The following is a 115,343-nucleotide window of genomic DNA, read 5'->3' as shown; positions in this document are numbered from 1 at the left end:
GTGATAATGACCCTGTTATTTTTATGGAGTCTGAATTGATGTATGGCGACAAAGGATTAGTGCCCAATGGAGAATTTTTAATTCCAATTGGTAAAGCTAACGTGGTAAAAGAAGGTAAAGATGTTACCATTGTAACCTTCGGTAAAATGCTTTCTCGTGTGGTAATGCCAGCAGTAGAAGAATTAACTAATATGGGAATACATGCGGAAGTTATCGACCTACGTAGTGTCCGCCCTATTGATTACATTACCGTTGTGGAATCTGTTAAGAAAACAAACCGTTGCGTAGTAGTTGAGGAGGCAAACCCATTGTCAGCCATTTCTTCCGAGATTACTTATCACCTACAACGTTGGGCATTTGATTATTTAGATGCACCTGTGGTTCGTGTTAATTCAAAAGATTTACCTTTACCTTACGCTCCTACCTTGATAGAAGAAATTTTACCAAGTGTGGAACGTACCATTCAGGCAGTTAAAACGGTTACTTATAGAAAGTAATTTATTTTCATAATACTGATTAAGAGCCAAGCTATAACTTGGCTCTTTTTTTGCGGAATAGTTGATTATTCATCATTATCAATTTCTTGGACAACAAAATTATTTCCAAAATCGTTATGAACGCTCAACGCTGTCAAGGTTCCAAACCTTGACAGCGTTAGAAAATAGCGTTCAAAAACAAAAAAAAGTCCCCCGAAATCGGAGGACTTTTACTATTTCAATACCTTAAATTTTTCTTAGAGTTATAGGACGTAAATGAAGCGAGATCCGTCTACATCAACACCCTCAAGCTTAATCCGTCCTTTGCGCGCTTCCAATAACTGAACCGCTTCTTTTGGGTCACTTACGGCTTTGTCATTGATTTTGGTAATGATAGAACCTTTTGATAAACCATACATTTCTAGGCGGCCGTCGCTGAGAACTTCAATCACCTTCACCCCATTACTAACCTTGAATTTCTCCTTATCAGCGCTACTCAATGTACCAAATTTTGCACCTAAGAACTCGGATTTAGTTGATTCTCCAGCATCTCCTTTGACGATGGACGTATTTCCATCCTTATTTTTAAGGGTTACTTTGAATTCTTTGGTTTGGCCATCTCGGTTAACAGTTACTAAAATACTTTCTCCTGGACGTTTTCTACCAACGATCTCCATAAGTTTGGATGAAGATTTTGTATCTGTTCCATCAATTTTGGTGATAACATCATTGATTTTAATACCTGCATCTTTAGCAGCAGAATTTTCTGAGAAACCTCCCACATAAACTCCATCTTTCGATTTTAAGTCTTTTTCTTCTGCCAATTTGGCATTTACTTCCATAATGCTTACTCCCAAGAAACCACGTTGTACATTTCCGTATTTAATTAAATCGGAAGAGACTTTTTTAACAATACTTACAGGGACAGCAAATGAATAACCGGCAAATTGCCCCGTTCTAGAATAAATGGCCGTGTTAATGCCAATTAACTCTCCTTTTAAATTCACTAATGCTCCTCCTGAATTACCTGGATTAACGGCAGCATCTGTTTGAATAAAGGATTCCAATGGATTGGTATCTCCATCGCGATCAATGATGTTTTGACGACCCTTTGCTGAAACGATACCCGCTGTAACCGTAGATTCCAAATTGAAAGGGTTTCCTACTGCTAACACCCATTCACCTACTTTTAAGGCATCGGAATCTCCAAAAGTTAGGAAAGGTAGGTTTTCGGCCTTGATTTGAATAACAGCTAAATCGGAAGATGGGTCTGTAGAAATGACTTTGGCCTTATATTCCCGTTTGTCATTTAGAATTACACTTACTTCCTCGGCTTCTTGAACGACGTGATTGTTGGTAACAATGTATCCATCCGAGCTAATGATCACACCAGATCCTGAAGCTTCTTGTGTTTGCGGGGCCTGTTGGCGACGACCTCCAAAAGGGTCACCGAATCCAAAAAAGTCATCAAATGGGCTGGATGATTGACGACTCTGACGAGCAGTCATCTTGGTTTTAATATGAACTACCGCAGGAGTTGTTTTTTCAGCTGCGAAAGTGAATTCTCCGGGATTTCCGGGTACATTTTGAATGTTGGAAACTGAACTTGTAAATGCTGATGGTGCATCACCTATGGTGTGCGAGGAACCTAAATTCAATAAAGAATAGGCGCCAAGAGTGATACCGCTAGATAGTAGCGCAATAATCACATACGTTTTAAGGTGGTTTTTGATTTCCATAATGATAAAAATGCTTTAGATTTTTGTTTTGCTAAATTAACGCAATTTGTGTGCCATTGTTCTACTCGAGGTATATTATTAACAAGATTTAAGAAATGGCAGATTTTATGAATTTTTGGCATTTTTATTTCTAGGTGAAGTAGTAATCTTTATTGACATAGAATCCATTTTTTAATCGGCTCATAATTGGTTAATTTTGCAATTCAATTTAGAAATAAGAGAATTCCACATGGTTTTAAGTGAGCAAGAACAATTAAGAAGACAAAAAAGATTGGATTTGATGGCTTTGGGCATAGATCCATATCCCGCAGCTGCCTATCCAGTCAATGTATATGCCAAGGATATTTTGTCAGATTATTCGGTAGAATCAGCCAATTTTCAAGATGTTACTTTGGCAGGTCGATTGATGGGATTCCGAATCATGGGAAATGCTTCTTTTGCTGAATTGCAAGATGCGAGTGGCCGAATTCAATTGTATTTTAGGAGAGATGACTTATGTCCGGGCGAGGATAAAACCTTATATAATACGGTCTTTAAAAAACTGCTTGATATAGGTGATATTATTGGTGTAAAAGGCTATGTATTTACTACACAAATGGGTGAAATATCTGTCCATGTACGTGAGTTTACCCTCTTATCCAAAGCACTTAAACCTTTACCAGTGGTTAAGGAAGCAGAAGGTCAAACTTTTGATGCCTTTTCTGATCCTGAATTGAGGTACCGCCAACGCTATGTCGATTTGATCGTTAATCCATCGGTAAAAGATATTTTTATCAAGCGTGCCAAAATCATATCCACCATGCGGTCTATGTTTGATGAGCGAGGTTGGTTAGAAGTAGAAACACCCGTCTTGCAAACCATTCACGGGGGGGCGTCTGCTCGTCCTTTCAAAACGCATCACAATACCTTGGATATGCCTCTTTATTTGCGCATTGCTAATGAGCTGTATTTGAAGCGATTAATTGTTGGTGGATTTGACGGAGTCTATGAATTTGGAAAAATGTTTAGAAATGAAGGAATGGATCGTACCCACAATCCTGAATTCACTTCTTTGGAATTTTATGTAGCATACAAGGACTATCATTGGATGATGGACCTAACCGAAAAAATCTTTGAGAAAGTAGCTCAAACTTTGCACCAGCAAACCCAGGTACAAGTAGGTGAAAATGCTATTGAATTTGCCGGGCCATATCCGAAATTATCCATTTCTGAAGCTATTTTAAAGTATTCCGGTGTAGATGTTGATGCCTTGTCTGAAGATCAATTACGTGCTAAATGCCTTGAATTTGGTATGGAAGTGGACGAGCAAATGGGTAAAGGCAAGTTAATTGATGAGCTGTTTGGAGAGAAAGTTGAGGCAAATTTGATTCAACCGACTTTCATCATAGACTATCCTGTAGAAATGTCTCCTTTGACGAAAAAGCACCGTTCAAAAGATGGATTAGTGGAACGATTTGAGCTATTTGTTAATGGTAAAGAAATCGCCAATGCCTATTCTGAATTGAATGATCCTATCGATCAAAAAGAAAGATTTGAAGATCAGTTGAGATTAGCCGAAAAAGGAGATGATGAGGCAATGGCTATGGATCATGATTTCATCCGATCTTTGGAGTATGCCATGCCTCCAACCTCAGGCATTGGAATTGGAATAGATCGATTAACCATGTTAATGACCAATCAAGCATCCATTCAGGAAGTTTTATTCTTCCCTCAAATGCGCCCAGAAGTTTTGAAAGAAGTATCTTCTGATGCTGATTTTATTCAAGCAGGGGTAGCAGAACAATGGATTCCAGCCCTACAAAAAATGGGAATTTTAACACTAGAGGCCTTAAAATCAGCCAATCCCAATAAAGTATTCAATGATTTAGGGGGCCTACGTAAGAAATTAAAGATAGAATCACCTATGCCGAGCAAAGAAGAAGTCATTGCTTGGATTGAATCTTAATCTATACATGCATTTAAATCAAAAAAACCATCCCTCGGGATGGCTTTTTCTTTTCTCTTTATTAGAGATCAATGTTGCAATTTTAATAGGATAACCTAATATATATTGGAAAATACTGATTTGCTCTAATCAAGGACATGTAAGAAAATTACATTTTCTTTACATTGATAGCGTTAGCTCCACGCTTTCCGTCAGTTACTTCGTAGGAAACGCTGTCATTTTCGCGAATTGTAACACCAGCTAAGCCAGTTACGTGTACAAAAATGTCTTCACCTGTTTGGTCGTCAACGATGAATCCGAAACCTTTCGTCTCGTTGAAAAATTTTACTTTACCAGTTTGCATAAAAAATTAATGTTAAAAATTAAATCTTAAAGAATTTTAGACGCAAGAATTTTGACTGGGACAAACTTATAGAATCAAATGGAGTGTAAGCCGGAGAGATACTAGGAGGGATGAAGTCGAGAATTTTGCTGAATTAAAACTTTTAAGTGTCCAAATGTATATAAAATTCAATTGCATGCAAGCAAAATCAAATTAAATATTAAAAATTATCATTTATTTTATTTTAATTTTGCAATATTCGTATAAAAATTTGAATTATTTAAATTTACTACCGAGAATCGGGTAATTATTAATATTTTTGTAGGCATTAAATTTAGCTACATGAAAAAAGTAAAGTATTTCGTTGAAAATCAAGCTTTTGGAGTTTGTACTAGATTAGGAGAGAAGTTTAAAATTTCTACCTCTAGCATCAGATTGTATTTTATTTATACCTCTTTCATTACGATGGGTTCTCCCATCATCATTTATTTAATCTTGGCTTTTTGGATGAATATTCGTCGATATTTACGCCAAAGAAACAACCCAACGGTCTGGGAATTTTAGAATTTTAAATCACTGAATTTTTTTCTTTTTTGTACGAAATAGGCCCAAATTATGGATTTTGGGTAGCTGGCAATGTGCTCTTTTTTAATTAATTCAGGGGCTAAATTTTGTTTGTTTTTTTCAAATAATACATAAGAATAAAATGCAAAATGTGCTTTCAAAATGGCCCCAATCAACGCAAAATCACCTGATAATAGATATTTGATACCAGCTAAGCCATCTGCAAGCATTCTGAACAGAATAGTGATACTTTTCTTATTCTGAGGTAGATTTTTGTATAAGAGTATCAGATTGTTTCTAAAATTCAAATAGGTTTTAAAGGGGTTTCCTTGTGCTAAAGTTCCTCCTCCTACGTGTTTAACACTACTTTCTGCCACCGCCGCTACATGATATCCTGCTCGTTGAATTCTCCAACATAGGTCTATTTCTTCCATGTGAGCAAAAAAATAGTCGTCTAATCCTCCAACTTTCCAATAAATTTCTGAACGAACGAGTAAGCAGGCTCCCGTAGCCCATTGAACTAGACCCGTGGGGTATTGTTCATGATTATTTTCAATGGATTCAAATATCCTTCCCCGACAAAATGGAAATCCTAAATTGTCCCAAAATCCACCTGCAGCACCAGCATATTCAAATGAATTTTGGTTTTGATAATCTAGGATATAAGGTTGTACAGCGGCTACTTGGGTGTTTTTTGACATGTAATCCAATAAAGGATTTAACCAGTTTTCGCTAGGCTCAATGTCAGAATTCATTAAAACGTAGAATTCGGCTTGAATGGATTTTAATGCTCTGTTGTAACCTCCTGCATAACCTAAGTTTCCTTTTCCTTCTATTCGATGTATTTCTGGAAATTGCTTTTTTAGGTAATCCAGGGAATCATCGGTGGAACCATTGTCTGCTACGTAAATGCTGCCGGCAGGGCAGGTAGATATAACGGATGGTAAGAATTTTTCTAAAAAATGCTTTCCGTTAAAATTTAAAATGACAATGGCTACCGACATAATGTTCCTTTCCTACAAAGGTAAGTAAATCGTTCAAATTAGAATTTATTCGAGAAAGATGTATTTTTGTTCTACTTACCATCACATCAACTAATTAATTTGCATGAATTCATCCTTTTTTCGCAAAAAGTCCATTGATAAAATAGTTTCTGATCAAATCGAGATTGAAAAGCTGGAAGGTGGATCCATGGTTCGGAATTTAGGCGTTAGAGACCTAACCTTTTTAGGTGTTGCCGCAATCATTGGTGCTAGTATTTTTTCTGCCATCGGTCAGGCATCCGCCAATGGAGGTCCCGCTGTATCTCTTTTATTTGTTTTTACTGCCGTGGCATGTATGTTTACGGCCTTTTGTTATGCTCGATTTGCGGCAACGGTCCCCATTAGTGGTAGCGCCTATACCTATGCCTATACGAGTTTAGGGGAAATAGTTGCCTGGATTTTAGGTTGGAATCTTTTATTAGAATACGCTATTTCCAATGTGGCTGTAGCCATTTCATGGTCTAAATATTTTGTTGATTTAATGGAAGGTCTAGGCTATCATATCCCAGATTATTTAACCATGGATTTTTTGTCCGCCAAAAGAGCGTTTTCTGAAGCACAAGTAGCTCTTAATCAAGGCCAATTGTTAGAATCCTTATCAGTAAATGTGCGTGAAGGTTATACTGCTTATGCCACGGCTCCGGTTATTTTCGGTTGGCATTTTGTAGCTAATATTCCTGCTTTATTGATTACGGCCGCTATTACCTATTTGGTATATATTGGTATTCGTGAAACCAAAAATATGAATAATATTTTGGTCATTCTAAAGCTATTGGTCATTGTGATTGTGGTGGGTGTAGGTGCATTTTATGTTCAGGTAGAAAATTGGTCGCCATTTGCTCCCAATGGCATCAGTGGGGTATTAAAAAGTGTGGCAGCTGTTTGTTTTGCTTATATAGGTTTTGATTCTATTTCAACGACTGCAGAGGAATGTACAAATCCTCAAAGGGATATCCCCAAGGCCATGATGTGGGCTTTGATTATTTGTACGGTACTTTATGTATTAGTGACTTTGGTTTTGACGGGCATTGTTCCCTCTGCTTCTTTGGCGGGTATTGAAGATCCATTGGCTTATATGTTTACCCAAGTAGGCTTACATGGAGTTGCCGGAGTGGTTGCGGCTAGTGCGGTCATTGCCTTAACTAGTGCCTTATTGGTTTATCAATTGGGACAACCTCGTATTTGGATGACAATGTCTCGGGATGGATTATTACCTAAAGCGTTTTCTAATATTCATCCTAAATACCGAACTCCTTCATTTTCTACCATCATGACGGGCGTTTTAGTAGGTATTCCTGCACTATTTGCCAATCTAGAAGAAGTGATTAACCTTAGCAGTATTGGTACCTTATTCGCATTTGTGTTGGTATGTGGCGGTGTATTGATATTGGATTTAGACCCAGAGAATCAAAAGAAATCCAAGTTTAAAATACCATATATCAATGCTAAATATTGGGTGGGTTTGGCCTTTTTGATTTGCTTATATATTTATCTGCCGACAGCCGATGCATGGTCAAGTTATTGGAATGCCCATTGGGTGGGAGAAGCGCGAGTAGACCATTTCTTGCTCAGTGCATTCTTTTTAATTTGGTTGGTATTGGCCTACTTTAGTTATACCATCAATTTATCTTTGATCCCAGTTTTAGGCTTATTAGTTAATTTATATTTAATGACGCAAATGGGTGCTACCAATTGGGAGAGATTCCTTTATTGGTGTATCGCAGGTTTTTTAATTTATTTCAGTTATAGCTATCGAAAAAGTAAATTACATGTATAAAAAAAGGGCCAATTTAATTGGCCCTTTTTTGTTAGTCATTACTTCTTCGTCCTCCCAATAAATTGAGGTAATAAAGTAATTGAGCTAGCATGGCTAAAGCTGCTACCACATAGGTCATTGCCGCCCACCAAAGTGCATCCTTGGACATTTCATATTCACTTGAATTAACGATTTGATTATTTTTAATCCATGCTAAAGCACGGTTAGAGGCATCAAATTCCACAGGTAATGTCACAAAGCTAAAAATGGTTGCTAGGGCAAATAAAGCTACCCCTATACTCAAAAGAGTGGCATTTCCAGTTGAATACAAAATCATCATTCCTATCATCAATAAGATAGGCATGAAACCATTGGCCACATTCAATAAAGGCACCATGGCACTCCTAAACTGTAGAAAAGAATAAGCCTGGGCATGTTGGACAGCATGTCCACATTCGTGGGCTGCTACTGCTGCAGCAGCGGCATTTCGGCCATGATATACATCCGCACTTAAATTAACGGTTTTGTCGCTTGGGTTATAATGGTCTGTTAATTGACCATCTACGGAAATCACCCGGACATCATAGATTCCATGATCTGAAAGCATCTTCTCCGCAATTTGTTGTCCGGATAAATTACTCTGCAAGGGTACTTCTGAATACTGTTTGAATTTGGATTTTAATCTCCAAGAAATCATCATTCCGATAACTCCAAAAAGGATGGTTAAAACATAGATTCCTGTCATTTTCTTTTATTTTTTAAGTTTGTTAATAATTCCTGTTGTTGAATAATTGGGTACTAAATCAATGGTGCTAACTTTTCCACCTGCGGCTAAAACTTCTTTTGAACCTACAATTGTATCAATGGTATAATCATTTCCTTTAATTAGCACATCTGGTAAAAGCGTTTTAATTAATTCCAAAGGCGTTTCCTCATCAAATATGATAACTAAAGAGACAAAACCCAAGGCTGCAATTAAACGGGCTCGTGCATATTCTGAATTAACCGGCCTTTCAGGTCCTTTCAGTTCTCGCACAGATCGGTCTGAGTTGACAGCTACAATCATTTTATCCCCGGCTTGGCTTGATTTTTCTAAGTAATCAACGTGGCCGAGATGCAAAATGTCAAAGCACCCGTTCGTAAAAACAACTTTTTGTTGTTCCCTTTTCCAGTTGTTGCGAATTTCTGCTGCTTCACTTAGGGTATGAATTTTATGTTCACTGAGTGTCGACACTGTTTAGTTTTTTAGGTAAGAAAAGAGTTAGAATAAAACTAATACCCCCAAATAACAAGATGGTAGCCATTTGGGTTCCATGAAAAAATGTGGCTAGGGCTGTAGCCTCTTTCATGGGGATTTGGTAGAAAAATAAAGTTGATGCTACGAGGCTATGGTAGGCTCCAATACCGCCTTGGGTGGGCGCGGCCATGCCGAATGTACCCATAACTAAAATGCTGAGTGAAGCCGATAATCCTAGGTTTTCACTACTTGGGAAAGCTAAAAGTAAGGTATAGACATTAAGGAAATAAGCAAACCAAATGGCCCCCGTATAAAGCAAAAATAATCCAGGTTTTTTAACATCTTTGATGCTAATGATGCCATCAATCCAACCTGAGAGAATTTGTCCCACCTTTGAACTTTTTGAAAGAATTTCCCATTTGGCAAGTAGGTAATCTTTGGTCAACCAAAGGCTGATTAATCCAATTAAACCCAGGATTAACAAACCCAAAATTAATGTTAATGGAGGTGTATCTGTTTGTGGAAATAAAAAAGATTGAATGGGTTTCCATTCGACTAAAAACGTAATACCCACTATGACGATTAAACCGAGCAAATCGACTACCCTCTCTGTGATAACGGTACCAAATGACTTTTCGAAAGGTATATCAGCTGTTTTTTGAAGCGATCCACAACGAGAAACTTCCCCCATTCTGGGTACAATGAAATTGGCAAAATAGCCGATCATTACGGCAGAAAAAGTTCTTATTTGACCTGGCTGGTAATCAAGACTATCTAATAATTGTTCCCAGCGAAGCGCCCTTAACCAATGTGAAACCAAAGAAATTAGAATAGCTACACTTACCCATTGGTAGTTCGCTTGCAGGAGCGTTTGGTAAATATAATCCCATTCTAACTGACTTTTCGAAAATGCCCAATACAAGAGAGAGGCAGCTAATAAAGTCGAGAATAAGTACTTAAGAATGGATTTTATCATGTTGTGGTGTTGGATTTCGAGAATCACAAGGCAAAATAAAGAGCTTTGCTTAAATTATATAGCTGGAATCCGATAAAATTTTTATATTTTTGCAAAGTTTTTTTGGGATAATTTTCCCCTAAATCAATTTAGAATGTCCAAATTACGTATTCTTTACGTTTCGAGTGAGGTTGACCCTTTCCTTAACACCTCTAGAATTGCAGACTTCGTTCGTAACCTTCCAACTGCCATGCAGGAGAGGGGAATGGAGATTCGAATCTTGGTTCCAAGATTTGGTTCTATAAATGAACGCAAAAACCGTTTGCACGAAGTAGTTCGGCTATCAGGAATCACCATCCCCATGGGTGAGGAAGAAAAACCGTTAACGATTAAGGTCGCTAGTATTCCTGCTGCTAAATTGCAGGTTTATTTCATAGATAATGAAGATTATTTCCAGCGTAAATTTGTGTTAACCGATAAAGAAGGGGCATTCTATGATGACAATCATGAGCGTGCGGCTTTCTTCTGCAAAGGAGCATTGGAAACAGTGGTGAAATTAGGCTGGTCGCCTGATGTCGTACATTGTAATGATTGGATGTCGAGTTTAGTACCTTTGTACATCTCTACACATTACAAAAACCACCCTATCTTTAAAGATTCAAAAACTATTTTCTCTCCTCACAATTCTGAATTTGATTTTACGTTTTCTAACGAAGATTTATTAGAGAAAGTTAAATTAGGCGAAATTGAAGACGATAATTTAACTAGCTTAGCCAATTCAGATTATTCTGCCTTTATTAAAATTGGTGCAGAATATGCCGACAAAGTAGTATCATTAGAAAATGCGGAAAACAGCCGTATCCAATCCATCATTGATGAATTTAAATCAAAAACCTATCAAAATATTGCCGAAAATGATCTCGATTTCTTCGAAAAATTGTATTTGGAAATGGCCGGCAATTAAATGGGTAGGGATTCTTTCCCTTTTCCTTACTTCTTGTGATTTGCCCAAAGAAATTGGGTCAGATTTGTTTAGTGTTGAAGTAGGCTTAAACTATACAGATTCATTAAGTATTCAATCATCCACGGTGTTGATTGACTCTATCTTTACCAACCAAACTAACTCATTTTTGGTAGGCTCTCATCAAGATCCTATTTTAGGGACGGTGGTAGCCTCTGCTTTCACTCAGGTAGCGAATGTAGATACCTTGAAAAGTAAGGAGAATTCTATTTTGGATTCCTTAAAAATGGAATTGATTTACCAATCATTTGTGGGGGATACTACCCAAAAACAAACGATTTCAGTCTACCGATTAAAAGATAGCGTTAGCCGGGCTGTGGATTATTTTAATACTTCTACCGTGGCTTATGATCCTACACCAATCGGTACTCATTCCTTTTTCCCTCGACCTATCAAAGCCAAATCGGCCAATGGGGACTCTCTAAAATACGATACCTTACGATTTAAATTGAATGCTTCCTTTGGTAAAGAACTTTTAGAGAAATATACCGACAAGTCCATTGCCGCAGGTGGTGCAGCTTTTAGGCAATATTTTAGAGGAATGCATATTAAGTCGAACACTACGGGCAAAGCCGCGATCTTGGGTTTTTCTCCTACGTATTCTGTCATGACTTTGCATTACCATAATCCTAATGATACAGTTAAATACAAGGTAAATTACTATTTCAGTCTTTCTACTGCTTTGATTCAAGAAATTCATGGACGATTTAACCAATTACAGGTTTCTAGGTCTGGTGTTTTAGGAAATTTACAAAAACCAGGTGATCGTGTTCCTGCCTCGCAGTCGAATATGGTTACTTATGTTCAAGCAGGAACTGGTTTAGCTACCAAATTGGAGTTTCCTTATTTATTGAATTTGAAAGGCAATAAAAATGTAGCAATCAACAAAGCAGAATTAGTTTTGCCAGCTGCTGATAGCTATGAGTGGTCGAAGATCTTAGGTTCACTTTCATTGGTTGAAACGGATGCAAGCAACAGAACACTAAAGAATTCATATGGTTTAAGGTATTTGTTGACCGAAGGTGGAACAGGTATACAGTCAGCTAATTTTGACCCTGTTTCCAAAACCTATAGTTTTAATGTCACCACTGCCATTCAAAATATCTTGGCCAATAATCGTAAGAATTTTGCCATCTTGGTGACTAGTCCATTAACTAGTAATTCAGCTGGATTTAGCCGAATCATTGGTGAAAATATCCGATATGTGCCTTTGAATGCGAGTAAAGTTAAATTAAAGGTGTATTATACTTACATTGCCAAATAAATCGCTTGACGCATGGTTTCCCCGAATGATAATTTGCGGGTTAGTATGGTGCAGACCTCTCTCATTTGGGAGAATCCTGCTGCCAATTGTGCTGTTTTAGAAGAAAAATTGCAGGTCTTGCAAGGTAAAACAGATGTAATCGTTTTACCAGAAATGTTTCTGACAGGTTTCAGCATGAGTGCAGAAGGTGCTGATTTTCCTAAAGGTGCTCAAGTACAATGGATGCAAATGATGGCTAATCGTTTGGATGTATTGATGCTTGGAAGTCTCAAAATCAAGGAGAATAATCAATTTTTCAATCGAATGTTAGCGGTTTTTCCAGATGGGAAAATAGTGACCTACAACAAGCGCCATTTGTTCCGCATGGGTCATGAGCATGAATTTTATAGTTCAGGTGAAAAACAAGTTATAGTAAGCTATAAATCTTGGAAGATTGCCTTGTTTGTTTGTTATGATTTACGTTTTCCTGTTTGGTCCAGAAATACTGATTTAGCCTACGATATGGCTATATATGTGGCCAATTGGCCGGCAGCTAGGGCTCATGCTTGGTCAACCTTATTAAAAGCACGTGCCATAGAAAACTTGGCCTATGTGGTTGGAGTTAACCGAGTAGGAAAAGATAATAATGATTTGCTTTACCAAGGTGATTCGGCACTTGTGACCTTTAAAGGAGAGGAACTGATTCATCTCATGGATGAAGAAATAATTTCCACCACAACTATTTATAAAGAAGCTCTGCTAGATTTTAGAGAAAAATTCCCTGCGCATCTCGATGCCGATGCTTTTTATTTGAATTAAGCTGTTTTGTCTTTAAAAAAGGCTGGTAATCCTCCCGCATACGCTTGAGCTTCTTTTAAAGAACAATTTGCCACTAAATTCCCATGGCTAATGAGTAAAATTCGGTCACAAATTGATTCAACTTCATTCAATAAGTGACTCGAAAATAAAATGGTTTTACCTTGCCTCAGCGATTGAATCAAGGAACGAATTTCAGTCATTTGATTTGGATCTAATCCGCTGGTTGGTTCGTCCAAAATCAAAACCGCAGGATCATGAAAGATCGCTTGTGCGATACCTACACGTTGTTGATAGCCTTTGGATAATTCACCTATCTTCTTTTTCTTTTCTTGCTCTAATCCCACTAATTGAATGACTTTATCCATCCTTATTTTTCGTTGACGAGATGAAAATCCATGAATTTTGCCAATAAAATCCAGGAATTCTTGAACATACATATCAGGATATAATGGATTGTTTTCCGCCAAATAGCCAATTTTCTTTTTCAATTCTAGGGCATGCTTTGTGACATCTAAGCCTAACACCTTGGCTTCTCCTTGGCTAGGCAGGCTTAATCCTACCAACATTTTAAGGGTACTAGACTTCCCTGCACCATTAGGTCCAAGAAAACCAATGATTTGACCTTCTGAAGCTTGGAATGAAATGGCATTAACGGCAATTTGTGAACCGTAATTTTTAGAAAGTTTGACAACTTCAATCGACATACCTGATAAGGGATAGATTATATGACAAAGGTAGTAAAATGGGAACTAAATCTGCTTACCTTTGTGTTTTGGTTCATAAAGCTTAAAAATATGCAGGAAGATTCCATTCGTTTGGATCGTATTGAAGATGCGATAGAAGATATTCGTCAAGGTAAAATCATCATTGTAGCCGATGATGAGGACCGTGAGAATGAGGGTGATATGATTTGCGCATCCGAGGCAATTACTCCTGAATTGGTTAATTTCATGATCAAAGAAGCTCGCGGATTAATGTGTGTTTCTTTAACGGAGGATCGTTGCTCAGCTTTAGGGCTAGAAATGATGGTTGACAATAATACAACCTCACATGAAACCCCGTTTACCGTTTCGGTTGACTTATTAGGCAATGGCTGTACAACTGGGATTTCAGCCTCTGATCGGGCAAAAACGATTCAAGCATTAGTCGATCCTTTGACTAAGCCAAGTGATTTAGGTCGACCTGGGCATATTTTCCCCTTAAAGAGTAAATCTGAGGGCGTTTTACGCCGTACAGGTCATACCGAGGCCTCCATGGATTTTGCTCGTTTGGCGGGTTTTCAGCCTTCAGGTGTTTTAATTGAGGTGTTGAATGAGGATGGCAGCATGGCTCGTTTGGCAGATCTTCGTAAAATCGCGGATAAATTTGATTTAAAACTAGTGACTATTAAAGATTTGATTGAATATCGATTAGATAAGGAATCCTTAATTCAGCGGGAGATTGGTGTGGATATGCCTACTCAATGGGGGAATTTTGATTTGATTGCTTTCAAGCAAAAAAATACAGGAGATACCCATTTAGCTTTAGTGAAAGGTACCTGGGAAAAAGATGAGGAAGTGATGGTGCGTGTGCATAGCTCTTGTGTTACCGGAGATATTTTTGGTTCTTGTCGCTGCGACTGTGGACCTCAATTGCACAAGGCTATGGAGATGGTGGAAAAAGCAGGTAAAGGGGTGGTTTTGTACATGTTTCAAGAGGGTAGAGGTATAGGTTTATTGAATAAATTGAAAGCATATAAGTTACAAGAAATGGGCCGCGATACCGTAGAAGCTAATCTAGAATTAGGTTTTGCTATGGATGAGCGTGATTATGGAGTTGGGGCACAAATTTTAAGAAATTTGGGAATTAAAAAATTGCGATTAATCTCCAACAACCCTAAAAAACGAGCTGGATTATTAGGCTATGGATTGGAAATTGTGGAATCTATACCGATTGAAATTAATCCCAACCCACACAACCAGCATTATTTGCAAACAAAACGTGATAAGATGGGACATGCCATTTTGAGAAAGTAAAAAAAACTAGGCAATGTAGAATTGTATAGTAAAAGAGCCCGCTAGGAATTTAGCGAGCTCTTTTTTTTGAAATATTGGGTAACAGCCAAATTTTAAAAAAGTACTTTATTTTCTTTAGTTTCCTCCCAAAATAATGGGACTACTCTTACCATTTCCCATGATAATGATTTTACTGTTGGGAGATTTGGCTAATTCTTTTTGAGCAAGAATGGACTCATATTGCAATTGGCGGTCACTCAATCCAGTAGATAATATTCGCTGGTAATCGGCTATACCTTGTGCTTCTACGCGCTTACGCTCGGCTTCTTGCTTTTCTTTTTGCAGGACAAATTGCATTTTTTGGGCATCTTGCTCTGCATTGATTTTTGATTCTATGCTTTGTTTGACCGAATTGGGTAAGGTGATGTTACGGATTAATAATTGCTCAAGAATAAGCCCTCTATTTTTAAAGTTAGCTTCAATATCCTTGAAAATTCGATTTTGGAATTCATTTCTCTTATTCGAAAATAAACCTACGGCATCATAGTACACGGCATTATCGCGTATTTTGGTTCGAGTGATGGGGCGGACTACTTTATCCTTATAGTCTAAACCGATTTTTTTGAAAATATTGGGTGCTTCTTGAGAGGATATTTTAAATAATACCGTAAGATCAACAATCACTTCTAATCCATCGGCAGTTAAAACTCGAATGGCATCATCTCCTGATTTATCCCCTTCATCATGCACGCCTGACATGGTGTAGTTTTGAGTCTTTGAATCAAAAATATAAATATTTGATAAAGGATTGACAAAGTTTAAGCCACTGTTTAAAACTTGTGGTTTAACGCTCCCAAATAGACTTTGAACACCAACTTCTCCTGCTTCTATTTGCTTGACGGTAGAGCTGAATAAACCCAATCCAGCTAGGGCAATTCCCCCTATTTTAAAGGCTTTGCTGTATTTTGAAAATACTAAATTCGGATTGGCAATGAAATTACCAATTAGCAGTAAAACGATTCCAACGACGATGAAAAACATAGGTATAAATATTTTATGTAGGGTTAAAAATTCACTCAATGGAAAAGTACATAGAATCCCAACAGTAAACAATCAAATGTGGTAAAGAGAAAATAATCTGGATTTAAGGGCAAATTTTAGACTTGAAAATAATTCGGGGAAAAAAGTAGACATTCTTCATTTTTGGCAAAATATGCCTAATTTTGAATATGATTGAAATCAAAAACATACACAAAGAGTTTGATGGAAAAGTTGTTTTGGACGGAGTCGATGGCTGCTTCCAAAAGGGCAAAATCAACATGGTGATTGGTGGTAGTGGTACAGGGAAAAGTGTATTGTTGAAATGTATGATTGGTATTTTAAAACCCGAGCAAGGTAAGGTATTGTATGATGGTCGGGATTTTGTTAAAGCCTCCAATGATACAATCAAATCGATTCGCCGGGAAATGGGAGTACTTTTTCAAGGAGGAGCATTGTTTGATTCCAAGACCGTTTTAGAAAATGTGCGTTTTCCTTTAGATATTTTGACTCACCAAACTTTGGAAGAGAAAAATGAAAGGGCTTTAATTTGTTTGCAACGAGTAGGGTTGGAAGCTGCGGCTAATCAAATGCCTTCCGATATATCCGGTGGTATGAAAAAGCGAGTTGGGATAGCTAGGGCCATTGTGATGAACCCCAAATATTTATTTTGTGATGAACCGAATTCAGGATTAGATCCACTGACAGCGGTTAAAATCGACTTATTGATTCAAGAAATTACCAAAGAATTTGATATAACTACGGTCGTTATTTCTCACGACATGAACTCTGTGCTTCGGATGGGGGAGTATGTGATCTTTTTAAAAGATGGGAAGAAGCTTTGGGAAGGAAATAACAAAAATCTAATGAGTACCGAAGTTCCTGCTTTACAAGAATTTTTATCTACTAAATTGCATTAAAATGCCTTCATCAATTGCTCTGCCTAGAGTATTGGAAAATTATTCACTCCAATCGCTCAATACCTTCGGAATTGATGTCAAGGCCAAGTATTTTGTAGAAATTCGTTCCATTGAGCAATATCACCACTTGTTGAACGCTGGCTTATATTCCCATGTTCCTCATATTTTTTGGGGAGGGGGGAGTAATGTATTGTTGACGCAAGATTTGAATGCTTTGGTGGTGAAAGTGGCGATTGAAGGTATTGAGGTTATCAAAGAAGATGAAGACCATGTTTGGGTGCGTGCTGGTGCGGGTGTCGTTTGGCATGATTTTGTTCAATATACCGTTAGTCATCATTGGGCAGGTATCGAAAATTTATCCCTAATTCCTGGAACGGTAGGCGCAGCTCCCATGCAAAATATCGGTGCCTATGGAGTGGAAATAAAAGATACATTTGACCATTTGCAGGCCTTTCATTTAACCAATCAAGTACTAGAAACTTTTGATGCAGAGGCTTGTCGGTTTGGCTATCGAGAGAGTTATTTTAAGCATGAAGGAAAGGGGAAATATTTGATAGCTTATGTTTGTTTTAAATTAAATAAAATAGCTAAAGCGCAAACCTCTTATGGGGCTATTCAGGATGTATTGAATGCCAAATCCATTACTCAGCCGAGTATTCAAGATGTATCTGATGCGGTCATTGAAATTAGAAAGAGCAAATTGCCTGATCCCAAGGAGATAGGAAATTCAGGTAGTTTTTTCAAAAACCCTACCTTAGATGCCACCCAAGCAGCTGCCTTAATGGAGAAATATCCTGAAATTCCGCATTATCCGGTAGCAGGAAGTAGTGAAATAAAATTCCCAGCAGGTTGGCTTATCGAGCAAGCAGGCTGGAAGGGTTTCCGAGATGGAGACGCTGGAGTGCATGCCAAACAGGCATTGGTTTTGGTAAATTATGGCCAGGCTAGTGGAAAGCAAATTCTTGCTTTATCCGAAAAAATTAAACAATCAATTCTCAGCAAATTCGGTGTAGTTTTAGAAACCGAAGTAAACATTTTATAAGATGAACTTACCTTATAACACCCTTCAAGATAAAGGACCTTTTTTCTTGATGGCAGGCAGTTGTGCCATTGAAAGCAAAGATTTAGCTTATGAAATTGCTGAACGCATCAAGCAAATCACGGACTCCTTGGGTATCCCATTTATATTTAAAGGATCTTACCGTAAAGCTAACCGTACGAAAATAGATTCTTTCACAGGAATAGGTGACATCCTTGCCTTAGAGATATTACAAGAAGTAGGTCAGCATTTTCAAGTACCTACGGTTACGGATATTCATGAAAGTGCTGAAGCCGCTATGGCTGCTCCTTATGTGGACATATTACAAATCCCCGCATTTCTTTGTCGACAAACGGACCTCCTAGCAGCTGCTGCTCAAACAGGCAGAGCGGTAAACATTAAAAAAGGACAATTTATGTCGGGCGCCTCCATGAAGTTTGCTGTTGAAAAGGTGAAGCATGAAAATCCAGAGGCCTTGGTATATTTAACAGATCGAGGTAATTCATTTGGCTATGGAGATTTAGTGGTTGATTTTAGAAATTTACCTGAAATGGCAGCCTTTCAGGTTCCCGTAATCATGGATTGTACCCATTCCTTACAAAGGCCAAATCAAGGATCAGGGGTAACAGGCGGTCAACCGGCCTTGATTGAGACCATTGCCAAGGCGGCTATAGCCGTTGGGGCGGATGGATTATTCATAGAAACACATCCCAATCCATCCATCGCTAAATCTGATGGAGCTAATATGTTGCCTTTAGATCAATTGGAAGGACTTTTAGAAAAATTGCTTAAGATCAGAGAAGCTATTTTATAAGCTATTCCAAACGACTTGTAGGCTTATATCCGTTTTATGTGTGCCTGCAATTAGATCTAAACCTGTGCCTATTTCATCTCGATCCAAGTAATCCATTCGCCCTATTTTGGTTGAAAGGGTAATTTTGTTTTTCCACTTATAGTTGATGAGCAGGCAAGTTTTCCAAGCTTGTCCAGAATAGGCAGGTAAGGAAAAGGCATAAGGTAAACTGGGTTCATAGGCATAAAGCCGACTGTCATAGTTCGTACTTTGAACATAAGCAGCTCTTGCTTTAATTTGCCAATTTTGCCACGAAAATTGTGCATCATGAAGCAACAGTCATCCCCAATCTTTTTGTGCAGGAGAATGCAGGTAGGTACCCATGAGTCGACTATGCCAATCCCATTTTTTATTTATAGTTTTTTTTAGATCACCACTAAATTGCCATTGATGTTTTCTGATTAAATCTGAAACTGGCTTGGGGGCATCTTCTTCTTTGGAAGTCCATTTAATTTGTATGAAGTAATTATATACATTTCTTCGTTCAAACTGGAAACGATGGAGAAGTTCCCAACCCCAAGAGCTAGATTGGCTCACTTGGTATTTAGCTGCTGGAAATAGAAACAAATCCAGGTAAGAGGATAGTCTTGACCTCTTTGACCAGCGATATTGATTGCCTATAAAAAGCCCCATTTCATTACCAACCTCTGAATTTTCTCCAAACGCCTGTGCTTGAGGACTAAAATAGGAAGTGGATGCGTACCTAAATACATAGGAGAAATCCATTGCTTTGGATTGAGCCCAAGCGGCCCCATGTATGAAAGCCCAGGATTGCGGAGCAAATGCCAATTCAGCCATCCATTGAGCTTTTTGCCAGGTAAAATTTGTTGATAGTGAACTGTTGACAAGCGTATTCCCTTGCCAATCATCTATTTGATAAGCTCTGCTAGAATTTCTTTTGGGAATTGACCAACGACTCCAGACGATGTTTGCTTGAAGCGATAAGGGGATTCTTCGGGCCTGCCAGTTTAGGGAATTACCAAGGCTCCATTCTTGCACTTGATTTTTATTCTCTAGCTCACTTGAAGTTCGATGTAGCCCACTTCGATTCAGGGAGGTATAATAGGGCCATCCTAAACTATCTGTTTGAATATTAGCGTCCCAATTTCTTTTCGAAATGAAAGTTTCCATATTCCATTGTTTTCTTTGAAAACCTAGCACTAATCCTCGATAAAATCCGGATTCCACGCTAGAACTGTATGGAATTGAGCCTTGATGGAATTTTTGTGTAGAAATGATACTTTCATAGCTTTTACCTAAAGAGAAGCCTCCAGCCTGAATTAAACCTTGGCCCCATTGATTGACAAAATCACCTACGATAATCTTGTATAAGGTACTTATGGGTTTATGCCATTGAAGGTAAAAGCTAGTAAAATCAGTTATTTGGCTTTCTCCCGCATCTTTTTGTGCTAAAAATCCCATTCCTAAGGCAGGACTGATCTGTCCTCGATATCGATGTAGTTCCGCATATGGGCTATTGAAATAGCGAACTTTACTTCGTTTGTCTGGCGGACTAAATCCTTTTTTTTCCTCCACAGTAAATTCAATCCGATGTATCCATAGGTGTTTCGCTGATTGCCAATTCCATGTGGGGGAATTAGTCCGACAAATGATAAAATCTCGAATGCGTTTTAAAGTAGCTAGATCCCAGAGAGGTATAGCTTGTAATTCCCAGATGCTAAGGAAGGATCCTGTAGCTTTTTTGAACTCAAAAAACGCTTTTATTTGGGAGGAATTAACTAATCCTAAATGATACCAATCGGCTTCTTTTGCCTGGTTGATATCAATGGGGTTTTGTATATAATATTGGAATATACTGCTTCGTATTTCGGATTCATCCCAAGGTTGGGTTTCATCCACTTGAGCTAGTAAAGGGAGAGAGGCGAAAAGTAGTAAACCAAGGAATTTCACTTTTTTTTGAGTGAAATTACCTAGTTGAATTCAGGAATCTAATCTAATACTTGATGAAGAATATCACTTAGTTGAATTTCCTTCGAATCATCTCCTGTAATTCATTCCAAGACTCTTCATTATCAGCTCTGCGGAACTCAGCATAACGTTGCTGAATACTTTCTTGCCAGTTATGGCTCTGAGCTTCATGGTCGATGAAATCAATTAATTGATTCAAATGATGGCCCTCACCATCAAAAATCGATTGGATAAATTTGATTTTTTGGTTTAGACTAATGCTGTTTGCTAGCGTTTCTGTCATCTTAGTCTCCACCAAAGACTTGAGCGATCCATCGCTTCCTTGCAGTTTTTCAAAGACCTTTTCAGAAGTGGAATCTGCAATGACTTCCATGATTTTTTTGCCAGCGGAAGCTTGCTCTTTAGGTTCTTCTTGGAAGAAACTACTAGTATTTAAAGATGTATTGGGGTTTAATTGTACGTTTTCGATGATGATTTCTGTCACAGGCTTGACAGGAACAGGCTCGGGATTTATTTCTTGGGGTAATTCAGGCTCAATGGAATTTTCCTCTACAGGTTGAATGTCAAATTCAGTGGCTATGTTTTCCACTAATTCATCTTCTGGAAGATCATCTAAGCTTGCTGGAGCTTCAAAATATACCTCAGCAGTCAGAAGAGTATCCGGACTAATTTCTTGTGCTTCTGCGCCTAAAACATTGAATAAATAATCAGTAGGTGCGCTTTCTTCTTTTAATTCATCAATCCACTGGTTCCAAATATAATTGGGAAGAGATACTTGCAATACAAGCGAGCGCGTGATGTTATCCCATTTTTCGTGGATACGTTGATTTTGCCAATCAAAACAAGGGAATTGATCTTGAATACGTTGGCTTTGCAATTGCAAAAGTAATTCTGATTGTAAGACCTCTAGGACAGAAGCAGGTATTTCTTGCTGTAAAATATCTTGAAAAGTACTTGTTTGACCTTCTTCGGTCCAGTAATGAAGCAAAATATTGGGCGTTGGCATCTTTTATTATTTAAGTTCCAATTCTTCACAGGCTTTCATGGCAGCTGTTTGTTCTGCTTTTTTCTTGGAATAGCCTTTACCTTCGGCTATTTTCAAGTTATCTACCAAAACGATGGCTGTAAATTCTTTATTGTGGTGTTGCCCCTCCTCATCCAGGGTAAAAATCACCTTTTTTCCTTCTTTTTGGGCCCATTCAATTAGGATGGACTTGAAGTTAGGATTATTTTGAACCACCGTTTCTAAATCGAAATACTGGGTTAATATCTTTTTGATGATGAATTTTTGGGTAAAGGCAAAACCTTTATCTAGGTAGATGGCCCCAATGAACGCTTCCAAAGCATCTCCATACATGCTGGAGCGTGAAAGAATCGTTCTCTTTTGGTTTTCGTATTCAATGACTTCGTCCAAACCTAATTTTCTACCTAATACATTCAATGATTCTCGGCTAACCATTCTAGAACGGATTTCGGTTAAGAAACCCTCGTCTTTGAAAGGAAATTTTTGGAATAGGTAGGTTGCTGTAATCATTCCAAGAACAGAATCTCCTAGAAATTCGAGGCGCTCGTTGGATTCTTTAAACGACTTGGCAATGCTGTCTTTGGATGCCGAAGCATGCAAAAAGGCCAAACGATATAGCGACAAATTGGAGGGACTTTCGCCAATCAAATGGGTTACAGATTTCTTTAGAAATTTCTCTCTTTCATTTAGTTGGGTAGGATTCAACCAGCTTAATACCGAGAGAATTTTCATAAGCCTATACTTTTCGGAAAATGACGGTTGCGTTATGCCCACCAAATCCAAATCCATTGCTTAGTGCCACGTTGATTTTTCTTGCTTTACCTTGATTTAAAGTTAAATCAAGATTTTGATCTATCGCTGGGTCTAAATCTTGGCAGTTAATGGTTGGAGGTACAAATTGATGCTGTATGGCTAAGATGGAAGCCACCGCTTCTACGGCTCCTGCGCCTCCTAATAAGTGACCAGTCATGGATTTTGTGGAAGAGATACTCATTTTATAAGCATGTTCTCCAAAGCAATCAACGATTGCTTTTAATTCTTGAGGATCACCAATAGGGGTAGATGTACCGTGAGTATTGATATAATCTACTTCCTCGGGTTTGATTTGAGCATCTTCTAATGCATCAATCATGGAAAGTAAAGCACCATATCCTTCAGGATGTGGGGCCGTAATATGGTAGGCATCTGAGGAGAATCCACCACCGATTAACTCGGCATAGATTTTTGCTCCACGTGCTTTTGCATGTTCGTATTCTTCTAGCACTAATGCGCCTGCACCTTCACCTACTACAAAACCATCGCGGTTTACATCATAAGGGCGAGAAGCAGTAGCCGGGTCATCATTTCTTTCAGACATGGCACGCATGGCTGTAAAACCACCCACAGAGGCAATGGTCACCGGTGCTTCCGATCCTCCAGTCACACAGATATTAATACGACCTGTACGAATGTAATTGAAAGCATCAATGATGGCATTGTTCGCAGATGAACATGCGGAAACAGTTACATAGTTTGGACCACGAAAACCGTTTCTAATGGATATTTGACCTGAGCTAGAGTCAGCAATCATTTTAGGGATAAAGAATGGATTGATTTTAGGCGTACCATCTCCTTTGCCGAAATAGATCATTTCATCTTCAAAGGTTTTTAATCCACCGATACCTGATCCCCAGATTACACCGACTTTATTTTTGTTGATAGCTTCCATATCGAAACCCGCATCCTTGATAGCTTCATCGGAAGCTACAATAGCATATTGGGTAAAAGGGTCCATTTTACGGGCCTCCTGACGTGGAATGAATTCTTCTACACTAAAATTCTTGAGTTCACAGGCAAAACGAGTTCTGAATTTTTCAGCGTCGAACTTGGTGATAGGTCCACATCCACTTTTTCCGGTAGATAAACCTTCCCAGTATTCACTAACTGTATTTCCAATAGGGGTAAGGGCACCTAAACCCGTTACTACAACTCGTTTTAACTCCATAATTATCCTGATATTTTAGGTTTGAAAAATAAAAAATGTCAATTCGTAAGGGTGATTTTCTTAGGAACTAGGTTCCTGAGTCATTACCAATTACCAATTGACATCATTATTATTTCGTTACGATTACTTTGCGTTCTCTTCCAAGTAGGTGATGGCTTGTCCTACAGTTTGGATATTCTCTGCTTGATCATCTGGAATAGATACGTTGAATTCTTTTTCAAATTCCATGATTAATTCTACCGTGTCTAAGGAATCAGCTCCTAAATCGTTTGTGAAAGATGCCTCAGGTGTAACTTCTGATGCTTCTACTCCTAATTTCTCAACGATGATGCTTTTTACTTTTTCTGCAATATCTGCCATTTCTAAAATATTTTGGGGTTCAAAAACGATGCAAAGATTAGAATTAAAACTTAGATTATCAAACAAATTTTAAGCCTAATTGCATTATTAAAATAATTAATTAGATAAAAATAATTCTTTTTTTTGAATTGTTTAAAATTCTTGCGAATGATTTATTTCTAAGCATTAAAAACAAAGCGATGCGGCACCTAAAAGTCCTGCATCATTTCCTAAAAGTGCTTTTTTAATACTTAGTTTTTTCAAGTAAGCTGGAGTTAACCAATAGTTCAACTGTTTCTCCATACTTGGCAAGATAAAATCAAATGAAGCTGAAAGCCCGCCTCCAATGAAGATGTTTTTAATATCTAGAATTCGGATTAATGAAACGATCATATCACCCAACATTTCTCCTACTTCATTCCAAATAGCCAAAGCTAATTCATCTCCTTCTTCGGCAGCTACGACTAGTGCGGTAGTGGATATAGATCCATCTGCTGCCAAAACTGTTTTTCCTTTGTATGTGGCACGCATGGCGTTCGCCATTTGTAATAATTCCTTTTTACCAATGTTTCTTTCTAAGACTTTTCCATTTCTAGACGGAACGTGTCCTGGTTCCATCGCATTTCCATCTCCACCTAAAAAGATCTTGCGATCAATGATGGCGGCTCCACCGATACCTGTTCCTAAGGTTAAAAAGATGAAATCTTCTGGCATGCTATCTTTTTCTGGAGAAAAATAAAATTCTCCCAGCGCAGCTGCATTGGCATCATTTTCCATAAAAAAGGCATGGTCCGGAAAACGCTTTTCTAACATGGAAATTAAGTGAGCTCCATCAATTTCTGGAATGGCCGTAATTTCGATTAGGGTTTTACGATTTTTAGTTAAGATACCAGGAAGACCAATACCTACTTTATGTACATGCTTGTGCTGAAATAATTGTAGTGCAATAGCATCAGCTAGGCGATCTAAGAAGTGATTGGATTCTCTCCAAGTGGCGGTATCATAACTTTGAAAATTACTAATATGCCCAGTTTCTGGATGGACAATGCCCATTTTTACTCCTGTTCCTCCAACGTCAATTCCTAGATATTCTGCTGCTTCCATGCGGTCTTTTGGTTTAATTTGCTGCGAATTTCTTTAAAATTACGCGCATATTCAAATATTCTATTCGGCAATTTAGTTTAGAGATAGATTCTTTCCAGTTTTTCCATGATTTGGGAAACGGCTGGACAGATTAAGGCATTTTTTTGGGTTATTTTAAGGATACCCAACATGTTTTTGCGATAGGTATGGGGGTATTCCCGACATGCCTTAGGTCGGTGTTCGTAAATGTCACAGGCATTATCTTCTAATAAAAACGGGCATGGACTAGAAGGATAAACCCAGTCTCCATCCGCATCTTTAATTAAATAGGTATCTAGAAAATCAGCTACCTTCATTTTTAGCAGTTTGGCTACTCGCTGTATATCAGTCTCATTCCACATGGGGCTTGTGGTTTTGCAACAATTACCACAATCGAGGCAATCGATGTTTTCAAAAACCACTTCATGGTTTTTTTCAAATTGCACATCGAGGTCTTTCGGTTTTTTGGCCCGAATACGTTGGAAAACTTTAGTAAAACTGGGGTCTCTAGGCATCTGAATTAGGCATGTGGGAAGCAAGTCCGGCAGAGGGCCTCGTAGCTATCCGCCTCACCTAACATCACGGTTTGTTGTTGCTGCACGATGCGATGAGAATAGGTAGCTACACCACCACATTTGACACATACCGCATGTACTTTGGTAATGTATTCAGCTATGGCCATAAGGTCGGGCATTGGGCCAAAGGGTATTCCTTTGAAATCCATGTCTAGGCCTGCAATAATGACACGTTTGCCTTGATTGGCGAGGGTATTGCAAACTTCTACAATGTGGTGATCAAAGAATTGGGCTTCATCCAAACCTACTACATCGCAGCTGCCTGCCAATAATAAGATTTCACTTGAACTATGAACAGGAGTGGAGCGAATGGAATTGTGGTTATGGGATACGATGTCTTCGTCATGATAACGGGTATCGGCAGCTGGTTTGAAAATTTCTACCTGCAATTGAGCTATTTTGGCTCTTTTCAAACGACGAATTAATTCTTCTGTCTTGCCTGAAAACATGGAGCCACAAATTACCTCCACCCAACCGCTTGGATTGGAATTTTGGGAAGATTTGGAATGATTGGGCTCTAAAAACAAGGCATGAAAAAGCCCCTTGCTTCCAAGGGGCCTAGTTTAGGTGGTATCTTATTTAGACGTAAAAACCGAAGAGAAGTACTCACGGTTCATGCGAGCAATATTCTCAAGGGAAATACCTTTTGGACATTCTGCTTCACAAGCACCTGTATTGGAACAAGCACCGAAACCTTCTTCATCCATTTGTGCGACCATGGCTTCAGCACGCTTAGCACGCTCAGCTTGACCTTGAGGTAATAAAGCCAATTGAGAGATTTTAGCGGAAGTAAATAACATGGCAGAAGCATTTTTACAAGCCGCCACGCAAGCTCCACATCCAATACATGCTGCCGCTGCAAAGGCATCGTCCGCATTGTCTTTGGGAATAGGTAAGCTATTGGCATCTTGTGCATTGCCTGTATTGACAGAAATAAATCCACCAGCAGCAATGATGCGATCAAAGGCAGAACGATTAACTACTAAGTCTTTAATGACTGGGAAAGCTTCCGCTCTCCAAGGTTCAATGGTGATAGTTTGTCCATCGCTGAAGCTACGCATGTGTAACTGGCAAGTGGTAACACCTTTATTGGGTCCATGAGGGCGACCGTTGATGTACATGGAGCACATACCACAGATACCTTCACGACAATCGTGATCAAAAGCTACTGGATCATCACCTTCTTCGATAAGACGGTTGTTGAGCACGTCAATCATTTCCAAAAAGGACATATCCTCCGAAATACCACTTACTTGGTATGTCTCGAATTTACCCGCAGTTTGGGCGTTTTTTTGTCTCCAGATTTTAAGCGTCAGGTTTAAATTTCCTTCCATGTTATCGAATTATTTATAAGATCTTTGAGCAATTTTAATGTTTTCGAATTTCAATTCTTCTTTATGTAATTCGAATTGTGATTCACCTTTGAACTCCCAAGCCGCCACGTAAGCATAATTTTCATCATCACGCAAGGCCTCGCCGTCCTCAGTTTGGTATTCTTCACGGAAGTGACCTCCGCAACTTTCATTTCTATCTAAAGCGTCCTTGCACATTAACTCTCCTAATTCTAGGAAGTCAGCAACACGACCAGCTTTTTCTAATTCAGGGTTCAAGTTATTCGCTTCTCCTGGGATACGAACATCGCTCCAGAATTCTTTGCGCAATGCCTGAATATCAGCGATTGCCATTTTTAAGCCTTCCTCATTACGAGCCATACCGCATTGGTTCCACATGATTAAGCCTAATTTCTTATGGAAATAATCAACCGACTTGGTTCCGCGAATACTCATTAATTTTTCAATCTGCTCCTTAACTGCTTTTTCTGCATTAACAAAGGCCTCACTTTCTGTTGACATAGCCGGAGTTCTAATTTCAGAAGCTAGATAAGCACCAATCGTGTATGGAATTACGAAATATCCATCAGCTAATCCTTGCATTAGTGCCGAAGCTCCTAAACGGTTAGCACCGTGGTCAGAGAAGTTAGCTTCTCCCAAGGCATATAAACCTGGAACAGTAGTCATCAAGTTGTAATCAACCCAAAGTCCGCCCATGGTATAGTGTACCGCAGGATAGATACGCATTGGCAATTCGTAAGGATCTTCACCCGTGATTTGCTTATACATATCAAATAAGTTACCGTATTTTTCTTTTACGACTTCCTTACCCATTAATTGAATTTCTTCATCACTTGCGTGGTGGATATTTCTCTTGTTCGCTTCAGCCTTACCATAACGGACGATAGCTGCAGCAAAATCTAGGTAAACGGCCATTTTAGAGGAACCTACTCCATAACCTGCATCGCAACGCTCCTTAGCAGCACGAGAAGCAATATCACGAGGTACTAAGTTACCAAAGGCAGGATAACGACGCTCTAAATAATAGTCACGCTCGTCTTCTGGAATTTCATTGGCCTTGCGCGGATCGTCTTTCTTTTTAGGTACCCAGATACGTCCGTCATTACGTAGTGACTCGGACATTAAGGTTAATTTAGATTGATGATCTCCCGAAACTGGAATACAAGTTGGGTGAATCTGGGTGTAACATGGGTTAGCGAAAAATGCTCCTTTTTTGTGGGCCTTCCAAGCTGCAGTCACGTTAGATCCCATGGCGTTGGTTGAAAGGTAGAATACGTTTCCGTAACCACCTGTACACAATAAGACCGCATGTCCAAAATGACGCTCTAACTCACCTGTAACTAAATTACGGGCAATAATTCCGCGAGCTTTACCATCTACCACCACCACGTCTTGCATTTCGTGGCGCGTGAATAATTCGACATTACCCATACCAACTTGGCGTTGTAAAGCCGAATAAGCTCCTAATAATAATTGTTGTCCTGTTTGACCTGCCGCGTAAAATGTACGCTGAACTTGCGTTCCACCAAATGAACGGTTTGAAAGCAAACCACCGTATTCACGGGCAAAAGGAACACCTTGGGCCACACATTGGTCAATGATGTTTCCAGATACCTCTGCTAAACGATGTACATTGGCTTCACGAGATCTGTAGTCACCGCCTTTGATGGTATCATAAAATAAACGGAAAATAGAGTCTCCATCATTTTGATAGTTTTTAGCGGCATTGATACCTCCCTGGGCTGCAATGGAGTGCGCACGTCGAGGAGAATCCTGAAAGCAGAAAACTTTTACTTTATATCCTAACTCAGCCAAAGAGGCGGCAGCAGATGCTCCTGCTAAGCCTGATCCAACAATGACCACTTCCAAATTACGTTTGTTGGCAGGATTTACTAATGAAACACTGGAACGGTATTTGGTCCATTTTTCGGCTAAAGAACCTTCTGGAATTTTTGCGTCTAATTTTGTCATATTAATCGTATCGGCTGAGGAATTAATGAATCAAATTAAAATGGAGTGCGATAGGCATTGCGGCAAATAAAGCAGCGATAATAATGGCATATGCTGCGCCAATGCACTTGATCGTCGGAGTATATTTAGGATGGTTCCATCCAAGGCTTTGGAAAGCACTTTGAAATCCATGCAATAGGTGGTAACCTAGAGAAATACATCCCAATACATATATAGCCACCACTACTGGGCTTGTGAAAACCGCTTGCATTTCATGATATAAAGTATGTTCCTCTGTTAGATTGTCAGTCAATCGAGAGAAATACCAGAAATGTTTTAAGTGGATGATTAAAAACAATAATAATAAAGTTCCTAAAAGACCCATGGAACGAGAGTACCATTTACTGTTGGCAGCACCATCAACAACGGCATATGCTACAGGACGTTTCTTTTTGTTGTCCATCCATAAACGTAATCCGTCTAAGATGTGAAGCAACAAACCTCCGAACAATACGATTTCCATGGTACGTATAATAGGATTCTTTGCCATGAATTCCGCTCCGGCGTTGAAGGTAGCCCCTCCATCATTCAAGAAGATGGTAGCGTTAAGACCGCAGTGAACAATTAGGAAACTGACTAAAAAGAGGCCGGTGATTGCCATTAAGAGCTTTTTACCCAGTGATGAATTTAGTGATTTTGATAACCAAGCCATAAATGAAATTTATTTTGATTGAAGTAAACATTCGCCCACGGTAACCATAAGTGAAAATTTAGGACATAAAACTACAATTGATTCGTGGGTCTTTCAAATATTCGATTAAAAAAACCTTTTTTTTTATTTTTTTCGAATTGCTTAATTAACTTTCCATATTACAAATTTGTTTTATGTCTGTGAAAAATTATTCCGCCTACATTCTTGCCTTTTTGCTTAGTTTTTTGGGAATGATTTTCCAAGCTCAAGCTACTCACTTAAAAGGGGGGGAGATAACGGTCAAGCGGATTTCCAACGTAAGCCTCACCTATGAATTTACCTTAACCACGTATACCGAGGACAATAGGGCTAATCAAGATCAGACAGATGTAAATTTTTGTTTTGGCGATGGTTCAGGAATATTCAAGGCCAAAAGATTGCTGCCCATCGTGAATTTGGGCAATGGTACCTTGAAAAACACTTATAAGATAGAGTATACTTATCCAGCTCCTGCTTTATTCTACAAGGTTTCCGTAGCCATTCCCAACCGAAATGATGGAGTCCGAAATATTACACGCTCAGTAGAAGTTCCTTTTTATGTAGAGACTATTTTTTCCATCAATTCAGGTTTAGGTCAAAACTCTACCCCAGTATTATTGAATCCAGCTGTTGATTTAACGGCAGTAGTAGGTCAGCCATTCATTCATAATCCGAATGCAGTGGATGCCGAAGGTGATAGTTTAGCATATCGCTTAACCGTTTCTCGTTATGGTGATTATGAAACCTGTAACCCATCCAGTCGAGGAATCACAGCTCCTAATTTTCGACAGCCCAACGAAATTTCACCCATGGCATCTTCTTTTACGATTAATTCACTCAATGGTGATTTAATTTGGGACTCGCCTCAAGAATTGGGATTATACAACTGTGCTTTCATTGTAGAAGAATGGAGAAATGGAATTAAGATTTCAGAAACTGTTCGAGATATGCAAATCGAGGTCAAAGATTTAGACAATAAAGGTCCGAAAATTGTGGTTCCCCCTGATGTGTGTGTACAAGCGGGTACATTAATCAGAGAAACCATTAGCGCTGCGGATGTGGCGTCTAAAACGGGTAGACTAGATCCTGTGACGATCATTAGTTCGGGTAATGTGTACCCAATTGATACCTCATTTGCGATCAAGCAGCCATTTGCTACCTTCATTTCCTCTCCGAGACAAACCGGTACGGCTACGGGTGCATTTACTTGGCAAACAGCCTGTCAGCATATTCGAAAGGAAACTTATGATATTTTCTTCAAAGCCGAGGATAACCCTCCTACGTCCATTGGTGGGGGCGTGAAGTTGGTTGATTCCAAAATTTGGAAGATAAAAATCATTGCTCCTTCGGTAAAAAATTTGGTGGCAAGAATTCAGCCAACTAAAGGCTCGGCTATCTTGACTTGGAGTCCTTATACTTGTAGTTTACCTGGTTCCAAGATTATTGTTTTTAGAAAACAAGCGGCTTGTACGTCTGTGGTGAATAAATCTTGTCAAACGGGAATGCAACTTAGTGGATTTACCGAGATAGCCCGGATAAATGCCACCGAGGTACAGTATGAGGATACCAACAAGGGAGCAGGTTTATTGAAAAATGCCAATTATATCTACGTCTTGGTTGTTGTATTTACTAATTCAAGCGGACAAACAGACTTTAGTCCTATGTCCAATTCAAGTTGTGCTTTTATTCCTTCCTCAGCTCCATTGATGACCAATGTCTCCATACAAAAAACAGGAGCTAGTGATGGAGAAATTCTAGTTAGGTGGTCTCGACCCTTGAATTTAGATACAACTTTGTACAAAGGTCCATACCAGTATCAAGTTATGCGGGCTGAGGGTAATGGGTCCACTAATTTTGTATCCGTAGGAAGTCCAATTCCAGCCTCGATTTACCTGGCTAAAAGTGATACATCTTTCATAGACAAAGGTTTAGCTACGGATAGCAAGATATATCGTTATCGTACAGATTTCTATTATACCAACAATGGTCAATTTAAATTATTAGATTCACCTAGTCCGGCAGCGCAAGTGCAATTAGTGGCGCAGTCAGCGGTTCGTTCCAATAAATTGGCTTGGTCAGCAGATGTACCTTGGTTAAATGATTTCCAAGTTCACCGTGTTTACCGCGAAAGCCCAAGAGGATCAGGTAAGTTTAATCAAATCACAGAAGTTTCGGTAGCAGGCCCAAGTACCTATACCTTTACGGATCAGGGAACAGATTTTTATACCAAAGATGGTAAATTTGATGTGACACTTTCTCCAGATTCAAGCTATTGTTATTATGTAGAAACGCTAGGATCTTATGGAGAGGGATTTCCAGTAATGACCCTTATCAATGCATCCAAAATTGTGTGTTTAAAGCCACAATCGGATGTTAATCCATGTGCTCCAAAATTGACATTATCAGCTCCAGATTGTGCTGCATTGGATGGTTCCCTGAATTGCAACTTTACAAGCTTTACCAACCAATTAACTTGGCAGCCAACTTTGACAGGGAATTGTGATCAAAACATCGCCTCGTATCGAATTTACTATGCTTCTAGTGCTGCAGGACCATTTACGCGAATTGCGGAAGTAAGTGATCTGCGTTATTTGCATCAGAAGAGAGATTCATTCATTGGAAGTTATTACGTGACAGCCATCAGTCAATTGGGTAAAGAAAGTCCTAAGAGTGAAACCTTAAACCAAGATAATTGTCCATCTTTTGAATTGCCTAATTTGTTCAGTCCGAATGGCGATTTGAAAAATGATGTTTGGTTGCCTTTACGTTGTCCACGATTTGTCAAAGCCTTACAATGTAAAATTGTAGATCGCTACGGGCAGCTGATCTATGAATACAATGGAACAGGTTCTGATTTTGGTTGGAATGGTAAAGATACCTCTGGAAAAGACATGGCTGTTGGAACTTATTTTTACACGGTAGACGTTAGTTTTGATGTCAATGACCCAAGTTTAAAAACCAAGAGTTTAAAAGGCTGGGTTGAACTAGTTCGATAATGAAAGTTCCTGTATTTATCGATGGAAATTGTCGCTTTTGCCGCTTTTGTGCCAAAGTCCTGAAAAGTATGTGCGGGGATAAAATTCAGATTGATTACCAAGGTTCAAGTTCTTTTCAGGAGGCTGTATCGAAAAATCCCGATGACAAGTGGGAAATAGACAGCATCAAAGTACTCTATCAAGGTCGAGTATGGATAAAGTCCCAAGCTGTAAATATAGTCTTACAGTTGGCTCCTTGGTATTACCAAATTTTTCGAGTGTTCTTTCTGTTACCCGACAAAGTGTTGGATCAGGGCTATGATTTTATTGCTAAAAATCGGCTGATTTGGGGAAAATCAGTGGACGCTTGTGAGATCAACGATTTCGCAAAATAGGCGTCATTTGACTAAATACTTTAGGCTCAAACATAATATCCCATTTTCTTGCTGCTTCTTCCAGGCCAGCGTAATTGAAGTGTGTGCCATCCCACCTAAAACCAGCTCCTACCACCGATTGTAAATTAGCGCCTTCTACTACATTGGGTAAGGTTTTTAACATGATATTTTGAGCTTCTTGAACATGTAAATCTTCTGTTTTGTTCAAACCTCTATTACTGCGGGCTAACATAAAAGTCAGGTTTTTACTTTGAAGAATTTCCCTGGTATAATCCATGTAAATGCCCGTATACTTGATGATGTTGTCCATTGAAGTAGTTGCATCGTTTTCTCCGTGAATCACTAAAATGGCCCTTAAGCCACTTTTGGGTACTTCGGAAAGGATTTTGTTTTCAAAAAAAGCATAAGGATACCGCTTTTTCCAATCGAAAAGTGTACTGGAAAATTCCAAGCCAAGTGCTGATTTTCCCCATTGTTCGGAGGTGGAACCGCCTATACCTGTGCTATAAAAACGAATAGGGACCTGATATCGAACTTTTAATTTATCGGCTAATCTTCCCCAAAATGCCACCACATTGTTGTCCGAATACTTAATGACTTCACACCATTCTTTGTCGTAATCTGTTAATTCATAGGGAGGTTGACCTTCGGCAAGGGAATGTCCAATGATGGCAAAAACTTCTCCCACTTTGAAGGGAGATTTCGTTAAAATGGTATCATTGATGGTTTTATTATCTTGAATTAATTTGATTTCTGGGTAGTATCCGCCCGCTTGCAGCAGGAATTCACCTTTGAAACTGGCTCCTTCTTTAGATAGATTTAACCAGTCAGTCTCTTTTCCTCCTAGTATGTTTTTGAACTTTACTTGAGCAGAGCTGAATGTTTGGCTACTTTGACCTACTAAAACAATTTTGCCCTGGTTATTGAGATCCCTTTGAACGAACATGCGGCTCTTGGTCGCATCAATGGAAATGTTTCCTTGTTGACTGCCCATGGGATTTGTTTCCTCTGTTTTACAAGAATTAAATACCATTAAGCTGAATGTAAGAGCCAAGAATGACAAAATTCGAAGGAACATGCAATTGAAATTTAGGAGCGTTTCAGATAGCCAGAAGATTAATTTATCTTTGTCAAAGATTGTGAATCTTAAATCAAAAATATAACAAAACATAATAAAAATGAAGGCATTCGTATTTCCCGGTCAAGGATCTCAATTTCCAGGTATGGCCAAAGATTTATATGAGAACTATGCTTTAGCGAAAGAAATCGTGGATGAGGCGGATCAAATATTAGGATTCTCATTGTCGAAAGTCATGTTTGAAGGGTCTGATGAAGATTTAAAACAAACGAAGGTAACGCAACCTGCTATTTATTTACACTCGGTTTTGGTGGCTAAATTGGGAAAAGATTTTGCCCCAGATATGGTAGCGGGTCATTCATTGGGCGAGTTTTCTGCCTTGGTGGCGGCTGGTGGATTATCTTGGCAGGACGGCTTACGATTGGTTTACCAAAGAGCTTTAGCCATGCAAAAAGCTTGTGAAATAGTACCGAGTACCATGGCAGCAGTATTAGGATTAGCAGATGCGGAAATCGAAAAAATATGTGCGGAATTAGATGGAGAGGTGGTAGCTGCCAATTATAATTGTCCGGGACAAGTAGTGATTTCAGGAAGTGTTTCAGGGATTGAAAAAGCGGCTGAATTATTGAAAGCGGCTGGAGCTAAACGTGTATTAACGCTACCGGTAGGTGGGGCATTCCATTCACCTTTTATGGAGCCTGCACGTGTAGAGTTAGCTGCGGCCATTGAAGCAACCACGATTGAACGACCTATTTGTCCGATTTTCCAAAATGTCACAGCAAAAGCTTCGCAAGACCCAGCGGAAATTAAACAAAATTTAATTGCCCAGTTAACAGGTGCCGTTCGTTGGACACAGTCGGTAGAAGGTATGGTGGCAGCTGGTGCAACCGACTTTATTGAGTGTGGACCGGGAAAAGTTTTACAGGGTTTGGTGAAGAAAATTAGCGCTGAGGTGCAAGTGGCTTCGATGGAGTTGGCTTCTTAGCTTTGTCAAGTGCAAATTAAATGCTTGATTTAGAGCATTCAAGCTGATTTCGGATGAAATAATTCAATTTTTTTTGAAGCACATTTGATAATTCGCTTAGGAGGTCTTATTTTTGCATTCGATTTGGAATTGACCTATGGTGTAATGGTAACACATCTGATTTTGGTTCAGTCGTTCTAGGTTCGAATCCTAGTAGGTCAACCACCCTTTCCCTCACTGATTTTTCGGTGAGGGATTTTTTTTGCTTTTGGTATAATTAATAAAATTGGATTTTTGGCTAGCTGGCCTTATTTTTAAGTTATTCTCATGTAAATCTTTGATTTTGAAATACCTGATCATCCTATTTTTAATTTTTCTAAGCTCCTGTGCCAGTCAAGTACAGTACCAAGTAGGTATTTCCAAATTTACTAATCAAGATTATTTGGGGGCCAACCAAGATTTTAGTGAGGCCTTAGCAAAAGATAAACGAAATGATGATATCTACTTTGCTCGAGCAGCTAGTCGAAGTTTGGCAGGTTATCATTCTTTAGCTATAGCCGACATGAATAAAGCCATCAGTTTGAATGATTCACGGCCGGACTATTATTTTTTTCGAGCTTATTTTAAATCACAATTGGCCTACCACAAAAGTGCCATCAAGGATTATTCCATTTGTATTTCAAAAGCTCCTTATTACGTGGAAGTGTATCGTCACCGTGCTTTATCATTTATTGAATTGGGCGATTTGACGGAGGCTTGTTTGGATATTCAAGAAGCTATTGCTGCAGGAGATACTGCGGCTATTGCTCTACAGTCAAAGTATTGCCTTAAACAGCCTTAAGTTCCCTTATTTTATTTTTAGGACAAATTTTGCACGTGAATAATGCAATTTTGTAGCAATAATTTATAATTAAATTTAAATTGCAACATAGGTGTGCGGACATATCTTGATGATGTAGATGCGATGAGGTTTATTTTTTCATTTTATGATTCCCAATTTATCCAATATTTTCCGTCAGTGGAATGACTTAATTAGCAAATGGTCCCAGCATCAATTAGGGGTTGTTATCATTTGCCTCTCCTTGTTTGTTGGATTTTCTGCCCTTTATTTTCCAAAGGTTTTTCACAAGCGAATAAATAATTCATGGACCAGCAATGAAAAGTACATGATTGATTTTGTCAATCGTAAGATTGAACATCCGTTTTTAGCAGCTGTAGGAAATAATTCTCGTGAACATTATTCCAAAAGGGAATTGCGAGTAACCCCCTATTTCATAGGCAAGATCTTTCACTTAAATGCCATCCGGCTATTTTATTTACAAGTATTTTTATTGTCTTTTTTTCTATTTGGTTTTTTTAATCTGATTCGAAAATTAACCCATGGAGATGCCCCTCTGGCATTTTGGTCTACGGCTTGTATACTTTTCACTTATGTGGGGCATTCATTTGTATATGATACGCTTTTTTATGATTCTTATGCCTTTTGCTTCTTATTAGTTGCCTGCTATTTTTATGATCGACTATGGTCTGTTTTAGCGCTTTTGTTAGCTTTTTTTGTAGATGAGCGAAGTCTTTTCCCAGCCTTAAATCTAGTTCTACTGTACTTATTTCATTCAGGAATACCTCAAGGAAAATGGTCGGAATTACTTCGTGATTTCATATGGAAAAATAAAGGAGCCCAGTATCTTTTATTGAGTTATGTTTTATATGCGCTTATCCGTTATTATTTATATGTCACTTTTCAATTGGAAACTCCTATTGGAAAGCAAGCTGGTGTTCAGTTAGGTTTTGCCTTTTTGCATGGTTACAAGCTACCTTATGCTTTATTTTCATCTTTGAAATGGGCCATCATATTACCTATAATGGGATTAATTTATTTCATCAAACAAAGGAAATGGACTGTCGCTTGGTTTTATTTTGGAACCTATTTGCTATCATTTATGGCTGCCACGGCAGTAGATGATGTCACTCGAAGTCTAACCTTTTGCTTTCCAATTTTATTTGTATTGTTTCCGATCATATTTCGTTTGAAGGAGGCTGAAAATGCGCGCGTTTTTATGTGTCTTTTGTTTTTGGCGAATTTCTTGACACCTACCTATACCTTGTTGATGCATTTGGAGCGTATATCACCATTCAATTGGATCTTTTAAAGACCTTAGAAGTGCATTTATCGAGTCTTTCTTAGTTTCATTTCCCTAAGCGGATGCTTTTTACTATTTTTATAGCCAAATTTTAAATTATTTACACGTCAAACATCCAACCATGAAATACTTGCTTCTTTGTTATTCAGTATTCTTATCTATGCTGGTAAATGCTCAAGTATCCATTGTTTTTCCTCATAATCGCCAGATTTTTCAGCGTAATGCTCAGAATGAGGCCATCATTTCCATACTTGGAAATTGCCCACAGGATGTCAGCTCGGTTCAATACAAGTTTGAACCAGTTAAAGCGGGTCAAGGGACTTTAATTAACTGGACAAGTATCAGTAGCGCACCTGCTTCTGGTTTTTATCAAGAGAAGGTGACGGTTAAAGGTGGCTGGTATACCTTAAAGATTCGCACCTACCAGGGTGATAAATTAAAAGATTCTACGCAATTAGAACGGGTTGGAGTAGGGGAGAATTTTATTATTTCGGGTCAATCCAATGCTCAAGGTGGTAATGGAAGACGTTCTGAAGAAAGTTTTTCAAAAGATGATCGTGTCAATGTAGCCAATATTTACAACTATTATAAGGATTATAATAATTCTCCATTTTACCGCTATTTAGGTCAATTAAACACGGATTTCCCTTTCACAGATTTTCAACATTTAGATGCCAAAAATACGATAGGTCCCATGGGCCTCTCCAATTATTATTGGGCTAGGTTGGGCGACCGTTTAGCAGAGACTTATAATGTGCCTGTCTGTTTTATTAATACGGCTTGGTTAGCTACCGCCATGAGAAACTGGTATGAGTCATCCTTGCCCGACCCTAAACCCTCTGCTAATCCATTTGATCCAACTCTTTTTTATGATGCTGGTTTTCCCTTTAAAAATTTAAAGCGAGCAGTTGAGCTTTTTGGTAAGAAAAATGGAGTAAGAGCTATTCTATGGCATCAAGGAGAAACCGATGCTTTTGGACTTAGATATGATCCCATTGAACTCCGAAAAGCCAAAACAGATACCTATCAGCAGAATTTTAAAGATATGATTAAGAACCTACGGACACAAACGGGAATCGATGTGCCTTGGTTAATTTCACGCGTTTCTTATTCGGCAGGTATTGCAAATGGAGTTTGCAGTATTGAATATAAGGATGAGTTATTGATTAGAAAACAAAGTGATATGGTAACCGAGGTGAGTGGAATTCCAGAGATTTACCTGGGGCCTTATACCGATGTGGTAGAGATACCGCGTAAAACAGACGATTTTTCTGGTTGTGTACATTTTTCACCTGACGCATATGAGGAATTAGCCTACCTTTGGTTGGAAAAAATTGGGGATGCCATTGGTAAAAATGCGAAGCCAATTAGTCCCAAACCATTACCAAGTTTCTCGGTGATTTGTGATAATAGTAATGCTACCAATTTGAGTGTTCAAACCACAGATAATATTAAATGGCTAAACGAGAGTGCTCAAGTTGTCAATTCTACAGCTACCATTCAAAAGGCTCTATCTGGCAATTATTCCATGCGTTTGGAGGACCGAGTTGGTAATGAATTTACTGTTCCTTTGTTTCAATTTAAGCCTTTACAAACACCTGCTACTCCTATTATCCTGGTCAAAGGTGATACCCTATTTTGCCAAGGGGGTTCTGTTGAACTGCAAGTTGCTAACCCTGATTTAACCTATATTTGGAATACAGGAGCCCAATCTTCGCTTATTACCGTTAAGGATAAAGGTTCATTTCAAGTAAAAGGGACGAATGCTTATCAATGTACTACTACGTTTTCGAAGGCAGTAAATACCCAGGTTTTTGATATTCCTGCTGCACCTGTTATCACCCAGGAAAGTCCTTATTTTCTCAAGACTTCCATCTTGAAAACAAGTGACACCAATTTGTTTTGGGAATTTAATCAAACGGTATTGCCAGAAAAAAACACCTTGTTACGCGTTCGAGATTCCGGAACCTATTCCTTGTATTTGACCAAAAAGTATGTTCCAGGACCTACTTGCGTTTCACCCAAGGCTAGTTTCAGCTACAGTCTTCCAGATGATCTTGGAGTAGTTGTATTCCCTAATCCTGTGATTAATTCTATGTCATTGCAGGCCAGAACATCCTTAGCGGGTGCCTTGGTTAAAATTTATACCTTGGATGGCCGATTGGTGATGGATTCACAAATTAGTCAAGATGGATCAGCCCAAATAAACGTACAGCACCTTTCGCAAGGCACGTATAAATTATGGGTAAGAACAAATGATCAATTGGAATACGTGAAAAATATCATCGTAAGCCATTAATTATAATCTTGTTCTAGGAATTTTTTCAATTTGATTTTGTCGTCTGACTTGTTGAAATCATTTGCTGCTTTTCCCCATGTCCAAAGGGTATAGGATAAAACTAAATCCTTTGGCAAATCTGCTGGTATTCCAGAGCTGATTCCTCCTTTTTTTGTTTTGATAAGAACAACCCCATTGGCTCCTCTTACTCCATAAATGGCGGTTAAGGAAGCATCTTTTAATACTTGAACTGATTCGATATCATTCGGATTAATGGAGTTCAAATTTCCTGATACGGGAACATCATCCACCACATATAAAGGACTGTTGGAATTAATAGATCCATATCCACGGATACGAACCATGGTTGCTCCACCAGGAGAATTGTCATTACCTACCGTCACTCCGGCAACCTGACCTATCATTTTTTGATTGACACTTGCTGCGTTTACATTTGCTAGGTTTTTATCGGTGATCTTCGCAGGAGCTCCATTATCCTTAGCTCTTTCTTTGGGAGCAATACCTGTATAATTCTTTTGAATAAATTCGATGCCAATCCCAGCTTGTCCAGCCGTATTTCTTGATTTATGGATTTTGATTTGCTGGATTTGGTTGATAGGGATGATGGTGGTATCATAAAAAGGTGCCTTGGTAAAGACGTCCATTGGGTCATAGAGGTAGATGAATAAACTATCTCGACGAATACTAAATGTTCGGCTTGCTTCCAGGGCTTGGCTTTTATTTGCCAATGCACTGGAAGAGGCTGTTTTGCCGAAATACGTACTTAAAATCTGACTAACTTCTTGAGAAGAGGTGGAAGCTTGTCCACACACTGAAACACTCGCAAAAACAAACAGGGAAAAGAACACGTATTTCATGGCTTTATGAGTTAATTAGAGTTGGCTAAGACCTTTGCTGCTTCGCCTAATTTTTCATAGGACAAAATCATCGATCTTACGTTATGGTAGTTAATTTTCCATGAGTGGGACATGTGTCTCCAGATAGGTTCTCCCTCTCTAGTCATCAAAGGCCACCACTCACCGGTGTTAAAATTAATCATTTTATCGAAAACAAAACGATGTACTTGACGATAAGCATTCAAGAAGTCTTGATCTTTAGTTAAAAGGTAGGCATCTGCCATACCAATCAGCATTTCAGCCTGTTGCCAAAATTCCTTTTCTTTATCATAGACTTGTCCATCATGAGATCCTTCCACATATACACCCCCAAATTCCCAATCGATTCCATGCTCCATGGAGTGGTAAAATGCTTTTTTTAGGTTTTCCATGTAGTCGGCCACGGGGAATTTCCCTATACGTAATGCTTGCATAAGCAGCCAACCAAATTCTGAATTATGTCCATAGGAGGTATTGTCAACAGCAGAGGCTTTTTGTCCGCCCTCTGCAAATCGATCCCAACCCCAAACGATATCAAACTTAATTTGAGGCGCTACGCTCCAATCTGCCCAAAACTGAGGGACACCTGTTCCGTACACGGGATGCATGATTTTTTGAATCAAGATATCGATCGACTCCTTTAATTTTCTGCGGTGCACTTCTTTGCCACTTGCTTCATAAAGGGTGGTGAAAGCTTCCATTAAGTGCATGTGCACATCCAAAGTTTTTCGGTCGCCACCTGGAGATCCTGGGCCCATTAGTTCCCATTCTTCCGAGAAAAACTCCCAATATCCACCTAGGTTAGTATCTACGGCATATTTTTGCAATAAGTCAAAAGTCTTTTCAGCATATTCCAGACCGATTGGATCACCCGTAGCAAGTGTATATTCACTTAAACTATAGATGACAAAACTGTGGCCATATCCAATTTTTTGTTTGTTGGTCGCATTTCCTTTGCGGTCCATCATCCAGTAAAAACCTCCGTTTTTCTCATCCCACATTTTCTCTATCAGAAATTTAACGCCATGCTCGGCCATTTCCTTCATGATAGGACCACCAAATCCATGTCGATAGGCTTGAGAATAGGTAAACACGGAACGGGTTTGCGCAATGAGTGATTTTTCATCAGTTCCTGAGTCGTTTCCAAACTCATCAAAATGGGTTAAATAACCCCCATATTCTTTATCAATAGTTCTTTTTGACCAGAAAGGCAGTAAATGCGCTTCGGTATAATCTTTGATTTCTTTTCTTAGTGTTTCAATTTCTTGAACGTTCATAATTGTGATTGGTTTAGATCTAAAATTTCTTGAGGGGAGGCGGCACCGGTTTCGCCTAATTTGTGGATGGAAATATGTGCACACAAGGTAGCAAATTCGCAGGCTTCTTGTATGCTGGCACCTGCAGCCTTGGCGGCAGAGAATCCAGCTACGACCATGTCGCCCGCGCCGACAGTGTCGATTGGGCCTTTGGCGGGTATGCCTGCTTGCCAATGAAAATGATGTTGGTCGGCATAAATTAAACCTCGATCACCTAAGGTAACCAAGGCACCTTGTTGGCGGCTATTCACCCAGTTTTGTACAATATTGGGTACTAAATTATTATCTTCTAATAAGGCCGGGTCGATGTTGAGAACATGGGCTAATTCTGACTCATTTACTTTTAATAGTACATAATTAGCAAATTTCCCCAGACTTCTTAAATCAGCCAAGCCTGTTTTTTGTTGCTTTTGCAAAGCATTTTGCAACTTTTCAAGGAGTATTTGATTCAATAATGGATAGCGGAATTGCTCATTGATGATCACCCAATCATACTGGGCCAGTTGATCACAAAGTGCATTGACTAAGTCATTACTAGCCTGTGTGATATCTTTTTTTTGTGTTCCAAAGTCGATACGATTCAATTCCACATCTCCTAACATGGGTTTAGAATAGGTGGGTGTATCCATACCTTTCGTTTCACGCAAATTGTCGGACTGAATAGCTAGATTTTGGCAGTGGAAGTTCATGTCGCGACCAAAAATATCGGACCCAATTAATCCAAATGCGGAGGTGGGAACACCCAAGACAGCTAGGTTTTTGGCTACGTTTCCCGCTCCACCTAAGCCTGTTTTCGGGGATTTCGCCCAGTGAACTTCTTTGTTTGTTTCAACAGATATATCGCCGGTATTTTCAATTTTTTGAAAGTAAAAATCAATGGCAAAATCTCCTATGACTGCTATTTTTAGGGATGAAATGCGGCCAAGGATATGCCGTAATTGTTCGGGGGACATGCGTACAGGGTATAGTTTGAAATAATAGGTTTATAATCCTGTAAAGCTAAATAAAAATCAGGAAAAGAGCGGGGAAAGGAAATGGTAAATTGTGATATTTATACTTGGTGACATGTTGAAGATAATTGAAGCATGCTGTTTTTATTTAGCTTTCAAAAAACAAATTTCCCAATTGAATCTACATAGTAAATTCTATCTTCTACATCTTTATTGGAATCCATATTTCCTCCTCTGAATTTGGATCATTATTTTTATATTTTTCTCCCAAGACTTCAAAATGTGGTCGATGATCTAGTTCATATTGACTTGATGGTAACCACGAACCAAAGATATATTCAAAGATTTGAGAATTAGCACTTAAACCTTGGTAGTCAAATACCGCATAATGCCCGCCAGGTAATTGTAATTCGTTCATTCCATAGGGAATGTGAGCACTCGGACTTACTTCTAAACAGGCCCATTTTTCAAAGTTATTCGAAATGGAAAAATGTGAAAAATAATTCGGAGGGTAGTTTTGTAGTGATATTAAATTGGAGGAAAGAACCTGAGTTATTTCCTGGCGTCTAGGAATGAAGTTAGCCCAAAGTTGACCTGTTTTATTGGTTTGTAAGCTCATTTCTAGGTGTAAACCAATAAGTCTTTTGTTATGAATAAACTCTATACGGGGTGTCAATGTTGGAAAATGCATAAAGGAGAATTATGGTTTTTTAAACATGCGTTCATAACGGCTTATCCAATCTGCCACTGTTATTTTTTGGGCTAATTGAGCGATTAATTCATAGGGTATATCCTCCATTTTTTTGAATCGAATACAACTTTTGCCCATATCTAATTTAGATGTAGCATACTTTGGGTATTCAGCTTGGAACCATTGAAGTAAATGGTCATCTGCATATAAGCCCATGTGATACAAGGCAATAAAGTTCTTTTGGGAAGCGATGCTCAGGAAGGGCAGAGGTTCATTTTTTTTACAATGGTAGCCCTCAGGATAGGTTGCTAAGGGAACTACATAGCCAATCATGCCATAATTCATGGATTCTTCAAAACCCGGAGGAAGATGTTGAACTATGGTTTGTCGAAGTTTAGCGATGATTGCTTTTCTGTCATCTTCTAATTGGTTTTGATAATCATCTGGGGAAATAGCAGTTGTGGACATGGAGGAGATCTTAGATTTACTAAAGTAGTAAATTTGAAAATTATTCGGGAATCCCTCTGACAAGTTTCCATTTTCAACCTTATCAACTTTTTTGGAATGCCCTGGCAAAGAAGCGGATTTCTAAGCACTATATTAGTTTCATTATCATAGAAATATAGAACTAGGGAAATCCGCTTTTTGCCAAGATATTGTTAAGAGTAATTCTATACTTTAATAGCTTCTAGAAATTCTAATATAATCGAAACTGTTCAAGTAATTTCTAATTTAAACAATACTTATTGGGGAGGAAAAACAGAGCTTACTAGCTTAGCTTGTTCACTGGATGTACCCAATGAAAACGTAACGCTAGTAGGACTATTCGCAGAAATGGGGGTAGTCTTACCGTCAAATGGTGTTACTATTAAGTTTTCAATACCTTGACACAAGGGACCGCCTTGGGGTGAGCTACCATCACTCTGCCATAATCCATTATAAATCATGCCATAGGTACCTCCAGCAGGAACGGCATAAGTAGTGGTAACTTCATCAATGACAGTTACTAAAGTACCACTTAAGATTGGCCAACCTATTGCATTTGGATTGTCAATGGTGTGAATTGGATTGGTAAGAGGGCCTGTTTGTACATGTAGAACATAGGTATTGTTCTTAGCAGAAACAAATGTGAACTTAGCTTTTAAATTTGACATATTAATTAGAGATTATTTCCTACTCGTAGGCTTTTCGGTTTCCGCCTCTCATTGAATTGATTGAATGAGAACAATCCGTTTATAAAGTGGTATCTGCTCCACTTTTATATTTTTTGTCACCTTGGGTGGTCAGCCCTATTTGACCTTGGTTAACAATGCTTGCCGGTAAGGATATCCTTTTATAGTTTGGTAAGCATTTTATACAAATTGTTTAAGTAGAACTTTTGACAATTACTAACCTGAAATCAACTTTGCAGGTCATAAATGCTTCCAAATCTAGCTTTTCACTTTAATTACTATGAGCTAGATTTTACCTTGTTAAGTTTTTTTTTGTTAAGCGAAATTTAAATTCTTGAGTTTGTAGATAAAATCACCCTAATAGATAGGATATGAAGGCTTTGTTCTGAATTTCAAATAGGCCTATTTTTTGTAAACAAAAATTTAAATTCCCAAGATTGGGAATTTCCAATGAGGCCTAAAGTTGATTTTTGTCCTAAGGGTTAGATTTGTCCATGGGTTTAAACCCGTGCAAAGGATAAGGAAGGAAGTTTTTAAGGCATTCAAAAGATGCCTAAGGATAGTTGGATAAAAATAACAGCTTTGTCAAATTTTAAAAATTTGACAAAGCTAAACAAGTCCTTAGGCTTTCGGATTGGATTTTTCTCTTTCTAGGCCAATTTGATTGACCGTTTCATATAAAAACTTGGCATTGACTAATAGGCGATCAATTTCTTGGCCAAAGAATGAAGCAGTATGTTCATTCCATTTTTTAGGATTTTGATCTAATTCTCGGAAACTTTTAGAAAGCGTGGATATGTATTCTTTCTTCTGGGGAGCGTCATTGATGAAAATAGGAGGATATAAATCATACATCAGCATCCAGTTTTTAGCCACTCGGGTTACCCGACCGTTTCCGTCCACGAAGGGGTGAATACGTATTAATTCATGGTGAAAATAGATGGCTCGAATGATGGGGTTTGAGATAAATTGCATCCGATAAAACAGTTCAGACACCAAGCCGGGGACTTCGTTTTTGTCTGGACAAATATGGGCCCCAACTTGAACCAAAGATTTTCTGTAACGATTCGGATGAATGGCATTGGTTTCAGGGGAGACGAGCCGAAGTAATTGAAAAAGCTGAACTTCTTTTTCGAAGTTATGGTGCGAAATAATTTCCTCAATGACAAAATCCAGCGAAACCTTCAGGTTTTTTAAATATTCTTCTGCCTCCTCCTCATTCTGAGCCTCCATTTGGGCATTTTTGATGCTGAGAAGTTCTTGAAGCTCTTGTACATTGGTCAAATAAGTATCCAGTAAATCATCATCTAAATGATGCCGACTGTAGATAATAAGACGGTATATCGATTTAACTAAGTGGTTAATTTCATTAATTTTAGTCTGATTGACATTTATTTCTTCAATGGGTAATAATTCCATATCGACTTATTCTTAGTGATTTTTATGTAATAATCATGGCACTAACGAATTAAATGCAAGAATATTGGGGAGATGGAAATAAGAATCAATCCAATAGCGAGTCTTCAAACAGATTGCGGCCATTGGGCAGGATGCCATTAATTATCCTTAATTTCAGTTTCCTTAAAATGCGAAGAATTGGCTTTTCGGAAAATTTCATAATACAGGCCAATAACTAAAAAATCTCGACCAATTTCATCGTTTATTTTATAGTCAAATTGATGCAAAAGGCCAATTTGCAGCGTGGTAACTTTGGATGGTTTATAATTCAGCGCAACTAAAAATCGATTTCGTTCAAAGTAAGGTTCCTTATCCGTAAAGAAAAACTCATTGCTGACACTTACTTGAAAAGCTTGGTATTCATCCCGAACGCGTCCTAAAGGCAAGGCGGCCCCCATGCGATAGCGAAAACGATTTCGGTAGCCATTGCTGGTATACCTAAATTCCTGGCGAAATCGTTGTTCAATTTTTATTTTACCGATGGATTGTGATAGTGTTATTTGTGGCCAAAGTCTGAATTCATCATTGTTTTTGGGTAGTATAAAATTTCCCCCTTCCTTGTAGGTTTGGTAGCTACCAGCTCCTAATGTTAACTTGGCGTTTTTGTGGACTTGATAATTAATGCCTCCCTTGTATTCATAATAATGGAAGTTATTATAAAAGTTTATGGAGCGAATTTGGCCTTCTCCCCAAATGCTCCAAACATCGTTTACATTATAATTGGCATTTAGGATATTCCAACTTCCAGGCTTGGTATTTTGGGCTTGGAGAGCCTGAGTAGCCATACCTGTGATGAACAAGTATAATGTAATTTTTTTCATTAAATTGAATATTGGTGTAAAAAGCAAAGTTTTGGTTTACATTAAAACTTTGCCAATATAAGATTTCAACTCCTCCTTTAGGAATTGGAAAGTCCTGGCAAATTTAAGCAAAGGATTTTAACTAAATTGAATTGATTGGAGATTTGTCAAATTTTCAAAATTTGACAAATCTTAGGTTTTTTCCTGAGCTATTTTCGTAATTTTATACTCTGTTTCCCAATTAAAACTTTTGTATTTTGGCCTTAATCAAATCAATTTCTGGAATTCGTGGTACCATTGGCGGAAAGCCTGGTGAAGGACTTAGCCCAATCGATGTCGTTACTTTTGCTGCGGCTTATGGTACTTGGCTTCGTCGAAATAATCACCCATCCAATTCCATCGTGATTGGTCGAGATGCCCGTATTTCAGGGGAAATGGTTTCTTCCTTGGTATCCAATACCTTGATTGGATTAGGATGGAATGTGTTGGATATAGGATTGTCTACTACTCCCACTGTTGAATTGGCTGTGCCTTGGACAAAAGCTGCCGGAGGTATTATCATCACCGCTAGTCATAACCCTGCCCAATGGAATGCTTTAAAATTATTAAACTCTGAGGGTGAGTTCATTTCAGATGCCGATGGAAAAGCCTTATTGCAAATAGCCGAACAACAAGATTTTCAATTTGCGGAGGTGTTACAATTAGGTAAAATCACGCAAGATGATACCTTCCTAGATCAACATATTCAACATGTACTAGACCTTCCTTGGGTGGATGTTAATGCCATTGTATCCTCTAAATTCCGCATTTTGGTAGATGCCGTGAATTCAACGGGAGGTATCGTGGTCCCTCATTTATTAAAAGCCTTGGGTGCCGCTCATGTGGATGTAATCTTTGGTGAACCCAATGGTCATTTTGCTCATAACCCAGAACCACTTCCTGAAAACTTGACCGAAATGATTCAACAAATGAAGTCGGGAAATTACGACCTAGGTATCGTAGTTGACCCTGACGTGGATCGTTTGTGTTTTATCAATGAAGAAGGAACGCCATTTGGTGAAGAATATACTTTGGTGGCTGTGGCCGACTATGTTTTATCGAAGCAAGTGGGTAATACCGTTTCTAACTTGTCCTCAACACGTGCTTTGAGGGATGTTACTGAATCCAAAGGGGGGCATTATTTTGCCGCTGCCGTAGGTGAAGTTAATGTGGTGAATCAAATGAAGGCTCAAAAGGCCATCATAGGTGGAGAAGGTAATGGAGGAGTAATTTTCCCTGAATCACACTATGGCCGCGATGCACTGGTAGGTATAGGTTTGTTTTTAACGCATTTAGCCAATTCAGTTAAGAAAATATCTGAACTGAGAGCTTCTTATCCTGCCTATGTGATTTCTAAGAATAAAATAGAGCTTTCTGCTAATTTGAACGTGGATTTAATCCTTGATTCGATTGCCAAAGCTTATCAAGAATACAATGTCAATACGATTGATGGGGTCAAAATCGACTTCCCGAATGGGTGGGTGCATTTGCGTAAATCCAATACGGAACCCATCATTCGAATTTATGCGGAAGCTTCTACGGAAGAACAAGCCAACACTTTTGCTCAACAAATTATGAATGCGATTGAAAAGATCGCACAGTCTTAACATTTATGTCGAATACCATCACGCCTATCTATTTGGACAATGCGGCCACTACACCCATTGACCCAAAAGTTTGGCAAGAAATGCAGCCGTATTTTGAAAATTTCACGGCTAATCCCTCCTCGATTCACGCTCATGGCCGACAAGCCAAAGTGGCGATAGAGCGGGCGCGCAAGACCATTGCGACCTTATTGAACGCTTCTCCTTCAGAGATTTTCTTTACTTCGGGAGGAACAGAGGCAGACAATACGGTCATTCAATCAGCTGTTTTGTATGGTGGGGTTAAAACCATCATCACTTCTCCATTGGAACACCATGCGGTTTTGCATACGGCAGAGGCCTGGATGAAACTAGGTTTGGTCGATTTGAAAATAGTGCAATGTTTACCTGATGGTACCATTGATTTGTCGGATTTAGAACGCCTATTACAAGAAAACCCTCATGCTCTGGTGACCTTGATGCATGGAAATAATGAGATTGGTAATTTGTTGGATTTGAATGCCGTAGGTGCGCTTTGTGAGCAATATGGTGCTACATTTCATTCAGATACCGTTCAAACCATGGGGCATTATCGCCATGATATGTCGCAATTACCTGTTAATTTCATTGTGGGCGCAGCTCATAAATTTCATGGTCCCAAGGGTATTGGCTTTTTGTATGCCAAAGCGGGTTCCAAGTTTCATCCATTGATGCACGGTGGGGCTCAGGAGCGAAATCAACGAGGAGGAACGGAAAATGTGTATGGAGCCATTGGCTTAGCTAAAGCATTGTCCATTGCCTATGAAGAAATGGATGAACATGAGGCTCATATCAAAGGTTTGAAAGCTTATTTCATCGAAGGCTTGAAAAAAGCATTCCCTAATGTGGAGTTCAATGGTAAATCAGGTGACGTAGAAAATAGTTTATATACTGTTCTGAACGTGCGTTTTCCTCAGGTAGCCGATGGTGATATGCTTTTGTTTCAGTTAGATATTGAGAAAATTTCTGCATCAGGTGGTAGCGCCTGTTCTAGTGGAACATCGGTGGGCTCCCATGTACTTTCTGCCTTGAATCCAAATGCGACCGGTGCGGCTGTTCGTTTTTCTTTCTCAAAAAACAATACCCAATCGGAGATCGATCGGGTATTGGAGGTACTGAAGAAATTAATTCCTGCGTCTTAGTAAGCGCGGGCAAAAATAACACGTTGTTTTGATGGCTTTCCAGTAAGAATGCAGGTTCCTGCTTCTTCTGGAGAATCCAAAGGAATACAACGAATGGTGGCTTTGGTCAATTCTTTGATCTTTTCTTCCGTTTCAGGACTTCCATCCCAATGGGCCGACAAGAATCCACCGTCCTCTATTTTGGCTAAGAATTCATCCCAGGTATTCACTTCAAAAGTATTGGCTGCTCTAAAGTCTAAGGCTTTTTGGTAAATACTGGTTTGGATATCTTCCAAGGTATCTACAATCACTTGCTCTATGCCTTCAAATGGCAAACTGGTTTTTACGCGGGTATCCCGGCGAGCCAATTCGATGGTGCCGTTTTCTATATCACGGTTACCGATGGCTAAGCGAACTGGTACTCCTTTTAATTCGTATTCAGCAAACTTAAATCCAGGACTTTGATTTTCAGAAATATCAAATTTAACGGAGATAGCTCTTTTCTTTAAGGCAGCTACTAAAGGGTCAATCTTAGCTTTGATATTGGCTAATTGCTCTTCGCCTTTATAAATTGGTACAATAACCACTTGAATAGGAGCCAATTTTGGAGGTAAAACCAAACCTTGGTCATCCGAGTGTGCCATGATTAAAGCACCCATTAAACGGGTGGATACACCCCAAGAAGTACCCCAAACATATTCCTGTTGGTTGGCTTTATTCAAAAACTTCACATCAAAAGCTTTCGCAAAGTTTTGTCCCAAAAAGTGAGAGGTTCCTGCTTGCAAAGCTTTTCCATCCTGCATCATGGCTTCGATGCAATAGGTGTCTTCCGCACCAGCAAAACGTTCATTGGCTGTTTTACGTCCTTTGATGACAGGCATAGCCATAAAAGTTTCGGCAAATTCAGCATAGATGTTCAGCATTTGTTCCGTCTCTTCTACCGCTTCTTCTTGAGTAGCATGGGCCGTATGGCCTTCTTGCCAAAGGAATTCGGCTGTTCTTAGGAATAAACGAGTACGCATTTCCCAACGCATCACATTAGCCCACTGATTCATTAAGATAGGCAAATCGCGGTAGGACTGCACCCAGTTTTTATAGGTAGACCAAATCACGGTTTCAGAAGTAGGACGAATGATTAATTCTTCTTCCAATTTTGCTTCTGGATCTACGATTACTCCGTGGCCATTTGGGTCATTTTTTAGTCGGTAATGGGTTACCACCGCACATTCTTTCGCAAAACCTTCTACGTGAGAAGCTTCTTTGGAAAGGAATGATTTAGGGATTAATAGGGGGAAGTAGGCATTAACGTGTCCTGTTTCTTTGAACATGTCATCCAAAGCTCTTTGCATTTTTTCCCATATAGAATAGCCATAAGGTTTGATGATCATGCAGCCTCTTACCGCCGAATTTTCAGCTAGGTCCGCACGCTTCACCAGTTCGTTATACCATTCAGAATAATTTTCAGCTCTGCTGGGTAAGGATTTACTCATAAAAATAGCTTGTCGCGTAATTAATTAAATATTTATTCGTTTTATTTGTGTTAATATTATCACTCAACGAACGATTAGCGACAAAGATACGTTATTGTCCTTAGTTAAGCTTATACTTTTATCTCGAAGACCATGAAAAATCAACTAATTATCTTGTCTTTTCTGGGTATCGCGGCTTTATTTCAAGGCTGTGTGACCATTCAGGTCAGTCCATCAGGAGAAGTTGCCAAGAAGCAATTTGCTTCAGATGATTTGTATGATGTGCCCCAGCGTGCCGTGGCCTCTACCAAAAAAACCAAATCGGATTATTTGAACTTCGATGATAATACGGTGGTGATTGAAGAGGAGGAAGGCATAGCTGAACAGTCGACGTATTTGAACTCGAGAAGCGTATATAATTACAATAACAGTGTTAATCCGAATACCTACAACCAAGGATTCAATCGGGGTTTTAATGCGGGCTTTAATTCTGCCTCTGCTTGGAATAATTGGTATGTTAATCCCATGATTAGCTTTGGATATGGATTTGGTTCTCGTTGGTTCTCGCCATTGAATTCTTATAATATGATGATGAACCCTTACAGTTCAGCATTTGGAATGATGTATGACCCTTTCTTTGGTTCACCTTATGGCATGGGATCAATGTACGGATTTAATTCATTCCGTTATTATGATCCCTTTTATAACCCTTGGTCATTTTATAATCCATACCGTAATTTTGGTGGGGTAGTGTACAATAATTACAACTATTATAACTCATTAGGTTCTAATGGCTATAATTATAATAATACCACAGTAGATCCACCTCGTAAGGTTAATTATGGACCAAGAGATGCCGCTTCTTCAAACCGTGGTAGTTATGGGGATTCCTTCTCGAATACGCCTAGAAGTGGTAATAACTATTACAATAGTCAAGGTTCTAATCAGCCAAGTACTTATTCCAACCGTTCGGTAGGCACTCAATCTTATGAGCGTTCGGCCGCACCGAGAAGAAATAGTAATGTGGAATACCGTTATGCGGAACCATCCCAATCACGTCAAGTAGAAACCTTTTCTAGACCCTCTTATAATTCTGGAGGAGGTTCTTATGGTGGAGGTGGAAGTACTGGTGGCGGAGGCGGCGGTGGAAGTTCACGTGGACCTAGGTAATATTTAAACTTATGAAAAAGTACATTGTAACAATCGCCTTAGGATTGTGCTTACCTAACCTTGTGTTTGGGCAGATATACAGCTATGCCAATTTGGCCAAATACTTTTCTTCTACTTATGCTACAGGAACGGCTCGTATGCAGGCATTAGGAGGCACACACAGCGTTTTGGGAGCGGATATCAGTTCCATCTCGGCTAATCCAGCTGGATTGGGATTTTATAACCGTTCGGAAGTGCATCTAAGCATGGCTCAACAAAATTCGGAAACCTCTTCCAATTATTTAGGCACTAGTGCTAAGCAGACAGATGCCTTGTTTCATTTACCTAGTTTAGGTTTGGTTTTAGCAGGAGACCCTACTAGTTATAGCAAATGGCATGGGGCTTTTGGTATTAGTTTTACTAGGCATGTGGTTTTTACGCAACCTGTTTATGTATCAGGAACTAATAATCGTTCCTCTTTATTGGATTCATTCATTGAAAAAGCGGATGATAAAAAGGCTACCGGGGCTAGTTTAGATGATGAATATAGTTCTGCAAGCAATTATGCTGATAGCCCTGAAGCAGCAGCCTACCAAGCATATTTGATTGATCCTAATCCAATCAGCGGTGGAGTACCTTTCTCTCGTTATGAGCCTAATTTACCTACCTCACAAGTCGGAGAGGTGGTTAATTCCGGAGCTTTAAGTAGTTGGAATTTTAGTTATGGGGCTTCTTACATGGACAAATTGTACATTGGTGCAGGTTTACAGTTTTCTAAAATTACCTCCACAACAACGAGCTATTGGACAGAGGATTATGTAGGTGCACGGTATGTGGCGGCCATGAATTACCGAGAAAATTTAGTGACCAATGGTTCGGGAATTTCTTTGTCCTTAGGGATGATTTATAAATGGAGCCCTAATTTACGGGTGGCTTTTAATTTCCAAAGTCCTGCCTATTTTGATCAAATGAGTGAGCGTTATGATGCTCGGATAAGCCCGACTGTCAATGGCATACCTTCATTTGATTCCAATGGGACGCCTATCATTATCACTAAGGTTAGACCTGTTTATGTGACGCCCAATGAGTTTACATATCAAATGACCACGCCCATGACTTTATCTGGTGGTTTGGCCTATTTCTTTGGTAAAAGAGGCTTTTTAAGTATGGATTTGGCTTATGTGAATTACCCTGGCATGCGGGTTTCTTCAGGGGAATTATCCTCATTTGCTAATCAACAATTTCAAGATAAACATAACGGACAAATCAAGCGTAATTTTGATTCTGCTCTGAACATCAAATTAGGTACGGAAATACGCGTAACGCCTAACTGGAATATACGGGCTGGGGTAGCTCAGTTTGGGAGTGGATTTGCTAGTACCTATGATAGTATCGATCGCAATAGCCTTCAAATTTCTGGTGGAATTGGGTACCGCGCCTCTTCCTTTTATATTGATTTGACGGCTGTCAAGCGCAGTGCTAAAGATGGATTTACACCTTATAGCTTAAAAAATGCTGCAGATTATTCATCAGCCATGTTGACTAAAGATAACCTGCAGCTAGTATTAGGAGCTGGAATATTGTTCTAATTATTGAACGGGAACATAAGATTCAATCAACCATAATAATTGATTGACACTGATTTCTCCATCGACTTGTATATCCGCTTGTTTATAAAAAGGAAGTCTTTCTTCAAATGTCTTTTTGATAGTGGCTATGACCGCCTCCTCACTTTGGCTCTTATCTAACAGTGGGCGATTGTTTCCTTGGGCCTTATATAATCTTTTGGCTAGGTCGTTCAACTCCACGTTCAAGAAAATACTAATACCATGCTTTTTCATGTACTCCATGTTATCAAAAAAGCAAGGTACACCACCTCCTGTTGCAATGACCATGGATTGATCAGGTTGGAAACCGTGCAAGGTTTTGCGTTCTAATTCACGGAAATGAGCTTCGCCTTGAGTCGAAAAAATTTCTGAAATAGTTTTTTGTTCCCTTGTCTCAATCAGCTTATCCATATCCGTAAAACTAAATCCTAAGTTTTTAGCTAATTCTTTCCCAAGAGTACTTTTACCCGAGGAGGGCATTCCTATTAAATAAATATTTTTCATTCTTAATCTGTTGTTATTAAACGTTGGTCTATGTCTTCGATACTAGGCAGGTGGTAGGCAGACCATTTACCACGAACAGTTCCTTGGTTAAGTAACCAAAGTCCTGGACTAGACCGAATGATGGTTTTTAATACTTTGGTATCCACAGACATGGCTGGGAAATTCAATTGGTACTCGTGTCGGATGGCATTGACTTCTTCATCAGAGGAAGCACTCAATAGCCATACTGCAATTCCTTTTTTACTAGCTTCTTTGGCCAGGACAGCAATTTCTTTTAAAGCCTCTACATGCGCATGATGTACGTTGGGCATAATGACCATGAGTTTCTTTCCTTTGAAACTCTCAGCGGTATAATCTGTGGTATCATTTTCTACCCAAATTCGATAATCTGTGATTAAAGGTCGGGCCTCTTTTTCATTTAAAGCCTGCATCGAAACAAATACGGCCTGGGTATCAGCTGGCATTTCGGTCAGGGTTTCCTCTTTACCATTGATTTTATACACATAAGAAAAGCGTAAGGCTTCTCTGGACTTCATGTTTTGTGGAATATAATCTCCTTCAGCATAAGGGAGCCCGTCGTGGATAGGTAAATAAAAATAGCAGTAAAGACCTAAAGAAACACTAATGAGGGCACTCAAGACGATGGGGCTTAGGTTTTTATTAAAGGTTTTTACTTTGTCCGTAAATAATAAACTAAGCGCCAAAACGAATAAGAATACATCTTTAAAGAAAGAGGTCCAAGGAGTTAACTTAATGGTTTCTCCAAAGCATCCACAGTCGGTCACCTTGTTGAAATAGGCCGAATAAAAAGTCAAAAAGCCAAAGAAACCCAATAAGGCTAAAAAGGTCCAGAGTACTTGTTTGGTTCGGTAATTAGCCCAAAGGGCAATTCCAAGTACGATTTCCATGCTGCTAAGCAGGATAGACAGTGGCAAAGCAAAGGGAATCCAGAATTTCCAGAAGCCTTCCATGGCAGGAAAATCTTGGGAGAATACATCGAAGTATTCCTCTAATTTTAATTGTGTTCCAATCGGGTCATTAAGTTTGATGAGCCCTGAAAAAAGGAAGATAAAAACCAATAAAAAAGTAGCTATTCGACTGTATGGCCGCATATTATTGGATTATTGTTGTTGGATTTGCATTTGCTCTTCCTTGATTTTGATCAAACAAAAAACAGCATAGTTTAGCATGTCTTGATAATTAGCCTCTACACCTTCTGAAACAAGGGTGACGCCCAGGTTGTTTTCGATTTGTTTGGTACGGAAAATCTTCATGAGGATTAAATCCGTCATGCTACTCACCCGCATATCTCTCCAAGCTTCACCGTAATCATGGTTTTTGTTTCTAAGAAGTTCCAACGTAGTTTCTACTTGATGGTCGTAAAATTGACTTAATTCTTCTGCACTGAATTCCATTTGTTCAGAATTTTCCAGTGATTTTTGAATCAAGGCAATGATGCAATAATTGATGATGCCAATGAATTCACCTTCAATACCATCTTGGATTTTTTGCTCTCCTTTTTCTTGAATGCTGCGAATGCGCTGCGCTTTAATAAAAATTTGATCTGTTAAACTGGGCAATCGTAGAATTCGCCAAGAAGTACCGTAATCTTTGTTTTTTTTATCAAACAAGGCTTTGCAGTGTGAAATTACTTGTCGATATTCGATTTCAGTTTGGGAAGGCGCATTGTCCCTGTTCATAGGAGAGGATTAGTTTACAAATCTCTTTTTTTTCAGACTACAAAAATATTTAAATTATCCTAAATTTCAGCTCATTTGGAAGCTCTTTTTCCATCTTTTCAAACAATTCGATATAAGTCTGGATTGATTGATCTTCAGATACCTCAAATCATGGGTATATTGAACGCTACACCCGATTCTTTTTTTTCGGCTAGTCGGGTGCGTGTCATTGATGATTGCTTGGCTTTGGCTGAACAAATGGTTCAGCAAGGTGCAAGTATTTTAGATGTTGGAGGACATTCTACTCGACCGAATGCGGAGGCTGTTTCAGCCCAAGAAGAGGAAGATCGTGTTGTTCCTGTTTTGGAGGCTTTATCGAAAGCTTTCCCCAATGTCTGCTTGTCGGTAGATACTTATCGCCTATCTGTTGCCCAAGCAGCAGTACGTGCTGGGGCAGATTGGTTTAATGATGTTGGTGGCGGACAAATGGATGAGGGGATTTTTGAGTGGGTAGCCGAAAATCAAGTTCCTTATATTTTAACGCATAGTGTAGGGGCTTTTTCTCAAGTACATGAGGTGCCAGCCTATGAAAGTGTAGTGGAAGAAGTTTGGTTAGACATGGCCAAGAAAGTACAAAGCTTGCGGGCATTAGGTGCAAAAGATATTATAGTGGATCCTGGCTTTGGTTTTTCAAAATCACTAGATCAGAATTATCAATTATTGGCTGCTTTGCATCAATTGAATTATTTGGGAGTACCTATCTTGGTGGGGGTATCACGTAAATCCATGATTCAAAAAGTGTTAGGAACATCACCTGAAGAATCTTTGAATGGAACCAGCGTGCTACATACCGTGGCATTGCAGCAAGGGGCTAAAATCTTGCGGGTTCATGATGTTTTAGAAGCCCGAGAGTGTATTACTTTAGTTAAGAAATTACAAGAAAATGGTTTATCCAATTTACCATAATCACCACTGGATTGATCCAGATCAGGTGTATGTCAGTATCCAAGATGTAGGTTTTCTACGCGGATTTGGCATATTTGACTTTTTTAGGGTCATGCATGGTAGACCTATCTTTCTTTCAGATCATCTTGATCGATTTTTAGCCTCAGCAGAAAAGATGGGTATTGTTCATAGCTATACCAAAGAGCAATTGGCTGGCTTGGTTCATGAAATTGCGGCTAAGTCAGAAGTGGAATGCCTAGGAATCAAAATGGTATTAAGCGGAGGAGATTCTTCTAATGGTTTTGAGCCTCAAGGAAAAAGTCAATTATTCATCATACCTAATGAGTTTCAGTTTATGGACCCTATTCATGGTATGAAATTGGCGAGTCGGAATTTTGTGCGCGAAATGGCTGATATCAAGTCTTTGAATTATGCCTATGCCATTCGTAACTGGGGGACCATTAAATCCCAGGGATTTGATGATCTCATTTATTATACCAACGAGTTTGGAGTCTCAGAATCTTCCAGAAGTAATTTATTTTGTGTCAAAAACGGGGTTTTATATACGCCAGCCCAGCATATTTTGGAAGGTATCACCAGAAAGCATGTGATAGATTTAGCCTCTTCCTTTTTGGATGTGAAAGTACAAGATGTGAGTTTGGAAGCCTTTAAGCAAGCTGATGAAGTATTTACGACGGGAAGTACCAAGCGGGTGGTACCCATTCTTCAAATCGACGATAGCATCATTGGAAATGGTAAAAGAGGTTCGATAACGGCTCAGTTATACGACCTACTTATTCAACATGAATACTAGGATGCAGGAGGCCTAAAGGCCTTCATGTTTGCCTCATTACAAATCAAAAACGGTCCTCCAATTAAATCAATGCAATAGGGGATGGCTGGAAAAACTGCCTCTAAACACTGACGAATAGCCTTGGGTTTACCGGGTAAATTCACTATCAGTGATTTGCCTCGAATGCCTGCTGTTTGCCGACTAAGTATGGCTGTAGGAACGTATTGCAAGCTTACCTGACGCATAAGTTCTCCAAAACCGGGCATCATCTTTTGGCATACTGCCTCTGTAGCTTCAGGAGTCACGTCGCGTAGAGCTGGGCCTGTTCCACCCGTGGTAACTATCAAACAAGCTTCATTTTCATCGGCCATTTGGCACATGGTCTGCTCCAATAAAGCTTGCTCATCAGGAATGACAGCGTATATCACTTCAAATTCCGAAATCAAATATTCTTTGAGTAATTCTACCACGGCTTTGCCTGGAATATCTTCATAGATACCTGCACTTGCTCGATCGGAAACATTGATAACCCCTATTTTGATCATTTCTTTTGTTTATTTTTTTGCTCCATTTTAATGAAAGCTTTGGGCTTTTTTTCCATGGGAATCGGTTCATTCAATAAATCACGAATCACCACTGAAGCACAAACCCCACCAAAAGCGGCAGGCAAATAGGAAATGGTACCGTAAGCAGACTTCTTAAAGTTTGATCCATCCGTCAAAATCAAGGATTCGTCTTTGACTTTTTCTTGAGAGTACACGGCTTTGATACCACGAGATACCCCCATTTTACGAATTCGTTTTCTGACTAAGGAAGCCAGGTAGCATTCTCGGGTATCTAATAAATCGGCTGTTTTGAGTTTGGTAGGATCTAATTTTCCTCCTGCGCCCATGGAGCTCACAATCTTCAAATTAAGGTCATAGGCAGTTTTCAATAAGGTCAACTTGGGTGTGACCGAATCGATGCAATCCATAACATAATCATATTTTGTTTTTTCCAGAATCTCCTTGGCCGCTTCAGGGCTCAAAAAGGTTTCATGTTCATGTAATACTAAGTCTGGATTGATGGCTTTTAATCGCTCAGCCATGATCTTTACCTTAGCCACACCGTGGTTGGTGGCAAGGGCGGGTAATTGACGGTTTCTGTTTGTCGGATCTACCACGTCGCCATCCACAATGGTCATGGTTCCCACCCCAGCCCGTGCAATGAATTCAGCGGCAAAGGAGCCAACTCCACCTAACCCCACAATCAAGACATGGGCATTTTGTAATTGCTGAATGCCTTGTTCTCCAATGAGAAGTTCCGAGCGACTCAGCCAACGAAGGTCTTTAGTACTCATATTTAGGATATTTCTTCCTTGATTTGATAATCAGTTGTCTTGTCAGAATTAGTCACCATCAGTTCACCGATAAATCCTGCTAGGAATAATTGTACTCCTAGAATAATGGCCACTAAGGCCAAAAAGAACAGAGGGTTGTCCGTGACATTCCGGTATTTTAAATGCTGGGTGATATTATAGAGTTTTTCGCCAATCAACCATAAGGTGATGATACTTCCTGAAAAGAAAGATAAGATACCTAAGCTACCAAAAAGGTGCATGGGTCTTTTGCCGAAAGTTTGGACAAAAGTGATGGATAATAAATCCAAAAAACCATATAAAAAGCGTTCTAAGCCGAATTTGGTAACACCATATTTTCGAGCTTGGTGCTGTACAACCTTTTCCCCAATTTTAGAAAAACCATTCCATTTGGCTTGTACGGGAATATAGCGATGCATTTCACCATATAAGCGAATGGTCTTGATGACTTCCAATTTATAAGCTTTCAGCCCACAATTAAAATCATGCAAATAAACCCCAGAAAGAGCTCGGGTGGCAGCATTGTAAAGTTTGGTTGGAATGGTTTTTGACAATGGATCAAAACGTTTTTGTTTCCATCCTGAAACCAAATCAAACCCATCCGAGGTAATCATTTCATACAGAGCAGGAATCTCGTCTGGAGAATCTTGTAAGTCAGCATCCATAGTAATAACAACACGGCCTTGGGCCTTTGAGAACCCTTCATGCAAAGCGGCAGATTTTCCATAATTGCGGGCAAAAGAACTCGCTTTTAGGCTGGGGTATTGAACGGATAAGGATTTTAATACTTCCCAAGAGTCATCCCGACTACCATCGTTGACAAAAATCATTTCATAGGAGAAATGATTGGCTCGCATGACCCGATCAATCCAAGCACATAGTTCAGGGAGTGATTCAGCCTCATTATAGAGAGGGACGACGATGGAAATGTGTAGCGTAGAATCTTGCATGTTGACAAAAATACAAAAAGCTAAGTTATTATTTTAGGGGAAGATTAAATAGTAAGGTTTTAATAATTCTTGAAAATCAGGGTGGTAATCACCTTCTTCGTCCCGAATATAGATTTTCTCCAAGTCAATCTCTCCTTTTTTTCTAGAGCCAAACAGCATGTGGCGAAGTACCTTGGCCTCTGGTTTGGGGATAACTTCTGCTATTTTCTTGGCGAATAAACCCCTCTTTTCAGCTGCTTGTTGGAATACCCCCATTTCATAAGGAGGGTATAAAACTGCAAATTGTCCATGTTCAGACAAGTGTAGATCAATGGCTTGAGCTAAATCATCTGCACTGAGGTGGTCCGCATGAATGGCCATTTGCTTGGATTGATCTGAAGCTGATAAATGTTGGGAGAAAAAGGGCGGATTGCATACGATGAGCTCATATTTTTGCTTGGAAGTCCAGGTTTTTATATCGCCTTGATATACCTTAATTTGCTCTTTAAATGGACTAATTTCGGCATTTTGTCGGGCTAATTCTGCTACCTCTGAATGGATTTCTAAACAATCCATTTGAAGAGTTGCAGCCTTTTGGCAAAGCATATGGGCAATCAAGCCGGAACCAGTTCCGATATCCAGGGCATGTTGGGGATTTTCCATGGGAATCCAGGCACCGAAAAGGCAAGCTTCTGTACTAATTTTAAGTCCGGGTTTTCCGTGGGCCAGTTGAAATTGTTTGAACTGAAAAATGGATCTACTTTCTGCCATAATCCGCTGGATTTTCACCCCAGTTTTCTGTTTCCCATTTGAGGATTTTTGTTTGGTAGAAATTACCTTTTAACCATGCTAGTGCCTTATCCACTCGTTGGAATAGCTCTTCCGTTTCAGCATTTCGTTCCAAATTGGTCTTGATGGCCTTGTTTCTAACCCAAGCGATGGCCGTTCTTGAATCAGAATATAATGGGAAAGGGCAGTCGATTTTCTTTAAATAGGCCAAACCATGAACAATGGCCAAGAATTCTCCAATATTCACGGTGCCAATAGGATAGGGACCTTGCGCAAAAAGCACTTCTTTGGTTTCGGTATTTACGCCTTGGTATTCCAATACACCTGGGTTACCCGAACAAGCGGCATCAACAGATATACTCGGTATGATGATGGCTTGCGTATTTCTGGATTTAGTAATACTGGTTTTTTTTTGCATGTCTATGCTTGCCCAATAATTCTTTTTGAAGGCTTCCTCGGCTGCGGCTCTGCTATCAAATGATTTATATTGTGCCCCAGGGAAATTCTTAATCAGCTTTTCCGTCTTGCCCCAAGAATCAAAAATTCCGGTTTCATGACCTGCCCAAATGACATAATATTTTTGCTTTTTACTCATACTTAGAACAATCGAGTTTTGATGATTTTAATAGCTATGGCAATTAATATAACACCAAAAACTTTGCGTAAAATTTGAGTACCTACGTTTCCTAATTTCTTTTCAATCCAAACACTGCTACGTAAAACGAGGTAGATGAAAATTAGGTTGATAAGTATGCTGACGATGATATTTTCTTCTTCAAACTGCGATTTTAAGGAAATCAGCGTGGTCATGGTGCCGGCTCCGGCGATGACAGGAAATGCTAAAGGCACGATGGAATGTGTACCACTTTGTATTTCTTCCGCTTTGAAAATATTTCTACCTAAAGTCATTTCAAGGCCAATTAAAAAGATAATCAAAGCACCTGCAACGGCAAATGAATTGGTATCTACACCCAATAAATGTAAGATGAACTTACCCGCAAAAAAGAATCCAATCATGATGGCTCCAGATACCAAGGTGGCCTGTTCCGCATGGATGCTTCCATTTTTCTTTCGAAGATCAATGATGATGGGAATAGAGCCCAAGATGTCAATCACGGAAAAGAGAATCAAGGAAGAAGAGATAATTTCTTTTAGGTTGAAGTGCATGTTAAACTTGTAGTAGTTGAATGAGCGTATGTATGTCCTCGACGGTATGGCTAGGAAAATTGGCAATGCGGAAAGTGTTGTTTTTCCATGTGCCATAGCCCTTACCTAGGTCGATTTGGTTTTGTTCTCCTACATGGAGTATGCGGCTCACCTCAGCGGATTGTCCTTTCAGAGCGAGCACGGTGGCCAATCGAAGTTCATTTTTTTCTACTAAAAAATCAAATTCAAATTGGGATTGATGCGTCCAAAAATCCTCCCAAATGGCCATTTTTTCCATGGTATTCTTGTGAATTTCTTCAATTGGAGGCAAGGTTTGACTTAATCGATTTAATAAGTAGATGCTAAGTACATTGGGTGTATAATGGGTTTGAAACAGCTTTCTGTTTTGTTCCATTAAAAGGATGCTATTATAATGGTCTTTTTTGCTAAGTTTTTCAGCTCTTTTCAAGGCTTTAGGAGAACAGACTAATACTCCTAAACCGGCTGGAATGCCCATGCATTTTTGACATGAAGCCAGCCAAACGTCTGCTTCTGCCCAAGGTAATAAAATGCCTCCCATGGAAGAAGTCGCATCTACCGCAATCAGGCAATCATCGGGAAAACCTAAAGCTTGTCTGTTTATTACTTGCCCCGTTCCATTGGAAGTTTCACTTTGAACCAAACATATTGTATCTATTTTCGATTTTAAATCAGGAGATATTTGTTGAGCAAATTCCGATAAAGACTCATTGAGCCCAAATTCTAAACTAGATGCTAGCGGGATAATTTGTTCTACATAATGTCCCCATTTTTTACCAAAAGCGCCGTTGTAGAGATGTAGGCTTTGTTTTTCTATTAAAGACTGTGCCACGATTTCCCAAGCCTCAGTAGCTGAAGAAATAAAATAAATGGTATAATCCGAAGGAATAGCCCATTTAACGTGCAAGTTTTCCAGCGTCTCTTTTAATAATTTTTCAAAGCGGGCACTGCGGTGGTTGATGCTCACAATTCCCTGCTCATACGCTTCTTGGATGAAGCCCAAAGTTTGAGGATAGACTTTGGAAGGACCAGGGTAAAAAGACAGCATGTTAAATAAAGGAGTATAGGCCTAAATCATAACTTCTTAATCCAAAACCAATGATGCTTCCTTTGCATTTTGGACTTAAGTAGGAATGTGCACGGAATGATTCACGGGCATGTACATTGGAAATATGCACTTCAATGACTGGCGTAGTGATGGCTGAAACGGCATCTGCTAAAGCAATGGAAGTATGGGTATATCCGCCTGCGTTCAATAAAATACCGTCATAGCTAAATCCCACTTCATGCAATTTACTGATCATCGCGCCCTCGCTATTGGATTGAAAATATTCCAAATCCAATTCCTTGCCGAATTTATCTTTCAGTACTTCTAGGTATTGTTCAAAGGTCTGATGACCATAAATTTCTGGTTCTCTTGTTCCTAGCAGGTTCAAATTGGGCCCGTTAAGAATCAATATTTTTTGTCGTACCATAAAAATGGGTTTTGCTTAATCTTCTAGGGATTTAAAAACATCCGTTCCGATTTAAAATTACGTAATTCTTCTAAATTTACATGTTTGTTTCAATAAAAAGCCCATGTGGGAAAAGGAAATCCGTTCGTTTGGAAACTATTTAAAGATCGAGCGAGGCTTGTCGGGCCATTCGCATGAGGCCTATTTGCGGGATGTGACCAAATTAGCTACTTATTTAGCCACTAGTTTAGGTAATGAGCTAGCCATAGCCGAGGTTCAAGAAATGCATTTATTGGCTTTTTTGAAAGATTTGCATGGTTTAGGGATAGAGGCAAGTACACAGGCTCGGTGTTTGTCGGGCATACGCTCCTTCTTTCATTTTCTCAATTTTGAGGGTAGTATTCAGCAAGATCCTACGCTGCATATTAAGAGCCCCCTGCAAGGAAGAAAATTGCCTGATACCCTTTCCTTCGATGAGATAAATTTGATTTTGGAACAAAATGATATGTCGACCCCGGAAGGTGTCCGCAATCGGGCTATGCTGGAAATGTTATATGGTGCAGGAATGCGCGTTTCCGAGTTGACTCAATTGAAATTGACAGATGTGTATGAGGATATTGGATTTTTAAAGGTGAGAGGCAAGGGAGACAAGGAACGACTGGTTCCGGCGGGGAAAGATGCTTTTCGTTATTTGAAAATCTATTTGGAATCGGTACGGTCACACATTTCCGTGAAAAAGGAAGCCTTGAATTATGTTTTTTTAAATAGGCGAGGGGGCTCTTTGAGTCGGGTGATGGTATTTCTGATTTGCAAAGATTTGGCTTCGAAAGCCGGGATTGAAAAATCGATTAGTCCACATACCTTTCGTCATTCCTTTGCCACGCATTTAATTGAAGGAGGAGCGGATCTAAGGGCTGTTCAAGAAATGCTGGGTCATGAGTCTATTCTTACTACGGAGATTTATACCCACCTTGACAGGGCTTATTTAAGTCAGATGGTGCGTGATTTTCATCCGCTGAATAGGGGAAGGGAGAATGTAGAATGAAGAATGTAGAATGAAGAATGAAGAATGTAGAATGTAGAATGAAGAATGGAGAATGAAGAATGTAGAATGTAGAATGTAGAATGTAGAATGAAAAGTTTTAATATTACAGAATAGCATGCTTTTTTAAATAAGAAATAGGAATGCTCAACATAATTCTACATTCTTCATTCTACATCTCCTCCGGAAACGGAATAAACACAAAATTGGTAAACTGGCCATCCACCACAAAAAGGCAGGCGAATTCTTCGATGTCCTTGTAATTTTGAACAAATAGCTCCCTGTTTTCTTCCGCCACTAATCCTCGTTGAAGAAATTCTTCCATGGTGGAAGCATGGTAATTCCATTTGTTTCCATTCATTTCATTGACCCCGATCAATTTTTGACCAATTTCGATGGGCCTTTGAGAAGTAACAAAAATGGGAAAATCAGAAAAGCCTCTTTTCTTGATTTGATAGGACGCCTCCTTGATTAATTCGGATACCAAGATAAAATCACTGGAAATCAACCCTAAATACTTGCCATTTAAATCTGGCGAGTTGGGTGCATTGGACAGGGCTTGATAATCTTCAATCATATCTTTAACTCTTACTTAGTAACAATAATTGGATGTCTTTCACCGCTTTATGAAATAATTTGCCGATCATGGGGTGGGTGATATAACCTTTGTAGGCATAGACTCCTTTCATGAAGGATTTTCCTTGCCATAGCATTTCCTCTACACCCCCTGTTTTACCCGCCTTCAATAAAAAGGAAGTTATCAAATTACTGATAGCCAAGCTAGCTGTTTGACTCACTTGGGAGGGGATATTTGGCACACAATAGTGGATGACACCGTGTTTGGTGAAGGTAGGATTGCCTAAATTGGTCGTGAAAGATGTTTCAAAACAACCGCCTTGATCAATGCACACATCCATTATCAAGGTGCCTTCTTTCAGTTTACTGACCATTTCTTCGGTTACAATACAAGGAGTAATGCCATGGTCAGAGCGCAAGGCTCCTACTATCACTTGGGCTTCTTGTAAGGCTTTAGGTAAGTTTTCCGAATCGATCACTTGGGTGATGAGCGGAAATCCTAAACTTTGTTTCAAGCGCTGTAATTTATACATGTCTTTATCAAAAACCTGTACTTGAATGCCTGCGTGCCAAGCTGCTCGAGCCGCTTGTTCTACCACTTGACCCGATCCTAAAAGCACCATTTTGCATGGAGGAACTCCCGTAACATTTCCTAGCAATATACCAGGTTGATGCTCTTTTCTTAATATTTCAGAGGCGATGGGTAATATTAATTGCCCAGCAATTTCCGCCATGATTTTCACAAAAGGAAATCCCCCTCCATTATCTTCGGCATACTCTAAACCAATGGCTAAGATTTTCTTTTGAATTAATTTATCAATGATTTCTACTGATAAATGATGGTAGGAAGCACAGGAAATTAGGCAATTACCTAATTTCATTAATTCTATTTCTTTTTCGCTAGGTGGACTTATCTTAATGACTAAAGGGCATTGCCACACTTGAGCTATATCCTCTGTGATGGTTGCGCCTGCCAATAGGTAATCTGAATCGATGAAACCTGCTCGTTCTCCTGCCGACTTCTCAATAATGACCTCATGGCCATTGGCTACCAGTAATTGAACTGCATGAGGACTAAGTGCAATTCGATTTTCATATTTTGCATGATCTTTGGGAATTCCAATCAAGATGCTGCGCGCATTTTGTTTGGTCCAAGCCATGGCCTCCATGGGCAAGATGCCTTGTTGGGCTAATAAATCTTGAAAGGGATTCGATTCCATCATTCGTGCCAATTCGCTATAAGATGACGGTGATTTTCATCTTGAGTACTGATTAGTAATTCAATATGTGGGAAATCCCACAATTCTTCGGCTTGTTCAGGCCATTCAATGAAACAAAGATGACCAGAATCTAGGTATTCTTCAATACCAATGTCCAAAGCTTCGCGAACATTTTTCAATCGGTACAGATCAAAATGGTAGATGATATCGCCAGCCGTGTTTTGATATTCATTGACCAAAGAAAAAGTAGGACTTTGTACCGATTGTAAAACGCCCAATTGTTTCCCCATTTCTTTAATGAAAGTCGTCTTTCCAGCTCCCATTTGTCCACGAAATAGATAAACCCGTGGAAATGGTTTACTGATAGCCATCCAATCTTTGACCACGGTGGGTAAATCTTCTAAGGTGTAGCTTGCGCTAAATACTTGTTTCATTAGTCTAGGTCAATATCTCCCAATTGTGGACGAATCAATATTTCTTCCAACACGGTAGAAGGTGCCATTTGATAAGCAGCCCAAATGGTGGAGGCAATGTCATCGGCAGGAATAAATCGACTAGCGGGTAAGTTCACGCCATCCCAAGAAGGGGTTAGGGTAGCTCCGGGTAAAATAGCCGTTACTTTAATTCCTTGTGATTTTAATTCCTCTCTCAGGACTTTGGTAAAACCTAAAAGGGCAAACTTACTGATGCAATAAGATCCACCTTGGGTATAAGCCGTGATGGATGCCGTGGAGCAAATGGTGAAAATATGTCCTGATTGCTTGGCCTGAAACGTAGGTAATAAGGCCCTTGTTAAATGATATGCCGAATATAAATTGGTTTCAATTTGTCGCTCTAACACATCTTCTTCCTCGTTTTGAATTTGGCCAGGAAGAAAAAATCCAGCATTGTTAATCAATACATCTACCTGATTCGTAGCGGATAAAACAAATTGAGCGAAAGCTTGAGTTTGGTCTTTTTGACTTAGGTCTGCTACAAAAGTATGCAACAAAGGACTATTGATTTCTTCTTTCAATGCGGCTAAACTTGTCGCTTTTCGGGAGCAAGTAAAGGTATTAAATCCCTCCGAGATGAATTTTTTCACTAAAGCTTTGCCAATTCCCTGACTTCCTCCGCTGATTACTACCGTTTTGTTCATTATATTTGAGTCTTATTGCGCTCAATTAATCCAACGCATGTCAAAATTAGGCAAATATTTAATCTTCCTTAGTAAGCTTTTTACAAATCCTGAGAAATTTAGGGTCTATGTTTCTTTGGTGATTCAGGAATGTATGGATATTGGGATTAACTCCCTGCTGATTGTGACCATTGTGGCTTCATTTTTAGGAGCAGTTACTTGTGTGCAGACTGCTGCGAATATGGATAATCCATTTGTTCCACAGTACATCATTAGTTTGATTGTGCGTGATTCCACATTATTAGAATTAGGTCCTACCATAACTTGTGTGGTCCTTAGTGGTAAAGTGGGGTCTAGTATTGCTGGACAACTGGGTACGATGCGCATCACGGAGCAGATTGATGCTTTAGAAGTAATGGGAATCAATTCTCAATCCTATTTAGTATTACCTAAAATTTTAGCTTCCGTCATTACTTTTCCTATGTTGGTTACTTTGGCCTGTTTCTTGGGAATTTATGGGGGTTACATTGCAGGTTGGTTGACAGGTGCTATCTCACCACAAGAATATATTCATGGCATTCAGTTTCAGTTCAAAGGGAATTATATGTTTTTCGCTTTGGTGAAATCTGTTGTATTCGCCTTTTTAATTGCTTCTATTGCTTCTTTTCAAGGTTTTTACACCAAAGGTGGGGCTTATGAAGTGGGTAAGGCAAGTACCGCAGCGGTAACTAATTCTTGTATAGCTGTTTTAATTGCTGATTATTTATTAGCCCAATTATTGGTCGGTTAAATTCGCTCTATTTTCACTTCTGTTTCTAGGCTTGACAAAGCAATACCTCGATAGGTGCCATACACCGGTGTGATTTCTTCGGGTAGGCAAGAGGCTGCCAAAGGAATGTGATTACCTGAAACAACTTCATGTTGGGTTGGATCATATCCTCTCCATCCACCTCCCGGCAAATAGACCTCCACCCAAGCATGTAGGTGATGGGTTTGGTTGGGTACATCTACGGGAGCAACTCCAATGTAATATCCCGAAACAAAGCGGGTAGCTAATCCCATGGCCCGACATAATGCCGCGAAGAGAACCGCATAATCTCGACAAGAACCGCTTCGATTTTGTAAGGTGAATTCAGGACTATGCGGAGCACCTTCTTCTCGTATTTCGTAGGCAAAGTTTTGGAATATAAATTCATTTACGGCAGAGAGAAAGGCCGAAGTGTCCCAAAGAACCGCTTTGGCCAATTGCTGAGCACAAAGTTCAATTTCAGGACTAACAGTATCTTGAGCCAAATATGGACTTAAGGTTCGCTGGTAGCTAGGACTGTATTGAAGAGGTAGTTTTTGACTTTCAAAGGGGAAATAGACAAAATCAAAAGGGTTAAATTCCGTTGTTTCAACTACCGCCTCCATGTATATGCTTAGTTGGTCCGTCGGCTGCTTGAAAAATAAAATATTTTGAATATTGCCCTCTGGGTCTAAGTTTTTTGAAATTTGAACGGGTAAAGGTTGAATATCCAAACTGATGGAATTCACCGTGAGCATAGAACTTTTCCTCGGGTGTAAATAAAGGACATGGGGATCCAATGTCACTAACTCACTATATCGATAATTCAAACGGTGTTGAATGTGCGCGATCATGCAGGTTTGGGGCTAAAAGAAATGAGGCTTTCCATCCATTTTTCATCGATTTTCTCCAAAGATTTGCGCAAGGCCGTATTCCAATCGTCGGAAATGTTTTTCATGTCTTCTTTGCTCAAACGGATTTCTTTGGCATGAAAACTATTTTTTTCATAGACCACTACATCAATGGGATAATCCACATCATTGGAACTTACTTGAGTGGCATCAAACGAAAGAAAGCCCATTTTTAACGCATCTTTCAAGGAAGTGTCGGCCGTAAGGTTACGGTTTAACAAAGGCTTGCCATAATTGGAATTACCAATGATCTGGTATTTTAAACCTTCATTGATTTCAATCCAATTGCCTTCAGGAAAAATTAAAAAGAGTTTATGTTCTTTATCCTGCGACATTTGTCCACCTACAATGGCATGAAGGTTAAATTGATAACCTTCTTTTTCTAGGGTATCACGATCTTCAGAGGCAACTTTCTTTAACATATTGCCAAAGGCCGTAGCAGCTTCAAACATGAAATCATACGTAGCTTCTTCCTTTTCTATGGCTTGATTAAAATAGGTTACTGCTTTATCTCTTACCGAGCGTAAGCCAGCGGTCATGATGAACAAGCTGTGTTTTTGAATTTCGTGAATGGAAATCTTTTTATTCGAGTAAACTTCGTTACCTGCTGTTATGCGGGTATCGGCAATGGCTACTAAACCTTCTTTAACCTTAATTCCTAGGCAAAATGTCATGGGGTGCAAATCAAAAATGTGGGCAAAAATACAAATTTTAAATGAAGGCTAGGCCTAGCTAACCGGTTTGAGGTCAAAATATGTGTTGAAAATGGTTTGACCTACTTCATTATTTTTGATTTGAAAATTATCCAAGTACTGATGTAAACCGGTATTTAAAATATCTTCAATCTCCGTGAATTCTACTTCTGACAAGAGTTTGGAGAGTTTCTTTTCAGCAGGATTAGAGAATCCAACCTCTGAGGAGGTTCCAGAGATGGCATAAAGTGAGGCTTGTGCTTCCTTTAAACAATGTACAACTGAGCGAGGGAAGTTTTTATCTAGAATTAAAAATTCCACAATATGCGTTGGATTGACCACTTTATATTGTTGCCGGAACATGTTATAAGCTGAAACGGATTTAAGTACGGCAGACCATAGTAATAAATCTAAAGGAGAGCCAATTTCGTTGACATCAGGAAGCAGGGTGAAATATTTTACATCCAAGAAACGAGTAGTCTTATCAGCCCTTTCCAGTAATTTACCCAATTGCCCAAAATGCCATGCCTCTCCCCGGGTAATGGTGGAATCCACGATACCATAAAATAACTGACTTCCTGATTTAATTTCTTCCAAAAAGCCTTGATAGCGGGATATTTCCCAATTTTTACTGCCTTCTACTTTGTCCTTTACTTTCCAATAAATTTGGTTGACATATTCCCACATTTCTTTAGAGATACTCTCCCGGATGGTGCGCGCATTTTCACGGGCACAGTACAAACAAGAAATAATGGAATTGGGATTTTTAATGTCAAAGGTCATGTAGTGCAATACGTTCTCTCGACTAGCCTCTGTATAATGCTCAAAGAAATTAAAGTGATCGGCGGTTGCCACGATCAGCGGTTCCCATTGTTCAGGAACATTGGGAGGAAGGTCTAAGGCAAGGTTGAAATTGACAGAGATGAAGCGGGCATAATTATCCGCTCTTTCAATGTATCGATTCATCCAATAAATGGAATTAGCAACACGACTTAACATAGGCTTTTCTTTTAATTAAATGCTTGATTTTTTCAATGATACTTAAAATTAGCCTTTTTTTTAAGAGTAGCAATTGAGGTCGACATAAAATTAGAATTGGAGACAAAATTTGGATTTTATGGGGAAGAATTTCCTCCATCTGGCCCAATTTTTGTATTTTTGGGTTAGCTTAAATTTCTTCTATGTTATACCAATCCATCATAAAGCCTCTGTTGTTTTTATTGAGTCCAGAAAAAGCTCATTATGTTGTGGCTGATAGTTTACGAGGCTTGATGAAGATTCCGGGAGTAAAGTCTATTTTCCGTTCCTTGTTTCATCTAGAGGATCCACGTTTAAACCGCACCGTTTTTGGTATACAATTTCCTAATCCTGTGGGTTTAGCCGCTGGGTTTGATAAAAATGCTTCCCTAGTGGATGAGTTTTCTAATTTGGGTTTTGGGTTTATTGAAGTGGGAACCGTAACTCCAAAAGCTCAAGATGGTAATCCCAAACCTCGTTTATTTCGCTTGCCGGCTGATAATGCCTTAATCAATCGCATGGGATTCAATAATGAGGGTTTAGATGCCATGAAAGCCAGATTGGCCAAACGAACCTCAAAGGTGATAGTGGGGGGTAATTTAGGAAAGAATAAAGTGACGCCCAATGAATTAGCTGAAGAGGATTATTGCTTGGGTTTTGAGGCTTTATATGATGTAGTAGACTATTTTGTCGTGAATGTGAGCTCCCCCAATACCCCTAATTTACGCGATTTGCAGGAAAAGGAGCCTTTGAAAAAATTATTGAGTCGATTGCAAGATTTGAATGCCCAGAAAATAAAACCCAAGCCCATCTTATTGAAAATTGCTCCCGATTTATCCAATGCTCAATTAGATGATGTATTGGAAATCGTTCAAGAGACTAATTTGGCTGGAATAATAGCGACCAATACGACACTCTCGAGGGAAGGATTGCAGTCGGAGCCTAGTCTAACACAAGAAACGGGTGGATTAAGTGGAAAACCTTTGACCCAGCGTTCAACAGAAGTGATTGCTTATTTGCATCAACATTCCCAGGGTAAAATACCCATCATCGGCGTAGGAGGAATACATTCAGCCGAAGATGCCTTGGATAAATTAAGAGCTGGAGCTAGCCTAGTTCAGGTATATACCGGCTTTGTATATGAGGGCCCTTGTTTGGTCAAAAAAATCAATCGAGGAATCATTCAATCAGGTCTATAAAAATGATTTTGTAAATCGAATCAAAAAAGCGAAATTTACACAAAGCATTCATCCTACACCTTTATGGCCAAAAAGATTACTAGTCCTAGCAATACTCTCCAACTGAACTTTGAGAAGGATAGCAATAAGGAATCTGTAAAGAGGAGTGAATTATCAGGCCGTATTCGCCTCATTGTTGCCAGTTTTTTATTTCTAACCGGTATTTTACTTCTGGTAGCCTTTGTTTCTAATTTCTTCATGGGGGTTGCGGATCAAAGCGAAGTGGAACGCAGTACGCTGGATGTGATTGAGGGTTCAGATATCCCAGTGAAAAATTTGGCCGGTCTTTTAGGAGCCAAAATAGCCCATTTCTTTTTGTTCAGAACATTCGGTTGGTCTTCTATTTTATTGATTCCTTTATTTTTATTGTCGGCTTTGAAAGTCGGTTTTAGAAAAGAAATATATTCGGTAGATCGTCTTTCTTGGCAAGTACTCTTTTATGTCATTTGGGGAAGCTTAGTTGCAGGATTCTTGTCTTTTCAATTGGATTTGCCGCATTCCTTAGGCGGAGGCGTTGGATTTTTCCTCAATGAGAAATTACATCAGCTGATTGGCTATATGTCCATTTTCGTGATTTTGTTCGCGGGTTTGGTCTTCATTATTTTGTTTTATCAGTTGAATCCTAAGCCTAAAGCGCAAGCTCCTGTAGATGTTCCAAGTGGTGAGATAGCAGCAGAAGATCCTTTAGTGGCCAATGCCGAGGATGCGCTTTTTGAAGAAGATTTGTTTGATGAAGACCCGAGCATTCACATAGATAATGACGATTTAGAGAAATTTAGGCCTATTGTTCCTCCACTAAAAGTGAATTCGGATGTGGAAGAATTGGTCTTAGATGAAGAATTAGCCACTGAAGAAGTTCCTGAAGCTCCGGTAGAGGATGATTTAACCTTTACCTACAAAGTGGCTGAGGTGGACCCGAATGCGCCTGTGGAAGAAGTGGAAGAATTAAATACCGAAACCAAGGCCAATGATTTAGTTGCGCAATTTGGTTTATATGACCCTACGGCTGATTTACCTAAGTACCAATACCCAACCATGGATTTATTGAAGGAGTATGATGTGAAAAATCAGACGACTCAGGTTACTATGGATGAGTTGAAGGAAAATAAGGAGAAAATCGTTGAGACCTTGCAATATTATGGCATAGGTATTTCCAAGATTGAAGCCACGATTGGACCAACAGTTACTTTGTATGAGATTGTGCCAAAAGCGGGTGTTCGAGTGAGTAAGATTACTTCCTTGGAAGATGATTTATCGCTTTCCTTAGCCGCCATGGGGGTTCGTATCATTGGTCAAATGCCTGGTAAGAATACGATTGGTATTGAGGTAGCGAATAAGAACCGAGAAATGGTGCCTGTTCGTGCGGTGATTGGTTCAGAGAAATTCCAAAAATCGAATTTTGATTTGCCCATCACTTTGGGTAAAACCATTTCCAATGAGATTTTTGTGGCTGATTTGGCTAAAATGCCTCACTTATTGATGGCAGGAGCAACAGGTCAAGGTAAGTCGGTAGGTCTGAATATGTTATTGACTTCCTTGATATACAAGAAACACCCAGCCACCTTGAAGTTTGTGTTGGTTGACCCTAAGAAGGTGGAATTGTCTTTATTTAATAAATTAGAAAGGCATTTCTTGGCATGCTTACCTGATTCGGAAGAAGCGATTATTACGGATACCAAGAAAGTAGTAAGTACCTTGAATTCCTTATGTAAGGAAATGGACTTACGTTACGACAAATTGAAAGATGCTGGTTGTAGAAATATCAAGGAATACAACCAGAAGTTCATTAATCGCCGATTGAATCCCAATGAACATGATTTCATGCCATACATCGTTTTGGTGATTGATGAGTTGGCCGATTTGATGTTGACGGCAGGAAAAGAGGTAGAACATCCCATTGCTCGATTGGCGCAATTGGCCCGTGCTATTGGTATTCACTTGGTGGTGGCCACACAGCGTCCTTCTGTGAATGTCATTACGGGTACGATCAAGGCGAACTTCCCAGCCCGACTTTCCTTCAAGGTTATGTCCAAGATTGACTCTAGGACTATTTTGGATGCAGGTGGAGCGGATCAATTGGTCGGACAAGGAGACATGCTTTTGTCGATGGGATCTGAAGTGATACGTTTACAATGTGCTTTTGTGGATACGCCAGAGGTAGAAGAAATTTGTGAGTTTATTGGAAATCAACAGGGATATGCCTCGGCATATTTATTGCCAGAGCCTGATTCAGAGGAAACAGGTGGACAGGAACGAGGAGACATGGATTTGAGTAACCGTGATTCCTTTTTTGATGAAGCAGCTAGGTTGGTGGTGATGCATCAGCAGGGATCTACCTCCTTGATACAACGTAAATTAAAATTAGGCTATAACCGTGCAGGCAGGCTGATTGATCAGTTAGAGGCCGCTGGTATTGTCGGTTCATTTGGAGGATCAAAGGCCCGTGATGTCTTAGTCAAAAGTGAGACCGAATTGGAAGAGATTTTGAGAAATTTATAAACATAACCATGAAGAAAATTATTGCAATTGTTGTCGGAGTTTGTTTTAGTACCCTCAGTTTTGCGCAAGCGAATAAAGCTAGTGGCTACATAGATGGAATGCAAAAGAAGTATAAGGCCATGGCTTCTTTTGCGGCTAGTTTTTCTTACGCTACAGATGGAGGTCCTGCGATGAATGGGTCTATTTCTGTTAAGGGGACTAAATTTCGTTTAAAGACAGCTGGACAAGAGATTTTTAATAATGGCAAGGAAGTATCCACCTACATTAAAGAAATCAATGAGGTGAACGTATCGGCCTTTGATCCCTCAGATAATGATTTGAATCCGGCTAAGATTTATTCGTTTGACAAAAAAGCTTATAAAATCTCATTAGCAGGGGAGGCAGGATCAATAGCCACAGTAGAATTGGTGCCGACTTCCAAAACGGCTCAGATGCAAAAAATCAGCATCAAGATTAACACGGCAGATAAGTCGGTGAAGGAATGGACTATCACCAATAAGGCTGGTAAAAAACAAAACTTCAAAGTGTTGAAGATTGAGTCTAAATCATTAGATGATAAGTATTTTACTTTTGACAAAAAGCAATATCCAGGGGTAGAGGTGAATGATTTGAGGTAGGAGTAATAGTGGTTAGGGATTAGTGTTTAGGGATTAGATATTCGTGTTTGGTTGTATGGAAGAGGAGTAATAGGGATTAGTGGATAGGGATTAGGGATTAGGGATTAGTTATTCGTGTTTAATGGTAAGGTAGAGGAATAATAGGGATTAGTGTTTAGAGATTAGTTATTCGTGTTTAGTGGTACGGAAGAGGAGTAATATTGTTGATTTAAGGAAAATCAATAATCTTCATGCGAGATCCAAATAAAAAAGAGGCTACCTGATAAGGTAGCCTCTTTTCATTTATTAAATTCTTTTTCTCTGAACTAGGTCAAAACACTAAATCTTAGCTTTGTCCTTTACCACCTCCATCTAATCCCCAAACACTAAACACTTATACCTAACCCCTAATCCCCAACCACTAATCCCTAAACACTATAAAACCAATTGCTTCAAAATCTCCAATCCATCGATATTCGATAAATCAGGATCTGCAGCGCGCTCTGGGTGAGGCATCATGCCAATCACATTGTGGCCCTCATTGCATATTCCTGCGATGTTAAATAGGCTGCCATTGGGGTTGGAGGCATCATTTACCTGACCGTTTTCATCGCAGTAGTAAAATAAGATTTGATCCTTAGCTTTTAATTCTTCCAAGGTTTTTTCATCAGCAAAATAACGACCTTCGGCATGGGCGATTGGTATTTTATATGCCTTGTTAAGATCTAAAGACTGCGTAATCAAGGATTGATTGGTAGCCGCTTTTAGGTAAATATTTTTGGAAATGAATTTTTGAGAATTGTTTCTCAATAACACACCCGGTAATAAATGTGCTTCTACCAATACCTGAAATCCATTGCAAATACCCATCAAATATCCACCCTCATTGGCATGCTTGATGACATTGTCCATAATCGGCGAAAAACGGGCAATAGCACCCGAACGTAAGTAATCTCCATAGGAGAATCCACCTGGTAAAATGATGAAATCACAGTTTTGAAGACTGGTTTCTTTATGCCAAAGCTTCACTGCTTGATGACCTAAACTTTCAATGACACCAACGGTATCATCATCACAATTGGAACCAGGAAATACTACTACGCCAAATTTCATAAGATGCTATTAAATATGACCACAAAAATAGCGGTTTTTGTTCAGAATTCCCCGATTAAATTTGCTTTTCTACTTGGAATAAAAAATGCTCAAAGTCCCATTGGGGTGCTTCGGTCAACTTAATTTGCTGCCAGGTGTCGGTTGGATGAATTCTTTCCCCTAAGCCTTGGCCATGTTTTATTTCAATCGGCAGATCCACATCTCCTGGCACATTTTTCCATTTATAACGTAAGGTATAGACGCCATTGGCTTCTTTTAATTGATAAATTAAGGTTGGAATATCTGCCCGATTCAGGTAATAGCTCATGATGGCTTTGACATTTCGTTTCAGTTTCTTCTCAAAGAAATTGAGGACCTCTTCGGCATTGGTATTTTTATGGTAAAAGCTCAAACAAAAGTCTTTGATGGTGCTGAACCAAAGTTTATCATCAGCCACGATGGAACGCAATGTATGAAACATCCAGGTTCCTTTAAAATACATATCTGAATCTGGACTTTGGTAATTGACTCCGTAGGGACCAATGATCGGAAAGCGATTTTTGATGTTGTTTTTTTGTCCGTTCAAATACAATTGAGCTTGTTCCTTGCCCGATTTTTCTTCTAGATAAATGGCTTCAGCATAGGTACCTAGCGCCTCATGTATCCAAAGGTCGGCATGGTCGGTACAAGAGATGGAATTCCCAAACCACTCATGGGCCGACTCATGTACAATGATGAAGTCGAAACCATAGGCATTGTTTTTATAATGGTTGCCATACGCCACCGCACTTTGATGCTCCATGCCCCAGTAATCCGTTTCTACAAGCGCATAGCCATCCTTGGGGAAAGGGTAGGGGCCAAAGTATTTTTCAAAAATGCGTAACATTTCCTGGCTTTGATGGAAGTGTGTCTTGGCGATGGCTGCATTGTCTTTCAATACATAATAATCCAAATCCAGTGGCTTCCCATTCAATTGAATCATTTTTTCTGACCAATGGGCATAGTCGGCTATGTTCACAGACACATTGTAGGAATTGATGGGGTACTGCACTTTCCAGTGATATTCTGTTCCAAACTCGGTCGGATTGGAGCCGATTAAATTACCATTGGATACCGCCATTAGTCCTTTGGGTGCTTCTATGCGAATATCCATGGATTCAGGTTCATCGCCCGGGTGATCCTTGCATGGCCACCAAACAGATGCACCTAAACCTTCACATGAAATAGTTACCCACGGTTTACCCGAGGGGTCTTTGGTCCAGGAGAATCCACCATCCCAGGGTGGTCTTACCGCTTTGCGAGGTTGTCCTTGGTAGAAAACTTGAACCTGATGTTTTTGTTTGACTAATAATGTTCGAGGAAAATCAATGAAGATGGCATTCCCATCTCGGTGGTATTTCAAGGCTTTATTCTCGAATAAAATTCGGTCAATGTTCATGTTTTGAAATAAATCCACTTGAATTTGCTGGGTTTTTTCCTTGACAAGAAAAGAGATGATATTGGAGCCTGTTATATAGGTTTTTTCTGGGTCTACTTTTACTTTCAAATCATAATGCAACACGTCATACGAAGTACGAGCAGGACGTAAACTGCCGCGTAGGCTATCTGCATGTGTGAATGATTTTTGGGCAGAGAGGCCCAATGAAATGCTCAATAGAAATAATAAAAGGTTTTTTTTAAACGTGCTGAATGTCATAAAGGTATAGTTAAAACTTCTATATTATTTAGTACGGCGAAAGCTTGTAAAGGTAAATACTAATAATTCAATGGGCAGATTCTGTGACGGCAATTCACTTGGAGTGTAATTAGATTTTACTAGAATAGAATTTTCAAATTCCCATTTACTTAATGCTTTACCGTTAGAGTCCAATAAAGATATCTTAAGTAGTTTTTTGAAGGTTATTTCATTTTCGCTAAGCAATATTTGCCTGAATATTTGCGTCAATTCTGGATTAGCCCCAATGCCTTTTTTCAGCCTGATAAAATCATACTTCTTGTTTTCGGATGATTCAAGATTATTAAAATCTAAACCAGCGATTTCTTGAAAATACATCTCTAGTTTGCCAAATTCTACTTTGAAATAAAAGCCAGGATTGGGATTATCGGTCATGATGTACGATTGTTAAAGGGTAAAAGTAGCCAAGAATGTATTGAAAGCAAAAAGCCACCCTCTTTGGAAGGTGGCTTGTGTAATTAATCTCAAAAAAGACTAGTAACGGTAATGCTCTGGTTTGAATGGACCATTTTGTGGTACCCCAATGTATTCTGCCTGATCTTTTTCTAATTTTTCTAATTTAGCACCAATGTGCGCCAAGTGTAAGAAAGCTACTTTCTCATCCAAATGCTTAGGAAGAATGTACACTTTGTTTTCATAATTAGCTGAATTAGCCCAAAGCTCTAATTGAGCTAAGGTTTGGTTACAGAATGAGTTCGACATAACGAATGACGGGTGACCCATGGCACAACCTAAATTCACTAAACGTCCTTCTGCTAATACGATGATGTTTTTGCCATCGATCGTGTACATATCCACTTGTGGTTTGATTTGATCTTTCGAAGCACCGTAATTATCGTTCAACCAAGCCATATCGATTTCATTGTCAAAGTGACCAATGTTACATACAATCGCTTTGTCTTTCATGGCCTTGAAATGACGGTCACGAATGATTTTTACGTTTCCTGTAGCTGTAACGAAGATATTAGCGCGACTAGCAGCCTCATCCATAGTCACTACTTCAAATCCGTCCATCGCAGCTTGTAAAGCACAGATAGGGTCGATTTCAGTCACCAAAACACGGCAACCAGCACCACGTAAAGATTCTGCACTACCTTTTCCTACGTCACCGTAACCAGCCACTACAGCTACCTTACCTGCTAACATTAAGTCGGTAGCACGACGAATCGCATCTACCAATGACTCTTTACAGCCGTATTTATTATCAAATTTAGACTTAGTTACCGAGTCATTCACGTTGATCGCTGGTAAGAACAACGTACCATTTTTCATACGCTCATACAAACGGTGAACACCGGTAGTTGTTTCTTCAGAAAGACCTTTGATGCCAGGGATTAACTCAGGATATTCATCAAATACCATGTTCGTTAAATCACCACCATCATCCAAAATCATGTTCAATGGTTGCTTATCCTCACCAAAAAATAAAGTCTGCTCAATGCACCAGTTAAATTCCTCTTCGTTCATGCCTTTCCAAGCATAAACTGGGATTCCTGCTGCCGCAATAGCTGCTGCTGCGTGATCTTGGGTAGAGAAAATGTTACAAGAAGACCAAGTTACCTCAGCGCCTAATGCAGTTAATGTTTCAATCAATACCGCTGTTTGGATAGTCATGTGCAAACATCCAGCGATGCGTGCTCCTTTTAATGGTTGAGCTTCTCCGAATTCAGCACGTAAAGCCATTAATCCTGGCATTTCTGCTTCTGCTAATTGAATTTCTTTACGACCCCAGTCGGCCAATGCAATGTCTTTAACTTTAAATGGTACATAGGTACCTGATTGTGATGCCATTGTGTATGATGTTGAATTGAATTTTCTTAATAAAGTGCAAAATTACTTCTTTTTTTAATAAAGAAGAAATAATACTTATTTAAAGGATTGTATCCTCATAGAAATGCACCTATGAATCATTTGAAACATACATTTTTTAGTTAAAAATGAATCATTTAATTTCTATCTCGATTATTAGCCTTTATTTTCCAAAAAAGGCAATACACTTTCCAAGGAAATGCCCCTAGAACCCTTTACTAATAAATAGCTATTCGTAATGGGATGGTCTTGAAGCCAATTGTGCAAACCAAATTTATCAGGGAAATAATAGGCCTTAGGCAAATGGATTAAAGCATGTTGCATGTGTTGACCTACCAATAATACCTTATCGAATGATTGTTGCGCTAGTAATGCTCCTAAGGCGGCATGCTCTTCCTCGGAAGAATCTCCCAATTCAAACATATCACCTAAAATCACAATTTTGGGAGAATTTTCTGTCTCTGCAAAATGTTGGATAGCAGCCGACATAGAAGAAGGGTTGGCATTATACGCATCCATCAAAACCTGGTTGCTACCAATATGAATATACTGTGACCGATGGTTCGTTGGGATATAGCTGCGAATACCTTCGTGGCATTGCTCATCGCTTAGTCCAAAATGTTTACCAACAGCTAAGGCCATTTGGATATTTTCAAAATTGTAAATACCCGGCAAATGACTCTTGACCTCTAAACCATCTTGGGTTCGGTACACTACCGTTGGCTTAGCTTCTACCAGTTCTGTATACAAGGCTTCATTCGCCCGGATGCTATGCTTAAAAAGTCGTTCTGCATGCATATCATGCACCACATTTTTTTCATAAGGCAAAAAGACCGTTCCTTCATGATGCGACAAAAAATCAAATAATTCACCTTTGCCTTTTTTGATACCTTCTATACCTCCAAAACCTTCTAAATGCGCTTTACCAATGTTGGTAATTAAACCATGGGTAGGTTGGGCAATGTTGACCAATTCTGCAATATCCCCTTGTTTATTTGCCCCCATCTCGATAACCGCTATTTCATGGCTAGCTTGGATGGCCAAAATAGACAAAGGAACCCCAATGTGGTTATTTAGATTGCCTGTGGTAGCAAAACAGTGAAACTTTTGAGATAAAACAGAAAATAATAGTTCTTTGGTGGTCGTTTTACCATTTGAACCTGTTAAACCAATGACCGGGATGGATAAAGTTTTTCGGTACAAGCGCGCTAAATCTTGCAATGCTTGTAAACCATCTTCCACTAAAAGCGTTTTAGGAATATGTGCGAAAGCTTCATCGTCAATCACCGCGTAGGCAGCACCTTTTGCAAGGGCTTCCTCGGCCAGTTGATTGGCATTGAAGTTGGGACCTTTTAAAGCAAAGAAGAGATTTCCCTGGGTGATTTTCCGCGTGTCAGTGGATACACCTGTGGATTGTAAAAATCTTTCTAAAAGTGTTACATTAGAGGTCTTCATCATAAGTTGGATTACCAGGGCTTTAGGCTTACAAATATCGAATGAAATTTTTACTATTCTTATTTTTTGGATTCCCAAGCTCGGAAATACTTGCCCAGGGTTTATCCTGGAAGCAAAGTTCGCAAATCCCCGTTAAAGTCAATCAATCATTTTTATCTAATCCTTGGGCTGGGGGTTTCAATTCCGTGCAAGTAGAAAGTTTGGATCTAAATGCGGATGGAGTAGAAGATTGGGTGATTTTTGACCGAAGTACGCAAAAATTAAGTACTTTTTTGCGCTTTAAAATGTCGAATGGTAAATATTCCGAGGTTTACAGCCCAAGCTATGAATCTTTTTTTCCTAAGGTAGAAAACTGGTTCCACCTGGTGGATTTTAACCAAGACGGCAGGAAAGATTTATTTTGTTCGGCTGCTGCCGGCATGAAATTATACCAAAATGTTTCTAAGGAGACCATCGCCTTTCAAACCCTGATTGACCCAGTTTTTTCGGAAGGATTTTCGGGTAAAATTAATTTGTATGTGGCGGCTTCTGACATCCCGGCCATTGGGGATGTAGACGGGGATGGCGATATAGATGTGTTGGCATTTGAGCCAGCAGGACACTATGTGGAATTTCATGAAAATGTAGCAGCCAAAGGCTCAGGTTTGATTCAATTCCGTAAAACAGTAGATTGCTGGGGCGACTTCATTCATAATGATTGTGAGGATGTGGTTTTAGGAAAATCTTGCGGCTCCTCCTTTATACCTTTGCAAGTAAATACCCCCAATCGAGTGATGCATGCCGGTAATAGCCTGGCCCTTATCACCAATAAAAATGGTTTACCTGATCTTTTGTTTGGACATGTTTCTTGTCAAAATCTCATTCATTTAATCAATACGGGTACTGCCAAAAAAACTCAATTCAGTCAATTGAATTATCGTTTTCCAACGGGTAATCCAGTTCAGATAGGGGCTTTTGCCTCGGCTTTTCCTCTGGATGTGAATGAAGACGGAAATTTAGATGTATTGGTATCGAGTAATACGTATGACAATGCCTTGTATACGCAAGATTTTCAACGATCTTTAAGCTATTATCAAAAGCAAGGGGAGAATTGGATTTTGCAGCAATCGTCTTTTATTCAGGATCAAATGTTGGATGTAGGAGAAAGTGCTGCCCCAATTTGGTGGGATGCCGATGGTGATGGGGATTTAGATTTCTTGATAGGAAATGCAGGAATTAGAGGGGCTATGGGAGTAAGGGCCAGTTTAAGTTTTTATGAAAATATCGGTACAGCCCAACAGCCTTCCTTGATTCAAAGGACAAATGACTTCGGAAATTTTAGTATGACGACGCAAGCTACTGAGATCATTCCCCAAGTCATTGATTGGGATGCCAATGGAAAAAAGGATTTAGTCATTAGTTATCAAACATTTTTAGGGCCTAAAGTCGCCCTATATACTTCAGATAAAAAATGGCAAGAAATCAGCACTCCCGCCTTACAAAGTGGAGAAGTACCCATTTGGGTAGATTGGAACCAAGATGGGAAATTAGATTTATTGATGGTAGAAAAATCGGGGAGGATACGTTCCTACCAATACCAAACAGATAAAACATTGCAACTGGAAAACGCCAATTGGGCTAATCTGAGTCAGGATTTGAATTTTATTCCTAGGAGTATCTGTTTTTTAGATGTGGATGGAGATGGGAAATTGGAAAGTTTAGTCTTTGATCGGGTGGGGAAGGCGCAATTAATCTCTTTTAGTACAGATGGCAAAACAGCTACTCGGTCTAAGGCTTTTGCTTGGACAGCGGATTTTGGTGAAAAAGTATGGCCTTGTGCGGCTGATTGGAACGGAGATGGGAAAATGGATCTGACCTTAGGATTGGGTTCTGGTGGTGTTCAACTCATAGAAAACAATACCAACAATCTTGTGGTAGAACAAATGAGTCAAGATGCCTTTCAAATTTGGCCTAACCCTAGCCAAGGACCAGTTTTTGTATCGAGTCTCGAAGCTGGTGAAATCACGGTATTGGATATTCAGGGTAAGGTTTGGATGAATCCCTTCACCATTCAAGCTCGTGAAACCAAGGCCATTCAATTACCTAAAGCATTCCAAGGCTCACTTTTCTTGCAGTGGCAAGGTAAGTCGGGGCAAAGGATAGTAAAACGTTTGCTTATCGACTAAAAGAATTTATCAGCGCCTAGAATGATTTGACGGAGACTAACAATGATGATGACCATGCCGACCAAAATCATCATGGATTTAATGGGAAGTTTATTAGCCAAACGTGCCGCGATAGGTGCAGCTACCACACCACCTAGAATTAAACCAATAATAACCTGCCAATAACCCAAACCAATGACCGTAAAGAAGGTCAAAGAGGATGCTAAGGATACAAAAAACTCCGTTAGGTTAACACTACCAATGGTGTATTTAGGATGACGCCCCGAAGCGATTAAGGTAGAAGAAACGATAGGGCCCCAGCCTCCACCCCCGATGGAATCTAAGTAGCCACCAAAAAGAGCCAATAGACCTACTTTCTTCAATTGTCTTTTTTCTTGTCTTTTAATTAATGCCTTTCTGATAATGATGGCTCCTAGGAAAAGGGTGTAAATAGAAACTATTGGTTTGATGAATCCCGCATATTCTTCTAAGCTAGAAATCACATATGCACCTAATATAGCACCGATGATACCCGGAATGACTAAAGTCTTGAATAGTTTGGAGTTAACGTTTCCAAACTTCAAGTGCATATAACCTGAAACCCCTGAGGTGAAAACCTCCGACGCATGGACACTCGCTGAAGCAGCAGCAGGGGATATTCCAACAGATAGCAAAAAGGTAGTAGCAGTTACTCCGTAAGCCATTCCCAAGGCTCCATCAATCATTTGAGCAATAAATCCACCCAAGATATAATATAAAATTTCTGAATTAACAGAGGAAAACACCACCTCCATTTTCTCAAAGGTCACATAGGTAAAGAGTAAATGCCCCACTATCATCAAAGCCAAAGCATTACTGATGTGTATAATGACTTCAGTTAAACTCCTTTCTCTTTTCCAAATGGTTTGCACCGCTTTAAAAATGCTAGGGAAGTTTCTCTTGGTTTCCGAACTAGGAGGGGTATTGTCTGACATAAATGTACTCGTAAGATAAAACTGCCTACAAAAGTAGTAGACTTTATCTAATCTACCAATAAAGTAGAGTAAATATTTTTTCATAAAAAAGCCGTAATTTGCATTCCCTTTTTTAAAATGATAAAAATTTATGCGTACAGAGTATCAGTTTCGAGACATCGAAAAGCAATGGCAGGCGTTTTGGGAGGCTAATCATACCTTTCAAGCCAAGGTAAATCCCAACAAACCAAAATACTATGTCCTAGACATGTTTCCTTATCCCTCCGGGGCTGGTTTGCACGTTGGGCATCCACTTGGGTACATTGCTTCTGATATCATCTCCCGCTACAAGCGTTTACAGGGATTTGAGGTTTTACATCCTATGGGTTTTGATTCCTTTGGTTTACCTGCAGAGCAATATGCGATACAAACAGGGCAGCATCCTGCCTTAACTACCGAGCAAAATATTGCTCGATACATTGAACAATTGAAAAACATGGGTTTTTCTTTTGATTGGAAAAGAGAAGTAAGAACATCTGATCCGTCTTATTACAAGTGGACCCAATGGATTTTCATGCAATTGTTTAATTCATGGTACAATCAATCTACAGACAAAGCCGAGTCCATCGATACGTTGATTCAGATTTTTGAAAAATCGGGTTCCAAAGGGGTGAAGGCAGTCTGTGATGAAGAGGTAAAAAGAATATCTGCCGAGGAGTGGAACTCCTATTCGGAAGAGGATAAATATGCCTATTTATTGGCTTTCCGTCTAGCATTCTTGGATGATTCAGTGGTGAACTGGTGCCCTGCTTTAGGGACTGTTTTGGCCAATGATGAGGTAAAAGATGGCGTTTCGGAGCGTGGAGGCTATCCGGTAGAGCAAAAGAAAATGCGTCAATGGTCGATGCGAATTACGGCTTATGCCGACCGACTATTACGTGGATTGGACGAGGTGGATTGGTCTGATTCTTTGAAAGAGCAACAAAGAAACTGGATTGGTAAATCCATCGGAGCGGAGGTTGATTTTGATATCGATAATCCTGCGCTTTCCCATAAAAAGATTAAAGTTTTCACTACCCGAGTGGATACCATTTATGGGGTTTCTTTCATGGTATTAGCTCCGGAGCATGAATGGGCGGAGGAATTAACTACACCTGAACAGAAAGAGGCAGTAGAGTCCTATGTGACTTGGGCGAAATCTCGTTCGGAACTAGACCGCGTGTCAGAAGTAAAGCAAGTGAGCGGTGTATTTACCGGTTCTTTTGTAATAAATCCTTTCAATGGAGCGCGTGTCCCTATTTATTTAGCTGACTATGTATTGGCAGGTTATGGTACCGGTGCTGTGATGGGGGTTCCATCTGGAGATCAGCGCGACTGGAACTTTGCTACGCATTTTAATCTACCTATCATCCCGATTTTGGATGCCCAGAAAGATATAGAGAAACAAGCGGATGCAACTAAGGAAGGGCGATATATCAATTCTGAGTTAATTAATGGAAAGACCTACCAAGAAGCTATTCCAATCTTAACTGTTTGGTTAGAGGAAAGAGGTATTGGAAAAGGTAAAATTCAGTATCGTATGCGAAATGCGGTATTTTCTCGCCAACGTTATTGGGGAGAGCCTGTTCCCGTTTATTTCAAAGCAAACTCGAAAGGAGAATTATTGCCTTATTTGATTCAAGAAAGCGAATTGCCTTTGGAGCTTCCAAAAATTGATAAATATTTACCTACCGAGACGGGAGAGCCTCCATTAGGCCGTGCTGCCGATGTGTGGAAATACCAAGGTCAATACGACTACGAATGGTCAACTATGCCAGGTTGGGCAGGTTCTTCTTGGTATTGGTACCGTTACATGGATGCCCAAAATGACCAAGAATTTGCTTCTAAAGAGGCGGTGAATTATTGGAAAGCGGTCGATTTATACATTGGAGGTTCTGAACATGCCACGGGGCACTTATTGTATTCCCGTTTTTGGAATAAATTCTTGAAAGATTTAGGCTATGTGCAGGAGGAAGAATTTGCCAAGAAATTGATCAATCAAGGCATGATTCAAGGTAGATCGAATTTTGTTTACCGTGTCAAAAATGTAAGTCCGGCTACTTTTGTTTCGCATGGACTAAAAGATCAATACGATGTGGCTGCCTTACATGTGGATGTCAATATCGTTGAAAATGATGTATTGAATGTGGAGGCATTTAAATCTTCTAGAAATGATGTGCCGGAAGATGCCGTTTTCATTTTAGAAGATGGTAAATATGTTTGCGGTTGGGAAGTGGAGAAAATGTCTAAATCCAAATACAACGTAGTGAATCCAGATGATTTGATTGCAAAATATGGTGCTGATACGCTGCGTGTATATGAGATGTTTTTAGGGCCATTGGAGCAATTTAAACCTTGGAATACCAACAGTATTTCAGGATCTCATAACTTCCTTAGAAAAGTTTGGCGTTTGTTCTTTGATGAAACAACCCAAAAAGTAAAATTGGAAGATGCACCAGCCAAGCCGGAAGAATTGAAGGTTTTGCATACCGCCATCAGAAAGGTGCATGAAGATTTAGAGCGGTATTCCTTTAATACGGTTGTTTCAACCTTAATGATTTGTGTCAATGATTTGACTCAATTGAAATGCCATAAAAAAGCCATTTTGAAAGATTTGGTCTTGTTATTGTCGCCCTATGCTCCTCACATGTCGGAAGAATTATGGGTAGCCTTAGGTGAGGAGGCAGGAAGCATTTCAAAAGCTACTTTCCCTGTTTTCAACGCGGCTTATTTAGTAGAAGATGAGTTTAATTACCCTATTTCTTTCAATGGAAAGGTGAAATTGACTTTATCTTTTCCTGCTACGGCTAGTCCTGCGGAAGTTGAAGCAGGTGTTTTAGCAAATCCTCAGGTGCAAAAAGTATTGGATGGACAAACGCCAGGCAAGATTATTGTAGTTCCGAAGCGGATTGTGAATATTGTGTTGGGTAAATAGGGATGAATGTAGAATGAAGAATGTAGAATGTAGAATGAAGAATGTAGAATGAAGAATGTAGAATTTTCTGAAATTAAAGCCTTTCGATTTTGGAAGGAATTATAAATTCCAATGATTATTCGTTTAACATCTCCCGTTGGAACATTTAGTACATGACTATTCTACATTCTACATTCTTCATTCTACATTCTTCATTCTACATTCTACATTCTACATTCTACATTCTTCATTCTTCATTCTACATTCTTCATTCCCTTTTCTTCATTCTTCATTCTTCATTCTTCATTCTTCATTCTTCATTCTTCATTCTACATTCCCCATTCTTAATTTTCCCCATTCTTAATTTTCCCCAACAGCTCCCTCATTTCCTTTACTTTCTCTGGGTATTTATCAAAAAGATTTTCAGATTCCTTAGGATCCATTTTCAGGTTAAATAATTGGCCTGTGATGTGGTTCGTGGCTTTAACATTTCTAGGCTCGGTGAATCCTCCTGAGCCAAGTCCCTCCACCCATTTCCATTCGCCCTGGCGGACAACTAAATAACCAATGGAGGTAGTGAAAACCACGGCTTCCTGCTCTGGGATACTTTTACTTTTTTGGGTCAACAATGGATATATCCCATAACTATCGTTCTTGCTAGTTGGCTGACCCAGTATTTGCTGACAAGTGGCCAATAAGCTAGTTTGTGAAATTAGGGCATTGGAGGTGCTTTTTGCTTTTACTTTTTTAGGCCAACGAACAATGAAGGGAACTCGGTGACCTGCTTCATAAGCATCTCCTTTCATTCCTCGCCATGCTCCAGCTGCCTGATGTTGGAATTCTTTCACGAAATTTTCTCTCCAATAGGGGCCATTGTCGCTCGTAAATATGACGATGGTGTTTTCTTTTAATCCAAGGCTATCCAAGGTTTTCATAAGCTGTCCAACAGAAGCATCCACTTGCTGAACAAAATCTCCATATTCGCCAGCTTTTGAGCTTCCTTTGAATTTATTTTGAGGAACCCATGGAGTGTGTGGCCCAGAAAATGGAATGTATAAGAAAAAAGGTTTGTCGGATTTTTGACGCATCAAAAACTCCTTGGATTTATCAATGAAGCGAGGCATCACCCCATAGAAATCAAAGTTAGGCGCCATTTTTCCTTCTCTCCAAAAAGGACCTGTATAGCCAGAAGTTAATTTGTTGCCATCTGTATATGCCGTAGGTTTCTCTACCAAATGTTGATTTTCCAAATAACAGTAAGGTGGCATATCCAAAGAAGCTGGTAAAATATAGGAATAATCAAAGCCATTGGCTGCTGGACCACCACTCGGGTCTTTGTCAAAATCAATGTGCTCTGGTTTCATCTCTTCATTTATACCATAATTTACTTGGGTTAAATTTCCTTCAAATCCCGGTTTTATAGCCCAATCAACGCCTAAATGCCATTTGCCCACCACGCCAGTTTGGTAACTTTGACTTTTCAGAAAGGAAGCTACGGTAATTCGTTCTTTTTCGATTAAAGTACGGCTATAGCCTCGTAAAACCCCAATAGGTAATTTGCTCCTAAATGGATATTGTCCCGTCATGATGGCGTAGCGCGATGGCGTACAAACCCCGGAGGCGGAGTGAGCATCTAAGAAGCGCATGCCTTCCTTAGCCAATTGGTCGATATTCGGAGTAGCAATTTTATTTCCTTGGGGATTGTATATGGAAATATCCCCATATCCTAAATCATCGGCAAGTATGTAGATAATGTTCGGTTTAGATGATCTTTTGCTTTGTGATAAGCTAGTTGTAGTTAGGGAAACACATAGCAAGAGGGAAAGGAGGTAGCTTGTTTTCATGTTATTCTTTTAAGGAGTTGATCCAATCTTGAATTAATTTAATACCTTCTTGATGCTTCATTTTTCGGCCCAATTCCGGCATCATAATTCCTGGGTCCACTGAATCCATGCGGTAGGCTAAAATACTCTCTTTGGCTTTACCCGGAACGATATCGTATTTCAAATTGCCAGATCCTCTTCCTGCCGCGACAGGAGTTTTCATGAATCCGTAGGCTGTTTTATCCTTTGAATCCCAATTTAAATACAATCCCGAAGAACGTGCAGGGCCTGTTGGATTATGGCAATGTGCACAATTTATATCCAAATATGCTAAGGCTCTATCCTGTAGTGGCTTCGATTCATCCATATAATTAACCAAGGCCGGTATCTCTTTATGTGTGGGTAAACCTGTTAAAATACCTGCTTTTGACCAGTAATCTAATTGATTTTGATTCCCAGAAGTATAGGGGAAGTCCCCATGTAGTTGTCGGGCCGAAGGACCAATGGGTGTCATTTTACCACTTCTTTCGTGGCATCCTTTGCATTGGTTCATATTAGGCACTTGATAATTTACTTGTTTCAAAATACCTTGTTTATCTTTCCAGCTGACCAAGGAAGAACCTCCGGCCACTTCTAAATTGGCCTCAGTTTGTGCTTCATCCCAAATATACGGCAAGGCTACCCACGATTTCTCTTGTCTTATTAAAACCCTTGTTTCCATGATTCTTCTTCCTGCCGTAGGATTTGCTTCATCTTGAGGATAATAAAAGGTCTTGATGATAGCAGTACCCACGGGAAATTGAAGCACAGAATCTGCGTTATAAGCTACATTAGTTCCCTCAGGCAACTTGATAAAACGTAGTTTGGAAGCATAATCTGAAAATAAAGGAGCATTGAGCTGATAGGGAATTACTCCATCTTGAGGAATTTGGTCCCGCATTTCTCCTTTAAAAAATCCACAGTCAGATAACTTCATGACGTAACCCGACGTGTTTTTTCGGATGGAGCTAGCGTTTATGAAAGTGAAATATACGAGCAAGAACAGCCCTAAACGGATGGACCTCATGATTAACGTAATGTCTTAAATGCTTGAAGATGGCAATCGTACAAACTTACATCCCGTTTGATGTTCTTAAAATCATGCTCAGCATCAATATTGGCGAAGCTTTGGTTCGTATTGTTTCGAATGCAAATCCGATACGATGGGAAATATTCTCCACTGGAATCTAATCGCTTTGGGTCCAAAATGCCATCATAAATGATGTTGGGAACTTGTCGGCCAAACTTTAATTTGAAACGATACATTTGACCAAATCGGCCTTTGGCAGGTACACGGCCAGGTTTTCTTTCAAAATCATTATCCCTAATTTCAATGGCCGTAGGATAGGGGTCGTATTCCAAATCCTTGATTTTATTCTCTGTCATGTGGTAGGAAATGATCCCAATACCCATGGTTTTATGTTGGTGAATCTTATTGTTGAAAATTTCTACCTGACTGGTAGCCAAGACCAACATACCTGTACCCTTGGGTACCCGAGCAACGATATTACCTTTCGGAGCAAAATTGCTTAGGTTATTTTCTATCACCTCATTTTGGTAGACTTTGACGTGACCTCCTTTTTTCTGAACCAAATCAGGTAAATCAAAGACCAAAATGCCACCTGTGTTGCCATAGGCCTTGTTGTGATGAACCTCCGCAAATTGGGAATTTTCAATTTCTATACCTGCCACATTTTGAAAGGCCGTGCTATTTTTAACCTCGATGTATTTGGATTGACCGACATAAATGCCCGCATCCGATGCTCCAATGGCAATGCAACTATCAATGAGTACATTTTCACAGAGCACTGGATACAGGGCATAGCTACCGTTGCTAGGTGAGGGTTTTCCCGTCCATTCCGCTTTGATTCTCCGAAAGGTTATTCCTTTCACGTGCATGGTTTTAATTAAATCACCTTTGGAATCTTGTACAGTCATATCTTCCAATATGATGTTTTCCGAATTGGTGATTTTAATGCCCTCAGCGCCGCCAGCTTGATTTTTAAAAGAAAGTACGGTTTTATCGATTCCTTTACCCCGGATAATCATATTCTTTTTACCATCCATCGACAAGCTTTGGGATATCTGAAAGGTACCTTCCTCTAGTTGAATGGTACTTCCATCTTCTGCCAAAATCAAATCTGTTTGTATTTTCTTTTCGATGGCCTGTTGGCCATAAACCTTTGAAAACACGACAAATGGAAAGATAAATAGGTAAAGGAAATGCTTACTCATATTATTTCAAATTCGATAAATAGGTTCTGCTTTGTCGGGTTTGAACAGGATATCTAGAGCTTTCATCCTCTAAATAATAATGCTGAATCTTAGCTTTTTTAGCTGCCTTCATGATTTCCGGAATGTTCAATTGACCTGTACCCAAGGCAACATCGTTTTCTACCGATGTAGTGCCTGACATATTGCCTTGAACCCCTTTCTTCAAATCTTTCAAGTGCATCAATTTAAAGCGATTGCCGTATTTTTCCAAAAGTTGGGCTGGATTTTGACCTGGGAAAAAAGTCCAAAGTATATCCATTTCAAAGCTAACATATTTAGGATCTGTGTTTTGCGCCAAATAATCAAATAAGGTTCCTTCTCCATAGGGTTCAAATTCGAAACCATGGTTGTGGTAGCAAAAAGTTAGATCGTATTTTTCTTTTAAAGCTTTTCCAATTTGATTGAATTCTTGGGCTGTCTTTTGAGCTAGCTCCAAGGTGAAAGGACCTGTGTGAGGAATCCATGCCACGCGAACAAAAGAAGCACCTAAGGTTTTGGCATTCTCCCCAACTTGATCCGTTTTATTCAAGGCATCTCCCATGCTCACCCCCAAAGAGGAACATTTCATGCCTCGCTCATCCAACATGCTACGTATTTCTTGAGCTGTTTTTCCAAATAAACTAGAAAATTCCATGTCGGTAATGCCTTGGTTTTTCAGCGTATCCAAGGTTTTTGCCATGTCTTTGGAAAAACTATTTCGGTAGGTAAAGGATACCATGCCAATGTCTTTGCCATTGATTTGCATGGGTTTCTGGGCTAATGCCAATATGGGTAAAAAAAGAAGGAGTAAAGTAGTTTTCATATTAGTTTAAAAAAATGGTTTTGTGAGTTTTAGCTGATTCCGTGGCAGCGGATAATATTTCAACGACTATTTCATTAATGGCCAGAGAAGATAAATCTTTTTGTGGATCTATTTTACCTTGAACCACCGCCGACAAATAGGCAAATACATTGGCTCTTTCTGGAGCCAAGGGCGATAAATTAATCAAGCTTTCTTTTCCAAATCTACCATCCGAAATATAGCGCATTTGTTTGTTTTTATTAGCTACCAATATGCCTTTACTGGCATATAATTCGGTATCTTTTCTATCAAATGGCCAATTCCAAGATGCTTGGATGATGGCCTGACAATGGGGATAATTTAAAATAATGGTGGTTTCATCATCTACCTTGGGGTAGATATTCGGTTTCAAATGTTGGCTTATTGCCGTAACGGATATGGGCTTTTGACCTTCCATCAACCAAGTCATGATGTTAGCGCCATAGCATCCAAAATCAATCAAGGCTCCACCGCCATTCATGATGGGGTCAGTGAGCCAGGTAAGGAATTCCTGGGAACAACCAATCTCCACCGGTCCATTGTGTCCATCCATGATGACTACCTTGCGTAAATCACCTAAAGACTTCTCGACCTTCAGCATATCCCACATTTTGGCATGAGAGGGATACCAGGTCGTTTCAAAATTGGTAAGTAAAGCAATGGGATGTTTTTTGACGATAGCCTTCATTTGACTAAGGTGCTCCATATTCACCGCCAAGGGCTTTTCAACCATCACATGTATGCCTTTCGGTGCACAGGTTTGTACCACCTCCAGATGCTCATAAATGCTATTAAAGGCACATACGGCTTCGGGTTTAGTTTGGGCAATCAATGTTTCCAAATCAGGAAACCAAAGTGAAGTGGGTAATTGATATTGTTTGAGTAAACGAAGGGCAAGTGCTTTGTTTTTTTCTGCGAAACCCACAATGACAACATCCGCATTTTTTTGAGCGGCTTCCAATGCCTGTCCCACATGATCATGGGTCATACCAGCTATGCCCACTCGAATGGGATTTCCTACTAATAACATAGGGCTGATGAAGATCAGCCCTATGAGATAAAGAATTGTTGCTTTCATGGCAAATGTAGCCTTGAATTAGTTTCTAGGACCACCTTGACGCATTTGACTCTGCATCGTGATGTATTTTTCCAATTGCTCTGGTGTTAAAATGGCTTTCAATGACTCCAATTGGCCATCATTGATTTTCTTCATTTCTGCCATCATTTGCTCACGCTCCATGCCTGCCTGACGGAATTCCATCATTTTTTGCATACGTGCAGAAATAATCGGCTCTAATTTCTTAACCTGATCTTTATTCAGGCTTAATTCCGTAGAAATACCGTCTAGCTGTCGTTGAACCATCGCTTGTGGATCAAAGTCTTGTGCATTAGCTGTGTTACTCAGGCCAAGGAACATCGCCATCATGGCGCAAAGGGCAATAAATTTTTTCATGGTAAAGTATTTTATTGATTTAATGGCTAAATATAGTGCTAAATTTTCTAATAAAATTTTTATTCAAAAATACTTTTCCAAATTAAATCATATACTTCAGGTGCCTCCACTTGACTAGGGAGCTCTTTTTGATCCGAAATGTAGACAGGATAATATTCCGGCTCGCAAAAAATACCCCCATGAGAACCTTTGATGAGTGTTGCATCCAAAGGAATTACATCCATCAAATAGCGAAAACCGCTGAGCTTTCTAGCCAATTTATAGGCTGCCCTTAGTTTAATGAAGGGGTTTTTGGGATCCATGAACATCTCCACTGGGTCATACCCAGGCTTTCGGTGAATGTCTACCAAGCGGGCATAATCCGGGGCTTTGGCATCATCCATCCAAAAATAATAAGCAAACCAAGCTTGCGGCTCAGCAATTAACACCAGTTCCCCACTACGGGCATGATCGATGTGGTAAGCTTTTTGTTCTTCGCGGTTCAACACCTTAGCTATACCTGCTACTTTTTCTAAATCAGCTTTTAATGCTGCTACCTTACTAGGATCTTTTATATAAACATGGGCTATTTGGTGATCTGCCGTGGCAAATGCCGCACTTGCTCCTGCATCCAAAAGTTCCAATCCCTTTTCCACTCGGATACTAATCATCCCTTTTTCTCTCAAAATGCGGTTGATGTAAATCGGTTGGTTCACTTCATTAATGCCATATTCTGATAAAAGGATCACCTTAGCCCCAGTACTTTCAAAATGCGTCACTAGGTCTTTGACTACTTCATCTATTTCCTTTAGTTCCTTGGCAATTTTAGGAATGTCAGGTCCAAATTTTTGCAAGCAATAATCCAAATGAGGTAAATAAATGAGATGTAAGGTGGGATTGTATTTTTCATCCACCCAAATGGAAGCATCCGCTATCCAACGGGTCGACTTAATATTGGCATTTGGGCCCCAGAAATTGAATAATGGGAATGTGCCTAATTCAGCTTGTAATTCATCGCGCAAAGAAGCCGGATAGGCGTAGCAATCGGGTGCCTTCACGCCATCAGCATGGTATTGTGGGCGAGGCGTTACCGAATAATCTGCCGAAGAATACATGTTGTACCACCAAAACATTTTGGCACAGGTAAAATTCGGGTTCTCCTTTTTGGCGGCATCCCAAATTTTCTCTCCTTGAACCAAATGGTTGGATTGTTTCCAAAATTTCACTTCGGCATCCTCCCGATCATACCAGCCATTTCCTACGATGCCGTTTTCATTGGGATATTTTCCTGTCACATAACAACTTTGTGAGGTGGTGGTGACAGCCGGCAATACGGGTTTAATGTGGCTTAATTGCCTGGCAGCAATGAACTGGTTTAAAAACGGTGTATGTTCGCAGAGCACGCTTTGACTCAAACCAACGACATCAATCACGACCGTCTTTTGCATAATATTAAGCTTTTAATTGTTCTTGTACCCACTGAATTTCACGAATGATGGATTCATGAATAGGAATTTGATGTTCTTCGGGTAAAACTCCCCACGTGTAAGTTTCTATTTCCATTTGAGCCGTAAAAGCCTCTTGCTTTTGTATGGCTAGGGTTTCTCTAATTTCTTTTTGGGTGGAACCCAGCAAGCCATAACTCTCTAAAAATAAAGGTACATGGTAGTGGATGCGCCATTCTAAAAATTTACCTGCTTCATAGGCAGCAAAGGCTTGGTCCAAATCTGGATATTGAATAAAGCTTCCATCCGCTTTTTTGGCTTTTACCTGATGTAAATAAACGGGCTCTTGGTATTTTCTCAATAAAGCTAGCTTTTCTTCCGCCTGTTGGCTAAAATCTAAACGCAAGGCAGAACTCACTTGGATTTTACCCACTTGTATGCCTTTTGCTTTTAATTCTGCTATGCAGGTAGCCGGATGGTCATAGCTTACGCCAAAATGACAAATATCGAAGCAGATTTGAATATGTCGACGAATCAAGGCTTCTGCTTTTTCAACAGTATATCCTTTTTGTACTAAATGAGGAATTCCTAAAGGCAAAAGGCAATCGCCAAACCAATCCACGAATTCCCGGTGATTTTCTAAAATCCCGTCGGGCTCTGGTTCTATATCAATGTGTATGCTTTTTCCAGTATTTCGTTCAATCTGAGCCAATTGATCTACTATATCGACCAATGCCAAAGTGCCTTTTTCTGTAGCCTCTTGCAATGCCTCCGGGCTTTTCCACCAAAAACGGTAGGAGAGTGGAGAGGTGGATATTCCACCAGTGTCTTGACCTTCTGGCAATAATTTGGCTAAAATATGGGCCAAGCGGAGCGTATAATCGTAACGCTCTTGAGTGGTCCAGTCGGGCGTATGCACATCATCTTTAACTACCACCCCATGAAAACCACCAAAGGGAAAGCCATTCAAGGTAAATACATATAAATCTTCCGCTTTCAACCAATCTGTCAAAGCCTTCCAAGCTTGTTCATCTTGCAAATCTTTACTCGCTAAATCCGCAATGCGTAAACCTAGGCCCATGGGAGCATCCGGACTTACCGCTGCTTTCACGGCTGGTATGTTCTTTTGAAGATTGGCAAAATGTTCAGACCAAATTTCACCGGGGTGAATGTTGGAACAATAGCTTAAAAGTCCTTGAGCTGTTTTCATATGTTTACCCTATCTGAGCTAAGAAATCAACCGATTTTTTAATCAAATCAAAATTCATTTCATGCACTTCTTTTCCTTTTCCTAATTTTTCCAATAAGGTGATGCATAGCTGTCCTCCCAAATGTTCTTGGAACTCTTGCAAGCCTTTGAATAAATTAGCTTTATCGTTTTCGGCCAATGCCGGGTGGTAAATATCAAATCCTAGGGTTCTGATGACTGCTATCACGCGATCTCTTTCCTCAGCCGTCAAATAACCAATTTCATGGGAATAGGCCGTATCTAAAGCAATACCAATAGCCACAGCTTCTCCATGACGTATCTCAAAATTGCTTAAATATTCCAACTTATGAGCTGCCCAATGGCCAAAATCCAAGGGTCTAGCAGAACCTAATTCAAAAGGGTCTCCGCTGGAAATATGTTGCATGTGTAATTCGGCACAACGGTAGATTTGCTCTATCATAACGGCCTCATTGCGCTCATTCATGGCGGCTGCATTTTCTTCCAACCATTGGAAAAAAACCAAATCCTTGATTAAAGCCACTTTAATGGCTTCGGCTATACCCGATCGCCAATCACGGTCGTTTAAGGTTGCTAATAAATTTACGTCATTAAATACGGCTACCGGTGGCGCAAAGGTGCCCAAGAAATTCTTTTTACCCATGTAATTCACCCCATTTTTCACGCCTACACCCGAATCGTTTTGAGATAAAACCGTACTCGGTATACGAATGAATTTTACTCCTCGGTGCGAGATTGCTGCCGCATATCCACTCATGTCTAAAAAGGCTCCTCCTCCAATACATGCTACAAAAGAGTGCCTGTCAATCCGATGTTCATCGATGGCTCTAACCACTTCTTCATAAAAGCGCGGGTCATTCTTACATACTTCGCCGCCTGGTAAAATGAGGATTTCAGGGGCTAAATCAGCCACAGGATAATGCTCAAAGTACTGAACGATTTCATGGGTTAAATTGGGATGCGCATCGGCCACACCCTTGTCAATGACAAATACAATTCTTTTTCTGAAATCAGCTAATCCAAAATGCTGGATAAAATCCTTGAATACCGGATTTTCTCGCTGAAATAAGCCTTTGGAGAAAATGACCTGATAGCGGAAGGGTACCTGAAAATATTGTTCTAATGACTGCATGCTATAAAATTAGGTAACGGCAAAGAATTTCCCTACTCGCATTGAAATGGGAAGAAGGGCTAATACTGCCAAAGCGATCACCCACTGTCCACTCAGACTCACCCAAGCGGCATTCATCACAATGAGTGATAAGACGCCTGCTTTCACTGTTTTACCTATGTTGGGACCTATGGGGTTTTGATACGCTTTTATTAAAGGTTTAAAGATAAGCGTGATATGCAAGAAAATGAACGGAATGGCGATCCATTGTTCAGATTTTATCGCTAAAGATAATTGTGCGGCATGAATGATTAAAAAAAATAGGGCAGCAGCTGCGATGGGCCATGGGGTACTTCCATGTACTTCACCTCGACTCACCATGGTGATGGCTGCTATGTAAATCAATGGCAAAATCATCCATTGACCTTGTTCAATGACGCCTAATTCATAGACTGACATGCCTAGGAGTAGGTTGAATGCCCGACAAAGTCCCATGTTGATAGGACCGAAATAGGTCATGTGTTTACCTTTCCAATCATAAAATAGGGCTAAAAGCGAGATGATAATGGCTATGTAAGCGCTGAGTAAGCTTTGTTGGTATGCCAGAAATATCCCCAACACCAAAAGCAAAAGGCCACCCGTTACTGACGCAGTTAATGAAATGCGTCCGCTGGGTAAGGCTCTTTCTGGTCGCTCCAAGCTATCTAATTCACGGTCAAATACGTCATTAAATACTACTCCACCGGCATACAAACACATGGTGGAAAGTCCCAAAAATATTACAGGCTGTATGGAATAATCTTTCCAGACGAATAGAAAACCCACAATGGCCATACCTGCCAAGATATCAGTCAAGGCGGTGATGACATTGGCTGGTCGAGTTAATTCCAAAAAGGCCCGTATTTGGCTCATTAGCGAATGATCAAGGAGTTTTTGTTGACTCTAGGAGCCTGGCCACCCCGTAATACCGTATTGCCATTGAATTTCAAAGATTGGTCGATTTCCATACCATGGATAAAGTCCGACTCTTTGATTTGTCCACTTTGAGCGAAGGCATCCAAGGCATTTTGGTAGGTCACTAATCGAATATCTTCATCCGCAATACCTTTCATTTTCATCAATGCTGCCGTTTTCGGTATCGCCAATGGATCGGAAATACCCCAGTCGGCCGCGGAATTAATCATGATCATGGATGGACCGTATTGTTTGACGATTTCCACCATCCGCTCATTGCCCATTTTGGTAAAAGGATAAATGGTGAAGGCCGCATAAAATCCTTGGTCTAATACCGATTTAACCGTTTCTTCATTATTATGGTCAATGATCACCATCTTGGGGTCTAAGCCATGTTCCAAAGCAATGGCCATACTTCTCTCCGTCCCTTTTTTCTTGTCGCGGTGAGGAGTATGTACCTGCACAGGTAAGTTCATTTCTTTTGCCAATTCCAATTGGGCACGGTAATATTTTTCTTCTAAAGCTGTCTGATCATCAAAACCAATTTCACCAACTCCCACCACTCCTTCTTTTTGTAAGAATAGCGGTAAAATCTCCATCACTTCCTCAGCCAATGCCTCATTATTTGCCTCGCGGGAGTTTAATCCAATGGTGCAATAATGTTTGATACCAAACTGAGAAGAACGGAAACGCTCCCAACCGACCAAGGTAGCAAAGTAATCCTTGAACGAAGATAAACCCGTTCTAGGTTGTCCCAACCAAAATGCAGGTTCTATGATGGCTACCACGCCTGCATCTGCTAAGGCTTGATAGTCATCCGTTGTTCTGGCCGTCATGTGCACATGCGGGTCAAAAAACTTCATGCCTTTGATGTATTGCTCAAATGTTTCTTCCACGGTACTGGCAGTCATAGCTTCCTCTGCAGATCCTTGAAAGTGAGATGGGTTCGATTGGTGTGGATTTTTACACATAATCTTAGGCTGGTTGGTAAATGGGTTCTGGTTTCTCTAAAGCACCCCATGATTCGCCTGGAACTGCGGGTAGCTCGTTTTTGTATTTTTCTGCCAAAGTTTTCGCTTCAGGCAATTTAGCTTGTGACAAGACTAAAGCCGCCGCTAATCGATCGGATGCTTGGTCGGAATGTATTAATTTCTCAATGTCCACCAACATGTCCTGGTTCAAATAAGGAACCAATAAGCGCCATACTTGGGAAGGAACACGACGGTTAGCGGCCCAGCGTTCATGGGCAAAATCCACCAACGTAGCGACTAAGGCTTCGTTATTTCTTTCTTCCAAACCTTCTATTTGATGGATGGGTTTATCGTTGAATATGCACTTTAAAACCAATTGGTTCCAAGCTAATTCTGAGAAATACTGCTTTGGATAAGGATTTCCGAAGGCAATAGCATCAAAGATCAAACCTACATTGGACCTTACAGCATCTGTGGCGCGGTTCATCCAAGCTTCCGGATATGATAAAATCGGAATGGCGGAGTACAAGGCCACCGATTCATTCATTTCGGCAGTGTCAAACAATAGGTTAATTTTCTTGATGTATGCTTCTTGACTCAAATCTCGCTCTTGACATAGGCTTAATAAATAGACCCTTGCCAACCGATCCAAGGTCCAACCGTTCCAATTCCACGCCGGTAGGATGGTGGTGGCTTGACTCAGCACTTCTTTTTCTAGTTCTTGTTTTTCAATGAAACGAGGAACCATGACAAAGCTGAGCGATAAAGAATTGGCGTCTTTCGCTGATTTTTCCCTCAACCAATCCAATTCCTTGGGTTGGCATTGGGTACTTAATGCTTGAAATAGGGACTCGGAGATATTCAAAATATGCTATTTTTTTATGATTTTAGGCTAAAAACGAATTTACTACATAATCCTTAGATTGATGACATGATTTATATATGATATTTATCAGCCATGGCAATTATTGTATATTTTCTTCGGCTTTAATCTGGTAGGATTTCTTCTGCAGAAAAATTGTTTGCCAAAAATAACGAAAGAGCATCCTCGTTTTCTGCGTAAATAATACCTGATTTTCGGTATTATGGGTCAAAGGCCTCATTTTGATCAGGTTTAACATGATTTTCCAAGTCCAAAATAAAGGTACCAATAGGGCATAATTCAACAGAATAATTAAATAGGCAGCCACCCCATAACTTTTTCGTATCCAAAGTAAATTCGATACTTGGATTTGCACGGAAAAACGATTGACCCAAGAGGTCTTAGCTCTGCGAAATGGATTATCACCCAATAAATGTATTACGCGTATGTCTTCAAAATAGGCCAATTTACCGGCTTTAATCAAACGAGTACTCCATTCGGCATCCTCGGCATACATGAAAAAATCCTCGTCCCAGGCCCCCACTTGTTGGATAACGGTCTTACTTGTCATCAAGAAAAAACCGACCAAATTATTGGTTTCATAGCTTTGCTCCGGTACGTATTTTGGGAAACAATCATACACGAATCGTTTCCAAGCAGGAATATTGGGCAAAATATACAAATCAATCCTGATGTCGTTCAGCGTCCGATAATAGGGGATAGGTTCACCTTTTGCATCTACTTGAATGGCACCCACGGCAGCAATTTCTGGCTTTTGAGTTAGGTATTCATAAGCCTTACCAATGGCATTATCGCTCACCAAGGTATCCGCATTCATGAACAATACATGAGTTCCCTGGGCCACAGCTAGACCCGCATTGTTGGCTTTGGAAAAACCGGCATTATAGCCTAAGTCAATCCATTTTGTCTGAGGAAAAGCCTCTAGAATAGCCTCATTGGCTCCAGCTTGATACTTGTTGTCCGCCACAATGCACTCAAAGTCGACGCCTGTAGTATACTGGTAAATGCTCTGAAAGCAATTCAGTAATAGTTCTTCGCTTTGGTAATTTACAAAAATGATGGAAAGCTGCATAAGTTACAAAAATAACCTAAAATGTGGGGAAATGAAATGGGATAGAAATGAAGAATGTAGAATGAAGAATGTAGAATGTAGAATGTAGAATGAAGAATGTAGAATGAAGGATGTAGAATGAAGGATGAACGCGCTGTTCGACATGTTCCGCAGGGTCATGTCGAATGATAGATCATTGGAATTTGTGATTCCATACCATTTTTATGGTTTTAATAAAATTATACGTTGTAGCTATTCTCAAGGCATTTCTTTTTTTGGATAAAAATAGGGATTAGTGCTAAGGGATTAGTGTTTAGCTGTTAAATAACATTTTGTAAATTAGCAATTGGCTTCGAGAGCCTCAGCAAATTGTTAATTTCTGGGCTAAGACGCAAGTACTCATATTAAAACAAGTGGATAAGTTGGCTGAGGTTCTCGAAGCCAACGATTACTATTTGAATTGACACATCGGAACATTTCGAACAACGCACAACTAATCCCTAACCTCTAATCCATAATCCCTAACAACGTCGAATAATAGATCATTGGAATTTGTAATTCCATACCATTTTTATGGTTTTAATAAAATTATTCGATATGTTCTAAAGGTGTCTGATAAAAAGCACGATCATTAATCACTAAACACTAATAATTAATCATTGAATTTCTAGGTATTTCTTTTTTTGGATAAAAAAAGAAACAAAAAAACTTGAAACAAAGCGGTTAATCCTAAGACGAATTCCGCTAAGCGGAACCGATGCTCACTCCGCATACGGCTTTAATTTTTGACGCTTAGCCATGTCCTACGCAAGAGTCAAAAATGCGCCTGCCGCTTCGCTCATGCTTCGTTCCCATCTTTCGTTGGGATTAACCTTTGAATGAATAAAAATAGGGATTAGTGTTAAGGGATTAGTGTTTAGCTGTTAAATAGCATTTTGTAAATTTGCAATTGGCTTCGAGAGCCTCAGCCAACTGTTAATTTCTGGGCTAAGACACAAGTACTCATATTAAAACAAGTGGATAAGTTGGCTGAGGTTCTCGAAGCCAACGATTACTATTTGAATTGACACATCGGAACATTTCGAACAGCGCACAACTAATCCCTAACCTCTAATCCATAATCCCTAACAACGTCGAATAATAGATCATTGGAATTTGTAATTCCATACCATTTTTATGGTTTTAATAAAATTATTCGATATGTTCTAAAGGTGTCTGATAAAAAGCACGATCATTAATCACTAAACACTAATAATTAATCATTGAATTTCTAGGTATTTCTTTTTTTGGATAAAAAAAGAAACAAAAAAACTTGAAACAAAGCGGTTAATCCTAAGACGAATTCCGCTAAGCGGAACCGATGCTCACTCCGCATACGGCTTTAATTTTTGACGCTTAGCCATGTCCTACGCAAGAGTCAAAAATGCGCCTGCCGCTTCGCTCATGCTTCGTTCCCATCTTTCGTTGGGATTAACCTTTGAATGAATAAAAATAGGGATTAGTGTTAAGGGATTAGTGTTTAGCTGTTAAATAGCATTTTGTAAATTTGCAATTGGCTTCGAGAGCCTCAGCCAACTGTTAATTTCTGGGCTAAGACACAAGTACTCATATTAAAACAAGTGGATAAGTTGGCTGAGGTTCTCGAAGCCAACGATTACTATTTGAATTGACACATCGGAACATTTCGAACAGCGCACAACTAATCCCTAACCTCTAAACCCTAAACCCTAAACCCTAAACCCTAATCCCTAACAACTATTCCCTCCATTCTTCATTCTTCATTCTCCATTCTCCATTCCCCCCACTAGGTAAAACACCCAAATTCGACTAATTTTGTTAAATGGAAGAAAGACCGATCACCGACTGGTTACCCTTAACAAAAAAGGAAGTAGAAAAACGAGGCTGGGACGAGCTAGATGTTATTTTGATATCTGGTGACGCCTATGTCGACCATCCTTCTTTTGGTACAGCAGTGATTGGTCGCATCATGGAAAGTGAAGGCCTTAAAGTAGGTATCGTAGCCCAACCCAACTGGCAAGATGATTTACGGGATTTCAAGAAATTAGGTAAGCCCAAATACTTTTTTGGCGTGACTGCCGGCTGTATGGATTCCATGGTGAATCACTACACGGCTAACCGTCGTTTGCGTTCAAACGATTCCTATACCCCGGGTGGTGAAGCTGGTTTTAGACCCGATTATGCTACCACGGTTTATTCCAAAATCCTCAAAGAGATTTATCCCGATGTTCCGGTGCTTATCGGTGGGATTGAAGCTTCTTTGCGCCGTGTGACGCATTATGATTATTGGGCAGATAAATTATTTCCTTCCATTTTAGTGGATTCCCAGGCCGACATGCTGGTTTATGGCATGGGGGAGCAACCTTTGCGTGAGATTATTCGGGGCGTGAAAAGTGGGATTCCATTGAAGGAATTGACGAACATTAACCAAGTGGCCTTTTTGCAGCCAAAAGAACAAGCTTTACCCGTGGTGGAGTCTTGGGAAACGGTGGAACTGAGTAGCCATGAGGAATGCTTGGTTGACAAAATCAAATACGCTGCCAATTTCAAGATTGTGGAGGTGGAGTCCAATAAATGGCAGGCTAATCGGATAACCCAACAAGTAGCGGATCAAACCTTGGTCATCAACCCGCCCTTCAAAACCATGGATGAGGTGGAGATGGATCGCTCATTTGATTTACCTTATACCCGTTTACCACATCCCAAATATCGCAAAAGAGGGCCTATTCCTGCTTTTGAGATGATTAAATTCTCGGTCAACATGCACCGAGGTTGCTTTGGGGGATGTAGTTTTTGTACCATTTCGGCGCATCAGGGCAAATTCATTGCTTCTCGAAGTGAGAAATCCATCATGAAAGAGGTGGATCAAATCACGAAATCCCCTGATTTTAAGGGATATATTTCCGATTTGGGCGGTCCTTCGGCGAACATGTACCGCATGAAAGGCAAAGACGAGTCCATTTGTGCTCGTTGCTCCAGTCCTAGTTGCATTCACCCGGTGATTTGTTCCAATTTGGACACCTCTCATAAGCCATTAACGGAGATTTATAAGAAAGTAGACGCCCATCCGGGCATCAAAAAAGCTTTTGTGGGTTCAGGAGTTCGGTACGATTTATTGGTGGATGATTTCAACAAGAACAATTCCGACATGAACCACGATGAATACATGGAGCAATTGATTACGCGCCATGTGTCGGGCCGATTGAAGGTTGCACCTGAACATACTTCTGATGCGACCTTACGTGTGATGCGTAAGCCATCGTTTAAGTATTTCAGAAAGTTCAAAGAGAAGTACGATGCCATTTCGGCCAAGCATGGTTTAAAGCAGCCCTTGATTCCTTATTTTATCTCTTCCCACCCAGGTTGTGAGGAAGTGGATATGGCCAATTTAGCGGCGGAGACCAAGGATTTAGGCTTTCATTTGGAGCAGGTGCAGGATTTCACCCCAACCCCCATGACGGTAGCCGAGGTGATTTATTACACAGGCGTGCATCCTTATACTTTACAACCGATTTACACGGCCAAAACCAAGGAAGAAAAGCAAAACCAGAATAAGTATTTCTTTTGGTACAAAGCCGAGTTCAAGGATTGGATCAGGAACCGATTGACCAAATTACAGCGGCCCGACTTAGCCCAGCGCTTGTTAGGCTTTAGAAATAGAAACCAAAAATATTAATCAATTATATCAATGGAAGTTAAAGACAGCAACGGCAATTTATTAAACGATGGCGATTCAGTGACAGTCATTAAAGACTTAAAAGTACGTGGATCCTCTGGCGTGATCAAAAGAGGCACCATGGTGCGCAATATCCGCTTAACCGATTTCGAAGGCGAAGTAGAAGGCAAGGTTGAGAAAACGATGATGGTGCTAAAGACGGAGTTTTTGAAGAAGGCGTAGTTTACCTAGTTACGCTTACTTGTTTAGACGGTTTTTTAGGCTGCGGTTTCGAACCAAGCAACTCAACGTTGAAATTTACTTTAGCGTTGAGTGCCTTAAATACCTTGAGGATCGTTTCAAATCTTGCATCGGTCAGGCTGTTTTCTAATTTAGAAATTTGAGCTTTTTTTACACCTACTAATCGTCCCAGTTCTTCTTGTGTCCAATTGCGTTGTAATCTAGCTTCTCGAATGGCTTCTCCCAATAAATCAAGACGCAATTCTTGTTCAAAAGCATCTCTTTTGGGTGTACCCTTTTTGCCAATATGTTTTTCGGTTATGTGTTCTAGGCTATAAGTTTTCATTCTTTGGTTGTTTTATTTTTCGGGTTCTTTAGCTCAAAATATCGAGTTCTTAATTTCTCTGCTTTGTCCAAATCACTTTGAGGCGTTTTGCCTGTTTTCTTGATTAATCCATGAGTTGAAACGACAACAGTATTGTTTTTTTCTGATTTATCCCAAAATGCAAAAAGTCGGTAGTAAGTCTTGTTATAAAGCGTTCTAAACTCCCAAATTTCGTCAGTCAATTTTTTGAAAAGCTCTTTATCGCTAGAAGATCTTGCTTTAGTGATGTTGTAAATGATTTTATCTCTGACCTTCTCGTCAAGGCTTTCAAGGAACTCGGCCGCTTCTTCTAAAAACTCAACATTAAATTTTGGGGACTGCATCAGAGAAACGTTTCAACAAATATGAAAGTTTCTTTATTAGGAAACAAATAATTGGGTTGTGAAATTTATAAGCAAACTGATATTGATTTGAATGAAGATTATGAAAATTTATTTACTGCTGGAGATTCAGTAACCATCATCAAAGATTTGAAGGTACGTGGATCCTCTGGCGTGATCAAAAGAGGCACCATGGTGCGCAATATCCGGTTAACCGATTTCGAAGGCGAAGTAGAGGGCAAGGTGGAGAAAACGATGATGGTACTAAAGACGGAGTTTTTGAAGAAGGCCTAGTTTTTCAAAATGAATAATGGGAGGGATGTAAACTTTGATTTTTAGTAATATCCTTTCCCATTGATACAGTGTCTTATCCCACCTCTAGGGTTTTCCATGTCTCCTTTGTATCTAGGAATGACATGACAATGAAAATGGAAAACAGTCTGTCCAGCAGATTCTCCACAATTCATTCCGATATTGTAGCCATCTGGCTGATGCTTTATTTCGATTAATTCCTTCACCTTGTCAATGGTTGACCATAATTCAGTTTTTTCACTTTCAGTAAGTTCAAAATAATCTTTTCGGATTTGATTACTTATAATCAAAAGATGACCTTGAGAAACGGGGAACGCATCCTCTATGACAAAAAATGAATTGTTTTTGTAAATAAGCCGGTCTGGCTGAATATTGCTGAAATCTTTCATCAAAATGTTCCTTTTAATTCTATTTCAGGTTTCCAAATTTGAATAGAATTGGTCAGGGCTAGGTTATATTGAAATTCTAAAAATCTTCTCCTGCTTTCCTTGGTTGAACCTGTCTGGTTTATAATAGTTTCTGCCAAAGGGTGTTTACTTTCGATGTAAAACTCGTTTCTGTTGAATAATCGTTGAAGAAATCTTTTCTCAGGAATTTTAGCCTTTTTGTGCAAATTAATTTTGCTGTCTGCTAAGACTAAATTCCAAACACCATTAATATTAGCCCCTGTTTTTGCATGGTCTAATTTATTTACGTGAGGTAAAAAATGGTCTACTTCACAGATGTTTGGGGCAAATTTATGGATAGAAATATCTTGGTAGGAATAGAAGCATTTTCCTTTTTGATAACCATTCAATGAATCCCGAACAGAGGAAATGTCAATTCTCCTCATGGAGTTATTTTCAATGAAAAATAGGGACTTATCCTCATCATAACTAACCTCCAATAAATTGGGATTGATTTGCAAATTCCAAGCCGTTTCCACCAAATTCCAACGAGACTCTACTTCTTGTTCGAAGTTTTGGAATTGAAATAATTCTTTAATTTTTAACAAGTTATCGGTTAAAACGATTTCTTTCTTTCCATTGGCAAAGTTTTTCTCATAAAATAAATCAGGAATCACCCCTCCATTGACATTTTGGAACGCATCAATCACGTTTACAAAGCCATATTTCTCCGTGGTATAATAAAGTTCATCTTGGGAGATTTTCTCATGAATAAAACTTCTGCAAGCTTCCAAAAACTTACTTGAATTAGCACTCCCTTGTTTATCGTTTTTCCTTAGATGCTCAATAATGGAGTTGGCAAATGGTATGGATAATTCCTCTAAGTTTAGACTGGTTTTTTCTTTTTCAATTAAACCAATCAATGATTTTGCGAATGCGAATTTGTACGTAGCTGAGTTTTTTCCAAATAGAATAATGGCTCTCCACTGGGATTCTATAGAGGGGTCATTAATTTGGAATGCGGAGGTCATGTTAAAATCTTTGGTGTTTTTAATATAAAATCAAATATAAATAAAGAGGATAAATCAAAACCAGACATGATACAAGTGAGAAATGTCAATTTCTCACTTTACTTGCCATTTAGCTAATTGCTTGTCCACAGACATGTTATATTCAGTTTAAATTTGATTCGATTTCCTAAATTCTTAAATGCTTTTCATTTAGAGTATGGATGAGCAGATTATCATATTTAGATGATATTTTAAAATTTTCATACATAAACAATCCTGATCTTTTTACAGTATTTGCAACACTATCAAGTTCAAATAATTTGATATGAAATTTACCTTTTTTTGACTTGGGAGCGGCTTTCAATAAGACTTTGCAACTTTTAGTTGCAAATAGAATATGCATTTCTCTTTGATCAAAATATGGATGGACAATATTGAATTCACAATTAGAATATGAATTGGACTTAGTAGATATTGTATCTTGTTCACCTTTTAAGTCTACATTACAATGATGACAAGCTAATGCTAAATTTTGTGGCTCAAACATAAATTCGGGATAAGATTTCTTTCCTTTAGGCGCAATATGTTCTCTTTCCAAAGGACCACAATACTTTTCGTGAATTCCACAATAAATACAAAAACGGCCCTGAATTTTTAAAAGTTTAGGTTTAATTGAATTAACAACCGTATCTCTTTCAATTCTCTTAACGGTACAATTACTTTTTATTTTTCCATTCCATTCTCCTCCTTTTAATGGTTTAAGTCCATCAATAACAGTTTGTTCATCTTTTGAAAATTTTATAGACTTTCCTACCAAGTTTTGAAACAAAAATGACTTACTTTTTTTCCTCGACATATTTTTCAGCTTCTTTAATTATTTGATGGAGTGGGTCGCCATTTATATACTGGAATTGTTTAAATTTAGTTATATAGTCATTTATTTTTTTAAAATCCTTTGATCTTGTTGAAATCATTGAAAGCAATTTTCGCAAATCATATTCAAAGTAATGATTTCTAACATTTACAACACCAAATACATCGTAAAGTATTGCCTCAGGAGACCATCCAAATGGTGTATATTCTTTTAGTTCCGCAGTGAAATTCCCATTTTTATTGTTCAAAACAACCACAGAACCAAATGTTTCTTTCAAGTCAGAAAGCAAGAAATGAGAATGAGTTGCAATTAACACGTGGCATCCAGTAAAGCCTTTTAGAAAGCTTTTTAATAAATCAATGTATCTCATCTGCCAAGAAGGGTGCAAACTTATTTCAGGCTCATCAATAAATATGATAGTATTGGATTTTAGTTCAGGAATCGCTCTAAGAAAAGTTATGAGTAAACCAATTTCTCCTGTGCTTGAATCAAGAATATCGTAATCTAAATTTCCTTTTCTAAGTTTTATATATTCATATGTTAAAACATTTAATCGCCTTAATAGAGAAATATATGCATACTCTTCTACAAATTTTAAATTGTTAGTTTCGTCCGATATATTAATCTCAAAGTATCGAGTTCTTTTGCTTGATGAATTTGTATTTTCAATTTTGTTATTTATCAAATACTCATAAAAACCAAAAATAAATTCATCATTGTTTGCAAATCTTTCAATTACATTAGCTTGCTGTCTGTAAAATCCTTGTTTTGAAATGTCTAATAGGTGATTCTTTAGACCTTCAATGGAATTAATATTGTCAAATATTTTACCATTAAAATTGCTTTGACTTGATGTAAATGAATTTTTTAGTGAAATTTTTATTACGGGGTCTATTTTCAAAAAATCAAAAAGTTGTTTAGCCTTTAATACAAATGATTTGTCTTGGAGATTAGTACTAAAAATATCCATCAAATCATTTACAATAGCTCTCTTATGAGTGCTAATCCCTGTCATTCTTGAACCAACATATGCATAGTTTTTGTCTGACTTAGCTTGTTGTGGAAATTTGTCAAATAGGCTATTTGAAATTGAAAGTAGGTTTATTTCTTTTTCTATTTCAATGTTAGTGTAAAATTGTTTGTTTTCAATTGTTTTCGGCTTACCATTTATTAATAGGTTTACATTGATTTTTAAATCTTTAGATTTTAATCTTTGGTTTCTTGCTTGCCTAAATGCATTTAAAACATTAACCAGAAATCTGCTTTTTCCTGCTGCATTGTTACCAATAATTACAGTGAAAAAATTCTTTTCTAAGTTCTTCACAATAGGAGGGCTTACAGGGAAATGTTGCCCGTCAATAGAAACGTTTATAATTCTTACTCCTTTCATTTTAATTATGTTCTATTGGGTTGAGTATTATTTACACTTAATTTAAACGATTTGTAGCACCTTGTAAAGGTGGCTTTTCACTAAAAATGCTGATTTGGAGAACCAAACATTTATAAACAATTCCTAATAGCCAACGGGAGTATCTTCGAAGTACTGAATCGAAATTTTTAATAAAAGCCTATTGGGCGATGTTATGATTTTTAAGAATGAGTTCAATCAGTAATTTAATTTCGTTCATATGTAAAAATAGTTCGTTTATATCCTGTGTTTCTGATTGTAATAAATAAGATAATTCAAGAGCTTTAATATCTTTACTACCTGACAAAGCTTTTGACCTTAGCGAATAATAAGTTTCAAGGTCTCCTTTTGACCAAATAAAGATGTTATTTTCTCTAAGAGTAGTAAGTACATAATTATAATCGTCTGATCCAATTGATTCAATAATTGCAGTCTCTTTATTGCCTTTTGTATAACGCAATTGCATAAAATGCAATATTGAGAGCAAATCTTGATTATCCTTTTCTAATTCACCATTTGAAAATTTTTCAAAAAGACTTTGTAAAGTTTGTGCATCATGATTTTTATCAACACCTTTTACTCTTTCTTCTATTGCTTCATAATTAATTGGTAAAGCTGAAATTGCAGCTTTTATTTTATTTGCCTTTTCTTAAATTTCATTAAGTTTTAAATATTTAATCAGTTTAGGAACTTCATCTTTAAAACAGTCTAAATCCCCTAAAATTAAATATTCAATATCAAAACATTGAAGCATTTTTACATAGATGAGAAAATTCCCTTTTCCATTGACTCGCGAAACAGTTATATTTTGATAGTCGAGTAATTGTTTGTAATTTTTTATTTTATCAACTATTGAAGGAATCAGGTAAACCTCACCTCCTTCAACTAAAACAACTTTATCAGCAAAAAAGAGTTCCGTGTTATTTGACCAAAGAAACCTTTTTAATTCTGTGGTAATTTGTTGTGATATATCTGGGTCTAGCTGCCTAGCAATAGAACAGTTGTGTTCTGAATCCTTATAGACTCTAATTATATTAAATGGTTCAACATTTTTCAGGTATTCAGTTGAATGAGTACTTATAATTAGTTGTCTTGGCTGTTCTTCTGAACTTACTAAAAATTTATCAAGTTCAGCAGATATTACTCTTCTTGCCTGAGGATGAAGAAACAATTCGGGTTCTTCTGCAATTAGTAATGAACTGTTGTTGTGAAAGTTGTTACAATACAATGAAAATAAAGAAATAATAATTGCACTTTGAATTCCTGTACCTTTTTCATGCAATGGCCTATCAATACCGTCATTTACGAATAACTGAACATTCTTGTAAAGTTCATTCTTGGTGTCATTAATAAATTTAAAAGATACCGTTTTGTGTGCGATTGCACCCTCTAAAAGTTTTCTTATATCTGTCGTATCCTTATCGAATACTGCATCAACAAAATGTTTTATTTCAATTGACTTTTCTTTGATTAAATCTTCATATGTTTTGCCTGATTTGGGATGCAGATTGGTTTTATGATTTTCCCAAAGTCCCATTATTAGCTTTCCAAACCAAGTATAATGTACCAGACGTAAATCCTCTTTTTGACTGCGTAATGCACTTATTACTGTTGTTGTTATTAATGAATCTCTGAGTTTTTTTGATAAAAAATTTGAAACCCAGATTCCGTTTTCTGAATCCATGCAAATTATCCCAAAACCCGATTTTTCATCGTCTATTCTTGATTTACTAAAGAATAGTTTGATGATTTTTGCAGATTTCAAAAACACTAAAACTTCATCAGGCGATTTCCATGTGTTTTTAATATCGTATCCACCTTTATTTTGCCCTAGAACTTCAATTTCTGCCCTTTGCTCAATTTCATCAAGGCTTTGAAAAAAGTCAAAGTTGATGGCAAATTCGCCATTTTCTGCTTTTGGGTATAAAGCATTCCATGAAGTAATTTTTGAAAATGCAGTCTTCTTTTTTATGGTTTTAATCAGTTCTTCATCAAAATCTCTCCCTGCTAATTCTGCATCTAAGTATAGATTTTCGGCAATGACTTCTTTACATTCTCCTGTTTCATTATCAACTTCTTCATATGTGTAAAAGTCGTTGTCAGTTATATTTTGATATGTTGGGAATTTTTCACCCACAAGAACTTCAAGTCCTTTAATGATATTTGATTTGCCTGAATTGTTTTTACCTACAATAACGTTTTTGCCATTTTCCAGCCTGACCGTAACATGCTTTAAACTACGATAATTAAAAGCTGAAAATTTTGAAATGTACATTATCTGTAAATTTTTGTGTTTATAATTGTATCGACTAAATCTTAAATTAATGCAACTCAATTAAAATTACCTGCATAAACTTTAAACAGCCTGTGAGTGACGAAAATCTTTAGTATTGCAAATAGCTAATTAATAAATTGCGATAGTATAAATTGAATTCCTACGGGGAAAATATTTTCTAATGTAAGAACAATCCCTACTCTTTTTATATACTAATTATCCAATGCCTCAATTTTCTTGTAAGCAAAAGTTGAAATTCTAAATCGAAAATGAACATTGAAATTTCAGCACATACCGTTTAATACATTAATAAATACCTTGTATGATATAAAATCAGATTTGCATTACAAAATTCTCTCAACGTTCCCAGTATATACGTAGTGGAATTCTCTTTACAAGTAAGTATACAGAAAAATGCAAGAGCATAGGAATTTGTTCGCCATATGTAGGAGAGGTGGAGGTAGTTAAGATATTAGGGTTTATGTATTAGTGATAAAAAATTGGAGAGGGTTTATTCTTCCTCTTCTTCCTGCTCGTCTTGTATAAGTTCTTGGTTTAGTTTCTTGGTAGATTTTACCCCCAATTTCTTTAGGTTTTGGGCTCTAGTTACCAAGTTGCCTTTTCCTGTACTTAGTTTATTGACGGCATTGGCGTGGACATCTTCTGCCTTTTTAATGTGCTTGCCTACATCTTCCATGTCTTGGGTAAAGCTGACAAACTTATCGTACAAATCTCCGGCTTGTCGGGCTATTTCAATGGCATTTCTGGTTTGGTATTCCGTTTTCCAAACCGAGGCAATGGTCCGTAGCGTGGCTAAGAGGGTAGAAGGGGAGACCAAGACAATCTTTCTTTCCCAGGCAAAATTAAATAATGTCGTGTCCTGAGAAATGGTCGCCACAAATCCAGATTCAATTGGGATAAATAAGAGCACAAAATCCGGGCTGTTCAAGTTCAGACCCGTATGGTAATCCTTGGCAGATAATTCCTTGATGTGGTTTTTCAAGGATTCAATATGGGCCTTTAGGGCAATGTCCTTCTCCACACTGCCTTCCTCAGCGCTGGTGTAGCGTTCATAGGCCACGAGGGATACTTTGCTATCAATGATCAGATTTTTACTGTCAGGCAAGAAAATCACCGCATCAGGTTTGATGCTTTCATTGACTTGGTTTCGGGTGACAAATTGGGTTTCATATTCGGAGCCTTTTTTCAAACCTGAGCTTTCCAAAACTCGTTCTAGGATCATTTCACCCCAATTTCCTTGGGTTTTATTGGAGCCTTTTAGTGCATTCGTCAAATCCTCGGTTTTTTGAGTCACGGTTTGGTTGAGGCTGGTCAGGTTTTTGATTTGCTCCATCAAGGCGCTATTTTGCTCAATACTGCTCTTTTGGCCTAGGTTTACCTTCTCCTCAAACTCCTTCAATTTCTCCTTGAGCGGATTCAAGACATCATTCAATTTCACTTGTTGCTGCTCGCTCAATACTTTACCTTGTCTCAGCACAGATTCATTGCTGATATCCACTAGCATTTTCCGCATCTTTTCTTCGTCTGCCTTCTGGCTGTCGAGCGCCTCTTTCATACTTTTGGTTTGTCCTTCCAATAAAGAGACTTGCCCAAAAAGGCTTCGGTTTTCTTGTTCCAGTTCTTGGATTTTCTTTTTGGCTTCGGTTTCATTGCTTTGCCATTTCACTTGATCTTGAGCGAATTGGGCCAATTGGCTGGCCAATAGATTGATTTTACCTTGTAGTAGGAGGTAGGTGATACCGGCTCCTGCCAATATGCCGAGAAAGATGTAGAGGATAGTCATGGGGCAAAGATAGTTGTTAGTTATAAGTGTTTAGTTATTAGGTGGACAATTCAGATCTATTTTATATGGATACTGATTTTGAAGGTTTAAATTAAACGCTTCTTTATATCTAATGTCAAGGTATTTCTTTTTTTGGAGAAAAAAAGAAACAAAAAAACTTAGTTTAAAATACGGTTAATCCTAAGACGAATTCCGCTTTGCGGAACCGATGCTCACTCCGCATACGGCTTTAATTTTTGACGCTTGGCTAAGCCTTCGCAAGGGTCAAAAATGCGCCTGCCGCTTCGCTCATGCTTCGTTCCCATCTTTCGTTGGGATTAACCGTTCAACTTAAAATAAAGGGATTAGTGTTTAGTAGTTAGTGCTAAGAATCTGATAATTAATATGTTCTATTTATCCAAGTAATTTCAAATAAATGGCAGCTCTCGTCGTTCAGCTCCAGCGAAAGGGAATGAACGCAGCGGTAGACGAGGTTTTGACAATGCGCAAGGGCCATGCCGCGTCGGCGTCAAAAGTATAGGCGATAGCGAAGTGAATCCCGGTTCTGCGGAGCAGAATTCGCCTTTGCTGGACGACAATAACCGTTTTTTTGTTTCTTTTTTTTCGAAAAAAAAGAAATACCAAAAGAATCATAAACTAAGTAAAGGTCATTCAGAAAGTATTTTTAATGATTTAGACTGAATGTTCAAAATAACCCTTCGTAGAACAACATATGATATTGGCTTCGAGAGCCTCAGTCAACTGTTAATTTCTGTGATAAGACACAAAACTTCAATTTACACCAGTTGTATGAGTTGGATGAGGTTCTCGAAGCCAAGCATTGCAATTTAAATTGAATGAGCTGTTCGTTCTGACCCCTGCGGAACCTATCGAACAGCACAACATCTAAACACTAATCCCTAAGCACTAATCACTATTTTTCTCCATTCCTATCTGGCATAAAAAAAGCCCACTAGAACCTAGCGGGCTTGATAATAATAACTTGGAGCTTACTTACTTTCCCGGGTTTGATCCCAGTATCATCAGCGGTGCGGGGCTTAACTTCTCTGTTCGAGATGGGAAGA

General features: G+C 39.2%; 109 protein-coding genes, 1 tRNA gene and 1 rRNA gene (1 of these 111 running past the window's edge). 34 read left to right on the top strand and 77 right to left on the bottom strand.

All coding sequences use genetic code 11. From position 1 onward, the window contains the following. A protein-coding gene (locus ACST15_RS11150; protein ID WP_459454733.1) for a pyruvate dehydrogenase complex E1 component subunit beta crosses the window boundary here: on the top strand, positions 1-497 show its 3' portion. The gene continues 487 nt to the left of window position 1, outside the view; the window shows 497 of its 984 coding nt (coding positions 488-984); the start codon falls outside the window, past its left edge; it ends in the stop codon at positions 495-497. 242 nt (positions 498-739) lie between these two features. Here ACST15_RS11150 and ACST15_RS11145 read toward each other — a convergent pair whose 3' ends face one another. Beyond that, entirely contained in the window at positions 740-2,215 is a 1,476-nt protein-coding gene (locus tag ACST15_RS11145; RefSeq protein ID WP_459454732.1) for a Do family serine endopeptidase, read from the bottom strand. 229 nt (positions 2,216-2,444) lie between these two features. Here ACST15_RS11145 and lysS point away from each other — a divergent pair, with 229 nt between their 5' ends. Further along, positions 2,445-4,160 (top strand): lysine--tRNA ligase, encoded by a 1,716-nt coding sequence (lysS, locus tag ACST15_RS11140; protein WP_459454768.1) that lies wholly within the window; start codon positions 2,445-2,447, stop codon positions 4,158-4,160. A 148-nt stretch (positions 4,161-4,308) separates the two neighbouring features. Here the strand turns inward: lysS and ACST15_RS11135 are convergent, their stop codons facing one another. After that, complete coding sequence (locus ACST15_RS11135) at positions 4,309-4,503, bottom strand: cold-shock protein (protein WP_459454731.1); 195 nt, start codon at positions 4,501-4,503, stop codon at positions 4,309-4,311. A gap of 321 nt (positions 4,504-4,824) precedes the next feature. On the opposite strand from ACST15_RS11135, the gene ACST15_RS11130 reads away from it, so the two are divergent. Continuing rightward, positions 4,825-5,046, top strand: a complete 222-nt coding sequence (locus ACST15_RS11130) for a PspC domain-containing protein (RefSeq protein ID WP_459454730.1) — start codon at positions 4,825-4,827, stop codon at positions 5,044-5,046. Here the strand turns inward: ACST15_RS11130 and ACST15_RS11125 are convergent. Beyond that, the gene (locus tag ACST15_RS11125) at positions 5,043-6,050 is read right to left on the bottom strand and encodes a glycosyltransferase family 2 protein (protein WP_459454729.1); all 1,008 of its coding nucleotides are present in this window, start codon (positions 6,048-6,050) and stop codon (positions 5,043-5,045) included. The genes ACST15_RS11130 and ACST15_RS11125 overlap by 4 nt on opposite strands. A 103-nt stretch (positions 6,051-6,153) precedes the next feature. Here ACST15_RS11125 and ACST15_RS11120 point away from each other — a divergent pair, with 103 nt between their 5' ends. Then, entirely contained in the window at positions 6,154-7,866 is a 1,713-nt protein-coding gene (locus ACST15_RS11120; protein ID WP_459454728.1) for an amino acid permease, read from the top strand. Positions 7,867-7,897: 31 nt separating this feature from the next. Here ACST15_RS11120 and ACST15_RS11115 read toward each other — a convergent pair whose 3' ends face one another. From ACST15_RS11115 to ACST15_RS11105, 3 genes are read right to left on the bottom strand one after another with little or no spacing between them, the layout of a single operon-like run. Next, positions 7,898-8,590 (bottom strand): zinc metallopeptidase, encoded by a 693-nt coding sequence (locus ACST15_RS11115; RefSeq protein ID WP_459454727.1) that lies wholly within the window; start codon positions 8,588-8,590, stop codon positions 7,898-7,900. Positions 8,591-8,596: 6 nt separating this feature from the next. Beyond that, entirely contained in the window at positions 8,597-9,079 is a 483-nt protein-coding gene (gene rfaE2 / locus ACST15_RS11110) for a D-glycero-beta-D-manno-heptose 1-phosphate adenylyltransferase (protein ID WP_459454726.1), read from the bottom strand. Continuing rightward, positions 9,063-10,058: a lysylphosphatidylglycerol synthase transmembrane domain-containing protein gene (locus ACST15_RS11105; RefSeq protein WP_459454725.1), complete on the bottom strand. Its 996-nt coding sequence runs from the start codon at positions 10,056-10,058 to the stop codon at positions 9,063-9,065. Before ACST15_RS11105 ends, rfaE2 begins: the two co-directional genes overlap by 17 nt. A 133-nt stretch (positions 10,059-10,191) precedes the next feature. Between ACST15_RS11105 and ACST15_RS11100 the strand changes: the two genes are divergently transcribed. The 3 genes from ACST15_RS11100 to ACST15_RS11090 are packed head-to-tail and all read left to right on the top strand — an operon-like array spanning position 10,192 to position 13,120. Then, positions 10,192-11,001: a glycogen/starch synthase gene (locus ACST15_RS11100; protein WP_459454724.1), complete on the top strand. Its 810-nt coding sequence runs from the start codon at positions 10,192-10,194 to the stop codon at positions 10,999-11,001. Next, positions 10,952-12,322 (top strand): DUF4270 family protein, encoded by a 1,371-nt coding sequence (locus ACST15_RS11095; protein WP_459454723.1) that lies wholly within the window; start codon positions 10,952-10,954, stop codon positions 12,320-12,322. Before ACST15_RS11100 ends, ACST15_RS11095 begins: the two co-directional genes overlap by 50 nt. A gap of 12 nt (positions 12,323-12,334) precedes the next feature. After that, on the top strand, positions 12,335-13,120 hold the full coding sequence (locus ACST15_RS11090; RefSeq protein WP_459454722.1) for an amidohydrolase: 786 nt from the start codon (positions 12,335-12,337) through the stop codon (positions 13,118-13,120). On the opposite strand, the gene ACST15_RS11085 is transcribed toward ACST15_RS11090, so the two are convergent. Next, entirely contained in the window at positions 13,117-13,824 is a 708-nt protein-coding gene (locus ACST15_RS11085) for an ABC transporter ATP-binding protein (RefSeq protein ID WP_459454721.1), read from the bottom strand. The genes ACST15_RS11090 and ACST15_RS11085 overlap by 4 nt on opposite strands. Before the next feature lie 90 nt (positions 13,825-13,914). On the opposite strand from ACST15_RS11085, the gene ACST15_RS11080 reads away from it, so the two are divergent. Beyond that, a complete protein-coding gene (locus ACST15_RS11080; RefSeq protein ID WP_459454720.1) occupies positions 13,915-15,135 on the top strand; it encodes a bifunctional 3,4-dihydroxy-2-butanone-4-phosphate synthase/GTP cyclohydrolase II in 1,221 nt (406 codons plus the stop codon). A gap of 114 nt (positions 15,136-15,249) precedes the next feature. Here the strand turns inward: ACST15_RS11080 and ACST15_RS11075 are convergent, their stop codons facing one another. After that, positions 15,250-16,155, bottom strand: a complete 906-nt coding sequence (locus ACST15_RS11075) for a prohibitin family protein (RefSeq protein WP_459454719.1) — start codon at positions 16,153-16,155, stop codon at positions 15,250-15,252. A gap of 188 nt (positions 16,156-16,343) precedes the next feature. On the opposite strand from ACST15_RS11075, the gene ACST15_RS11070 reads away from it, so the two are divergent. From ACST15_RS11070 to kdsA, 3 genes are read left to right on the top strand one after another with little or no spacing between them, the layout of a single operon-like run. Beyond that, positions 16,344-17,072 (top strand): ABC transporter ATP-binding protein, encoded by a 729-nt coding sequence (locus ACST15_RS11070; RefSeq protein ID WP_459454718.1) that lies wholly within the window; start codon positions 16,344-16,346, stop codon positions 17,070-17,072. A 1-nt stretch (position 17,073) separates the two neighbouring features. Continuing rightward, positions 17,074-18,114, top strand: a complete 1,041-nt coding sequence (gene murB, locus ACST15_RS11065; RefSeq protein ID WP_459454717.1) for a UDP-N-acetylmuramate dehydrogenase — start codon at positions 17,074-17,076, stop codon at positions 18,112-18,114. A gap of 1 nt (position 18,115) precedes the next feature. After that, positions 18,116-18,925, top strand: coding sequence for a 3-deoxy-8-phosphooctulonate synthase (kdsA, locus tag ACST15_RS11060; RefSeq protein ID WP_459454716.1), 810 nt, complete (start codon positions 18,116-18,118; stop codon positions 18,923-18,925). Here the strand turns inward: kdsA and ACST15_RS11055 are convergent. The 12 genes from ACST15_RS11055 to ACST15_RS11000 all read right to left on the bottom strand — a co-directional run bounded on the left by ACST15_RS11055 (position 18,920) and on the right by ACST15_RS11000 (position 29,951). Beyond that, positions 18,920-19,240: a hypothetical protein gene (locus ACST15_RS11055; RefSeq protein ID WP_459454715.1), complete on the bottom strand. Its 321-nt coding sequence runs from the start codon at positions 19,238-19,240 to the stop codon at positions 18,920-18,922. The two genes, kdsA and ACST15_RS11055, sit on opposite strands and share 6 nt — an antisense overlap. Before the next feature lie 3 nt (positions 19,241-19,243). After that, positions 19,244-20,875, bottom strand: coding sequence for a hypothetical protein (locus ACST15_RS11050; protein ID WP_459454714.1), 1,632 nt, complete (start codon positions 20,873-20,875; stop codon positions 19,244-19,246). Positions 20,876-20,942: 67 nt separating this feature from the next. Then, on the bottom strand, positions 20,943-21,899 hold the full coding sequence (locus ACST15_RS11045) for a hypothetical protein (RefSeq protein ID WP_459454713.1): 957 nt from the start codon (positions 21,897-21,899) through the stop codon (positions 20,943-20,945). Between the two features lie 6 nt (positions 21,900-21,905). Further along, positions 21,906-22,649: a ribonuclease III gene (gene rnc, locus ACST15_RS11040; protein WP_459454712.1), complete on the bottom strand. Its 744-nt coding sequence runs from the start codon at positions 22,647-22,649 to the stop codon at positions 21,906-21,908. 4 nt (positions 22,650-22,653) lie between these two features. Beyond that, on the bottom strand, positions 22,654-23,901 hold the full coding sequence (fabF, locus tag ACST15_RS11035; protein ID WP_459454711.1) for a beta-ketoacyl-ACP synthase II: 1,248 nt from the start codon (positions 23,899-23,901) through the stop codon (positions 22,654-22,656). Positions 23,902-24,024: 123 nt separating this feature from the next. Next, positions 24,025-24,261 (bottom strand): acyl carrier protein, encoded by a 237-nt coding sequence (locus ACST15_RS11030; protein WP_092019417.1) that lies wholly within the window; start codon positions 24,259-24,261, stop codon positions 24,025-24,027. 165 nt (positions 24,262-24,426) lie between these two features. After that, entirely contained in the window at positions 24,427-25,344 is a 918-nt protein-coding gene (locus ACST15_RS11025; RefSeq protein ID WP_459454710.1) for an ROK family protein, read from the bottom strand. A 77-nt stretch (positions 25,345-25,421) separates the two neighbouring features. Then, positions 25,422-25,877: a YkgJ family cysteine cluster protein gene (locus tag ACST15_RS11020; RefSeq protein WP_459454709.1), complete on the bottom strand. Its 456-nt coding sequence runs from the start codon at positions 25,875-25,877 to the stop codon at positions 25,422-25,424. A 5-nt stretch (positions 25,878-25,882) separates the two neighbouring features. Then, positions 25,883-26,464 carry a thymidine kinase gene (locus ACST15_RS11015; RefSeq protein WP_459454708.1) on the bottom strand — a complete coding sequence of 194 codons (582 nt, stop codon included), beginning with the start codon at positions 26,462-26,464 and terminating at the stop codon, positions 25,883-25,885. A gap of 48 nt (positions 26,465-26,512) precedes the next feature. Continuing rightward, positions 26,513-27,271 carry a succinate dehydrogenase/fumarate reductase iron-sulfur subunit gene (locus ACST15_RS11010; RefSeq protein ID WP_459454707.1) on the bottom strand — a complete coding sequence of 253 codons (759 nt, stop codon included), beginning with the start codon at positions 27,269-27,271 and terminating at the stop codon, positions 26,513-26,515. 9 nt (positions 27,272-27,280) lie between these two features. Further along, positions 27,281-29,260: a fumarate reductase/succinate dehydrogenase flavoprotein subunit gene (locus tag ACST15_RS11005; protein WP_459454706.1), complete on the bottom strand. Its 1,980-nt coding sequence runs from the start codon at positions 29,258-29,260 to the stop codon at positions 27,281-27,283. A gap of 22 nt (positions 29,261-29,282) precedes the next feature. After that, positions 29,283-29,951 (bottom strand): succinate dehydrogenase cytochrome b subunit, encoded by a 669-nt coding sequence (locus tag ACST15_RS11000; RefSeq protein WP_459454705.1) that lies wholly within the window; start codon positions 29,949-29,951, stop codon positions 29,283-29,285. Positions 29,952-30,124: 173 nt separating this feature from the next. Between ACST15_RS11000 and ACST15_RS10995 the strand changes: the two genes are divergently transcribed. After that, on the top strand, positions 30,125-32,965 hold the full coding sequence (locus tag ACST15_RS10995; RefSeq protein ID WP_459454704.1) for a T9SS type B sorting domain-containing protein: 2,841 nt from the start codon (positions 30,125-30,127) through the stop codon (positions 32,963-32,965). Further along, a complete protein-coding gene (locus ACST15_RS10990; protein ID WP_459454703.1) occupies positions 32,965-33,339 on the top strand; it encodes a thiol-disulfide oxidoreductase DCC family protein in 375 nt (124 codons plus the stop codon). The genes ACST15_RS10995 and ACST15_RS10990 overlap by 1 nt, the downstream gene beginning before the upstream one ends. Here the strand turns inward: ACST15_RS10990 and ACST15_RS10985 are convergent. Beyond that, positions 33,320-34,417 (bottom strand): hypothetical protein, encoded by a 1,098-nt coding sequence (locus ACST15_RS10985; protein ID WP_459454702.1) that lies wholly within the window; start codon positions 34,415-34,417, stop codon positions 33,320-33,322. The two genes, ACST15_RS10990 and ACST15_RS10985, sit on opposite strands and share 20 nt — an antisense overlap. Positions 34,418-34,517: 100 nt before the next feature. Here ACST15_RS10985 and fabD point away from each other — a divergent pair, with 100 nt between their 5' ends. From fabD to ACST15_RS10960, 5 genes are all read left to right on the top strand, one after another. Next, the gene (gene fabD / locus ACST15_RS10980) at positions 34,518-35,402 is read left to right on the top strand and encodes an ACP S-malonyltransferase (protein ID WP_459454701.1); all 885 of its coding nucleotides are present in this window, start codon (positions 34,518-34,520) and stop codon (positions 35,400-35,402) included. 130 nt (positions 35,403-35,532) lie between these two features. After that, positions 35,533-35,606 (top strand) — tRNA-Gln (locus tag ACST15_RS10975). 118 nt (positions 35,607-35,724) lie between these two features. Further along, on the top strand, positions 35,725-36,222 hold the full coding sequence (locus tag ACST15_RS10970; protein ID WP_459454700.1) for a tetratricopeptide repeat protein: 498 nt from the start codon (positions 35,725-35,727) through the stop codon (positions 36,220-36,222). 145 nt (positions 36,223-36,367) lie between these two features. Next, positions 36,368-37,531 carry a hypothetical protein gene (locus tag ACST15_RS10965; protein WP_459454699.1) on the top strand — a complete coding sequence of 388 codons (1,164 nt, stop codon included), beginning with the start codon at positions 36,368-36,370 and terminating at the stop codon, positions 37,529-37,531. Between the two features lie 112 nt (positions 37,532-37,643). After that, complete coding sequence (locus ACST15_RS10960; protein ID WP_459454698.1) at positions 37,644-39,821, top strand: T9SS type A sorting domain-containing protein; 2,178 nt, start codon at positions 37,644-37,646, stop codon at positions 39,819-39,821. Here ACST15_RS10960 and ACST15_RS10955 read toward each other — a convergent pair. The 8 genes from ACST15_RS10955 to ACST15_RS10920 all read right to left on the bottom strand — a co-directional run bounded on the left by ACST15_RS10955 (position 39,818) and on the right by ACST15_RS10920 (position 47,104). Beyond that, a complete protein-coding gene (locus ACST15_RS10955; protein WP_459454697.1) occupies positions 39,818-40,678 on the bottom strand; it encodes a TonB-dependent receptor plug domain-containing protein in 861 nt (286 codons plus the stop codon). The genes ACST15_RS10960 and ACST15_RS10955 overlap by 4 nt on opposite strands. An 11-nt stretch (positions 40,679-40,689) precedes the next feature. Further along, positions 40,690-41,973, bottom strand: a complete 1,284-nt coding sequence (locus ACST15_RS10950; RefSeq protein WP_459454696.1) for an AGE family epimerase/isomerase — start codon at positions 41,971-41,973, stop codon at positions 40,690-40,692. After that, a complete protein-coding gene (locus ACST15_RS10945; protein WP_459454695.1) occupies positions 41,970-42,965 on the bottom strand; it encodes a bifunctional heptose 7-phosphate kinase/heptose 1-phosphate adenyltransferase in 996 nt (331 codons plus the stop codon). Before ACST15_RS10945 ends, ACST15_RS10950 begins: the two co-directional genes overlap by 4 nt. Positions 42,966-43,164: 199 nt before the next feature. Beyond that, the gene (locus ACST15_RS10940) at positions 43,165-43,653 is read right to left on the bottom strand and encodes a GyrI-like domain-containing protein (RefSeq protein ID WP_459454694.1); all 489 of its coding nucleotides are present in this window, start codon (positions 43,651-43,653) and stop codon (positions 43,165-43,167) included. Between the two features lie 9 nt (positions 43,654-43,662). Beyond that, positions 43,663-44,121 (bottom strand): DUF1801 domain-containing protein, encoded by a 459-nt coding sequence (locus ACST15_RS10935; protein WP_459454693.1) that lies wholly within the window; start codon positions 44,119-44,121, stop codon positions 43,663-43,665. Positions 44,122-44,396: 275 nt separating this feature from the next. Next, on the bottom strand, positions 44,397-44,807 hold the full coding sequence (locus ACST15_RS10930; protein WP_459454692.1) for a hypothetical protein: 411 nt from the start codon (positions 44,805-44,807) through the stop codon (positions 44,397-44,399). Positions 44,808-45,446: 639 nt separating this feature from the next. Continuing rightward, a complete protein-coding gene (locus ACST15_RS10925; RefSeq protein ID WP_459454691.1) occupies positions 45,447-46,244 on the bottom strand; it encodes a Fic family protein in 798 nt (265 codons plus the stop codon). Between the two features lie 137 nt (positions 46,245-46,381). Further along, positions 46,382-47,104, bottom strand: a complete 723-nt coding sequence (locus ACST15_RS10920) for a DUF2490 domain-containing protein (protein WP_459454690.1) — start codon at positions 47,102-47,104, stop codon at positions 46,382-46,384. A 236-nt stretch (positions 47,105-47,340) separates the two neighbouring features. Between ACST15_RS10920 and glmM the strand changes: the two genes are divergently transcribed. Beyond that, on the top strand, positions 47,341-48,729 hold the full coding sequence (glmM, locus tag ACST15_RS10915) for a phosphoglucosamine mutase (RefSeq protein WP_459454689.1): 1,389 nt from the start codon (positions 47,341-47,343) through the stop codon (positions 48,727-48,729). A gap of 5 nt (positions 48,730-48,734) precedes the next feature. Beyond that, on the top strand, positions 48,735-49,886 hold the full coding sequence (locus ACST15_RS10910) for a cysteine desulfurase family protein (protein ID WP_459454688.1): 1,152 nt from the start codon (positions 48,735-48,737) through the stop codon (positions 49,884-49,886). Here ACST15_RS10910 and proS read toward each other — a convergent pair. Beyond that, positions 49,883-51,355, bottom strand: a complete 1,473-nt coding sequence (proS, locus tag ACST15_RS10905) for a proline--tRNA ligase (protein WP_459454687.1) — start codon at positions 51,353-51,355, stop codon at positions 49,883-49,885. The two genes, ACST15_RS10910 and proS, sit on opposite strands and share 4 nt — an antisense overlap. 132 nt (positions 51,356-51,487) lie before the next feature. On the opposite strand from proS, the gene ACST15_RS10900 reads away from it, so the two are divergent. Together ACST15_RS10900 and ACST15_RS10895 are read left to right on the top strand one after the other, a co-directional pair. Then, positions 51,488-52,504, top strand: a complete 1,017-nt coding sequence (locus tag ACST15_RS10900) for a hypothetical protein (protein WP_459454686.1) — start codon at positions 51,488-51,490, stop codon at positions 52,502-52,504. Positions 52,505-52,515: 11 nt separating this feature from the next. Further along, positions 52,516-54,072 carry an OmpP1/FadL family transporter gene (locus ACST15_RS10895; RefSeq protein ID WP_459454685.1) on the top strand — a complete coding sequence of 519 codons (1,557 nt, stop codon included), beginning with the start codon at positions 52,516-52,518 and terminating at the stop codon, positions 54,070-54,072. On the opposite strand, the gene ACST15_RS10890 is transcribed toward ACST15_RS10895, so the two are convergent. The 3 genes from ACST15_RS10890 to ACST15_RS10880 are packed head-to-tail and all read right to left on the bottom strand — an operon-like array spanning position 54,073 to position 56,294. Further along, a complete protein-coding gene (locus tag ACST15_RS10890) occupies positions 54,073-54,594 on the bottom strand; it encodes a shikimate kinase (RefSeq protein ID WP_459454684.1) in 522 nt (173 codons plus the stop codon). A gap of 2 nt (positions 54,595-54,596) precedes the next feature. Next, on the bottom strand, positions 54,597-55,706 hold the full coding sequence (locus ACST15_RS10885; protein WP_459454683.1) for a BT_3928 family protein: 1,110 nt from the start codon (positions 55,704-55,706) through the stop codon (positions 54,597-54,599). Between the two features lie 9 nt (positions 55,707-55,715). Further along, entirely contained in the window at positions 55,716-56,294 is a 579-nt protein-coding gene (locus ACST15_RS10880; RefSeq protein WP_223142712.1) for a DUF1599 domain-containing protein, read from the bottom strand. Positions 56,295-56,369: 75 nt separating this feature from the next. Here ACST15_RS10880 and folP point away from each other — a divergent pair, with 75 nt between their 5' ends. Both folP and ACST15_RS10870 read left to right on the top strand, forming a co-directional pair. Continuing rightward, positions 56,370-57,239 carry a dihydropteroate synthase gene (gene folP / locus ACST15_RS10875; RefSeq protein WP_459454682.1) on the top strand — a complete coding sequence of 290 codons (870 nt, stop codon included), beginning with the start codon at positions 56,370-56,372 and terminating at the stop codon, positions 57,237-57,239. Next, positions 57,217-58,032 (top strand): aminotransferase class IV, encoded by an 816-nt coding sequence (locus tag ACST15_RS10870; protein ID WP_459454681.1) that lies wholly within the window; start codon positions 57,217-57,219, stop codon positions 58,030-58,032. Before folP ends, ACST15_RS10870 begins: the two co-directional genes overlap by 23 nt. On the opposite strand, the gene mog is transcribed toward ACST15_RS10870, so the two are convergent. Genes mog through aroQ form a run of 8 tightly spaced genes read right to left on the bottom strand, consistent with a single transcriptional unit; the run spans position 58,029 to position 63,746 of the window. Further along, positions 58,029-58,556: a molybdopterin adenylyltransferase gene (gene mog, locus ACST15_RS10865; protein ID WP_459454680.1), complete on the bottom strand. Its 528-nt coding sequence runs from the start codon at positions 58,554-58,556 to the stop codon at positions 58,029-58,031. The two genes, ACST15_RS10870 and mog, sit on opposite strands and share 4 nt — an antisense overlap. Next, positions 58,553-59,350 carry a tRNA threonylcarbamoyladenosine dehydratase gene (locus tag ACST15_RS10860; protein ID WP_459454679.1) on the bottom strand — a complete coding sequence of 266 codons (798 nt, stop codon included), beginning with the start codon at positions 59,348-59,350 and terminating at the stop codon, positions 58,553-58,555. Before ACST15_RS10860 ends, mog begins: the two co-directional genes overlap by 4 nt. Before the next feature lie 2 nt (positions 59,351-59,352). Further along, positions 59,353-60,318: a glycosyltransferase family 2 protein gene (locus ACST15_RS10855; protein WP_459454678.1), complete on the bottom strand. Its 966-nt coding sequence runs from the start codon at positions 60,316-60,318 to the stop codon at positions 59,353-59,355. A 33-nt stretch (positions 60,319-60,351) separates the two neighbouring features. After that, the gene (locus ACST15_RS10850) at positions 60,352-61,068 is read right to left on the bottom strand and encodes a tRNA1(Val) (adenine(37)-N6)-methyltransferase (protein ID WP_459454677.1); all 717 of its coding nucleotides are present in this window, start codon (positions 61,066-61,068) and stop codon (positions 60,352-60,354) included. Continuing rightward, the gene (locus tag ACST15_RS10845) at positions 61,055-61,681 is read right to left on the bottom strand and encodes a ribonuclease H1 domain-containing protein (protein ID WP_459454676.1); all 627 of its coding nucleotides are present in this window, start codon (positions 61,679-61,681) and stop codon (positions 61,055-61,057) included. Before ACST15_RS10845 ends, ACST15_RS10850 begins: the two co-directional genes overlap by 14 nt. 2 nt (positions 61,682-61,683) lie before the next feature. After that, positions 61,684-62,253 (bottom strand): MarC family protein, encoded by a 570-nt coding sequence (locus ACST15_RS10840; protein WP_459454675.1) that lies wholly within the window; start codon positions 62,251-62,253, stop codon positions 61,684-61,686. Between the two features lies 1 nt (position 62,254). Next, a complete protein-coding gene (locus ACST15_RS10835; protein ID WP_459454674.1) occupies positions 62,255-63,319 on the bottom strand; it encodes an aminotransferase class V-fold PLP-dependent enzyme in 1,065 nt (354 codons plus the stop codon). Between the two features lies 1 nt (position 63,320). Next, the gene (gene aroQ, locus ACST15_RS10830; protein WP_459454673.1) at positions 63,321-63,746 is read right to left on the bottom strand and encodes a type II 3-dehydroquinate dehydratase; all 426 of its coding nucleotides are present in this window, start codon (positions 63,744-63,746) and stop codon (positions 63,321-63,323) included. A gap of 103 nt (positions 63,747-63,849) precedes the next feature. Here aroQ and xerD point away from each other — a divergent pair, with 103 nt between their 5' ends. Beyond that, positions 63,850-64,770, top strand: coding sequence for a site-specific tyrosine recombinase XerD (gene xerD, locus ACST15_RS10825; protein WP_459454672.1), 921 nt, complete (start codon positions 63,850-63,852; stop codon positions 64,768-64,770). A 169-nt stretch (positions 64,771-64,939) separates the two neighbouring features. Here xerD and ACST15_RS10820 read toward each other — a convergent pair whose 3' ends face one another. From ACST15_RS10820 to ACST15_RS10805, 4 genes are read right to left on the bottom strand one after another with little or no spacing between them, the layout of a single operon-like run. Beyond that, the gene (locus ACST15_RS10820; protein ID WP_459454671.1) at positions 64,940-65,344 is read right to left on the bottom strand and encodes a hypothetical protein; all 405 of its coding nucleotides are present in this window, start codon (positions 65,342-65,344) and stop codon (positions 64,940-64,942) included. A 4-nt stretch (positions 65,345-65,348) separates the two neighbouring features. Further along, positions 65,349-66,566 carry an alanine dehydrogenase gene (locus ACST15_RS10815; protein WP_459454670.1) on the bottom strand — a complete coding sequence of 406 codons (1,218 nt, stop codon included), beginning with the start codon at positions 66,564-66,566 and terminating at the stop codon, positions 65,349-65,351. Continuing rightward, positions 66,563-66,997 carry a tRNA (adenosine(37)-N6)-threonylcarbamoyltransferase complex ATPase subunit type 1 TsaE gene (tsaE, locus tag ACST15_RS10810; protein ID WP_459454669.1) on the bottom strand — a complete coding sequence of 145 codons (435 nt, stop codon included), beginning with the start codon at positions 66,995-66,997 and terminating at the stop codon, positions 66,563-66,565. The genes ACST15_RS10815 and tsaE overlap by 4 nt, the downstream gene beginning before the upstream one ends. After that, positions 66,997-67,701 carry an SDR family oxidoreductase gene (locus ACST15_RS10805; RefSeq protein ID WP_459454668.1) on the bottom strand — a complete coding sequence of 235 codons (705 nt, stop codon included), beginning with the start codon at positions 67,699-67,701 and terminating at the stop codon, positions 66,997-66,999. The genes tsaE and ACST15_RS10805 overlap by 1 nt, the downstream gene beginning before the upstream one ends. A gap of 37 nt (positions 67,702-67,738) precedes the next feature. Between ACST15_RS10805 and ACST15_RS10800 the strand changes: the two genes are divergently transcribed. After that, on the top strand, positions 67,739-68,470 hold the full coding sequence (locus ACST15_RS10800) for an MlaE family ABC transporter permease (protein ID WP_459454667.1): 732 nt from the start codon (positions 67,739-67,741) through the stop codon (positions 68,468-68,470). Here ACST15_RS10800 and ACST15_RS10795 read toward each other — a convergent pair. The 3 genes from ACST15_RS10795 to ACST15_RS10785 are packed head-to-tail and all read right to left on the bottom strand — an operon-like array spanning position 68,467 to position 71,069. Beyond that, the gene (locus ACST15_RS10795; RefSeq protein ID WP_459454666.1) at positions 68,467-69,321 is read right to left on the bottom strand and encodes a transglutaminase family protein; all 855 of its coding nucleotides are present in this window, start codon (positions 69,319-69,321) and stop codon (positions 68,467-68,469) included. The two genes, ACST15_RS10800 and ACST15_RS10795, sit on opposite strands and share 4 nt — an antisense overlap. Then, on the bottom strand, positions 69,318-70,052 hold the full coding sequence (locus ACST15_RS10790) for a peptidase (protein ID WP_459454665.1): 735 nt from the start codon (positions 70,050-70,052) through the stop codon (positions 69,318-69,320). Before ACST15_RS10790 ends, ACST15_RS10795 begins: the two co-directional genes overlap by 4 nt. A 54-nt stretch (positions 70,053-70,106) precedes the next feature. Beyond that, positions 70,107-71,069, bottom strand: a complete 963-nt coding sequence (locus tag ACST15_RS10785; RefSeq protein WP_459454664.1) for an alpha-E domain-containing protein — start codon at positions 71,067-71,069, stop codon at positions 70,107-70,109. Positions 71,070-71,251: 182 nt separating this feature from the next. Between ACST15_RS10785 and ACST15_RS10780 the strand changes: the two genes are divergently transcribed. The 3 genes from ACST15_RS10780 (at position 71,252) to ACST15_RS10770 (ending at position 75,441) form a co-directional block, all read left to right on the top strand. Continuing rightward, positions 71,252-72,286: a quinone-dependent dihydroorotate dehydrogenase gene (locus tag ACST15_RS10780; protein WP_459454663.1), complete on the top strand. Its 1,035-nt coding sequence runs from the start codon at positions 71,252-71,254 to the stop codon at positions 72,284-72,286. Positions 72,287-72,349: 63 nt separating this feature from the next. Then, the gene (locus ACST15_RS10775) at positions 72,350-74,824 is read left to right on the top strand and encodes a DNA translocase FtsK 4TM domain-containing protein (RefSeq protein WP_459454662.1); all 2,475 of its coding nucleotides are present in this window, start codon (positions 72,350-72,352) and stop codon (positions 74,822-74,824) included. Between the two features lie 8 nt (positions 74,825-74,832). Beyond that, on the top strand, positions 74,833-75,441 hold the full coding sequence (locus ACST15_RS10770; protein ID WP_459454661.1) for a LolA family protein: 609 nt from the start codon (positions 74,833-74,835) through the stop codon (positions 75,439-75,441). A gap of 414 nt (positions 75,442-75,855) precedes the next feature. On the opposite strand, the gene purQ is transcribed toward ACST15_RS10770, so the two are convergent. The 5 genes from purQ to ACST15_RS10745 all read right to left on the bottom strand — a co-directional run bounded on the left by purQ (position 75,856) and on the right by ACST15_RS10745 (position 81,514). Next, a complete protein-coding gene (gene purQ, locus ACST15_RS10765) occupies positions 75,856-76,533 on the bottom strand; it encodes a phosphoribosylformylglycinamidine synthase I (RefSeq protein ID WP_459454660.1) in 678 nt (225 codons plus the stop codon). 55 nt (positions 76,534-76,588) lie between these two features. Then, a complete protein-coding gene (locus ACST15_RS10760) occupies positions 76,589-78,208 on the bottom strand; it encodes a M1 family metallopeptidase (RefSeq protein WP_459454659.1) in 1,620 nt (539 codons plus the stop codon). Positions 78,209-78,232: 24 nt separating this feature from the next. Then, on the bottom strand, positions 78,233-78,622 hold the full coding sequence (locus ACST15_RS10755; RefSeq protein ID WP_459454658.1) for a phage tail protein: 390 nt from the start codon (positions 78,620-78,622) through the stop codon (positions 78,233-78,235). Between the two features lie 99 nt (positions 78,623-78,721). Next, positions 78,722-80,038, bottom strand: a complete 1,317-nt coding sequence (gene ahcY / locus ACST15_RS10750) for an adenosylhomocysteinase (protein WP_459454657.1) — start codon at positions 80,036-80,038, stop codon at positions 78,722-78,724. Positions 80,039-80,212: 174 nt separating this feature from the next. Then, positions 80,213-81,514: a UDP-N-acetylmuramoyl-tripeptide--D-alanyl-D-alanine ligase gene (locus ACST15_RS10745; protein ID WP_459454656.1), complete on the bottom strand. Its 1,302-nt coding sequence runs from the start codon at positions 81,512-81,514 to the stop codon at positions 80,213-80,215. Positions 81,515-81,552: 38 nt separating this feature from the next. On the opposite strand from ACST15_RS10745, the gene ACST15_RS10740 reads away from it, so the two are divergent. Beyond that, on the top strand, positions 81,553-83,676 hold the full coding sequence (locus ACST15_RS10740) for an FG-GAP repeat domain-containing protein (protein ID WP_459454655.1): 2,124 nt from the start codon (positions 81,553-81,555) through the stop codon (positions 83,674-83,676). On the opposite strand, the gene ACST15_RS10735 is transcribed toward ACST15_RS10740, so the two are convergent. Next, a complete protein-coding gene (locus ACST15_RS10735) occupies positions 83,673-84,713 on the bottom strand; it encodes a sulfite exporter TauE/SafE family protein (protein WP_459454654.1) in 1,041 nt (346 codons plus the stop codon). The genes ACST15_RS10740 and ACST15_RS10735 overlap by 4 nt on opposite strands. Positions 84,714-84,759: 46 nt before the next feature. Between ACST15_RS10735 and leuS the strand changes: the two genes are divergently transcribed. After that, positions 84,760-87,582 carry a leucine--tRNA ligase gene (gene leuS, locus ACST15_RS10730; protein WP_459454653.1) on the top strand — a complete coding sequence of 941 codons (2,823 nt, stop codon included), beginning with the start codon at positions 84,760-84,762 and terminating at the stop codon, positions 87,580-87,582. Positions 87,583-87,905: 323 nt separating this feature from the next. On the opposite strand, the gene ACST15_RS10725 is transcribed toward leuS, so the two are convergent. From ACST15_RS10725 to ACST15_RS10665, 13 genes are all read right to left on the bottom strand, one after another. Next, positions 87,906-89,405, bottom strand: a complete 1,500-nt coding sequence (locus ACST15_RS10725) for a sulfatase family protein (RefSeq protein ID WP_459454652.1) — start codon at positions 89,403-89,405, stop codon at positions 87,906-87,908. Between the two features lies 1 nt (position 89,406). After that, the gene (locus ACST15_RS10720) at positions 89,407-90,450 is read right to left on the bottom strand and encodes an SO2930 family diheme c-type cytochrome (RefSeq protein ID WP_459454651.1); all 1,044 of its coding nucleotides are present in this window, start codon (positions 90,448-90,450) and stop codon (positions 89,407-89,409) included. Between the two features lie 2 nt (positions 90,451-90,452). Continuing rightward, the gene (locus ACST15_RS10715; protein WP_459454650.1) at positions 90,453-91,658 is read right to left on the bottom strand and encodes a parallel beta-helix domain-containing protein; all 1,206 of its coding nucleotides are present in this window, start codon (positions 91,656-91,658) and stop codon (positions 90,453-90,455) included. A gap of 1 nt (position 91,659) precedes the next feature. After that, positions 91,660-92,499: a sugar phosphate isomerase/epimerase family protein gene (locus tag ACST15_RS10710; protein ID WP_459454649.1), complete on the bottom strand. Its 840-nt coding sequence runs from the start codon at positions 92,497-92,499 to the stop codon at positions 91,660-91,662. Position 92,500: 1 nt separating this feature from the next. Beyond that, positions 92,501-93,547, bottom strand: a complete 1,047-nt coding sequence (locus ACST15_RS10705; RefSeq protein ID WP_459454648.1) for a Gfo/Idh/MocA family protein — start codon at positions 93,545-93,547, stop codon at positions 92,501-92,503. A 66-nt stretch (positions 93,548-93,613) separates the two neighbouring features. Beyond that, the gene (locus tag ACST15_RS10700) at positions 93,614-93,970 is read right to left on the bottom strand and encodes a hypothetical protein (protein ID WP_459454647.1); all 357 of its coding nucleotides are present in this window, start codon (positions 93,968-93,970) and stop codon (positions 93,614-93,616) included. 59 nt (positions 93,971-94,029) lie between these two features. Further along, the gene (locus ACST15_RS10695) at positions 94,030-95,397 is read right to left on the bottom strand and encodes an alkaline phosphatase family protein (RefSeq protein ID WP_459454646.1); all 1,368 of its coding nucleotides are present in this window, start codon (positions 95,395-95,397) and stop codon (positions 94,030-94,032) included. 4 nt (positions 95,398-95,401) lie between these two features. Continuing rightward, positions 95,402-96,604 carry a metabolite traffic protein EboE gene (eboE, locus tag ACST15_RS10690; protein WP_459454645.1) on the bottom strand — a complete coding sequence of 401 codons (1,203 nt, stop codon included), beginning with the start codon at positions 96,602-96,604 and terminating at the stop codon, positions 95,402-95,404. 4 nt (positions 96,605-96,608) lie between these two features. After that, positions 96,609-97,754 (bottom strand): 3-dehydroquinate synthase, encoded by a 1,146-nt coding sequence (locus tag ACST15_RS10685; RefSeq protein ID WP_459454644.1) that lies wholly within the window; start codon positions 97,752-97,754, stop codon positions 96,609-96,611. 9 nt (positions 97,755-97,763) lie between these two features. Next, a complete protein-coding gene (gene eboC / locus ACST15_RS10680) occupies positions 97,764-98,645 on the bottom strand; it encodes a UbiA-like protein EboC (RefSeq protein WP_459454643.1) in 882 nt (293 codons plus the stop codon). After that, positions 98,645-99,598: a TatD family hydrolase gene (locus tag ACST15_RS10675; protein WP_459454767.1), complete on the bottom strand. Its 954-nt coding sequence runs from the start codon at positions 99,596-99,598 to the stop codon at positions 98,645-98,647. The genes eboC and ACST15_RS10675 overlap by 1 nt, the downstream gene beginning before the upstream one ends. Before the next feature lie 64 nt (positions 99,599-99,662). After that, a complete protein-coding gene (locus ACST15_RS10670; RefSeq protein ID WP_459454642.1) occupies positions 99,663-100,523 on the bottom strand; it encodes an EboA domain-containing protein in 861 nt (286 codons plus the stop codon). A 100-nt stretch (positions 100,524-100,623) separates the two neighbouring features. Continuing rightward, positions 100,624-101,613, bottom strand: a complete 990-nt coding sequence (locus ACST15_RS10665) for a glycosyltransferase family 2 protein (protein ID WP_459454641.1) — start codon at positions 101,611-101,613, stop codon at positions 100,624-100,626. A gap of 1,819 nt (positions 101,614-103,432) precedes the next feature. Here ACST15_RS10665 and ACST15_RS10660 point away from each other — a divergent pair. Together ACST15_RS10660 and ACST15_RS10655 are read left to right on the top strand one after the other, a co-directional pair. Further along, complete coding sequence (locus ACST15_RS10660; protein ID WP_459454640.1) at positions 103,433-105,286, top strand: YgiQ family radical SAM protein; 1,854 nt, start codon at positions 103,433-103,435, stop codon at positions 105,284-105,286. A 12-nt stretch (positions 105,287-105,298) separates the two neighbouring features. After that, on the top strand, positions 105,299-105,508 hold the full coding sequence (locus ACST15_RS10655) for a zinc ribbon domain-containing protein YjdM (protein ID WP_109322565.1): 210 nt from the start codon (positions 105,299-105,301) through the stop codon (positions 105,506-105,508). 1 nt (position 105,509) lies between these two features. Here ACST15_RS10655 and ACST15_RS10650 read toward each other — a convergent pair whose 3' ends face one another. Further along, the gene (locus ACST15_RS10650; protein WP_459454639.1) at positions 105,510-105,851 is read right to left on the bottom strand and encodes a helix-turn-helix domain-containing protein; all 342 of its coding nucleotides are present in this window, start codon (positions 105,849-105,851) and stop codon (positions 105,510-105,512) included. Beyond that, positions 105,848-106,213: a type II toxin-antitoxin system RelE/ParE family toxin gene (locus ACST15_RS10645; RefSeq protein WP_459454638.1), complete on the bottom strand. Its 366-nt coding sequence runs from the start codon at positions 106,211-106,213 to the stop codon at positions 105,848-105,850. Before ACST15_RS10645 ends, ACST15_RS10650 begins: the two co-directional genes overlap by 4 nt. An 87-nt stretch (positions 106,214-106,300) precedes the next feature. On the opposite strand from ACST15_RS10645, the gene ACST15_RS10640 reads away from it, so the two are divergent. Next, positions 106,301-106,504, top strand: coding sequence for a PhnA domain-containing protein (locus tag ACST15_RS10640; RefSeq protein ID WP_459454637.1), 204 nt, complete (start codon positions 106,301-106,303; stop codon positions 106,502-106,504). Positions 106,505-106,545: 41 nt separating this feature from the next. Here the strand turns inward: ACST15_RS10640 and ACST15_RS10635 are convergent, their stop codons facing one another. The 8 genes from ACST15_RS10635 to rrf form a co-directional block, all read right to left on the bottom strand. Further along, entirely contained in the window at positions 106,546-106,911 is a 366-nt protein-coding gene (locus ACST15_RS10635) for an HIT family protein (RefSeq protein WP_459454636.1), read from the bottom strand. Then, the gene (locus tag ACST15_RS10630; protein ID WP_459454635.1) at positions 106,911-107,939 is read right to left on the bottom strand and encodes an HNH endonuclease domain-containing protein; all 1,029 of its coding nucleotides are present in this window, start codon (positions 107,937-107,939) and stop codon (positions 106,911-106,913) included. Before ACST15_RS10630 ends, ACST15_RS10635 begins: the two co-directional genes overlap by 1 nt. Before the next feature lie 166 nt (positions 107,940-108,105). After that, positions 108,106-108,774, bottom strand: coding sequence for an HNH endonuclease (locus ACST15_RS10625; RefSeq protein ID WP_459454634.1), 669 nt, complete (start codon positions 108,772-108,774; stop codon positions 108,106-108,108). Continuing rightward, positions 108,755-110,182 (bottom strand): AAA family ATPase, encoded by a 1,428-nt coding sequence (locus ACST15_RS10620; RefSeq protein ID WP_459454633.1) that lies wholly within the window; start codon positions 110,180-110,182, stop codon positions 108,755-108,757. The genes ACST15_RS10625 and ACST15_RS10620 overlap by 20 nt, the downstream gene beginning before the upstream one ends. A gap of 178 nt (positions 110,183-110,360) precedes the next feature. Further along, the gene (locus tag ACST15_RS10615) at positions 110,361-110,666 is read right to left on the bottom strand and encodes a hypothetical protein (protein WP_459454632.1); all 306 of its coding nucleotides are present in this window, start codon (positions 110,664-110,666) and stop codon (positions 110,361-110,363) included. Positions 110,667-110,849: 183 nt separating this feature from the next. Then, positions 110,850-112,475 carry an ATP-dependent nuclease gene (locus tag ACST15_RS10610; RefSeq protein WP_459454631.1) on the bottom strand — a complete coding sequence of 542 codons (1,626 nt, stop codon included), beginning with the start codon at positions 112,473-112,475 and terminating at the stop codon, positions 110,850-110,852. 511 nt (positions 112,476-112,986) lie between these two features. Continuing rightward, positions 112,987-114,279, bottom strand: coding sequence for a DNA recombination protein RmuC (locus ACST15_RS10605; protein WP_459454630.1), 1,293 nt, complete (start codon positions 114,277-114,279; stop codon positions 112,987-112,989). Between the two features lie 980 nt (positions 114,280-115,259). Continuing rightward, positions 115,260-115,343 (bottom strand): 5S ribosomal RNA (gene rrf, locus ACST15_RS10600); the annotation flags it as partial.

It is taken from the genome of Aquirufa sp. Wall-65K1 (assembly GCF_054558475.1).
The sequence above is the reverse complement of the archived record's forward strand: the minus strand, read 5'-3'. Positions and strand labels throughout refer to the sequence as shown.

Excerpts from the sequence above, each read along its gene's own strand:
- ACST15_RS11130 (WP_459454730.1), top strand. The coding sequence starts at position 4,825 with ATGAAAAAAGTAAAGTATTTCGTTGAAAATCAAGCTTTTGGAGTTTGT.
- ACST15_RS10935 (WP_459454693.1), bottom strand. The coding sequence starts at position 44,121 with ATGTCCACAACTGCTATTTCCCCAGATGATTATCAAAACCAATTAGAA.
- ACST15_RS11090 (WP_459454722.1), top strand. The coding sequence starts at position 12,335 with ATGGTTTCCCCGAATGATAATTTGCGGGTTAGTATGGTGCAGACCTCT.
- ACST15_RS10860 (WP_459454679.1), bottom strand. The coding sequence starts at position 59,350 with ATGAGTACTAAAGACCTTCGTTGGCTGAGTCGCTCGGAACTTCTCATT.
- ACST15_RS10715 (WP_459454650.1), bottom strand. The coding sequence starts at position 91,658 with ATGAGTAAGCATTTCCTTTACCTATTTATCTTTCCATTTGTCGTGTTT.
- ACST15_RS10910 (WP_459454688.1), top strand. The coding sequence starts at position 48,735 with ATGTCGAATACCATCACGCCTATCTATTTGGACAATGCGGCCACTACA.
- leuS (WP_459454653.1), top strand. The coding sequence starts at position 84,760 with ATGCGTACAGAGTATCAGTTTCGAGACATCGAAAAGCAATGGCAGGCG.
- ACST15_RS10705 (WP_459454648.1), bottom strand. The coding sequence starts at position 93,547 with ATGTTATTAGTAGGAAATCCCATTCGAGTGGGCATAGCTGGTATGACC.
- ACST15_RS11085 (WP_459454721.1), bottom strand. The coding sequence starts at position 13,824 with ATGTCGATTGAAGTTGTCAAACTTTCTAAAAATTACGGTTCACAAATT.
- ACST15_RS11125 (WP_459454729.1), bottom strand. The coding sequence starts at position 6,050 with ATGTCGGTAGCCATTGTCATTTTAAATTTTAACGGAAAGCATTTTTTA.
- ACST15_RS10820 (WP_459454671.1), bottom strand. The coding sequence starts at position 65,344 with ATGATTGAAGATTATCAAGCCCTGTCCAATGCACCCAACTCGCCAGAT.
- ACST15_RS11145 (WP_459454732.1), bottom strand. The coding sequence starts at position 2,215 with ATGGAAATCAAAAACCACCTTAAAACGTATGTGATTATTGCGCTACTA.
- ACST15_RS10985 (WP_459454702.1), bottom strand. The coding sequence starts at position 34,417 with ATGTTCCTTCGAATTTTGTCATTCTTGGCTCTTACATTCAGCTTAATG.
- ACST15_RS10760 (WP_459454659.1), bottom strand. The coding sequence starts at position 78,208 with ATGACATTCAGCACGTTTAAAAAAAACCTTTTATTATTTCTATTGAGC.
- ACST15_RS10945 (WP_459454695.1), bottom strand. The coding sequence starts at position 42,965 with ATGTCCCCCGAACAATTACGGCATATCCTTGGCCGCATTTCATCCCTA.
- rnc (WP_459454712.1), bottom strand. The coding sequence starts at position 22,649 with ATGAAAATTCTCTCGGTATTAAGCTGGTTGAATCCTACCCAACTAAAT.
- ACST15_RS11080 (WP_459454720.1), top strand. The coding sequence starts at position 13,915 with ATGCAGGAAGATTCCATTCGTTTGGATCGTATTGAAGATGCGATAGAA.
- ACST15_RS10870 (WP_459454681.1), top strand. The coding sequence starts at position 57,217 with ATGGTTTATCCAATTTACCATAATCACCACTGGATTGATCCAGATCAG.
- ACST15_RS10840 (WP_459454675.1), bottom strand. The coding sequence starts at position 62,253 with ATGCACTTCAACCTAAAAGAAATTATCTCTTCTTCCTTGATTCTCTTT.
- ACST15_RS11070 (WP_459454718.1), top strand. The coding sequence starts at position 16,344 with ATGATTGAAATCAAAAACATACACAAAGAGTTTGATGGAAAAGTTGTT.
- ACST15_RS10615 (WP_459454632.1), bottom strand. The coding sequence starts at position 110,666 with ATGCAATTGCGTTATACAAAAGGCAATAAAGAGACTGCAATTATTGAA.
- ACST15_RS10720 (WP_459454651.1), bottom strand. The coding sequence starts at position 90,450 with ATGAGGTCCATCCGTTTAGGGCTGTTCTTGCTCGTATATTTCACTTTC.
- ACST15_RS10735 (WP_459454654.1), bottom strand. The coding sequence starts at position 84,713 with ATGAAAAAATATTTACTCTACTTTATTGGTAGATTAGATAAAGTCTAC.
- ACST15_RS11135 (WP_459454731.1), bottom strand. The coding sequence starts at position 4,503 with ATGCAAACTGGTAAAGTAAAATTTTTCAACGAGACGAAAGGTTTCGGA.
- ACST15_RS10930 (WP_459454692.1), bottom strand. The coding sequence starts at position 44,807 with ATGTCAAATTTAAAAGCTAAGTTCACATTTGTTTCTGCTAAGAACAAT.
- ACST15_RS11005 (WP_459454706.1), bottom strand. The coding sequence starts at position 29,260 with ATGACAAAATTAGACGCAAAAATTCCAGAAGGTTCTTTAGCCGAAAAA.
- ACST15_RS10815 (WP_459454670.1), bottom strand. The coding sequence starts at position 66,566 with ATGATGGAATCGAATCCCTTTCAAGATTTATTAGCCCAACAAGGCATC.
- ACST15_RS10660 (WP_459454640.1), top strand. The coding sequence starts at position 103,433 with ATGGAAGAAAGACCGATCACCGACTGGTTACCCTTAACAAAAAAGGAA.
- ACST15_RS11120 (WP_459454728.1), top strand. The coding sequence starts at position 6,154 with ATGAATTCATCCTTTTTTCGCAAAAAGTCCATTGATAAAATAGTTTCT.
- ACST15_RS10925 (WP_459454691.1), bottom strand. The coding sequence starts at position 46,244 with ATGGAATTATTACCCATTGAAGAAATAAATGTCAATCAGACTAAAATT.
- ACST15_RS10635 (WP_459454636.1), bottom strand. The coding sequence starts at position 106,911 with ATGAAAGATTTCAGCAATATTCAGCCAGACCGGCTTATTTACAAAAAC.
- ACST15_RS10990 (WP_459454703.1), top strand. The coding sequence starts at position 32,965 with ATGAAAGTTCCTGTATTTATCGATGGAAATTGTCGCTTTTGCCGCTTT.
- purQ (WP_459454660.1), bottom strand. The coding sequence starts at position 76,533 with ATGAAATTTGGCGTAGTAGTATTTCCTGGTTCCAATTGTGATGATGAT.
- ACST15_RS10790 (WP_459454665.1), bottom strand. The coding sequence starts at position 70,052 with ATGACATTTTGCCTAGGAATTAAGGTTAAAGAAGGTTTAGTAGCCATT.
- ACST15_RS10845 (WP_459454676.1), bottom strand. The coding sequence starts at position 61,681 with ATGAGTAAAAAGCAAAAATATTATGTCATTTGGGCAGGTCATGAAACC.
- lysS (WP_459454768.1), top strand. The coding sequence starts at position 2,445 with ATGGTTTTAAGTGAGCAAGAACAATTAAGAAGACAAAAAAGATTGGAT.
- ACST15_RS11095 (WP_459454723.1), top strand. The coding sequence starts at position 10,952 with ATGATCTCGATTTCTTCGAAAAATTGTATTTGGAAATGGCCGGCAATT.
- ACST15_RS10965 (WP_459454699.1), top strand. The coding sequence starts at position 36,368 with ATGATTCCCAATTTATCCAATATTTTCCGTCAGTGGAATGACTTAATT.
- eboC (WP_459454643.1), bottom strand. The coding sequence starts at position 98,645 with ATGAGCCAAATACGGGCCTTTTTGGAATTAACTCGACCAGCCAATGTC.
- fabD (WP_459454701.1), top strand. The coding sequence starts at position 34,518 with ATGAAGGCATTCGTATTTCCCGGTCAAGGATCTCAATTTCCAGGTATG.
- kdsA (WP_459454716.1), top strand. The coding sequence starts at position 18,116 with ATGAACTTACCTTATAACACCCTTCAAGATAAAGGACCTTTTTTCTTG.
- ACST15_RS10620 (WP_459454633.1), bottom strand. The coding sequence starts at position 110,182 with ATGAAAGGAGTAAGAATTATAAACGTTTCTATTGACGGGCAACATTTC.
- ACST15_RS11100 (WP_459454724.1), top strand. The coding sequence starts at position 10,192 with ATGTCCAAATTACGTATTCTTTACGTTTCGAGTGAGGTTGACCCTTTC.
- ACST15_RS10650 (WP_459454639.1), bottom strand. The coding sequence starts at position 105,851 with ATGAAAACTTATAGCCTAGAACACATAACCGAAAAACATATTGGCAAA.
- ACST15_RS10835 (WP_459454674.1), bottom strand. The coding sequence starts at position 63,319 with ATGCTGTCTTTTTACCCTGGTCCTTCCAAAGTCTATCCTCAAACTTTG.
- ACST15_RS10665 (WP_459454641.1), bottom strand. The coding sequence starts at position 101,613 with ATGCAGCTTTCCATCATTTTTGTAAATTACCAAAGCGAAGAACTATTA.
- ACST15_RS10785 (WP_459454664.1), bottom strand. The coding sequence starts at position 71,069 with ATGTTAAGTCGTGTTGCTAATTCCATTTATTGGATGAATCGATACATT.
- fabF (WP_459454711.1), bottom strand. The coding sequence starts at position 23,901 with ATGGAGTTAAAACGAGTTGTAGTAACGGGTTTAGGTGCCCTTACCCCT.
- ACST15_RS10685 (WP_459454644.1), bottom strand. The coding sequence starts at position 97,754 with ATGCAGTCATTAGAACAATATTTTCAGGTACCCTTCCGCTATCAGGTC.
- xerD (WP_459454672.1), top strand. The coding sequence starts at position 63,850 with ATGTGGGAAAAGGAAATCCGTTCGTTTGGAAACTATTTAAAGATCGAG.
- ACST15_RS10850 (WP_459454677.1), bottom strand. The coding sequence starts at position 61,068 with ATGGCAGAAAGTAGATCCATTTTTCAGTTCAAACAATTTCAACTGGCC.
- ACST15_RS10890 (WP_459454684.1), bottom strand. The coding sequence starts at position 54,594 with ATGAAAAATATTTATTTAATAGGAATGCCCTCCTCGGGTAAAAGTACT.
- ACST15_RS10885 (WP_459454683.1), bottom strand. The coding sequence starts at position 55,706 with ATGCGGCCATACAGTCGAATAGCTACTTTTTTATTGGTTTTTATCTTC.
- ACST15_RS11115 (WP_459454727.1), bottom strand. The coding sequence starts at position 8,590 with ATGACAGGAATCTATGTTTTAACCATCCTTTTTGGAGTTATCGGAATG.
- ACST15_RS10725 (WP_459454652.1), bottom strand. The coding sequence starts at position 89,405 with ATGAAAACAAGCTACCTCCTTTCCCTCTTGCTATGTGTTTCCCTAACT.
- ACST15_RS10740 (WP_459454655.1), top strand. The coding sequence starts at position 81,553 with ATGAAATTTTTACTATTCTTATTTTTTGGATTCCCAAGCTCGGAAATA.
- ACST15_RS10955 (WP_459454697.1), bottom strand. The coding sequence starts at position 40,678 with ATGAAATACGTGTTCTTTTCCCTGTTTGTTTTTGCGAGTGTTTCAGTG.
- aroQ (WP_459454673.1), bottom strand. The coding sequence starts at position 63,746 with ATGGTACGACAAAAAATATTGATTCTTAACGGGCCCAATTTGAACCTG.
- ACST15_RS10960 (WP_459454698.1), top strand. The coding sequence starts at position 37,644 with ATGAAATACTTGCTTCTTTGTTATTCAGTATTCTTATCTATGCTGGTA.
- ACST15_RS10795 (WP_459454666.1), bottom strand. The coding sequence starts at position 69,321 with ATGATCGCGCACATTCAACACCGTTTGAATTATCGATATAGTGAGTTA.
- ACST15_RS11000 (WP_459454705.1), bottom strand. The coding sequence starts at position 29,951 with ATGGCTTGGTTATCAAAATCACTAAATTCATCACTGGGTAAAAAGCTC.
- ACST15_RS10645 (WP_459454638.1), bottom strand. The coding sequence starts at position 106,213 with ATGCAGTCCCCAAAATTTAATGTTGAGTTTTTAGAAGAAGCGGCCGAG.
- ACST15_RS10710 (WP_459454649.1), bottom strand. The coding sequence starts at position 92,499 with ATGAAAACTACTTTACTCCTTCTTTTTTTACCCATATTGGCATTAGCC.
- tsaE (WP_459454669.1), bottom strand. The coding sequence starts at position 66,997 with ATGAAACAAGTATTTAGCGCAAGCTACACCTTAGAAGATTTACCCACC.
- ACST15_RS10655 (WP_109322565.1), top strand. The coding sequence starts at position 105,299 with ATGGAAGTTAAAGACAGCAACGGCAATTTATTAAACGATGGCGATTCA.
- ACST15_RS10880 (WP_223142712.1), bottom strand. The coding sequence starts at position 56,294 with ATGAACAGGGACAATGCGCCTTCCCAAACTGAAATCGAATATCGACAA.
- ACST15_RS10800 (WP_459454667.1), top strand. The coding sequence starts at position 67,739 with ATGTCAAAATTAGGCAAATATTTAATCTTCCTTAGTAAGCTTTTTACA.
- ACST15_RS10745 (WP_459454656.1), bottom strand. The coding sequence starts at position 81,514 with ATGATGAAGACCTCTAATGTAACACTTTTAGAAAGATTTTTACAATCC.
- ACST15_RS10805 (WP_459454668.1), bottom strand. The coding sequence starts at position 67,701 with ATGAACAAAACGGTAGTAATCAGCGGAGGAAGTCAGGGAATTGGCAAA.
- ACST15_RS10770 (WP_459454661.1), top strand. The coding sequence starts at position 74,833 with ATGAAGAAAATTATTGCAATTGTTGTCGGAGTTTGTTTTAGTACCCTC.
- ACST15_RS10755 (WP_459454658.1), bottom strand. The coding sequence starts at position 78,622 with ATGACCGATAATCCCAATCCTGGCTTTTATTTCAAAGTAGAATTTGGC.
- ACST15_RS11105 (WP_459454725.1), bottom strand. The coding sequence starts at position 10,058 with ATGATAAAATCCATTCTTAAGTACTTATTCTCGACTTTATTAGCTGCC.
- ACST15_RS10675 (WP_459454767.1), bottom strand. The coding sequence starts at position 99,598 with ATGACTGCCAGTACCGTGGAAGAAACATTTGAGCAATACATCAAAGGC.
- ACST15_RS11030 (WP_092019417.1), bottom strand. The coding sequence starts at position 24,261 with ATGGCAGATATTGCAGAAAAAGTAAAAAGCATCATCGTTGAGAAATTA.
- ACST15_RS10700 (WP_459454647.1), bottom strand. The coding sequence starts at position 93,970 with ATGAAAAAATTTATTGCCCTTTGCGCCATGATGGCGATGTTCCTTGGC.
- ACST15_RS10895 (WP_459454685.1), top strand. The coding sequence starts at position 52,516 with ATGAAAAAGTACATTGTAACAATCGCCTTAGGATTGTGCTTACCTAAC.
- ACST15_RS10695 (WP_459454646.1), bottom strand. The coding sequence starts at position 95,397 with ATGCAAAAGACGGTCGTGATTGATGTCGTTGGTTTGAGTCAAAGCGTG.
- ACST15_RS11025 (WP_459454710.1), bottom strand. The coding sequence starts at position 25,344 with ATGGAAGCAGCAGAATATCTAGGAATTGACGTTGGAGGAACAGGAGTA.
- ACST15_RS10610 (WP_459454631.1), bottom strand. The coding sequence starts at position 112,475 with ATGTACATTTCAAAATTTTCAGCTTTTAATTATCGTAGTTTAAAGCAT.
- ahcY (WP_459454657.1), bottom strand. The coding sequence starts at position 80,038 with ATGGCATCACAATCAGGTACCTATGTACCATTTAAAGTTAAAGACATT.
- ACST15_RS10605 (WP_459454630.1), bottom strand. The coding sequence starts at position 114,279 with ATGACTATCCTCTACATCTTTCTCGGCATATTGGCAGGAGCCGGTATC.
- ACST15_RS11020 (WP_459454709.1), bottom strand. The coding sequence starts at position 25,877 with ATGCCTAGAGACCCCAGTTTTACTAAAGTTTTCCAACGTATTCGGGCC.
- ACST15_RS10920 (WP_459454690.1), bottom strand. The coding sequence starts at position 47,104 with ATGAAAAAAATTACATTATACTTGTTCATCACAGGTATGGCTACTCAG.
- ACST15_RS11045 (WP_459454713.1), bottom strand. The coding sequence starts at position 21,899 with ATGCCAACGCCCAATATTTTGCTTCATTACTGGACCGAAGAAGGTCAA.
- ACST15_RS10855 (WP_459454678.1), bottom strand. The coding sequence starts at position 60,318 with ATGCAAGATTCTACGCTACACATTTCCATCGTCGTCCCTCTCTATAAT.
- eboE (WP_459454645.1), bottom strand. The coding sequence starts at position 96,604 with ATGAAAACAGCTCAAGGACTTTTAAGCTATTGTTCCAACATTCACCCC.
- ACST15_RS10995 (WP_459454704.1), top strand. The coding sequence starts at position 30,125 with ATGTCTGTGAAAAATTATTCCGCCTACATTCTTGCCTTTTTGCTTAGT.
- ACST15_RS11010 (WP_459454707.1), bottom strand. The coding sequence starts at position 27,271 with ATGGAAGGAAATTTAAACCTGACGCTTAAAATCTGGAGACAAAAAAAC.
- ACST15_RS10775 (WP_459454662.1), top strand. The coding sequence starts at position 72,350 with ATGGCCAAAAAGATTACTAGTCCTAGCAATACTCTCCAACTGAACTTT.
- murB (WP_459454717.1), top strand. The coding sequence starts at position 17,074 with ATGCCTTCATCAATTGCTCTGCCTAGAGTATTGGAAAATTATTCACTC.
- ACST15_RS10625 (WP_459454634.1), bottom strand. The coding sequence starts at position 108,774 with ATGTCGAGGAAAAAAAGTAAGTCATTTTTGTTTCAAAACTTGGTAGGA.
- ACST15_RS10950 (WP_459454696.1), bottom strand. The coding sequence starts at position 41,973 with ATGAACGTTCAAGAAATTGAAACACTAAGAAAAGAAATCAAAGATTAT.
- mog (WP_459454680.1), bottom strand. The coding sequence starts at position 58,556 with ATGATCAAAATAGGGGTTATCAATGTTTCCGATCGAGCAAGTGCAGGT.
- ACST15_RS10780 (WP_459454663.1), top strand. The coding sequence starts at position 71,252 with ATGTTATACCAATCCATCATAAAGCCTCTGTTGTTTTTATTGAGTCCA.
- ACST15_RS10630 (WP_459454635.1), bottom strand. The coding sequence starts at position 107,939 with ATGACCTCCGCATTCCAAATTAATGACCCCTCTATAGAATCCCAGTGG.
- proS (WP_459454687.1), bottom strand. The coding sequence starts at position 51,355 with ATGAGTAAATCCTTACCCAGCAGAGCTGAAAATTATTCTGAATGGTAT.
- ACST15_RS10900 (WP_459454686.1), top strand. The coding sequence starts at position 51,488 with ATGAAAAATCAACTAATTATCTTGTCTTTTCTGGGTATCGCGGCTTTA.
- ACST15_RS10940 (WP_459454694.1), bottom strand. The coding sequence starts at position 43,653 with ATGCATTTTCCAACATTGACACCCCGTATAGAGTTTATTCATAACAAA.
- ACST15_RS11075 (WP_459454719.1), bottom strand. The coding sequence starts at position 16,155 with ATGTTTTTCATCGTCGTTGGAATCGTTTTACTGCTAATTGGTAATTTC.